The organism is Sodalis sp. RH21, from assembly GCF_047324175.1.
Lineage (GTDB): Bacteria > Pseudomonadota > Gammaproteobacteria > Enterobacterales > Enterobacteriaceae > Acerihabitans.
Map to the genome: position 1 here is coordinate 3,050,148 of NZ_CP178732.1, position 115,343 is coordinate 3,165,490.

The following is a 115,343-nucleotide window of genomic DNA, read 5'->3' on the forward strand; positions in this document are numbered from 1 at the left end:
CGGTCAAGGCGGCTCCGGGAACCTCCCCGGAGCCGGTGGGTCAGCGAATCAAATCGAAGTTATAATCGGTCTGGCCGAGTTTCATGGTATCGCGGTCCAGTTTTTCCAGCGTGGCGTTGACCAGGGTGGTCAATACCGTCATCGCCCCCTCGTAGCCCCAGGTGGTGATACGGTGCAAATGATGCCGGTCGAAGATGGGAAAACCGATGCGAATCAGCGGCACTTCGAACTGCTCGCCCAAGGCCCGGGTATCGCGCTGGATAAATTTGCCGTAGGAATTGCCGATCATGAAATCCGGTTTGCGGGTAAACATCAGCGAGCGGAAATGCCAGAGATCGCAATTGATAAACACTTCGCTCTCCTGCCCGTAGGGGGATGCCGCCAGCACTTTTTTCATCTCTTTCTGCCAGCGCTTATTGGCGTTGTGGCACAAGATCACCGTCGGCTCGCAGCCCAGCTCCAGCAGGAATTTGGTCATACCCATAACGAAATCCGGATCGCCGTACAGGCCGTAGCTTTTGCCGTGAATCCAGGTATGGGAATCCAGCATCATATCCACCAGCCGGCCGCGCTCCAGCGTCAGGGCGTCGGGGATGGGTTTGCCGGTCAGCCCGCTGATGGCCATCAATAATTGGTCGGTGGCGTCCAGGCCCATGGGCACGCTGACCGGCGTCGCCGGCTGCTGCCAGTTTTCCTGCACCATTTTTTTGGTTTTCAGCAAATGCCAGGGTTGCAGCAGCAGAGTGTCGATGGCGTTGGGCGCGTCGCGCATTTCATCCTGGGTGGTGCCGCCGGCGTACATACGGTATTCGCCGTCCGCCGGGGTATCGAGTACCTCGGAAGGATCGGACAGCAGGCTGTAGCCGACGCCCATTTGATCCATCATGCGTTTGAGCACGCGGTAATTGCCCAGATAGGTTTCAAAACCGGTGACCAGATTGATCTTGCCGTTGCGCCCCGGCTGGTAATCCCGCGCCTCGGTTTTGTCGGTATACTCCCGGGCGAACCCTTCGAACATATTATCCCAGCCGGTAATATGGCTGCCGATAAAGCTGGGGGTATGGGCGTAAGGCACCGGCACCGCCGCGTCGATAAACCCGTCTTTTTTGGCATTGGCGATAAAAGCGCTTAAATCATCGCCGATCACTTCCGCCATACAGGTGGTGGACACCGCAATCGCCTGCGGCTTATACAGCGCATGGGCATTTTGCAGGCCGGCATTCAAATTATTGTTGCCGCCGAACACCGCCGCGTCCTCGGTCATGGAATCGGACACGCAGGCCACGGGTTCTTTGAAATGGCGGTTAAAATAGGTGCGGAAGTAGGCCACGCAGCCCTGGGAGCCATGCACATAAGGCAGCGTGTTGGCAAACCCCAGCGAGCACAGCACCGCGCCCAGCGGCTGGCAGGCCTTGGCGGGGTCGATGGTCAGCGCTTCGCGTTTGAAGTTAAGCTCCTGGTACTCCGCCGTGGTGGTCCACTCGAACACTTCCTTGACGCGCGCCTCGCCGTGGGCTTCTTCCAGTTCGCGTTTGCTGGTAAACAGCGCCTGATATTCCGCTTGTTCGAACAGCGGATAGCAGGCTTTGGTTTTCTCTGCATTCTGACTCATGATTCTCTCCTCCCGCGCCACAAATCTGTGAACTGACGGGTTTAGGCTTCAGACAAACATTCTCAGGCGGTTTTCAGCCAGGGGGCGGTCAACCGGGTCCAGCTCGGATTGTTGAGGGTCATATCCATATCCCGGGCGAAAACGGCAAAACCGTCATAGCCGTGATAGGGACCTGAGTAATCCCAGGAGTGCATCTGCCGGAACGGAAAGCCCATTTTCTGGAAGATGTATTTTTCCTTGATGCCTGAACCGACCAGGTCCGGCTTCAGGGCCTTGATAATCTCTTCGAGCTCGAAGCTGCTGGCATCGTCGAACAAAAGCGTGCCTTTTTTCAGATCGGGCAAGCTGCGGTCGTAGTCATCGTTATGGGCGAATTCATAACCGCTGCCGATGATTTCCATGCCCAGATCTTCATAAGCGCCAATGACGTGGCGCGGACGCAGCCCGCCCAGATACAGCAGCACCCGCTTGCCGGTCAGGCGCGGCCGATATTTGGCGATCACCGCATCGGTTTGCGCCTGGTATTTGGCGATTACCGCTTCGGTCCGGGCCTGGATTTTTTCGTCAAACAGCGCGGCGATTTTGCGCAGGGATTCGGCGATTTTGGTCGGGCCGAAGAAGTTATATTCCAGCCAGGGAATGCCGTATTTCTCTTCCATATGGCGCGAAATATAGTTCATGGAGCGGTAGCAGTGCACCAGATTCAGTTTCACCTTGGGCGTATTTTCCATTTCCACCAGGGTGCCGTCGCCGGACCACTGGGCGACCACGCGCAGGCCTATTTCTTCCAGCAAAATGCGCGAAGCCCAGGCGTCGCCGCCGATATTGTAGTCGCCGATAATCGCCACATCGTAGGGGGTGGTCTCGAACGCCTTATCGTCACGGTTGGATAAAATCCAGTCGCGCACCACATCGTTGGCAATATGATGCCCCAGGGACTGCGACACGCCGCGGAACCCTTCGCAGCGTACCGGCACCACCGGCTTGTTCAGCAGTTTTTGCGTTTCGCGCGCCACCGCTTCGATATCGTCGCCGATAAGCCCCACCGGACATTCGGACTGAATGGTGATGCCCTTGGTGAGCGGAAACAGGGTTTCCATTTCTTCAATCAGCTTGGTCAATTTCTTATCGCCGCCGAACACGATGTCCTTTTCCTGGAAATCCGAGGTAAAGTTCATGGTGCCGAAGGCGTTGACGCCGCTGTAGCCGGTATAATAATTGCGGCGGCCGGCGCGGGAATACTGGCCGCAGCCGATCGGACCGTGGGAGATATGGGCCATATCCTTGATAGGTCCGAATACCACCCCTTTCGAACCGGCATAGGCGCAGCCGCGCACCGTCATCACGCCGGGCTGGGATTTACGGTTGGAGGTGATGCATTTGCCAACGCTTTCCATTTCCGGATCGCTCAACATGTAATGCTTGGCACGTTCTTTACGGGCTTTTTCAGGGAAAACTTCTAATACTTCCTGAATCAGCGCCAGGGTTTGTTCGCCGGTAAGATCGGTCATGGCGATATCCTTACAGTAAGGTAATGGGGCAGCATCCTAAGCCAGCGAATGCCGGCCCAGGGACCAACGACGATCGGTTTAGGCCAAGTGCGCTTCTTCCGCCGCGGTTTTACCGATGATGGTTTCGTCTTCCACATCCATGATGCCGAACTCCATCAGCAGCGCTTCAAGTTCGTCCATGGTGACCGGCGTGGGAACGATCATTTTTTTGTTGTCGACAATCTTTTTTGCCAGGGTGCGGTATTCGTTGGCCTGGTCGCAGGTCGGATCGTATTCAATCACGGTCATGCGCCGGATTTCGGCCCGCTGTACGATGTTATGGCGCGGCACGAAGTGAATCATTTGCGTGCCGAGTTTTTCCGCCAGGGCAATAATCAGTTCGTCTTCGCGGTCGGTCTGGCGTGAATTGCAAATCAGCCCGCCCAACCGCACCTTGCCGGACTTGGCATATTTCACGATGCCTTTACAGATATTGTTGGCGGCGTACATGGCCATCATTTCGCCGGAACAGACGATATAGATTTCCTGCGCTTTGTTTTCCCGGATCGGCATGGCGAACCCGCCGCAAACCACGTCGCCCAGCACGTCATAAAATACGAAGTCCAGGTCGTCTTCATACGCGCCCTCTTCTTCCAGGAAGTTAATGGCGGTGATAACGCCGCGTCCCGCGCAGCCTACGCCCGGCTCAGGGCCGCCTGATTCCGCGCAGCGAATGCCGTGATAGCCGATCTGAAGTACATCCTCCAGCTCCAGATCTTCCACCGAGCCCACTTCCGCGGCCAGTTCCATAATGGTGTTTTGTGCTTTGGCATGCAGGATCAGACGGGTTGAATCCGCTTTCGGATCGCAACCGATGATCATCACCTTTTTGCCGATTTCGGCCAGCGCGGCGACGAGATTTTGTGTGGTGGTGGATTTACCTATGCCACCTTTGCCATAAATGGCGCATTGACGGATAGCCATGTGCATTCTCCTGTTAGTCGATTGACCCTATCTATTAAGCAGGGAACGTACCAGCGGCTAAAAATAAGCAATATATTGATTAAAAAGGTTATTTTTTATAACGGGAATATGGCGAAGACCGGGTTCTGAACAAATAACCCACCTTTTGTCATAAAGCAGACACAGGTTGTACGGCACGCGCTGGCTCGATCGGCATTCCCTGGCCCATACGGGCATATGAATATTTTTAGCGCCGCAACGGGCCGCCGGCATTAAAAGCGGCGGGATCGGCGGTTGATTTTGAGGGTAATCGCGCAGTTAATCGGCAAAGTGGCGAGCAACTGGCCGTTCAGACCGATTTACGGAAAAGGGCTTTGACAAAACCGGGCCGCGCCTTTAGTATTCGCCCCGTTCTCGCGATTCCTCTGTAGTTCAGTCGGTAGAACGGCGGACTGTTAATCCGTATGTCACTGGTTCGAGTCCAGTCAGAGGAGCCAAGATTCTTGTCTTCATGCCGCTTTGCGAATCCCTATACGATTTTGATTCAACAAGTTAGCGTGAAAAATCTTCCCGATGCATTTTTAGTTTTCCCTCTGCCTCGGGAGAATTTGGTGGTCAGATTTGGGGTCATGTTGGTTCGATGACGGAGTGACCCCCAAATGTCTCTTAACGACTCAAAAATCCGCAGCTTAAAACCATCCGCAAAACCCTTCAAAGTTTCCGATTCTCAAGGTCTATATCTTTTGATCAATCCCGGCGGTTCACGTCTCTGGTATCTCAAATATCGTATCAATGGTAAAGAATCCCGGCTTGGCTTAGGGGCTTATCCCGATGTTTCCCTGGCTTACGCCCGGCAGCAATGTGATGGCATACGCAAGCTATGGCTTCATAACGATGCGGCCAAGCGGTTTCGCTGTCTCGGCGAATTCGTGGGCCGCGGCAGCGTTGGCCAGGGGGAAGATGTGGTCAATGACAACCCTGATGCGCCCTGCTGCTACAGCCTGCAACATGTCGTCCACACTTGCCCGAACCCCGGGCCTTTCAAAAAGGGGTCCCATGAATACCCCCATGAGTGTCTGGTTAGACTGCATTGGCGGCCACAAGTCGACGGTCAGGCTGCCACCGCCCGCATTACCGAGGAAGACGAGACGTCCTTCCGGAGCGAGTGCAGAAAGCGAAGCAGGCAACGTCGTCCCCACCGGATCGATGACGAGGTCAACACCGGTGCCATGGGTGTATTGTCGGACACTGTCCACGACGTTATTCTCTGCACGATCCACGACATGATCGGCACCAAGTTCAAGCAACCGGCTTCTTCGCTGCGTTCCGCTTGCCACGGCGATGACCGTCGCGCCTGCTTGTGAGGCAAGCTGAACGGCCGCGAGCCCCACGCCACCAGCTGCTGCCTGAATAAGGACAGTTTCTCCGTGCCGGAGCATGCCTCGTGTGAAAAGGCAATGATGCGCGGTTCCAAAAGAAATCGGTAACACCGCCGCTTCTGCCGTATCCACCCCACCTGGTATAAGCCAGGTTCGTTCCGCGGGCACAGCCCAACGTTCCGCATGTGATCCCTGCATGTTAAAAGCAGCGACTCTGTCCCCAACCGTACGGCTACGGACTTTCGATCCCACTGCAACAACTGTGCCCGCGGCCGCGTAGCCGACGATCCATGAAGGAAGAGGCGGCGGAGTTGAACGGCGGTTGATCAGATCTCCACCTTCAATCGAGATAGCCTCGACAGAAATCAGGATGTCGTCAGGCCCTGTGACCGGATCTGGGATATCGACATATTTCAGGACGCCGGGAGCGCCTTCCACGTCATAAACCGCTGCTTTCATAAATTTTCCTCTGTCTCATCAGTAAATCCAGACCAGTCTGGCAAACCATCCCGATCCGGCATATAGCACTTCAGAAATCTCTCTGTTGCCTCTACGGGCAGCGCGGGCTGCCCTGTTGAATTTTCGACTGGCGGAAAGACCCGTAACGCTTAGGCCAGCCTGGCAATCACCTTAATCTCAAACTTGAATCCGTAAAGCCACGTCACGCCGATCCCGGTCAACGTAGGGTAAGGCGCTTCCCCCCAATATTCTGGCAGGATACGCCAGATAGCGTCGAGGTTTGACTCGGGATCGACGACAAAGAGGGTAACGTCAACCACGTCACCGAACGTGCAGCCCGCAGCCGCGAGAATAGCATTAAGATTATCGAATGCCAGCCTGACCTGCGCTTTTAGATCGTGCTCAGGAGAACCATCCTCGCAGCTACCAACCTGCCCCGAAACGAACAAGAAACCGTTGGATTTGATGGCCGGTGAATAGCGATTGCGCTCATAGAGCGCCTGCCGACCGAAGGGAAAAACCGCTTCGCGTGCTGTCATGTTTGTACCTTTGCAATGGGGCGAAATCTGCCCGGTGAACATAAAGACACTTTAAGGTGCTAGATCGGGCGGATAAACAAGCGACTTTGTCCATCATTATTTGTAAAATCCAAACAATCGGTGAAAAGAGAGGATAAGGAAAGGATCGTTTCGATGCGATGCGCGCCTTTGCTCGCGTGGTGGAGGCAGGTAGTTTCACCAAGGCTGCCCAAACGCTTCATATGAGCAAAACCACGGTGACGCAACTCATTCAGCAGCTGGAAGCGCGCCTGCGCGTCAAGTTGCTCCATATATGATTATGATGCAAAAGGTTCGCGTAAAAAATCTTCCCGATGCATTTTCTGGTTACCCCCCGCATCGGGAAAAATTGGTGGTCTAATTTGGGATCATTTCAGTTCGATTATGGAGTACCCCCAATGTCTCTTAACAACATGAAAATCCGCAGTCTTAAACCTCTAGCAATACCTTTAAAACTGTCCGATTCACGCGGGTTGTATTCGTTGGTCAATCCCAGTGGCTCTCGTCTCTGGTATCTCAAGTATCGTATTAATGGCAAAGAATCCCGTCCCGGTTTAGGTGCTTTTCATGGACCTGCTGGAAGGTATCGAGGAAAAGGTCTGCTGGAAGTCGCGTCCCGCACGCGGCTGCACCTATGTAACGTCATGCGCTATGCCGTGCATCAGGGGTTAATCGAAAGCAATCAGGCGGCGAATCTGAACGGCGAGACAGCTCCCCCCGTTAAGCGCCACTATCTCCGCTTAGGTAAAACATTCGCCGTCATCAATCCTGTTAACAAGATCGCAGGGCGGGAGTCTACGCCGTGATACGCTGACTGACTAAGCACTTCTATTGGCAAACGATTACCATGCGTCCCGTCTTTTCTTGTCCGGTACCCCAAACGTTGCGCGGCAAAATGATCCTGCTGGCCGTATTCATGGTTTTCCTGCCCATATTATTGATGTCTTATATTGTCGAGGTAAAAGGACGGGACGCCTTGCTCGACGAGAAGAAAAACAAACTGTACGCGGTGACCCATTTGCTGGATAACGCACTGAGAGACAGTTTCAGCTTATACCCCGATTTGCCCCGCGAGGCGCGAATCAAGGCGCTGAACCGCCATTTATCGCAGCTCACCGACAATATCACCGACGCCTTTCCCAACGTCGCAGCGGGTTATTACCATCGTCAACTGGATGCCATCATTACCTATGCGCCGCAAAAGCTGTACGGCAACACCGTCGGCATCGCCATCCCGGCCGATCATCCCGGCCGCACGGTCATGGCTTCCGGCGAGCCGTTGATCAAGACCGGCTCGCAGGTGCGCGGCAATATCATGAATGCCATGACGCCGATTAAACGCCATGGCGAGGTGGTGGGATATATCTGGGCCAATGAATTATCCCATGATATCGATAAACAGGCGTTGGCCATGGACGCCAGTATTTTTAGCGTGATAAGCATCGGACTTATAGGCAGCTTGTTTTTGATCGTCACGTTTTCCCACCGCCTGTCACGCGACGTGGAGGTGATCAAACAGGGGTTAAGCCGGCTGCCCTTTGATTTAAATACCCGGATTCCGCCGCTGAAAGGCGAGATGGGCGGTATCGCCGATAATATCAATCATCTTTCCCATGCATTGAGCGAGGCGCGCACGCTCAATGAACTGATTGTGGAAAGCGCCGCCGACGGCATGATAAGCGTGGATATCCATGGCCGCATTATTATGTGCAACCCCGCGGCGCGCGCCATTACCGGTTACCAGCGCGACGAGCTGATCGGCAAGCATTACAAGACGCTGTTTGAAAAAGAGGGTTATCACAGCCCGGTGCTGGACACGTTGATGCGCGGCATTGAACATATCGGGGTTGAGGTGGATTACCCGGCTAAGGAGCAGATACTGCAAATCAAGGCCAGCAGCAGCCAACTGCGCAACGCGCAGGGCGATATTATCGGCGCGCTGGTGATCTTTACCGATTTAACCGCGCAAAAAGAGCTGCAGCGCCATATCGCCCAGGCCGAGCGGCTGGCGACGCTGGGTGAGCTTATGGCTGGGGTGGCCCATGAGATCCGCAATCCGCTTACCGCCATCAGTGGTTTTGTGCAATATTTGAAAGAAGATGAAAAAGATCCGCAGCGTGTCGAATATATCCAGATAATCTTGCAGGAAGTACGCTCGATTAATAAAGTGATAGAACAATTATTAGAGTTTGCCCGCCCCCACAGACGCAGTTTTCAGCCCATTGCCATTGACCAGATTATCCGCGAAACACTGGTGCTGGTGCACACCAATGCGCTTAACAGCCGCATCGACTTCCATATCCTGCTGGATGAAACCGTGCCGGAGATAGAGGCGGACGCAGGATTACTCAAACAGGTGATGCTGAATTTAATGATCAACGCGGTGCAAGCCATTCCGGCCAGGGGGGATGTGACGATATCCACTGGACTCCAGAAGCCGAATAAAATACGTATTCAAATTACCGATACCGGTATCGGCATGAGTCCCGAGACGCGGAAAAAAATATTTACGCCGTTCTTTACCACCAAGCCGTCCGGCACCGGCCTGGGTTTATCTATTGCCCAGCGGATTATTAACGATCATGCCGGGGATATTATGATCGACAGTGAACTCCAGCAGGGAACAACGGTGACACTGATTCTTCCCATCAAAAAAAACTACGGGATCGTTCTATGAACCAGCCTTATCGTATTCTTATCGCCGACGACGAAAAAAGCGTTCGCATTATGCTTGCCGCCGTATTTTCGCAACACGGGCATCAGATTATTTGTGCCGATGACGGCGAACAGGCTATTGCGCTATTCAGGCAACATAAGCCGGATATTGTATTAATGGATATCCGCATGCCGAATATCAATGGCATCGAGGCGCTGCAAGCGATGCGCGGTATATATCAGGATGTGCCTGTTATCCTGATGACCGCCTATGCCGCAGTTGAAACAGCGGTGGAAGCGCTGCGCCTGGGAGCGTTTGATTATGTGGTAAAACCCTTTGAACTGGATGAATTAAAGCTGCTAATGGGCCGTGCTCTACAATTACGGGAAATGAAACAGGAAATCAACCTGCTGCACCGCGAGCTGTCCGATAGTTATCATTGCGATCGTTTTTTGACTAATAATCCGAAAATGATGGAGCTGTGCCGCACCATAGCCAAAGTGGCGCAAAGCAGCGCCAGCGTGCTGGTAACCGGCGAAAGCGGCACCGGTAAGGAATTGATTGCCAAGGCCATTCATTATAATAGCCCGCGATGCAAAGGGCCTTTTATCAAAGTGAACTGCGGCGCATTGCCGGAATCACTGCTGGAAAGCGAGCTGTTCGGCCATGAAAAAGGGGCGTTTACCGGGGCGCAGATGCAGCGCCAGGGGCTGTTTGAGCGCGCCAACCAGGGCACCCTGCTGCTGGATGAAATCGGGGAAATGCCGTTTAACTTGCAGGTGAAATTGCTGCGAGTGCTGCAGGAACAGGAGTTTGAACGGCTAGGAGGCAGCCGGACGATTAAAACCAATATCCGTATCATTGCCGCCACCAACCGCGATCTCGCCGCGATGATTGAACAAGGGGAATTTCGCCGCGATCTCTATTACCGGCTGAATGTGATGCAGCTGTCGTCGCTGCCGCTGCGAGAGCGCCCGCAGGATATTCTGCTGCTGGCCCGTTATTTCCTGCAAAAATTCAATGCCGATAACAACAAGGAAATCATCGGGTTTGATGTCGGCGCCTTGGCCGCCCTGGAAGGCTACCGCTGGCCGGGAAACGTGCGCGAGCTGTCCAATGCCGTGGAACGGGCGGTGATCATGAGCACCGGCTATATGATTTTTATCGACGATCTCCCCGATCAGTTGCAACCGGACAAGGCTGCTGATCCGGTGGATGGGGGCATAAACTGCCAGGCCCGCGAGCTGAATTTAAAAGAGCATGTCAAATCATTTGAAAAAGAATTTATCAGTAAAGCATTGGGGATTAACCAGGGCAATCGGGTGCAGACCGCCAAGGCGTTGGGCATCAGCCGCCGCGCGTTGATCTATAAATTACAGGAATATTGCATTGAATAATTAAACAATATATTAATATACGCCGATAACGTTTAACATATCATCCCCGTCGCGGATATCGGCGATTATATCTAACCAGTTGTTACGGACATGCCAGCCATATCCGCATTAATGTTATGCGTTAGTGGCGCCGTTGTCTGAAACAGCTATTGCCCTTTATTTAATACCGGTCACAAATATAGTCGGGGGAGTGAGAAAAAATCTGCACACCCGCGCAATTAATTTCACAGTCTGAGGTTGATGATTAATATCATTTATCGTTGACATACTTTTATTACTGTTGTTTTTCAATTGATTGCTCCAGCGTTATTTTTTATTTCCTCCCTCCCATACTTGGTCTGTCCATTGCAATTCCTTAAACACTCCCAGCGTGGAGAAAACCAAGGAGTTACGATGAAAGATAAACGCATAACAATAACCGATGTCACCCCACATTTTCATGATGGCATGACCATTATGTTCGGCGGCTTTATGGGCGTGGGCACTCCCGCGCGCCTGGTCGAAGCCTTACTGGATTCCGGCGTACAGGATTTGACGCTGATCGGCAACGACACCGCATTTGTGGATACCGGCGTCGGACCGTTGATAGCCAGCGGCCGAGTGGTGAAAGTGATTGCCTCCCATATCGGCACCAACCCTGAAACCGGCAGGCGTATGATCGCCGGCGAGATTGAGGTTGAACTGGTCCCCCAGGGCACGCTGATCGAACGCATCCGCTGTGGCGGCGGCGGACTGGGCGGCGTGCTGACCCCTACCGGCGTCGGTACCGTGGTGGAAGAGGGCAAACAGAAAATCACCCTGAACGGGGTGGACTACCTGCTGGAACTACCGCTGCACGCCGACCTAGCGCTGATACAGGCGCACACCGCCGATTACGGCGGCAACCTGACCTACCGGCTCACCGCCCGCAACTTTAATCCGCTAATTGCCCTGGCCGCCGATCGGGTGTTCGCCGAGGCCGACAGTCTTGTCGCCATTGGCGACCTGCCGCCGGAACATATCGTTACACCGGGCGCGCTGGTCGACTACCTCGTTATTCCCCTGGAGATACAGGCATGAACGCCAAAGAACGCATTGCGCGCCGCGTGGCGCTGGAACTGAACGATGGTGATGTGGTGAACCTGGGCATCGGCCTGCCGACCCAGGTGGTGAATTATCTGCCGCGGCATATCGATATCACCCTGCAATCGGAAAACGGCTTTCTTGGCCTGGGCCCCGTGACCCGGCCGGACGCCAGCCTGGTGGACGCCGGCGGCAAACCCTGCGGCCTGGTGGCGGGCGGAGCGATGTTCGACAGCGCCTTCTCGTTTGCCCTGATACGCGGCGGCCATGTGGATGTCAGCGTTCTGGGCGGTCTGCAGGTCGATCAGCAGGGCAATCTCGCCAACTGGATGGTGCCGGGCAAAATGGTGCCGGGCATGGGCGGCGCCATGGATCTGGTGACCGGCGCGCGCAAGGTCATCATCGCCATGGAACATAACGCCAAAGACGGCTCGGCGAAAATCATGCCGTTATGTACCCTGCCGCTTACGGCGAAAAACAAGGTCAGCGTGGTGGTGACTGAACTGGCGGTGTTTGTTTTCAGCCACGGTGCGCTGGTGCTGAAAGAGTACGCGCCCGGGGTTACGCTTGAGGCCATCCTTGCGCGAACCGCCGCGCAGTATCAGGTGGCCGACGACGTCAAAGAGATGCCGATCGGCATGGCCGGGGCGGACTTATGATTGGAAAAATCGCACATGCCATGACGGTGGTGGTGAACCGTTACCTGCCCGATCCGCTGATCTTCGCCATGCTGCTGACCATGCTGATGTTTGGCATCGGACTGGCCTTCACCCCGCATACGCCGCTGGATATGGTGCAGATGTGGGGAGACGGTTTTTGGAACCTGCTCGCCTTCGGCATGCAGATGGCCTTGATTATCGTCACCGGCCATGCCCTTGCCAGCTCGTCCCCGGTCAAGCGCCTGCTGAAGGATATCGCCTCCCTGGCGAAAACCCCGACGCAGGGCGTGATGCTGGTGACGTTCTTCGGGCTGGTGGCCTGCGTCATCAACTGGGGGTTCGGTCTTATCGTCGGGGCGATGTTTGCCCGCGAGGTGGCGCGGCGGGTGCCGGGTTCCGATTATCCGCTGCTGATTGCCTGCGCCTATATCGGGTTTATGACTTGGGGCGGCGGCTTTTCGGGGTCCATGCCGCTGCTGGCGGCGACGCCAGGCAATCCGGTGGAGCATATCGCCGGCATTATCCCGGTGAGCCATACCTTGCTGGCGGGGTATAACATTTTTATCATTCTGGCGCTGATAGTGGTGCTGCCCTTCGTCACCCGCATGATGGTGCCACAAGCCGGCCGGGTGATAACCATTGACCCGGCATTGTTGCAGGAAGAACCCGATTTCCAGAAAAAATTGGCCGCCGACGCCTCGATTGCGCAAAGGATGGAGGAAAGCCGGATCATCACCCTGATCATCAGCGCCATCGGCCTGTGCTACTTGGGCATGTATTTCTGGAAAAACGGCTTTAACCTGACGATCAACACCGTCAACCTGATGTTTCTGATTGCCGGTTTACTGTTGCACAAAACCCCGATGGCCTATATGCGGGCCATTACCGCCGCCGCGCGCAGCACGGCCGGCATCCTGGTGCAGTTCCCGTTCTATGCCGGTATCCAACTGATGATGGAGCACTCCGGCCTGGGCGGCATGATCACCCAATTTTTTATCGACGTCGCCAATAAAGATACCTTCCCGATCATGACCTTCTTCAGCTCGGCGCTGATCAATTTCGCCGTGCCGTCGGGGGGCGGGCATTGGGTTATCCAGGGGCCGTTCGTGATCCCCGCCGCCAAGGCATTGGGCGCCGATCTGGGCAAAGCCACCATGGCGATAGCCTACGGCGAACAGTGGATGAACATGGCGCAACCCTTTTGGGCGCTGCCCGCCCTGGCCATCGCCGGATTGGGCGTGCGCGACATCATGGGCTACTGCGTCACCGCCCTGTTGTTTTCCTGTCCGATTTTTATTATCGGCCTTCTTCTGTTTTAAGGACAAAAATCATGGATAACGTGGTAATCGTCAGCGCCACCCGTACCGCGGTGGGCAGTTTTAACGGTTCGCTGGTCTCGACGCCGGCGGTGGATCTGGGCGCCCTGGTGATTGAGGCGGCCTTGAGCCGAGCCGGTATTGACGCGGATATGATTGATGAAGCGATCATGGGTAACGTGCTGCAGGCCGGGCTGGGACAGAACCCGGCGCGCCAGGCGGCGCTGAAAGGCAGTATCCCGTACCGGGTCGGCGCGCTGACCGTCAATAAAGTGTGCGGTTCCGGTTTAAAAAGCGTGGCGCTGGCGGCGCAGGCCATCCGCGCCGGCGACGCCGGGGTGATTGTCGCCGGCGGGATGGAAAATATGAGCCTGGCACCCTATCTGCTGGGCAGCAGAGCGCGCTTGGGGTATCGGCTGGGCAACGATGAGGTGCGGGATGTAATCCTGCAGGACGGCCTGATGTGCGCCATGGAGGGTTATCATATGGGGATCACGGCGGAAAACGTGGCGACCGCGCATGGCATCAGCCGCGAGACGCAGGACGGTATTGCCTTTGCCTCGCAGCAAAAGGCCGCCGCCGCCATTGCCGCCGGCGCGTTTGTGCGGGAGATCACCCCGGTGGTGATTAAAGGTAAAAAAGGCGATCGGGTGTTTGCCACCGACGAGCATCCCCGGGCTGAAACGTCGCTGGAAAAGCTGGCCGGCCTGCGCCCCGCCTTTAGCCAGGACGGCACGGTGACGGCGGGCAACGCTTCCGGAATAAATGACGGCGCAGCGGCATTGGTGGTGATGTCGGAACACATGGCGCGCGACTTGGGGCTAAACCCCCTGGCGCGTATCCGCGGCTACGCCAGCGCCGGCGTCGAACCCGCTCTGATGGGCATGGGGCCGGTGCCCGCTACCCTGGCGGCGCTGAAAAACAGCGGGGTCGCGTTGTCCGATATCGATTTGATCGAGGCCAACGAGGCGTTTGCCGCCCAGTTCGCCGCCGTGGGCAACGCGCTGCAATGGGATGAGGAGAAAGTCAATGTCAACGGCGGCGCCATTGCGCTGGGCCACCCGATAGGCGCCAGCGGCGCCCGTATCCTGGTAACACTGCTGTATGCTATGCAGGCACGGGATAAAACCCTGGGATTGGCTACCTTGTGCATCGGCGGCGGTCAGGGTATTGCGATGGTTGTCGAGCGTTTGTAAGGGTGCCCCGGCCCTGCAGCATAATGTAGGCATAGTGTCGGCATAGTGCCGGCATAGTGCCGGCATGGTACCTGCATCAGATGACACGCGGGGTCAAGGTGAACCGGCAAACGACGCCTCGCCAAGGCGTCATTCGCCGGTATCATCGAGATGGGGCAATCAGAAGTTATAGGGCTCCGTTTGGAGACGAAGTGCAAGTAATGCGGCGCCGACGCTGGAGGTAGATCCCGGCTTTATCCCAGGTATCAGCCCCGTCGTCTGCTGGCTCGCGGTTTTATCACCACCATCACCAATCCTAAAGTGCTACTGTGTGACAATGGGGAAAATGGCCATGCAGATTTTGGCCGCTGTAGCTGAACGAGAACATATTCTTGAGCGTACCAACGATGGCCGGCTGGTTGCTATGGCTGCCGGGGTTAAATTTGGGCGTAAACCCCGTCTGGAATCAGACGGGGCAATGACACTTATTCACCAGCAACAACCCGCTAGACTGGTTATGGAAAAGACCGGCATTTCGCGGGCAACCTACTTTCGTTTAAACAGGAAAATCAGCCCCACTGATGAACAAATGCCATTATTCTCGGGGTTCAAGGTTGTTTATCAGTCGTTGTAATGACGAAATCAGTGCCGAACACTCCCCCTCGGTCATCCCACGGGTTGCCTGCTCTACCACACCAAAAAGGTTTTCTTTTACCTGAGGAAGCGTCGCTCGCGCCTGCTCGGTGAGCGAAATGTAACTTGACCGTTTGTCCACCGGATGAGGTTTGCGAACAATCAAGCCATCCCGTTCCATCCGAACCAGCAACGCCGCCATGGTAGGTTGTTCAACACTGGCATATTCAGCAAGTTGTTTTTGTTGCATATCCCCCTTTTCCTCTAATGCGATAGCAACGGGAAGATAGGCCATACCGAAATTTAGCGGACGGAGTTGTTGCTCAAACGTGCGCATAAGCAGGCGGGATGCCTGGTTTATCCAGAAAGTTGTGAGGGACTCTGGCGCCCACTGAGAATTGTCGTTGATTTTCATAGTATACTATGTACTATAGATAGCATGCTATACACAAGCGACAAATCGGTCATATTTTATATGTTAAGTAAGGGATCAATATGGACGCACCGGATAAAAACGCTGACTTCGATGAAGCGTATCGCTCTGGAATCGGGCATCTCATGTGGACGGATGTTCGTGTTCCAACAGAACTGAAAGCTTTGTTCCAGGAAACCACCCCTGAAAATGCCTTGGAACTTGGCTGCGGTATTGGTCTGTTTTCAGACTATTTTGCAAAAGAGGGAGTCAAAATGACCTCAGTAGACTTCTCAGCCGTTGCGATTCAGAAAGCCCGCGAACGTGTACGTGAAGGGTATAGATCACCGGATTTTTATGTCGGTGATGTCACCCATCTTCAAGATATCACCGGGCCATTCGACATTTCTTTTGATATTGGCTGTTTTCATTGTCTCGATCGGTTGGGGCAAATGGAATACACATCAGAGGTCAATCGCCTGCTAAAACCCGGTGGTACACATCTCATCTGGGCCATGGATACCTCACCCCGGGATTTGAAATTATCACCTTCAGTAATTGAAAATGTATTTGGCCAGCATTTTGAATTAGTAAGTGCAGAAAAAAAACGTCGACGCCTTGCCAGTTCCCACTGGTACAGATTATTAAAAAGATAGGTGTAAGAACGCAGATACAAACTGGAGGTGTTTCAGGCCGGCAATATTATTATCCGATCTGACTGAGATTTCTTTCGAAGATTAATTATTAGCAAACAGATAAATACGCTCTTATTTCCATGAATTGGAATTTATTGCCAGAGAAGTTTATTTATATTGACTGTTGTTTCTTGCAATACGGGGGAAGACCATATACGTACGCCCAGCGGCGTATTGACAATTATTCAACAGGAAGTTGAGGTTCCACGGCAGGAGATCTTTGATCTTATTGATGAGGTGAACGTAAGGGTGATGGCATCAGTTGAGCAGCAATTGCCATTAATGCCATTATCGCGTGCCGGCTTTGCAATGGATGCTTACTTTAAGCTGATATTATTATTCTTCGCCCACTTTCTTAATCTTCCATTAGCATTGGCATAAGGCGAAGATGTGTTAAACGAGATCATTCGTCCCATAGTCCATTTTGTGTACCATGGTTTTCCATACAAAGCGTCATCAGTGCGCTCATCAATAACCTTCACGATTTCATCTTTTACTGCCTGAAGCTCAGTTATTAACGAGTTATATTTTAACTTTTTATAATCAGAGTAAAATTTTTGAGCCAGAAGCCCAAGCTGATTCCACTTATAGCCGGTTTCTGGAAAATTGACAGGCAGCCCTTTAGCGTCAGAAGTGATCCACTTTACTACCAAGGTATTCCATCCGAGCAGATATGAAACCAGATCACGTACACTCATCTCCGTGCCTTTTGCATGCCCATCCATTGATTTGTCTGACGTGAGTTCAGGCGGAATAGCGTTAAGATAACCGATTAATTTATTAAAGTTTTTATCAATAACTGAAAGCAATTCAGATTTTGTTTGCGGCACACCCATAAAGAATTCCCTCTCACTTCAGAATAGATGCCATAAAGGCGCCGTGTGGTGTTCGAACATTAATCAATTATGTACTACCAACCACAACAGGAAAAGACCTTATGAGGAACGTGAAGCGCTCAAATTATTACTTGATAAAAAACAAGCGGATAATTACCTGCTGCCGGTAAAACTGGCGGTTCGCGTCAGTTCGGGCGCATAGCTTTCCCCGGTCGCGCCGGGGTAGTTAAGAGGACGCGTCAATCCCGCCCCTGATAAGCGAGGCAAATGTGACGGCCGCCCCCCGCTCGCTGCACTGCCCCCGGATCATTATCGCCGACAGCGCTTCGCCCGCGCCGATAATACCGACGCAACGCCGTTGCAGTTCATTAGGTGACAGCGTGCCGTGCGGCGCCAGCGCCGAGGCGAACAGCTTGACATAGCCATCGATCAGTTCTTGTTACACCGCCCCCATTTCCTCGCTGCCCGCCAGAGCCGCGCCTATCGCATGCCATTCACCGCTGGTATCCGCTGAACACTTGCCGTGTCTTCCAGGTTGGTCTGGACATTGACCAAGGCCTTTTGCAGTGCCTGTTGCTGGTCAAGAGACTGGTAGAGTTCGTCAGCAGTCCGGCTCGAGTGTTGAAATGTTCGTAGGTAATGGGCTTGGAGACGCCGGCACGAACCGCCAGGTGACCCAAGGTGAGTCGATCGGCCCCCTCCTCGCGGATAATCACCAGCACAGTATCCAGCAGCTGGCGCCGCCGTTCCGCTTTCGAAAGCCGGCCGGAAGACGGCTTGGTAGCCGCTGGTTCAGGTGTTTTTTCATATTTATTCACCGCCCTTGAAAACCTACCATTAGTAACTTAAACTCGTGCCATTGGTAACTTACCAATAGTAGACTACTTAACGTAGGTTAATCTAACGTAAATCGAGAGGTATCGCAATGTCACTCGCTCCTGTTCTCCTGGTTGGCGGCTCCGGTGTTGTGGGACGCCGCACGGCTCAATATCTTCGTGCTGCCTGTCCCGATGTTCCCCTGCTGATCGGCGGCCGCGATCTGGCCAAGGCTCAGGCCGTCGCTGCCGGAATAGGCAATGCCGCAGGCATAGCGCTTAATCTCGCCGCCGCGGATCTTGGCCTCGGCGAGCGGCCGATCGGCGCGGTTGCCGTTTTTGTCAAAGACGACACGTTGGCGACCCTGCGTTTCGCCCAGTCGCGCGGCGTGCCGCAAATCAGCATTTCATCGGGCGCATCGGAAATTGCTCCGGAAGTGGCCGCCTATATGCAGCAGCCTACCGCGTCGGCGGTGGTGCTCGGCGCCGAATGGCTGGTCGGCGCGGTGACGGTGCCGACGCTTGAATTCGCCAAAGTGTTCAGCCGGCTAGACGATATTACCCTCGGCGCGCTGCTGGACGAGCAGGATACCGGCGGCCCGGCGGCAGAAATTGATATGCATCGCCTGGGCGAAATCATGCCAGCGGCGCTCACCCGCCGGGATGGCGCTTTTTTCTGGCGCATTGGCGAGCAGGCCCAAGCGCAGTTTCACGCGATCGACGGCACCAAAACGGAGGCCGTGGCTTTATCTCCGTTTGATATCATGGGATTGGGTATAGAGACCGGTGCGCCGAACGTGCAGTTCAACCTGGGCGTCAGTGTCAGCTCGACCAGACGCAGGGGCGAGCCGATGTCAACCGAGATCATTATCGAACTCGCCGGTGAAGATAAAGCCGGCCAGCCGCTGCGTACCCGCCACGCCATTTTTCATCCACAGGGGCAGATGCCGCTCACCGCGCTTGGCGTCGCTTTGGCGCTTGAGCGGCTGACCGGGCTGGACAACCAGCCGGCAACCCGCCCCGGCCTGTACTTCCCTTACCAGTTGCTTGAGCCGGCGGCCTATTTTGCCCGCCTTGAAAAGATCGGCGGCCGGGTTATGACGCTGGATGCGATCTGACCGGCAGCAAGACCATCCGGGATAGTTGGAGATGAATCGGTCCCGGTATGGGGCCATTTTTCGCCGTCGGTTTACCAGCGCCGACATCACCGATAACAGGAGAATGTGACGCTAATGCCCCAGGGCGACCAATGATAGTTTCAGCCGTACGCCGGGACAGGGCCAATTCGGCCAGAAAAGCCAGCATCAGCAAGACATAGGCCGGTTGCAATGGCGCAGCAGCGAGGCGCAATGGTGCGGCACCGTTTCTCCCCGCACCATTGCGGCAAGTTGCAAAGTCGCGAAAACGCGCGGGATGTGATCCCGGAACAACTTGCCCATACAGGTCTGCTGCGTGCTGAGGGCCAGCAACAATGCGCCGAGTTCTTCTTGGCCTAATAATCTGCAAGCGAGTTGTTCCACGGCCCAGGCAGGAGGGTGAACCTTTCTCCTGCTCGGATTACATGCGCAACTCCCGGAAAATCAACGTGCATTCCCGCAACAAGGCGCTTCGATTGAGCCGCTTCCGCCAAGATTTCCCGACGCGTGTTCTCCGTCAGCCAGGGATTGCACTCGAACACAAAGGGCAATCACGAGCGCAGCGAGCAGCATCACGGCGCCCGCGGTGACAAAGACGCCCGTGACTCCGCCAAAACCGAACACCATGCCGCCCAATGCGGCGCCGGCGGCTATTGACGATTGCACCGCCGCGACGACCATGCCGCCAGCGGTCTCCGCTTGATCGGGGACGGCACGCGCTACCCAGTTTGACCATGCCACCGGCACGCCGCCGAAAGCCAACCCCCACAAAGCCACCAGCAGCATCAGGCCTGTTTCGTGGACGGGGAGCCATATCATGCCGAACGCCGCCACGCCCACCAGCGCAGGCATCAATAACAAAGTGGCGCGCAGGCTACGTTCCATCAGCCAGCCGGCCAGCAGCGTACCGACGAAGTTGGCGACACCGAACCCCAGGAGCATCAGAGACAAACCGTCGACATCAATGTGGGCCACGCTTTCCAGAGCGGGGCGGATATAGGTGAACAATGCATATTGGCCCGTATGGGCAAGCACGCAGCCCATCATCCCGATCCCAATGCCTGGGCGGCGGAGCAATTCCAGAACCGATGCGGTGCGCACCATCTTGCGCGGAGTCATACGGGGCAGCGTGAACAATTGGAAGACCAGTGTTAACCCTCCAACAACCGCTGCCGCTACAAATGCGCTGCGCCAGCCATAGAGTCCCCCCAAGTAGCTTCCCAACGGCACAGAAACCACCGTCCCGATAGCGATGCCGCTGAAGATTATGGATAGCGCTCGCGGCACTAACTTCGCGGGCACCAGCCGCATAGCGACGGCTGCCGCCATGCTCCAAAAGCCCCCCAACGCGATGCCCAGCAGAATGCGCATCACCAGTAATACCGCCAGGCTGGAGGACAACGCCACAAGCAAGTTGGAGGCGATCATCAGCACGGTAAAAGCCAACAAGACGACGCGCCGATCAAACCTGCGTGTCAGACCCGGCACCAGCAGCCCGGCAAACAGGGCCACGACGGCTGTTACCGTCACCGCTTGACCGGCTAGAGCCTCCGACACGCCGAGATCGGTTGCCATTGGCGTCAACAGGCTGGCGGGTAGATATTCCGCCGTCAGCAACCCGAACACACCCGTTGCCAGTGAAAACACGGCCATCCAAGCTGGTGCCGCAGGGGCTACGCCGGCCGCGCTGCCTGAGTTGGCAGTTGGTCGGCCATCAAAAAAATCATTGCTCATCTCGAACATCCCTAGATATCGGTTGTAGCCGCAAGTCTAGCGTCGGAATACAGGATGATCTATGATGCTAAGTCTTGATGTTTTGCTCGAAACGCCGAAAATGACTCAACAAGAACAATTTGCCCTATCGTCAGATCTCATCAGCGAACTGCTGACCGGCATGCGCCTACATGGTGTCCAGTACCGCCGCATCCAGACCGGCCCCACTTTTGGCCTGGGCTTCGATACCAGGCCGGGACATGCTTACTTCCATTTCCTGGCCGTCGGCAATGCGGTACTGCGCACCAGTGATGGTACGTTGCATGAGTTGTCTGCGGGTAGCGCCGTGTTCATGCCTCAAGGCGAGACTCACCAACTGCTATCAGATTCCGAAGTTTCATTTCAGGACATCGACAAATTCGACGCGGCGCCCCTCGGCGAGGCCGTGAGCGGGGTGAACACATGCCCCAGTACGCACCCTACCCCCAGTGCGGTTCTCTTTTACGGCTGCATGGAGTTCGATCTCGGTGCAATGCAGGGACTCGGCAAACTGATGCCAAGCGTCATGGTGGCTGACACACAAGAGCAGCGCTACCCAGACTTGCTGGCGATTCTTGACTCAATGAAACGTGAAATCTGCGTAGGCCGCATCGGCTTCGCAGGCATTCTGGCCCGGCTCGCTGAGGTGGCGGGAGCAATGATCGTGCGTGGCTGGATCGAATGTGGTTGTGAAAACGCCTCGGGTCTTGTTGCGGCATTGCGCGATCCGCGCCTGGCTCGCGCCATATTGGCGTTGCACCGCCAGCCAGGCCGCGCATGGACGGTTGCGGCGTTGGCTGCGGAGTCTCATGTTTCTCGTTCTGTCTTCGCACAGCGTTTTCATGCAACCATCGGAGTGCCGCCCCTCCGCTATGCCACGGAGCTGCGGATGCGTCTTGCGAGTCAATGGCTGATTCACGAAAGATTGTCCATCGACGCCGTCGCCCAGCGTCTCGGCTATACATCTCAAGCCGCATTCAGTCGTGCCTTCAAGCGCGTCATCGGCCAGCCGCCGGGCGCCAGTCGGCAAATGCGTTCATAAGCATGCGCTTTGGACATGCTAAAGCGCATGCTGATGAGCTTCTGGCTAATCATCCGGACCTGCCAGTTGAGCACTTTTCATTATTGAAATCCGCCGCGATACCGCGCATTTTTCACTTGAGAATCTAAATTCACTTAGGAAAAGCAATATGGCCACAGAGCGGTTTAAGATCGATATCGCCCAATCTCAGCTAGATGATCTCCATCATAGACTTGAAAATATCAGATGGCCTTACCGGCCGGTGGGCGCCGGCTGGGAAAAGGGTGTTCAGGCAGACTTTATTGAGGCGCTGATAGAATACTGGAGGAATGATTTTGACTGGCGGACGCAGGAAACGGCATTAAACCGTTTTGCACATTTCCACAGCGAAATAGCGGGCTACGACATTCATTTCATTCATGAGCGCGGCAAAGGCCCTTCACCTATTCCACTCATTCTTACGCACGGCTGGCCTGATTCTTTCACGCGCTACCAGAAAATTATCCCATACCTGACGGACCCGGCCAGCTATGGCGGCGATCCTAGCGATTCTTTTGACGTCATCATTCCCTCCATTCCGGGTTTTGGTTTTTCAACCAGCCCTTATACGCCAGGCCCTGACAATGCGAAGGTGGCCGGATTATGGCGCACTTTAATGACCGACCGGCTGGAGTATGAAAATTTCTGCGCGGCCGGAGGCGACATTGGTTCAGGCATCACTCGCTACTTGGCGGCACAGTATCCTGAACACCTTACCGCCATTCATCTTACCGATGTTGGAATAATCAGGGATTTGATGGTGCATAAAACCCCGGAAACCCTGACGGAAGAAGAACAGGCCTATCGACAGTCGGCGACCCGGTGGCTCAATCAGGAAGGTGGTTATATGTCCGTTCAGGCAACAAAACCCGCTACGCTGGCCTATGGCCTGAATGACTCTCCCGCCGGGCTGGCGGCTTGGATAACCGAAAAATATCGCTCATGGAGCGATTGTGGCGGGGATTTGTTCAGCCGTTTCAGCAGGGAAGAAATTTTGACCAATATATCCTTGTACTGGCTAACAGGATCAATAGGTACATCAATCAATATGTACTATGAAAATGCCCATTCACTTCCACCGCTGCAAAAGACGGATGTGCCCGTAGGGATTGCCTGTTTCCCGGCGGATATTCTGCCACCTCCGCGAAACTGGGTGGAAAAAAGCTACAACATTCGTCGATGGAGGCAGTTATCCAGCGGCGGTCACTTCGCGGCAATGGAAGAACCCGAACTTTACTCACAGGAGATCAGGGCCTTTTTCCGCCCGTTCAGAAACCATAGCAAAACATCGTAAGCTTGGGCGGTTACTCAAACTTGGTGCAGCATCCCAGGTTATATCAGGCGTTATTACAGTCAGTTCAGGCCGCATCATTACAACGGCGGGTGGCGCCTAATGAGTCAGAAAGGCGATTTTGGCGACACGCAAACATCGCGGCCGATGCCACTTGGCCACTTAACTATTGAAAGAGAAGATTACTTATGCTTCGCTCCGCTTTTTTCATTCGCCTTATCAGCATCGTCACTCTTTTACATGTGTATATCGGCGTGCGGCTCGTTCCGGCCTTGCCTACCGGCACTCCATTCAAATGGCTCGCGGCGCTACTGCTGGTTGCGTCCGTTTTGCTGATCCCGCTCGGCATGGCCGCGCGCAATATCAAAAAACAGCCGCTGTCGGACCGGCTCGCGTGGGCAGGATTGCTCATGATGGGCTGCTTTTCGTCGCTGTTGGTGCTGACAGTTTTGCGCGATATTCTGTTGCTGTTGCTTTACGCCGTAAACAGCGTGCGGGGCGCAACCGCGGCGACTGGGGATTTTACCGCCGCCAGCGCGCTGTGCGTGCCGCTGTTTGCCATACTGCTCACCTTGCTGGGCGTCTATTACGCGCGCCGGAATGCGCCGGTGAAGATTATCGATGTCCCTATCGCCGGGCTGGCGGCGGCGCTGAATGGCTTTAGAATCGTGCAGATCAGCGACATTCACATCGGCCCGACCATTAAACGCGGCTATGTCGAGAAAATCGTCGCAACCGTCAATGCGCTCAATGCGGATCTGATTGCGGTGACGGGCGATGTCGTCGATGGTTCCGTGCCGCAACTTGAGGCCGATGCCCGGCCGCTTGGCGCGTTATCGGCGCGGCACGGCACATTCTTCGTTACCGGAAATCATGAATACTATGCCGGTGCGGATGCCTGGATCGCTGAGTTTCGCAGGCTTGGCTTCAAGGTGCTGATGAACGAACATGTGGTCGTTAACCACGACGGCGCGCGCGCCGTCGTGGCGGGCGTGACGGATTACGGCGGGGGCAACTTCGATCCGGCGCACGCGAGCGATCCGCAAAAAGCCATGGGCGGCGCACCGGGCGATATCTTGTTCCGGCTACTGCTGGCCCATCAGCCGCGCTCTGCGACGGCTGCATCGGCGGCGGGCTTCACGCTGCAATTATCCGGCCATACGCACGGCGGCCAGTTCCTGCCGTGGCAATTCTTTGTCAGGTTGCAGCAGCCGTTCGTGCACGGGCTGGCCAAACTCGACGATCTGTGGGTATATACCAGCCGCGGCACGGGCTATTGGGGGCCGCCGATACGGCTGGCCGCGCCGTCTGAAGTCACGCTCCTGCGCCTGGTTGCGGACCCGCCTGCGGTTTGATCGGGGGAGGCGCGATTTCGGCCAGGGCGCCTTGATTACGCCCGGCCCCTCCCGGCGGGGTAGTTGACCGCTATCATCGCCGGCGCGGCCTGTTGCTCAGATTGAGGGAATCATGCCGCCGTCGACACGGATCGCGCTTCCGGTCAGATAAGATGCCTGGCGGCTGGCAAGGAATGCCGCCACGGCGCCGTATTCCTCGGGGTTGCCGTAGCGTCCGGCCGGTATCGCCGCCGCGCTTTTGGCCGCCACATCTTCCACGCTCACCCCTTCTCTACCGGCACGGGCGGCGTCAAGCTGTCCCACCCGGCGGGTGGCGATACGGCCCGGCACCATGACGTTGACCGTGATGCCGTCGCGCGCCACTTCCGCGGCCAGGGTTTTCGACCAGCCGGCCAGCGCGATGCGCAGGGTATTGGACATGCCCAGATTGGCGATGGGCGCTATGATGCCGGAAGATGTGCTGGTGATAATCCGCCCCCAGCCCGCGGCGCGCATATCCGGCAGGACTTTGTCGGTCAGCAGGATAAGCGACCCGACCATGGCGGAAAATTGGGCGCTCCATTGTTCCGGCGCCACGCCGCTCGCCCCGCTTGGCTGCGGGCCGCCGGAATTATTGACCAGAATGCCCACCGGCCCCAAGGCGGCGCGGATAGCGGCCAATACGGCGTCAAAAGTGTCCTGGCGGGTCAGGTCCAATGTCCAGGCGCGCGCGCTGCCGCCCCGCTCTTCGATAAGCGCGACGGTTTCGTCAAGCGCGCTCTGCGTGCGGCCGCAGACCGCTACCTTGGCGCCTTCCGCCGCCAATGCCAGCGCGATGGCGCGCCCCAGGCCGCCGCCGGCACCGCTGACCAGCGCCACGCGCCCCTGAATGCCAAAATCCATGACCAACTCCTGATGTGTGGAATGTAAGTTTACCGGCGGTTGATTCCGCCTATGCGTGTGTTGACTGATGCCGCTCAAATACCCCCGTCGCAGGTTCGGCGATCGCGAATCTACCGTGCGCCGAACCTCCGGGATGGACCTACCGCATTGTTGCCATCATGCCCGCGGGCACGCCATATCGGCGGCTTAGCCGCCCTTGCTGGTTTTGCTGGTTTTGCTGGTTTTGCTGGTTTTGCTGACTTTATTGAGCACATTTTCATAGGCGGATTGCAGATGGCGGCGCATCATTTCGGCGGCCTCGGCCATGCGGCCTTCCATCACCGCATCAATAATGTCCACATGCTCGCCGCACCATTCCCGCACCCGCTGTTTATTGGTGTAACTGCCGAATTCCAGCAACCGGCGCAGCCGGTTCTGCTGAACGATGGATTGCAGCACAAAAATATTGCCGCTGAATTCCGCCAGCGTTTCATGGAAGCTGGCATCGGTATCAAAAATTTGCCGCCCGTCGATATTTAAGATATCGGGATGTGAAATCAAGAACATATGCTGTTGCCGCAAACGTATGAGCGCGCTTTTATCGGCTTGGAAGCTTTCCGATAACAGCCCGCCCGGCTCAATCATTAACCGGAACCGGTAGCCGTTGCTTAGCGCCACGTCGGTGTTCAGCGTCGGCAGAAACGACCAGCCCTGGCCTTTATTGCGCGCAATCAGTCCATCCTCCGACAGGCGCAGCAGCGTGCGCGACAGCACGTTGCGGTCGACATCGTAGCGCTGGGAGATTTCGATTTGCGTCAGGGATTCCGGCAATTTGCCGGCGATGCGGTCCCTGACCAGCTGATCATAAAGGTCCTGATCGCTGCTGGCGGGCACATCTATGCTGATACGCTGGATTTCATCATAAGGTTTCACCAGGAAAAAACCCTGGTTGCGCCGCGTTTCGATAATACCCAGCTCGCACAGTAATTTCATGGCCGCGCGCACCGGCGTGCGCGAAACGCCCGCCATATCCGCCAACTGCTGCTCGCGCAGGTGATGTCCCGGTTCGAATTTTGCCTCGCGTATCAGATCAAGGATTTGATTTGCCAGCCGCCTTCCGCTGGCCGTCGCCGTTAGAGTCATGGAGTGTCGCGTCCAAAAGTATTAGATGTATATTATTATACAATATACGCCAACACAATAATACCTGAGAAACAGCCTAAATCCCTAAAATAGTGCATCTTATGCACCAAAATAGAGCCTTGACAAGTCATTTAAATTGTATTTACTGTATCACAAAGAGCAATTGTGCTCATCATCCCCCGGAGCCTGACATGTCTAAAAAACAGTTCTTACGTCGCTATGCCGCCGTTACCCTGGCCGCGTTATGTCTGGGCGCCCCCCTGATGAGCCAGGCCGCCGCGCCTGCCCTGGTCAGCAAGGGCGAATTGACCTACGGCACCGCCGCCACGTTTATGCCCTTTGAGTACATGAAGGACGGCGCGCTGACCGGTTTTGATATTGATCTGGTAAACGCCTTGACGGCCAAGCTGGCGCTGAAACCGCAGCCGATGTCGATGGAATTCAAGGGGCTGATCCCGGCGCTGCAGGGCAAGCGATTGGATATTATCAACTCGGCGATGTATATCAATCCGACCCGTTCGGAGCAGGTGGATTTTGTCCCCTATCTGAAAATCGGCAGCCGGGTGGTGGTCGCCAAGGGTAATCCGGAGAAGATTACCGGCCGGGATCTGTCGCTATGCGGCAAGAGCATCGCCGTGACCCTGGGCGGCATCGAGGAAAGCCAGGCGCGCGTCACCAGCAAACAGTGCCAGGACGCCGGCAAGGCGGCGATTAACGTAATGACCTTCCCGGCGGCCACCGATTCGGCGGTAGCGGTGGCGCAAAGGCGCGCCGACGCTGAATTTCTCTCCACTCCCGGCGCCGTGGCGCTGCTGAGCGAAAAAGGGGATACCTTCGAAACGACGGGCGACGAATTCGAGACCGACACCCATATCGGTTTCGCGGTACGTAAAGGCGACGCGCAGATGAAAACCCTGCTGGAAAACGGCCTGAAAGAAGTAGTTGCCGACGGCACCTACCAGAAATTGATTGCTAAATGGCAGTTCCCCGCGTCGGTGGCTATTTTTTGATCACCATAAAGTTTACCGGTTGCGGTGTTTAAGGAAAGTCCATGTCCCTTGATCTTGTTTGGCAGTACCTGTTCTCACCGGCGTTCTTTCAGGGCGCGTTAATGACCCTGATGCTCACGGTGTGTTCGTTGTTTTTTGGCATCATCATGGGATTGGTGCTGGCCCTGTTGCAAGAATCCCGGTTCCGTATCTGCACGGGGCTGGCCTTCTTTTATCTTTGGCTGTTTCGCGGCACGCCGGTGCTGTTCCAGATCATCTTTGTCTATAACGTCCTGCCCGGCTTTGGAATACGTTTTTCGGCTTTTACCTGCGCCATTCTGGCGCTGTCGCTTAACGAAGGCGCGTATATGGCTGAAATCCTGCGCTCCGGCCTGCAGGCGGTACGCAGCGGACAGCGCACGGCGGGCATGGCGCTTGGGATGACCGGTGGGCAGATCATGCGCAAGATCGTATTGCCGCAGGCGGCAAGGATCGTGCTGCCGCCGATGGGCAACCAGATGATCAGCATGCTGAAATCCAGCGCGCTGGTCTCGGTGATCGCGGTGCAGGAACTGCTGCTTATCGCCAACCAGACCGCCAGCGCCAGCTTCCGCTATTTCGAGGCCCTGTGCGCCGCCGGCATCTATTACCTGGTGCTAACCAGCATTTTTATGGTCGGACAGGCCTGGCTGGAACGGTATCTCGATCCGAAAAAGCGCAGAAAACCGGCCCTGACTTTAACCGAACGCCTGTTGCGCAGCAGCACCAGCACGACACACTGAGGAAGCGTCCATGAAAAGTACAAAACCGGTACTTGAGATCATCGGCATCGATAAACATTTCGGCCCGCAGCATGTGCTGAAAAACTGCTCGCTCAACGTTGCCGAGGGCGACACCGTGGTGCTGATTGGCCCTTCCGGCTCGGGAAAATCCACCCTGTTGCGCTGCGTCAACTTGCTGGAGCCGATTGAAGGCGGCGCCATTTTTTTTCGCAACCAGGATATTACCCACGCCGATATCAAGCCGCACCAACTGCGCCAGGACATCGGCATGGTGTTTCAAAGCTACGAACTGTTTTCCCATCTGACCGCCGCCGAGAACATCATGCTGGCGCCGATGACCGTGCGCGGCGTCGGCCGCGCCGAAGCCCAGGCCCAGGCGCTGGAATTGCTGGGCAAGGTGCGCATTCCGGATAAAGCCGACGCGTTTCCTGACGAACTGTCCGGCGGCCAGCAGCAGCGGGTGGCTATTGCGCGCGCGCTGGCGATGAAACCCAAACTGATGCTGTTCGACGAGCCGACCTCCGCCCTGGACCCGGAAATGATCCGCGAGGTGCTCGACGTGATGGCCGACCTGAGCGCCGAGGGCATGACCAGCATCGTGGTGACCCACGAGATGGGCTTTGCCCGGCGCGCCGCCAACCATATCGTGTTTATGGAAAACGGCGAAATCATTGAAAACGCCCCGAGCGATAAATTTTTCGGCGGCGAAGTGAGCGAGCGCGCGCAGCGCTTCCTCGACCAGATATTGCACTGATATCCACCCCACGCCTCGTCAGGGGCCTTTATTCACTTCAGGAGATGTCGATGAGTCTTTCATCGCCCGATATCGGCAGGATGAAACGCGATCTAGCCGCGCTGGTTGCAATCAACACCGAAAACCCGCCGGGGCGCGAGCGCGAGGCGGCCGAGCATATCAGCGGACTTCTTGCCGCGGCCGGTTTTGACCTGGCCCTTAGCGAATACCTGCCGGGCAGGACCAACGTGATTGCGCGCCTGGAAAACGGCGCCGGCCCCTGCTTTGCCTTTAATACCCATATCGACGTGGTGCCGGCGGGTACCGGCTGGAGCCAGGACCCGTTCACGCTGACCGAACGCGACGGCAAATTATACGGCCGCGGCTCCTGCGACGCCAAAGGGCCGCTGGTGGCGATGCTTGAAGCAATGCGGATGCTGGCGGCCAATCCCGACGCGTGGCGCGGCACGCTGATGGGTATTTTTGTCGCCGACGAAGAAGCGGCCAGCGAGGGGGCCAAATTTTATGTACGCGAGGCGCCGGCGAAAATCGACTATGCGGTGATTGGCGAACCCACCTCCAACACCACCTACTCCGCCCATAAAGGCAGCCTGCGTCCGCTGGTGCGGGTGCACGGCGTAACCGCGCACTCCGGCACGCCGGAACTGGGCGAGAATGCGATATTCCGCGCCGCCCAGTTGCTGGGACTGGTGGAGCACGCCCACGAACACAACGTGCGCTGCCACTGCCATCCGCTGGTGGGAACCGCCAGCCTGACGGTGACGCGCATCAGCGGCGGCCATGCCGATAACGTGCTGCCCGATAGCTGCGAACTGCTGCTGGACCGCCGCATGGTGCCGGGCGAGGACGAAGAACAGGTCAAGCGGGAGATCCGTGATTTACTGGCGCTGGCGCAGGAAAAATTCGGCGTGCGCAGTGAAATCGTCACCTTTAAACCGACCACCGGCGGCGCGACGGAAACCCGATCCGACGACCCCATCGTGCTGGCGGGCCTTGACGCCTGCCGCGCCCAAGGCAACCAGGAACCGGGACCGTTTGGTTTCCAGGGCGGATGCGATCTGGTGCATTTTCGCAGCCTGGGCGCCAAAGGCATTGTCATCGGCCCCGGTTCGCTGGCCGACGCGCATAAGCCCGATGAGTTCGTGCCGATTAATGAATTTATTGCCGCCAGCGAAATTTATCGCGACGTGGCGCTGGCGATGATGCATCGCTAAGGAGCCTGGGTGAAAGCCACATTATACCGCGCCGCGCTGCGCTATCCGCATCTGCGGCTGTATACCGCCTCTTCGGGCAGCGTGGCGGCGCTTGACGAACTGTATCTGCTGCTGGAAGACCGGGGAATACGCGGCCTGGGCGAGGTGCGCATCAATATCGCCTACCTTAACGGCTACGCCCCGCAACAGGTGTTGGACGACGTCCAGGGCTACCTGCGCCTGCTCGATCTTGGCCTGGATGCCGGACAATTGCTGGCCGGACTGGACATCTGGGCCGCGGGATGCCTTGCGCCCACGCGCATGCTGCTGGATATCGCGCTGCACGATTTGCTGGCCCGGCAGCAAAATATCAGCGTCGCCCGGCTGCTGGCCGGCGATACCCGGCGGGAGCGGCTTCATACGGGTATTGCGCCGCCGATAAATAGTCCAACGCAAGGGCGGCAAGGCTCAGCCGTTGCCCCGCAGCAGGAGGATGAGGCGACCGCGCGGCTAACTTACCCGACCAACCAGACGCTGTTCTGGTCGTCGCGCGAGCAGATGCTGCAACAGGCCGATGCGTATGTCGAACGGGGTTTTACCGATCTGAAGCTGCGGGTCGGCGTGGCCGGGTTTGACCAGGACCTGGACCGCGTCGGCGCCCTGCGCCGCCGCTTCGGCGACGCCATCCGCCTGGCGGCGGACGCCAACGGCCAGTGGCCGGCGCGCGAGGCCCTGGCGCGCCTGCGCGCATTGGCGCCCTTTGATTTACGTTATGTGGAGCAGCCGATCGCCGACGGCGAGGCCGATCATGGGGACCACGGCTACCGCGCGCTGGCCGACGCCAGTCCGATCCCGCTCATGCTCGACGAGAGCATGAGCAGCGACGCCGATCTGGCCCGCATCATCGGCCTGGGGGGCAAGGTATGGGCGCACCTGAAGCTGGTGAAGATGGGCGGCCTCGGCCCAATCCTGCGCGCCGCCCGGCGGCTTAACGCCGCGGGCATACCCTTTATGATCGGCCAGATGAACGAGGGCGCGGCCGCCACCGCCGCCGCCCTGCATGCCGCCTGCGCCACCCGCCCGGCGCATGCCGAACTTTACGGCGCCGACGGGCTGGGCAACGATCCGGTCGCCGGCCTTATCTATTCTCGTGGGCTGGTCAGCAGCCCAAGCGCGTGCGGGCTGGGCGTCAATTTTGACCCTGCCCGCGCGGAATTTATCCAGGAGTTCTGTAAATGACCAACCCAACAGCAGTAGACCAAACCCCGTTGCCCGATCTGGGCCGCGTGGTGCCGGGCGGCGAATCCGCCTTCGGCGAGGGCGAGTACCGCGGCCGCATCGAGCGCGCCCGCGCGCTTCTGATCCAGGCCGGACTGGACGTCATGGTGATAACCGGCCCGGAGAATATCTTTTACCTGACCGGCCAGCAAACGCCGGGCTACTACACCTTCCAGACCCTGGTGCTGCCGGTAGAGGGAGACCCGGTATTTGTCATCCGCCAGTTGGAGTATTTTAACTTTATTTCCAATACCTTTATCCGCGACGCCGCCATTTATACCGATGGGGACAATCCGGTAAACTTCCTGCTCGGCGTGCTCAAGGAGCGCGGCTGGACCCAAAAACGCATCGGCATCGATAAACGCGGCTGGTTCCTGCCGATTGCGGTGTACGAGGCGCTACAAGCTGAACTGGGCGCCATCCACGACGCGGCGGGCGTGATTGAACAGCTGCGCGCGGTGAAATCCGCCGCCGAGCTGGAAAAAATGGCCCATGCCGCCCGCTATGTGGACGCGGGCATGCTGGCCGGACGCGCCGCCATCCGCGCCGGCGCCACCGAGAACGACCTGGTCGCCGCCATGATGGGCGCGGCAATCGCCGCCGGTTCGGAATATATGGGCATGGAGCCGCTGGTGTCCACCGGCCCGCGCACCGGCGTGCCCCATGGCACCTGGCGCCGGCGTAAAATTCTTGATGGCGATCCGATCTTCCTGGAAATGGCCGCCGCCCATGACCGTTATCATGCGGCGCTAATGCGCTCGGCATGGCTGGGCAAACCGCCGGCGGTGGCGCTGGAAATGGAAAAAACCTGCCAGGAAGCCCTGCAGGCGGCATTGGACGCCATCCGCCCCGGCGCCACCTGCGAAGCGCCGCATCTTGCCTGCCAGAAGGTGATCGACCGCGCCGGGTATACCGAAAACTTTAAAAAACGCACCGGTTATTCCATCGGCGTATCGTTCGCGCCGGACTGGGGCGAAGGGGCGATCCTCAGCCTCTACAGCGGCATCACCACCGAACTGCGGCCCGGAATGACCTTCCATATCCCGCCGGCGCTCAGGATCTATGGCGAATTTACCGTAGGCGTCAGCGAGACCATCGTGGTGACGGAAACCGGCTACCGGGCGCTAGGCTCGGTGGACCGTCCGCTCTACCGGCTGTAAGGCACCCCACGGCGGCCGATCGCCTATCCCGCGGGATAAGCATCGTCCGCTGGGATACCGGCGCCGGCGGTATCGCCCTTAAGTATGCCGTATACCCGGCCCCATGGCCGGGCGGCGGTCGCGTTTCTAATGCAACAGGAAAGACAGGAAAGCGTATTTATGAAAGACATCAGTGAAAGCCAGGCACGCCTGCGCGGTATTTTTAATATCACCGTAACCCCGTTTACGGTCGGGGGAGAGTTTGATTTCGCGGGGCTCGCCCGCAATATCGAGCGGGTTATCGAGTTGGGTTATGACGGCGTGCTGATTGGCGGCACCTATGGCGAGTTCCCGGCGATGAGCGCCGATGAGCGCGCCGAGCTGTTTCACCGGGTGATGGATGTAGTCGGCGATCGGGTGCCGGTGATGCTGTGCAGCGCCGGCTCAGACGCGCGCACGGTGCGCGACCTGACCACCCTGGCCGGCGACCTGGGCGGCCTGCCGATGGTCACCCCGCCGTTTGTCTCGGAGGTCACCGACGCGCAGATTGTCAGCTTTTTTAAACAAATGGCGCCGCTCTCGCGCACCGGCATCCTGGTCTATAACGCCCCGGGGATTGGCATCACCCTTCCGCCGGCGGTATTGGAGCAGTTAGCGGATATCGACGGCGTGGTGGGCATCAAGCAAGGCGATCTGAATCCGACCGCCATAGACCAGATAGCCAACCGCCTGGCCGGCCGCCTGCGGCTGTTCTGCGCCTCCGACCTGGCATTTCTCGGCCCTATGATGTGCGGTTTCGACGGCATCAGCAGCACCAACAGCTGCGCGCTGCCGGAGATCATCCTGGCCGCCTATCGGGCGATAGAGCGCGGCGACGCGGCCACCGCCCGCGATCTGCACCGCCTGTGGTATCCCTACCGCGCCCTGGCCCGCCGCCACGGCCAGCCGCAGTTGGTCAAGGCGGCCATGAATCTGCGCGGTTTCGACGGCCACCATGTGCGCGCGCCGCTTATCGATCTTGAGGCGGACGCCATCGCCCAAATAGCGGCCGAGCTGACCCGGCTGGCCGCCGACCCGCGCACCGGCGTATCCCTGAAGTAATTACGCTTCCCGCCGCCGCGCCGCCGCCGTGAGAAAAGCCAGCAGCAGCGGATGCGGCCGGCCGGGGGCGGACGAGAGTTCGGGATGGCCCTGTACGCCAAGATAAAAAACGTGGTCGGTAAATTCAACGCCGTCGGCAATAGTCCCGCTGTCATCGGTGGCGCTGATGCGCAGGCCATAATGTTCCAGCCCCTGCTTTAACGCCGGATTAAGCTGGAAACGGTGGTTATAGCGCATGGCCGACCGGTCGCCGAGCAGCGCGTTCATGCGGCTGCCTGGCACGCTCAGCATCATCTGCTCCCCCAGGCGGTGCCGCGGATGCCCGCGCTTCGGCGCCAGCGGCACAAAGGATTTAACCGGCGCCAGGGGTTCGGCCTCGGCCAGGTTGACCTCGCTCGATCCCAGCATGCGCTGGGCCACCGCCGTGGTCATGGTTTGCATACCCAGGCATAGCCCCAGGGTGGGAATAGCGTTATCAAGGCTATAGCGCGCCGCGGCAATCTGCCCCGCCACGTTGGCCATCGAAGCGCCGCCGGGCAACAAGACGCCGTCCGCCCGGTCGAGGATACCCGCCAGCGATTCCCGCGGCGAGGCAAACAGAATATCAAGGCTCAGCGACAAGGCGTCGGCGGCATCGCCGAGCGCCGCCGCGATGGCGGGATAAACCTCCAGCTGATCGCGCCGTGAACCCAGCAGAGCGATGCAAAGCGCCGCCTTGCCGAGTGGAACACCGTTCGCGCGGGCTAAGCCGGCTTCGACGCCGCGCGCGGGTTCGGCGGCCAAATCATCCCGGCGGGCGCCGTCGGCCGAGGGGCCGGGCACGGGATCTGCAATGTCCTGCCCGTACCAGCGGCCGTAAGCGTCGCGTCGCCACTGGCCCCAGGCGGTTTGCGTGACGCCGCCGCAGGTAAAGGCCAGGCCCGACGGCGCCATTTCCACCTGCGCCAGCCGATAGTCCAGGCCAAGTTCGTCCAATGCCCGGAGCCGGTCGGGCAATTCAGCCAGATGCGCCGGGCCGAGCGGTATCACCCAATCCTGCCCGGCCGGCAATTCGGCCAGTTCGGACCAATTTTTCGCCGCGCCGACGCCCCGTCCGCCCAAACGCTCATGCCAGATAAGCCCGCTGGCGACCAGCGGGCCGGCCGCCGCCGCATGCTGGCAGGCATCGGGATACGCCGCCAGATCCCAAGCTTGCGCCAGATGGGTCAGCGGCAGGCGCAGCCGATCGGCCAGGATAGCGGCCATGGCCCCATAGAGCGCCGGTTCCGGCGTGTCGTGCGCAACAAATATCAATGTCATGGCTTGAGGTCCCGTAAAAGTGTGCCAGGCCGTCCTTGCGCAAGGCCGGTTGGTGTCCGCGCCGCCCCAATAGCCGTCGCCAGCGTTAGAGCATCGCATAAAGACGGTAAAAAATAATGGGCATTCGCGGCGTAGACGTGATAGCTTAAATTGATTTTATTGTATCATATAATACAATTTTATTATCGTGAAATAGGGGAAATAATGGCTGTTGAACAACTTGCGCCTCGCTTACGCCGGGTAAAACCTTCGCCGACCGCGGCGATTTCCGACCAGGTTCGCGCGCTATCCGCCGCCGGCGTGGATGTTATCAATCTTGGCGAGGGCGAGCTGGATTTCGATACGCCTGCGCATATCAAACAAGCTGGCATCGACGCCATTGTACAAGGTGATACAAAATACACAGCCGTATCGGGCACGGCGGCGCTAAAAAAGGCCATTATCGCTAAATTCAGCCGCGAAAACGGCGTCGATTATACCCCCGGCGAAATCATTGCCGGCAGCGGCGCCAAGCAGCTTATTTTCAATGCCCTGCTGGCGACGGTATCCCAGGGCGATCGGGTCATTATTCCCGCCCCTTACTGGGTATCCTACCCGGATATGGTGGCGCTGGCCGAGGGCGAAGCCCACATCGTGCCCTGCGCCGAAATCCTCGGCTGGAAGCTGCGGCCCGCCGATCTGGCCGCCGCTATTACGCCAAAAACCCGTTGGCTGATCCTCAACTCGCCGAACAACCCCACCGGCGCGGTGTATTCGCGCGCCGAACTGGCGGCGCTGGCCGAGGTACTACTCGCTCATCCGCACGTGCTGATCATGGCCGATGATATCTATGAGCATATCTGCCATACGGCGGGAGAGTTCGCCACGCTGGCGCAGGTGGAACCCAGGCTCAAAGATCGCATCCTGACGGTGAATGGCGTATCGAAAGGGTATTCCATGACCGGCTGGCGGCTAGGCTACGCAGGCGGACCGGCCTGGCTTATCTCGGCCATGCAGATATTGCAATCGCAAAGCACCTCCAACCCCAGCTCCATATCCCAGGCGGCCACCGTGGCCGCGCTGGAACAGGGCCTGGGGTTTATGGACGACTGGATGGCCGCCCTGGCCCGGCGCCGGGCTAAAATCATGGCCTGCGTCAGCGCTATCGACGGCCTGGACGCGGCCGAGCCGCCCGGCGCATTCTATGTATTTGCCAACTGCGCGGGCCTGATCGGCAAAAGCACGCCGGCGGGCGCCATCCTCGCCAGCGACAGCGATGTCGCCGCCTATTTGCTCGATGCCGCCCACGTCGCCACCCTGCAGGGTTCGGCCTTTGGCGCGTCGCCCTATCTGCGGCTCGCCTACGCCATCGACGATCGCCGTCTGGATGAAGCCTGCGAACGCATCGCCCGCGCCTGCCGGGCATTACGTTAACCGCGATGTTCCCCACCCGACGCCCCGGATTACGGGGCGTTGATTACCCCGCCGCCCGGAAGGTTCCCGGTCATGATGGTCGTTGACCGGCAGACCCATTTAATGCGGCAACGCCGCCACAAAACGTTCGGTAATTTGCTGCGGACGCGTGATCGCCCCGCCCACGACCACCGCATGGGCGCCGAGTTGCAAACAGCGCGCCATCATCTCCGGCGTGGTGATATTACCTTCCGCAATCACCGGTTTATCCACCGCGGCCAGGACCGCCTTTAGAAATGCGAAATCATCCATCGGCAACGTGCGTCCCCGGGTTTGCGCGGTATAGCCATGCAAGGTGGTGCCGACACAGTCAAAACCCAGTTCCGCCGCCGTGCGCGCCTCATCCACGGTGGCGATATCCGCCATTAACGGCAACTGCGGATAGCGCCGGCGAATAGTGCGCACCAAATCACCGAGCGCGACCCCGTCCGGGCGCGGATGCGCCGTGGCATCCAGGGCAATCATAGCCGGAGCGGCGGCCATCAACTCCTCGACCTCGGCTATCGTCGCGGTAATATAGACATCAAAACCGGGGTAATCCCGTTTGAGGATGGCGATCACCGGTAAATCCACGCCGGCCATAATCGCGCGCACATCCGCCAGGCTGTTGGCGCGGATCGCCGCGGCGCCGCCCCGCTTCGCCGCCAGGGCCATGCGGCCCATGATAAAGTCACCGTGCAAGGGCTCATCTTCCAGCGCCTGGCACGATACCACCAGTTTTCCTTTAATTGCATCCAGCATGGAACGACTCATAACGCCAATATCTCCTCAATTTCATTTTTAATCACCGTCACGTGCGGACCGTAGATTACCTGTATACCTTTACCATGTTGCACCACCGCCCGCGCGCCGGTCTGCTTCAACGCCGCTTCGTTGACCCGCAGGCCATCTTTTACCGTTACCCGCAGGCGCGTGGCGCAGCAATCCAGTTCGCCGATATTGTGCCTGCCGCCCAACGCGCTGATGACCAGCGCCGCCCGCGAGCCTTGCCCGGAAGATTCGCCGTCAACCGGCGCCGCGTCATCTTCGCGTCCCGGGGTTTTCAACCGAAAGCGGGTAATCAAATAGCGGAACGAGAAATAGTAAAGGAAAAACCACGGCACCCCCACCAGCGGCACCAGCAGCCAGTGGGTTTTCGCCTCGCCCTGCAAAATACCGAACAAGATGAAATCGATAAACCCGCCCGAGAACGTCTGGCCGATGGTGATGTGCAACATGTGCGCCAGCATAAAAGCCAGCCCGTCGAACACCGCGTGCAGCACATACAGGAACGGGGCGATAAACAAGAACGAGAATTCGATAGGCTCGGTGATGCCGGTCAGGAACGAGGTCAATGCCGCGGAAAGCAGCAGGCCGCCGACCCGCTTTTTGTTTTCCGGTTTCGCCGTGTGGTACATCGCCAGGCAAGCGCCCAGCAGTCCAAACATCATGGTAATAAAGCGTCCGGACATAAAGCGCGAGGTACCGACGTAGAATTGCGCGGTATGCGGATCGGCCAGCTGCGCGAAAAAAATGCGCTGCGTACCTTCCACCAATTGCCCGTTAATGATTTCACTGCCGCCCAGCGCCGTGGTCCAGAACGGCAGGTAGAAGATATGATGCAACCCGAACGGCCCCAGCATGCGCAGGATAAAGCCATACAGGAAAGTCCCCAGATAGCCGGTCTGATCGACCAGTCCGCCCAGGCCGAAAATCACCTTTTGGCAATGCGGCCACACCACCACCATCACGCCGCCGAGCACGATCCCCGCCAGGGAACAGATAATGGGCACAAACCGCGAACCGCCAAAAAACCCCAGGAACTGCGGCAGGTCGATTTTATGGTAGCGTTGATGCAGCCAGGCGCTGACCAGTCCCACCACCACGCCGCCGAACACGCCGGTTTCCAGGGTCTGGATACCCAGCGACACTCCCTGCCCCACGGCGCCGGGATTGCCGGCGGCCAGCGTGCCGGAGAGCGTCAGCAGCGCGTTGATGGTGGCGTTCATGATAAGAAAAGCCAGCAGCGCGGCGAGGCCGGCGGTGCCTTTATCGCTACGCGCCAGGCCAACGGCCACCCCCACGGCAAACAGCACCGCCAGATTGGCGAAGACGATGGTGCCGGCGCTGCTCATCACGGTAAAAACGCCTTGTAGCCAGGCGATATCGAGAAACGGATACGCGGCGATGGTATTGGGATTGGACAGCGCGCCGCCAATGCCCAGTAATAATCCCGCCGCCGGCAGTATCGCTATCGGCAACATAAAGGATTTGCCGAAGCGCTGCGCTTGCTCAAACCAGGCGCTCTCTCCGCCGCTGCGAAATAGGGACATGAAAATTTCCTTCAGGGATTGAGGTGTTGATGGTAATTTTTACCACGATAAAATAAAAAAGAAATAATTATCGTCATAGTTTTTAATTATTGCTCCCGGACGAAAATCGGCTGGTGAAAGTCCGGCCGTCAGGCCACACTACGCTTCCAGGCCAGGAGCCGCAGAGGATCGGATGAACGAAAAAGAGAATCTATTGCTGAATCTCAGACTGGATATGCCAAGCCTGAGCCCGGCGCTGCAAAAACTGGGGGGCTTTGTGATGCGGCATGCGGAGCGCGTGCTGTATATGACCATCACTGAATTGGCGCGGGAAAGCGACACCAGTGAAGCGACCATTACCCGTTTTTGCCGCCACCTGGGGTGCAAAGGTTTTACCGAATTCAAAATGGCGCTGGCCATTAACTTGCAGCAGGCGGCGCCGGCGCTGCCCGAGGAAAGCCGCGACGATATCGCCACGCTTATCGACGAGTGCGCGCTGGCGCTGCACGATACCGGCAGGTTAATCAAGCGCGACGATCTCGACGCGGCGGCGGTTCTGCTGCATCATGCGCGCCATATACAGATCTTCGGGGTCGCCGCCAGCGCCACCATGGGGGATTACCTGCACTATAAACTGCTGCGGCTCGGTATTCCGGCCCAGGTATTCACCGATGCCCACCTGGCCGCAATGAACAGCGCCAGCCTGGCCGCTCAAGACGTTACCGTCGCTATCTCCAGCTCGGGCTCGACCCGCGATGTGCTGTATGTCGTGGAACAGGCGCGTAAACGCGGCAGCCGCGTCATCGTACTGAGCAATACCTCGCGCAGTCCGCTGGCCGCCATGGCGGATGTACTGCTGGTGGCCGCCAAACCGGAAGGCCCCTTCACCGCCGGCGCCCTGCACTCCAAGGTTGGCGTGATGCTGCTGGTGGAACTGGTGATTATGTCGCTGCTCAAATGTGACCCGCGTTACGCCCTGTGTAGCCGGGAAACGGCCAGCGTCACCCTGCCCATGCTGCTGTAGGCCGGGATTTGTATCCGTTGTCGATGCCTGGTTTTTGATGATAAAAAAGCCCTGTTCCCGCAAGAGAACAGGGCCAAATAACCTATGGAAGACTAAACCAATGCTGATTTACCTACTTTCACCCATGCGCAGGATTATCGCCCGCTGGCGGCGTGTTCAATAACCTTGCGCTGCTCCGGCTGTTCGTCGCGCCGGATGGTGATTTTTTTCAGTTTTTCCTCTTCGGGAATTTCATGTTCGAGCTCAACGTCCAGCAGACCGTTGGCCAGTTTGGCCCCGGTGACTTTGGTGCCGCGCGGAATACTGAACTGTAGCGTGAAATCGCTGCGGCTGATGCCCCGATGCAGCCAGTTGTCATCATCATCTTTGCCGGCCTGGCCATCATCATGATGGCCTTCGATCACCAACTGTCCATTGCGGGTGCTCACCGACAGCTCGGATTCCTGATAGCCGGGCACGCTAAGGGTAAGCGCATATTTCCCTTCGCCGCGCTGGATAATATCGTAGGAAGGGGACTGCCCCACCGGATCATTGCCGGTCAGCCGGCTGAACAGCTTGTCAATTTGGTTGAACCGATCGGTCAGCAGCGAATCATTTAAAGAAGGAAGAAGCGAAAAAGGATGAGTAATCATAATAAAACCTCCTCGTTAGTCACAACCACTCTGCCTTTATCTTCATATTACGCGTTGGTCAGCGGAGACATTATCATCGCTGATGCCCATGACAGCGTCTCCTTGCCCATGCAGTAATAAAATAAGATCGGCCGCGCATTTTTCAAGCCTTTCGCGCGTCGAAATCAAAAAAAATTTCGTCCACACGCGGCCAGCATGCCGATAGCTGTTTACACCACTGCCCGCGAGAAGTGTGATCCCCCGGGAAACGCGGCGGTTAACGTTTACGCTATAATACCGATGGATAATCAATACCGTGGAGTCGAGGTATGGTGAATCATTCCCAAATCGAGCTGGTCTGGTTCGAAGACTGCGCGGCGCTGGCGGATACCCTGAGTTTTTCCCGGGCCGCCGAATTGCGGCATGTCACGCAACCGGCTTTCAGCCGGCGTATCCAGGCGCTGGAAGCCTGGGTCGGCACGGCTTTGTTTGAAAGAAACCGCCGCGGGGTCAGGCTGACGGTTGCCGGCGAGATGTTTAACGATCGGGCCCTGGAATTCCTGCGCTCGATTCATTCCCTGCGGGCAAAAACGCTGGAAGCGGCGGGTAAAGGGATACCGGCGCTGACCTTTTCCGCCACCCATTCGTTATCTTCGCTGTTTTTCCCCGCCTGGCTGCGCAAAACCGGTATTTCACATCTTTATGACCCGTTAAAGCTGGTGTCGGATACCCTGGACGCCTGCGAACGGATGTTCGTCCACGGCGATGCGCAGTTTTTACTGTGCCATTATCATCCTGATACCGCCCAACGCCTTGCCGGCGCGCAATTTATCAGTATCCAGGTCGGTGAAGACACCCTGATACCGCTGTCCGCGCCCGATGAGACCGGCAAGCGGCCCAAATGGGCCATGGACGATAAACATACGGCCATTCCGCTGCTTTGCTACAGTGCGGATTCAGGCCTGGGCCGGATAATCAAGCACAGCCGCAATACGCGCCTGCTACGGGAAAAAATGAACGCCGTGTTCACCTCCGATCTGGCCGCCACCCTTCTGGCCATGACCCGGGCGGGAGATGGCGTGGCCTGGCTGCCCAGAACCCTGGCGGAGCCGGATCTGCGCAACGGCGCATTAGTTAGCGCCGCCGGCGCAAACCCGCGTTTCGACGTGCCGGTGCAAATCCGGGTTTTCCGTCCCGCCGCACGAATGACCGAGGCGGCGGAACGGCTATGGGCGCGGCTCGCCGGCGACGCCGCCCCCTAGCCGTAATTACTCGGCCAGCTCGCGCATTACGCTTATCAGATCGGCCTTGCCTTCAAATCCGATACCCGGCAGTTCGGGCATGGTGATATAGCCATTCTCAACGGTCACCGAATCCGGGAACCCGCCATAGGGCTGGAACAGATCCGGGTAGCTTTCATTGCCGCCGAGCCCAAGCCCCGCCGCGATATTCAGCGACATCTGGTGTCCGCCGTGGGGAACGCAGCGCGATGGGGACCAGCCGAACTGCTTAAGCACCTCCAGGGTGCGCAAATATTCAACCAGGCCGTAAGACAGCGCGCAGTCGAATTGGAGATAGTCGCGGTCCGGGCGCATGGCGCCGTAGCGCAGCAGATTGCGGGCATCCTGATGGGAAAACAGGTTCTCCCCGGTGGCCATGGGGCCCGGATAAAAGCCCGCCAAGGCGGCTTGCAGGGAATAATCCAGCGGATCGCCGGCCTCCTCGAACCAGAACAGCGGATAATCGCGCAGCATTTTGGCGTAGGCGATGCCGGTTTCGAGATCGAAGCGGCCGTTCGCATCCACCGCCAACCGGGCGTCGCTGCCGATTTCATCCAGTACGGCGTCGATACGGCGGCGATCTTCAGCGATATCCGCCCCGCCGATTTTCATTTTAACCACGTTATAACCACGGTTCAGGTAGCCGCGCATCTCCTGGCGCAGCGCGGCGAGATCCTTGCCGGGATAATAATAACCGCCGGCGGCGTAAACAAACACGCGCGGATTGGCTTGCACGCCGTTCATTTGCGCCAGCATCCGGAACAGGGGCGCTCCGGCGATTTTAGCGACGGCATCCCAAATGGCCATATCGAGCGTCCCTACGGCGACGGAGCGCTCGCCGTGGCCGCCCGGTTTTTCATTGGCCATCATTGCCGCCCAAAGACGATGGGGATCAAGGTTGTCGCCGGCGTCGTTCAGCACGCTGTGCGGGTCCGCCAGCAAAATACGATCGCGGAAACGTTCACGGATAAGTCCGCCCTGGCCGTAACGGCCGTTGGAGTTAAAGCCGTAACCCACCACGCGGCGGCCGTCTTTAATTACGTCGGTCACCACGGCGACCAGACTGGTCGTCATCTTGCTGAAATCGATATAAGCATTACGGATAGGGGAAGCGATCGGTTTAGTTATTTCAACGACGTCGGTAATACGCATGATTTAGCCCTTGAACGATAATGAATCGAATAATCCTATCGATACTAGGCCTGGCGCGGCATTCAAGGCTAATGCCGGTTCGGGCGGCAGTTATGTCCGTTATGCATACCACGGCTTTTTGCCCCCCCACCACCCGAACCGATACCACAGTCAAGGATATCGCGGCATCGCCGGCAAAGATAACTACCCGGGACTACCAGAGCGTATATCCGCCATCCACCGTGAATACCGAACCGGTAATAAAGGATGACGCTTCGCTGGCCAGCAATAATGCCATGGGCGCGATTTCCTCCGGCGTCGCATAGCGCTGCATCGGCACTTCGTCCCGCCAGTAATGCCGATAGGTTTCATACTCATCGGAGGCGATTTCCGTTTTCACGTACCCGGGGGCGATGGCATTGACGCGTACCCCCGACGATGCCCATTCCGCGGCCAGGGATCGGGTGAGATGATGGACGGCGGCCTTGGAAATGCCGTAAGGCGAATGCCATTGCGGACGGTTGATAATGCTGCCGGATATCGACCCGATGTTAATAATGGACCCGCTCCCGCGTTTCACCATCTGATTGCCGAAAATCTGGCTGGCCTTCCAGACCGCATCAAGATTAATGGCGAACAGCTTTTGCCATTCCTCGTCCTTAAGCGTCAGCGCATCGGCATGAAAACCGATACCCGCATTATTCACCAGTACGTCCACCGGGCCGAGTTCGCGGGTCACCCGCTCCAGCAATGCTTCCACATCGCTGCGGCTGGCGACGTCGGTGCGCACCGCGATAACCGGCACCCCGAGCCGGCTCAGTTCTTGTAACGTGGCTTCGCTCTTGGCGTCGTCGCGGGCGGCGATGGCGATGGCCGATCCCGCCTCCGCCAGGCCCGTGGCGATGGCGCGCCCGATACCGCGGTTGCCGCCGGTGATAACCGAAACCTTTCCGCGCATTGAAAATTTGTCCAGGATCGACATAATACCTTGCCTCCAAAATGAGCTTATCTATGATGTCCGCAGGGTCCGCAGGGTCCGCAGGCGCCGGGCTTGCGGACCCTTTATCTACCGATACCTGCCGACTGGTTAATCAGCGCCGACGCGACGGCCGACGGTTCCAGGGCGCCGGTCATCACGGCGACCACGTCACTGCGCGACGTGGTCTTGGGACTGACGACCGCCGCCCGCCGGCCCAGCCGGTGGATATGGATACGGTCGGCGATTTGAAACACGTTGGGCATGCTGTGGCTGATTAGCACCACCGACAATCCCTGATCGCGCACCCGGATAATCAGATCCAGTACCTGGTTGGTTTCGCGTACGCCCAGCGCGGCGGTGGGTTCATCGAGGATCACCACGCGCCGCCCCCACGCCGCCGCCCGCGCCACGGCCACGGCCTGGCGCTGGCCGCCGGACAGGGTTTCGACTTTTTGATTAATCGACTGCACGCGGATGCCGAGATTGCGCATATGATCCGCCGCCTGCCGCTGCATGCGCGCCTTATCCAACTGGCGGAACAGCGTGCCGAAAATACCCGGCTTGCGCAGTTCGCGGCCAAGAAACAGATTTTGGGTAATATTCAGCTGCGTGGCTACCGCCAGTTCCTGGTAAACCGTCTCGATGCCCGACAGCCGGGCGCTGAGGGGATTTTTAAAATGAACTTCGTTGCCGTCCAGATGGATATGGCCCCGATCGGGGATCTCCGCGCCGGTCAACGCCTTGATCAGGCTCGATTTACCCGCGCCATTGTCGCCGACGACGGCCAGGATTTCCCCCCGGGCCAATTCAAAATCGGCGCCGTCAAGGGCGACGACATGGCCATAACGCTTAACCAGTCCGGCGGCCGTCATCACGATGGCGGGGCCGGAAGCGGCAGAGGGTAAAGTATCAGCGGCATCCGTCATGTGCGTTGTCCCCTGCGCAAGTATTGATCCACGCCAACCGCCAGGATAACCAGAATACCGGTGGCAATCTGTTGATAGAGCGAATCGATGCCGGCCTGGGTCAGGCCGTTTTTGAGTACGGTGACGATCAGCGCCCCGACAAAGGTGCCCAATACGCTGCCCCGGCCGCCGAACAGACTGGTTCCGCCGATGACCACGGCGGTAATGCTGTCGAGGTTGGCCAGCGGGTAGCCGCTGGGATCGGCAATGGGCGTGCGCCCCAGCGCCTGCCAGCCCGCGAAAGCATAAAAAACTCCCGCCAGCGCATATACGCTAAACAGCATTTTGCCCACGCTGATCCCGTTCAAGCGGGCCGCCGCCGGCGAGTTGCCCACGGCGTAGACATGCACGCCCCAGGCGGTTTTGGTCAGGATATAGGCCAAAACCAGCGTCAGGGCCACCCACAGCATGCTGCCGTAGGTAATGGTGACCGCTCCCCAGGACGGTCCCGTGCCGAGAACTTCAATCAAATCGGACATGATCGGATAGCTGCGCGAATGCGTATAAAGCCGCGCGCTCGCGGTGAGAATGGTGAACATGCCCAGGGTCGCGATAAACGGCGGCAGCCGGAAACAGGTGATGATCAGCCCGTTGGCGGCGGCGCCCAGGACGCACACCAGCATACCGAGCAGCAGCGCCGCCAGGGGATCGATCGTGGTGGCGAGACTGCCGGTGACAATGGTCCCGAGCACCATGATGGCCGCATTGGCCAGATCGATACCCGATACCAGGACCACCAGGGTCTGGCCGAGCGCCAGGGTGCCCACCACCACGGATTGCTGGACGATCAGGGAAAAATTGCCCAGATTAAAAAATGTCGACGTGGTGGTTGAAAACACGACGACGATAATGATCAGGGCCAGCAGCGGTCCGGCGATGGGATAGGACAACACCCCCGCAATGCCCTGGCGCAGCCGGCTCCTGCCGTCCGGGACGCCATAGTCTTCGGCAATCCTGCCCGGCGGCGGCGGAAGATCCAGGTTATTTCGATCGGGCATCTTCATCGCTACTCTCCCCAGCAGTTCTTCAGGCCCCACGCCGTATCCCGGGAAGCGATGCCGGCCACGGGATGGTCGGTGATAAGGACGGTCCCCGAGTTATTCACCCCCTGCGGTTTGGCGCCGCCGTTGACCGCGGTGATAATCGCATCGACCGCCAGCTTGCCCATATTGGCGGGAAATTGCATAACGGTGGCGCCGATCGCGCCGTCGGCGACGCTTTTTACTCCCGAGCAGCTACCGTCGATGGACGTTAGCACCACCTCTTTTTTCATCTTCCTGATAGGCAAGAACGCGCCCTGCGCCGTCGGCTCGTTAATGGTGTAAACCACATTGATATCCGGGTGCGCCGCCAGCAGGTTTTCCATGGCCGATTGCCCGGTTTCGACATTGGCCTGGGTCAGCGCGGTGCCGGCAATCGCCGGGGCGCCCTCGGCCAGGCCAAAACCTTTGAGGAAGCCGTCATGGCGCGCCTTGGAGGTTTTATCGGACAAATCGTAATCCAGCAGCGCCACCCGGGCGTCGGCCGCGCCGAGCCGAGCCTTGGCCCATTTGCCGATCAGTTCGCCGGCTGCGAGGTTATCGGTTTCATAGGACGCATCGGCGGCCGTTTCCGGCGAAAGCGACGTATTGGTGGTAATCACGATAATGCCCGCGTCACGGGCTTTTTTGACCACATTGCGCAAGGCGAAAGGGCTGGCCGGGTCAAGTACGATGCCTTTGACGCCGCGATTAATCATATTTTCTATCGCCGCTATCTGGGTATCGGAATCCCCCGCCGCATTCGACGCCGCGGTCATCGTGGCCAGGCCTTTTTTTCTGGCTTCGTCCACGGCGGACTGCTGCAGCCTGGCAAAGAAGGGGTTGGATAACTGCTGTTCGACCACACCGATAAGGAATTTAGCGTCCTGGGCCTCGGCTGGCGCCGTCATCGCCGCCAGCGCCATCATGATCGGCAGCGCTGCGGAGCATAATCTCCAGTTAATGTTTTTCGACATAATCTTCTCCGACTGGTTACGATTGATTTTTGCCGATGCCGGTTAGCGCAACGGCTGCTGTTTAGCCGCGCCGGGCCTGTCCGGCGGGGTCAACCCCATCCGGCGCCGGGCCCGCGGCGGCCAACCGGTGCATGGTTCGATGGATTTGATCATCGCCCGTCAACTGACGGTATTCCCGGTACAGGGTTTCGTACGCCTGCGTCCTGGCTTGTTCCGGGTGGTGAATATGATATTGGCGCGCCCCGAAGCGCGCGGCCCCCTCGGCAAAATCGGCAACGATGCCGGCCGCGGCCGCGCCGTGGATAGCCGCGCCAACCGCGGTGGGATTGCGGATCAGTGGAATCTCGATCGGCCGGCCCAGCACGTCCGCCATCATTTGCATCAGCAGCGGATTACGCTGCGATAAACCGCTGGTCAGCAAAATGCGATCCACCGGCAGTCCGCCCCCCTGGAAAAGATCGAGGATTGAGCGGGTGCCGAAACACAGGGATTCGAGCAGCGCCCGGTAAATATCCGTCGACGTGGTGGTTAAATTGAGCCCCACCAGCAGGCCGCTCAGATGAGAGTCGGCGTAGGGCACGCGATTGCCGCTCCACCAGTCGAGCGCCACCAGGCGGTTGCGCGCCGGCGCGGCGGCGTCGTGGTTATAGCGTTGAAAGCTTTCCGCCAGATCCACGCCCCGGGGAAAGGCGCGGACAAACCAGGCCAGGATATCGCCGAACCCGGCCTGGCCGGCCTCATAACACCATAGGCCGGGCAGCGCGCCGTTTTCAGCCATGCCTTCGATACCGGCAGGCAAGGGTCCGCCGCTATCGTTTAGCAGCAGATACGCGGCCGAGGTGCCCAGGGCGCCCACCAGCGTGTGCGGCCCGATGGCCCCCACCGCGGGCAATACCACATGGGAATCAATGACGGCCACGGCCACGATGGGATGGCCGCCGATGCCGGTGCGGCGGCGCCATTCGGCGGATAATGCGCCCGCGGCGCTGCCGACCGGGACCGGCGCGCCCAGACGCCGCGCCAGCCCCGGATTCGCCTCGACGGGGTAGCCCAGGGTCGGCGTGTACTGGGCTTTATAGGCGGCGAAATCGAGGCTGCGCATTTCCCGCTGCGTCAATTGCCACACCAGCCAGTCGCCGGCCTCGATAAACCGATCCGCCCGCGCCCAGATATGCGGCGCTTCGCGCTCGACCTGGGCCGCTTTGGCGAGCAGCCATTCGCCCGACACTTTGCCGCCGAAGTTAGCCAGGAACGCGCCCCCCTGCCGATTGATCTCATCGGCGTAGGGCTGGGCGGCGCTGTGCTTCCAGAGTTTGACATACGCATGGGGCTCGTCGGGGTACAGCTGCGAAAGCGGGCGGCCGTCCGCGGTGGCGGGCAGCGGGGAACTGGCCGTGAAACCGATGCCGATGGCGGCGATGTTGCGGTTTCGCCCCAGGCTGCCTAGGATATCGTCGGCGGCGTCGAGATAATCCGCCGCATTCTGCAAGGCCCAGGCATCGGGCAGCCGGCGTCCCCCCGGCAGGCTGTGGGTCATGATGCCATGCCGATAGGGATGAACCCGGCTGGCTATCTGTTCCCCCGTCGCGGCGTCAATCAGCACGCCGCGCGCCGATTCCGAGCCATAATCAAGGCCGATAAGAAACAGGCTGGTCATCATCTGGAGGCGCCCCCGGGGCCGGGCTTCGGCCAAGGAGCGTACGCAACTGTGTTATTCATCAGACGGGTCCGCGTTGGTTCAGATAGCCATAGATAAGTTCAGATGTTGATTTAAGTCAACAAACATATGTATACTTTTATTCATAAGTGCGATCATTATCAAATTATCGATCCGTTGATCGGCACCCGGTTGAAATCAGGAGAAGGCAATTGGAAAAACGGCGGTCTACGAACGTTGATGGCGGCACGCTGCTTAATTCAGGCGAAATTTATAGCCTGATCGCCAACAAAGCGGCGACCTCGCGGGCGGCAATCCTGGACGCCTGCGGTTTATCTCGGGTGACGGTGACCCAGCGCCTGAATGAATTATTATCCGCGGGGCTGATCAGGGAAACCGCGGACACCATGCCAAGCGGCGGCCGCCCTACCCGCGTGCTGGGCCTCAATCACACGGCCGGTTATATTCTGGCGGCGAGCATCGGCGAGTCCCGTATCCATCTGGCGGCGCTGGATCTGCAGCCGGCCATCGTGGCCCAGGAGACGGTTGCGTTCAGCGAGAAGCAGAACCCCCAGGCAACATTAACGCTGATCGCGGATCGCTTCGCGGCCCTCGCCCGGGGCCTGGGGGATGAAACGCGCGTGCTGGCCGGGATCGGCCTGAGCCTGCCGACGCCGGTGGACAGCGAACGCGGCTGCGTGGTCGGCCCTTCAATTTTGCCCGGCTGGGATGAATTCGATATTGCGGCTTTTTTGCAAACCCGGTTTACCGCGCCGGTGTATGTGGAAAACGATGTCAATTTAATGACCATCTATGAACACCGCCATAACTTTCCCCAGGTGAACGAGATGTTTTTCATTAAAGTCGGCACCGGGATCGGCAGCGGCATTATTACCGGCGGCAGGATTTTCCGCGGCGCCCGGGGGGCTGCGGGCGATATCGGCCATATCCAGTTTGCCGGCGATTGTGCCCCGCTGTGCCGGTGCGGTAAATTCGGCTGCGTCGAGGCGCGCGCCGCCGGCTGGGCCATCGGCCGGGATTTGACGCAGATGGGCCATCAGGCCGGCAATGCCCGGGATGTGGTGGCGCTGGTGGAAAATAACGTGCCGGAAGCCATTATGTATATCAGAAAAGCGGGCCAGACCATCGGCGAGGTCACTTCCAATGTCGTCAGCATCCTCAACCCCAGCCTGATCGTGGTCGGCGGAACGCTGGCGCGGTGCGGCGAGTTTTTGTTGTCCGGCGTTCGCGAATTGGTGTACCAGCGCTGCCTGCCGCTGGCGACCCGCGATCTGCAAATCGTGCTGCGCGTCGCCCGGACGGACAGCGCATTGTACGGCGCGGCGTATTTGGTGCTGGATGAACAGTTGAGCAGCCGGCACGCGGATAACTTTTTAACGCGCTATGTCGATAACCTGGCCCGCAGTTGCCGTTAACCCGGCCGCCGCCATTACGGCAGGTAGTTGGCAACCAGCCCCACCAGCAGCGCGATGCCGATGCCGGCTAGCGGCGGGGCCCGCAAAAGCAATAGCGTGGTGCCCATGGCCACCATCGCCATCCCCAGGATATCCGTGGCGGCGTGCGTGGCCAGGGCCACGCTTGAGGGGATTAACAAGGCGACCACCGCCAGGCTCAGCGAGTGCATCACCGCGCGAAAGCGGCGCAGCGGCAACAGCCGTTTGCGGATGCGCTCAAGCAGGATCACCAAAAACGGCGGCAGCAGGATAGCCAGTGCGGCCACGCACGCCCCCTTGACGCCGGCGACGAAATATCCCACCACCACCAGATACAAGCCGTTGGGACCGGGCGCGATGTTCCCGATCGCCAGGGAATTCAACAGCAGGCTGTCGGCCGGCAGCCCCGCGTTTTGCAATTGTCCGCGCAGGATGGGCAAGGAGCTCATGCCGCCGAAACCGATAAGGCTGGCGATCAGTATCGACACAAAAAGATGTTCCAGGCTCATGGTTCACCATCGTCACGGGGTGGCTGGCCGGGCGGCGGCGGCGCGGCGGCGTCGCTGAATATCGCGGGAAACAGCAGGGCCAGCGTTATGGCGATGCCCATGATAATCAGCGGATTGGCAATCAGAAACGCCAGGCAGGCGTAGACAATCAGGATAGCCGCGGTGGGCGCGAAACGGTGACCGCGGAAAATATCGCGCATAAGTTGCAGCGTCAAGGCAATGGCATAGCCCGCGGCCGTCGCAACGATGGTATGCAGGGGCAGCGCGGTGGCTGGCAAACCGCCGATGGTTTCGTAGAGTTTCGCCAAAGCCAGCGTAATGGCGAGGGCGGGCGTAAGCAGTCCGATCAGGGCGGCGAAAATGCCGGGCACGCCGGCGGCGACGCGGCCGACAAGCACGGCCTGTGCGAGAATGCTGATACCGGGGGTCAGGCGCGATAGTACGACGGTTTCAATAAAGGCATCCGCGTTCATCCAGCCGTGGCGCAAACAGGCTTGCCGTATGGCGGCAATGGTGGCGCTTCCGCCGCCAAACGCGGTGGTTCCTATTTTGGCAAAGGCGACCAGTACTGCCACCCAGCGGGGTAAAGAGTGGCAATGCCGAGTTCGTCGCCTTTGCATTGCCACTTCTCCTCTCTTTTTTCTACCGCGATTACCGGGTCAAAACTCAGAACTTCCAGCTACGTTCGATGGTAGCCACGTCGATCTCGGCGCCGTCCGGGTCCAGGAACTTGAAGAAACGCGGCGGCACTTGCTGCTTGTCCTCGCCATAGATTTCAATCCCAAACTCTTTCAGGGCTTCAATCACGCCGGTGATGTTATCGGTTTCGACGCCGATATGATTGGGACCCAGGGTCCCCTGCGCCCACGGAGCCATCGCCACGCGCTCGTCGGGGCATAACAGCGAGTAGTTAACTTCGCCGTCGCTCATGTCAATGGCTTTGCCCGGGTAATGCCCTGGGGTCCGCACGGGCCCGAGGCGTTTGAAACCGAGCACCTTTTCATAAAAAGTTGCTGCTTTTTCAAGATCTTTCGTAACCACACCCATATGGCGAATTCGCATCCCAGTTCTCCTCTACATGAACAATGTCTTATATGAAGAAATTTTGTCTTGTCTAAAGACAAAATGGATAGTGCTACGGACGTAAAGTGAAGTCAAGACAGACAAGGGGCCGTATGCTCTACCCATGGCGCAGATCACATTTTTAACAAAGCGGCCCGCAAAATAACCTTAAGCATTAAACTTCCAGGGAGAAAGCCGGACTAAGGCGCCGGATCGTGGTTGGGCGGGATTGCATTGCTCCCATGGACAAAAGCCGGTAAAGTTGCCAATATTGTCTGTCATACAGAAAATAACCATATAGAGGTCATCATTGCGCGAGGTTCACAATCCCGGCGAAGGCAGGTTGCCCAGCTACCCGATTGCTTCAGTAGATAATGCGCTTCGCCTGCTGCTGCTGTTCCGGGAGCAACAAAGTCTGCGGCTTACGGATGCCTGTAATTATCTAGGGGTGGCCCATTCCACCGCCCACCGGTTGCTGGCGATGCTTATCCACCGCGGGTTTGTCTGTCAGGATGAAAACCGGGTATACCGGCCGGGCCCGATGCTGGTGGATATCGGCCTGGCGGCGGTGCAAAAAATGGACGTGCGCATGCAGGCGCGGCCGTTTCTGGAAAAACTGGCGAACGAATTCGGCGAAACGGTGCATCTGGTCTCCCTCGAACGGGATCAGGTACGTTACATCGATGCGATTGAAAGCGGCCATGCCCTGCGCGTCATCGCCCGCACCGGCCAGGTATTGCCCGCGCACTGCACGTCCGCGGGCAAGGCGCTGCTGGGCGAGCTTACCCCGGCGCAGGTGCGCATGCTGTATGCCGGTAAGGAACTGGTCAAGATAACCGCCAATTCGATTAGCTCCCTGGACGTGCTGGAACAGGTTCTGGCCGAAGTCCGTATCCAGGGTTACGCGGTCAATCATGGCGAAAACGACGAAAGCGTCGGTTCGGTGGCCGTCGCCCTGGTGAACGCCCTCGATCGCCCGGTGGCCTCGATTGCCGTCGCCATGCCGGAAAACCGCATGCACCCTGGCATCCAGACCCATATCGTCCAGGTGTTAAAAGACATGCGCCAGCAGTTTCGCAACATAACCTACTAACGCCAATTTTCCCGCTTTACACGGCATGACCGGGTTGATACCGGCCATGCCGTTTTCATTTTGCACGCCCTGGCTGACGGGAAACCTGATTTTCGATGGTGAGCCCGCCGGAAAAGACACTTCCATCACATTGTCGTCATCCCAGTTGCAACTGTTCTTGACACTCACAACCATATCTCTTATATCTCGCCATATTGTCTGTAATAAAGAAATCATGTCTGTTATGCGGAGGTAGGGAATGCGTCGTGCGGATGTTGCTTTTGGAACCGTAGTAATTATCGTGGCGGCCGCAGTGCTGGTTATTTCATTGCAAATGCCTTTTTACCTGAACAATGTTCCCGGTCCCGGCTTCCTGCCGCGGATTATTGCCTCGGTCCTGGTGATATTGGGAATACTGCTCGTCTGGCAAAGCCTGCACCCCGGCGCACCCGAGGTACGCGCGGTTGGCGCTGTCACTCCCATCGAAACGAAAACCCACGGCAAACCGGATCCGAAAGAGGCCACGGAGCATTTTTTCCCGCGGCGCACCGTGGCGGTATTTATCGGTTATGTGGTTGCGGTTCCGTTATTTGCCCTCATCGGTTTTGTGCTTACCGGCATGCTGCTCATGGCCTATCTGCTGATCTTCGTGGAAAAACGACGCAATTGGGCCTCCTACGTCGCGTTGATAGCCGTCCCCATCGCGATTTATCTCCTCTTCGTCGAGGTACTCAGTATTGAACTGCCGACCGGAATGTTAGGTCTGGGCATATTGGGAATCTGACGATATAAAAAAGAGAGAACGCTAATGTCCCTACTTTATAATATGTTAGACGGCTTTGTGACGGCATTATCCTTTACCAATTTGCTGTGGATCGTGGTGGGCGCGCTCCTCGGTACGTTGATCGGCATTCTGCCGGGCCTGGGTAATCCCGCGGCAACGCTGGCCATTCTGCTTCCGCTTACGTTACGCCTGCCGCCGACCACCGGCCTGATCATGATGGCCGGTATCTACCACGGCGCCAAATTCGCCGGCGCCACCACCGCTATTTTGCTTAATATCCCCACCGAAACGTCTTCAGTGGTGCTGTGCTACGACGGTCACGAACTGGCCAAGCAAGGCCGCGCCGGAGTGGCCATGGGGATGTCGGCGATTTCCGGGTTTATCGCCAGCACCATCGGCGTGATAGGCCTGACGTTCGCCGCCCCCCTGGCCGCGCGGATGGCGGTGCAGTTCGGCCCGCCGGAATTTGCGATGCTGATGATTTTCGGCCTGCTGCTGGTGATCTCCATGGCCGGCAAGTCGCCGGTAAAAGGGCTGATTTCCATGTTTTGCGGGCTGCTGGTGTCCACCGTGGGGGCTGATATTTTTTCCGGCGCCCAGCGGTTCACCTTCGGCAGCGTGAATTTGTACGACGGCATCGAGTTTTTAGTGGTTACGCTGGGCCTGTTCGCGGTGGGCGAAGTGCTGATCAATACCGGCAAGAAAATGGAAAAGGCCAAGCCCCTGGCGGCGCCAAAGCATTTCCGGGAATATTTGCCCACCTGGGCGGATATCAAGGAGTCGCGCCTGGCCATCGCCATCGGCACGCTGGTCGGTTTTTTTATCGGCGCGCTGCCGGGCGGCGGGTCGACCATCGCCTCCTTCGTGTCCTACGCCATGGTCAAGAATACGTCGAAGCACCCGGAGAAATTCGGTACCGGCGCCATCGAAGGGGTGGCGGGGCCCGAAGCGGCGAATAATTCCGAATGCGGCGGCACCATGATCCCGCTGCTCAGCCTGGGTTTACCGGGCAGCGCCAGCACTACCGTCATGCTGGCCGCCCTGCTGCTGTACGGCATCCAGCCCGGACCGCTGTTATTCACCAACCATCCGGAAATTGTCTGGCCGGTGATCGCCAGTCTGTATCTGGGCACCGTCGCCCTGCTGATCCTGAACTTGCCGATGATTCCCCTGTGGGTGCAGATTTTGCGCATTCCCTACTGGCTGCTGTATCCGATTATTTTGCTGCTGGCGGTCGTGGGCGCTTATAGCGTGCGGGGGTCGATTTTTGATGTGTGGCTGCTGATGGGTTTTAGCGCCTTCGGTTATTTGTTCCGGCGCTTATCGGTGCCGGCCGCGCCCATGCTGATGGCGTTCGTCCTGGGGCCGGAAGCCGAATTGGCCTTCCGGCAATCGCTCATGCTTTCCAATAATAAACTGTCGATTTTCATCGAACGGCCGATCTCCGCCGGTATTCTTTGCGCCATCGTCCTGGTAGTGGCGTTTTCGGTCTATAGCCGGATGAAGCAGCGGCGCAAGGTCATGTCCACGCTCTAACGCGCATGTCCGCCGCGGCGGACATGCGCAGGGCACCAGAATAATCAGGAGGCAATATGAGAACCAAGGTATTACACCGGTTGATATGGCTTGCCGTCGTGGGCGTATTCACGGCGATGCTGATGGCGTGTAACGACCAGCAAGAGGCGGGCAAACCCAGCAATGTGCAATTCGTGGTCGACACCGGACCGGGCGGCGGCAGCGATCTGTTCGCCCGCCAGATTGTAAAAATCGCCCGCCAGAACCATATCCTGACCGACAACTGGCCGGTATTGTCCCGCCCCCAGGGCGGCGGTTTGGGGGCGATGAATTTCATGGGCGAGAAAAAAGGACAGCCCAATTTCATTTCGGCGTTTACCTCGAAATGGGTATCGAGCAGCTTTACGGAGCCTAACGCCACCATCACGGTCAAGGATTTAACCATCGTCGCCATGCTGGCGGACGAACAGCAAATCGTGGCGGTGCCGGCCAATTCCCCTTATCACAGCTTTGCGGATTTCATCGCGGCGGCGAAAAGCAATCCGGGGCAACTGGTGCAGGTAGGGGGCGCCTATCAATCCGTCGATAATCTTGCCGCGTTGAAAATCCAGGAGAATACGGGCACCAGCTGGAAATACCTGTCCTTCTCGGACGGGGGCCCGCGTATTACCTCCCTGCTGCGCGGCGACGCCCAGATAATGATCGGCGCGCAGACCGATTTTTCCGAACAGGTGGCGGCCGGGCAAATGCGCCTGATCGGCGTGCTGGGCGATGCGCGCAGCAAACAATATCCCGACGTCCCTACCTTGGCCGAACAGGGTATCCCCATGCAGGGCATTCCCGATCAATTGCAATTTCGCGGTATCGCCGCGCCTCCCGGCACCAAACCGGAAACCGTGGCTTATTACCGGGATATTTTCGCCAAACTGGTCAAGACCCCGGACTGGGAAAAATATATGCAGGAGGAAGGCGATCGGACGGAGTTTGTTACCGGCAGCGAGCTGGAACAACGAATGAGCCAGTACAGTCAAGATATTCAACAATTAATCACGTTGCTTAAAGGGAAACATTGATATGTCTGCTGATATGACCGAAATACCCCGGCCGGCCACCAAGACGCGGCAGCTCGGCGCCTTTGCGGCCTCGCTCACCTACGCGGCGCTGCCGCCGGATGTGGTGCATTACTGCAAGCGCGCCCTGGTAGATTGGAGCGCGGCGGCGATTGCGGGGTCAGCTCAGCCCGGCGCGCGCAAAGTGCGTCAGGTCATTGCCGCCCTGGACCAGTCGGGGCCGGCTACCATCGTCGGCACCCCCATGACCGCCAATGCCGCTTTCGCCGCGCTCGGCAATGCCTACGCATCGCATTTGCTGGACTTCGACGATGTGTTTAATCCCATCGAAACGACGATTCATTTAAGCTCATGCCTGTGGCCTGCGGTATTGGCCATCGGGCAACTGCGCGGATTGAGCGGACAGGAGGCGATCGCCGCCTACGTCGCCGGTTTTGAAACCGGCGCGCGGGTGGCCCGGGCGGCGGGCACCACCCACTATCAAAGCGCCTGGCAGGTTACCGGCACCATGGGGCATGTGGCCGCCGCCGCGGCCGCGGCCAATGCGCTGAAGCTGTCGCCGGAGGCGGCGACCCACGCGCTGGGGTGCAGCGTCACGCAGGCGGCCGGCGTGCGCGAAGTCTACGGCAGCGACAGTAAAGCGCTGCCGCCGGGGAAAGCGGCCATGGACGGGGTGCTGTCGGCGCTGTTGGCCGAAACCGGCTTTACCGCCACGGATACGGCGATTGAAGGCCAGCGCGGATTGCTGCGCGCCGTCAGTCAAAAACCGGCCGATGAATTGCTGACCGAGGGATTGCATACCCTGTGGCACCTGCTCAGCAACGGCAACAAGCTCTACCCCACGGCCTCGCTCACGCATCCGGCCATCGAAGCGGCGAGCTCCGCGGCGGACGATTTTGCGGCCCGGCGGGAAGTGACCGAGATTGTGTTGCAGATGCATCCTTTTTCCGCCGCGGTGACGGCGGTGGTGCATCCGCTTACCGCTTCGCAAGCCAGGTTCAGCACGGCGCATTGCGTGGCGGTGGCCCTCTCCCGCCGCGGTCTGGGATTAAGCGATTTCGATGACCGCACGTTACGCGATCCCGCTATCGCCCATTTGCGCGATCTGGTCCAGATCGTCCCGGACCCGTCCATCGACAAACGCGGCTGCCGCCTCACCCTCACCTGGTCCAACGGCCAATTATCATCGTATGAAGTGCTGCGCAACCGGGGCACGCCGGCCGCGCCGCTAAGCGATCGGGATCTGTCGGACAAACTGACCAATGCGGCCGGCGGCATCATGGACGCCACCCGCGCGGCGGCGCTGGTGGAACAGTGCTGGTCCCTGGAGCGGCTCACCGATATCAACCCGTTTATGCACAGCCTGCGCGGCACGCAGGCGCCCTGACCGGCGTGAAGCTACGAAGCTACTTGCGCATGTCGGCCAATAGCCGCATGGCGATTTTTTCGGTGTTGGCCATATACCCTGCGCGGCGGCGTGCAGGGTATATCACGCCGCCTCGCCGCTTCCTGCGGCGAGGCGATAGTAATGTTTACCTTTATTTTGTGACCGTTATCTCGCCTTTCTTTATCGTACTGCCATCCTGCCTTTATTGTGGCAATCATGGGAAGGAATACCCCGGCGCCGGAATTTATAATGATTCTCTATCCTGATGGGCTTAACCGCATTCGTTATATAAAATTAATAAAGGCTTATTATGACAAATCGAATCATACTCAATGAAACGTCTTATTTCGGTAAGGGCGCCATTGCCCATATCGTCGATGAGGCCCGCAGCCGGGGTTACAAAAAAGCGCTTATCGTCACCGATAAAGACCTGATCCGCTTTGGGGTCGCGACCCGCGTCACCGCGCTGCTTGACGCCGCCGGCCTGGCCTATGCCATTTTTGACGAAGTGATGCCCAACCCCACCATCGCCGTGGTGACGCGCGGCGTGGCGGCATTTAACGCCGCCGGCGCGGATTACCTGATCGCCATCGGCGGCGGTTCGCCCCAGGATACCAGCAAAGCCATCGGCATCATTACCCGCAATCCCGACTTTGCCGACGTGCGCAGCCTGGAGGGCGTAGCCCCCACCAGCCAGGCCAGCGTACCGATTATCGCCATCCCCACTACGGCGGGAACCGCCGCCGAGGTCACCATCAACTATGTGATTACCGATGAGGAAAACCGCCGCAAGTTCGTTTGCGTCGACCCCCACGACATTCCGCTGGTGGCGATTATCGACCCGGATATGATGGCCAGTATGCCGGCGTCCCTGAAGGCCGCCACCGGCATCGATGCGCTGACCCACGCCATCGAGGGTTATACCACCCTGGGCGCCTGGGAACTGACCGATATGTTCCATATCAAGGCGATTGAAATTATCGCCCGCTCCCTGCGCTCCTCGGTGAAGGGCGAAGCCCGGGGGGTGGAAGATATGGCGCTGGGCCAGTATGTGGCCGGCATGGGGTTTTCCAACGTCGGGTTGGGGCTGGTGCACGGCATGGCGCACCCGCTGGGGGCGTTTTACAACACTCCGCACGGGGTGGCCAACGCCATTTTGCTGCCTTATATCATGGAATATAACGCCGCGCAGACCGGCGAAAAGTTCCGTCATATCGCCGTGGCGATGGGCGTCGACGCAGCCTTGTCCCTGCCCATCGAACAGGCGCGCAAGGCGGCCATCGATGCCGTCAAGCAATTGTGCAAGGACGTCAATATTCCCGCCCGGCTACGCGACGTAGGCTTGCTGGAAGCCGATATCCCTGCGTTGGCCGAGGCGGCATTCGCGGATGTCTGTACCGGCGGCAACCCGCGGGAAACCAACGTCGACGATATCCAAAAACTGTACCGGAACGTCTTTTAATCCCGAAAAGCACGCGCCGCGCAGCCATCTCAGCAGACAGGCCGCTTACGCGGCCTGTCTTATTGGTCAATAGCCGGTTAGTCGCCGGCGCCGCGTCACACGCCGGCCTGCGAAACCAAAGACAGCGTTTGCGTCAGCGTCTCCTGCGGGGCAAGCGCCGTCATGCCGCCCAGATCGGGCAGATTATGGCCGTTGGCCGCATGGCTCATGGGTTCAAAACAGAAAAACTCAAAGTCATAACCCGGATCAAAGGCCGGGTCGGAGACAAAAACAAAATAGACCGGACACGCCGGCTCGGTGCAAAGCGTAAGCCCGTGCCGCCGCTCCGGCCATTCGATGCGGGCCTGGCCGTCCCAGCCGGAAAATCCGTTATTCACCCAGCGGCGCGGCAAGACGCGCGGCGCGTTGAAATCGCTATCCGCCGGCAGCCCGTCCCGGTGTTCCCCGGCCAGCCATTGTTCCCCTTCCCTCCAGTAGCCCGCGGCGCTGGCCCGTAAGCGGGTGTGCTCCGTCAGCGGAAAATAGGGATGCCAGCCCAGGCCAAACGGCAGGGTGTCTTCCCCCAGGTTGGTGACGCTCAGGGCAACGGCCAGCGTGGCGCCGGTCAGGGTGAAGCGCTGGCGGGCGCGGTAGCGGTAGCGGTACACCCCCTGCGTATGCACATATTCCAACAGCAGCGCGTCCGGCGCCTGCTCCAGGCATAACCACTGGTTTAGCCAGCCGTCCCCGTGCAGGTAGTGTTGATCCCAATCGGTATTGGCCGCCAGGGCGTACTGCCGCCCCTGGAAGCTGAACCGGTTGCCATTGACCCGGTTGCCAAACGGCACCAGCGGGAAGCACCCGGAGCGCAACGCGTCCGTCTCGTCGCTTAACTCGGCCGGACGGAGCAGCGGCACGTCGCCGGCGGCCGTCAGCGCCAGCAATTGCAGTATCGTCCCGCCCCGTGACGATACCGTCAGGGCCAGTTGCTGATTTTGAAGGGAAAAGAGCGCCATACCGCCTCCAGGATTAATCGGCGAAATTTATCACCACTTTGCCGCATTTGCCGCTGGCCATCAGCGCGTAAGCGTCTCCCGCCTGCTCCAGGGAGAAACGATGAGTAATGGCGGTATGCGGGTAGAGGCGCCAATCCTGCAAATCGCCGCAGCACTTTTCCATATGATACAAACTGGTGACCCAGGAGCCGATAATGCGCCGCTGGTGGTGCATCAAATCGGCGCTGACCTCAAATTCCACCTTGCCGGTTTCGCCGATATACACTACCCGCCCCCAGTCGGCGGACGCCTGCAGGGCCAGCAAACGGCCATGGGCATTGCCCGAGCAATCCAGGGCCACGTCCACTCCCCCGCGCGTCAGCGCCTGGATTTCCGGGATCGGGTCCTCGCCGCCGGCCAGGAACCCGCGATCCATCAGTCCCAGGGTTTTCGCCGTCGCCAGCCGTTCCGGCTGGACATCAACGCCGATCACCCGTTTGGCGCCGCGCCCTTTCGCCAGCATCATGGCCATCATGCCCACCGGTCCGAGGCCGACCACCAGCACGTTGTCGCTGCCGGAAACCTCGCCGCGCAAAATACCTTCGTAGGCGGTGCCGACCCCGCAGGAGATAAACGCGCCGTCTTCGTAACTCAGCGCATCCGGCAAATGGATAAGATCCTTTTCTTCGGCCAGTAAATATTCGGCATGGCCGCCGTCGCGCTGCCAGCCGTAGGCCGCCTTGCCCTTGCCGGTACAGGAAATCGCAAACCCTTTGCGGCAGTTCGGGCAAAATCCGCAGCCGGAAATATGGTATACCAGCACCCGATCGCCGGCGGTAAAATGCCGGCAGCCGGCCCCGGTCTCCACAATTTGGCCGCTGGGTTCGTGGCCGTTGATAAACCCCTGGTATAAAGGCCGATCCGGCGCCGCCGCCGTGGCCCGGTGCTGATGATAGATATAATGGATATCGCTGCCGCAAATCCCGGAGGATTTCATTTTAATCAACACCTGGCCAATGCCCGGTTGCGGAATAGCCACCTCGCGCAACTCCACGCTGGAATTGCCGGGGAGATAGGCCGCCAACATCGTTTTCATAATTTCCCTCGTTATTTTTTAACGTTCACCCGCGCATTGCGCTGGGTGAGCAGAATATTCGCCAGTACCGCCACGACAATAATCACGCCGCGCACCACTTGCTGGAAAAAGGAATTGATGCCCAGCAATACCAGGCCATTGCCAATCAGGGTAATCACCAGCACGCCGAGCAGCGTGCCCAGCAGCGAGCCGCGTCCGCCCGACAGCGCGGTGCCGCCCACCACCACCGCCGCAATCACGTCGAATTCCAGGCCGTTGGCCGCGCCGGCATTGCCCGACCCGAGCCTTGCCGCCAGCAAAATGCCGGTGATGGCCGCCAGTACGCCGGATAATGTAAAAATCAGCACCCGCACGCGCTTGACGTTTATGCCGCACAGCTGCGCCGCCGACGCGTTGCCGCCCACCGCGTATACCGAGCGGCCAAACGCCGTTTTACGGCTGACAAACAAGAACACCGCAAACAGGATCAGCATCAGCAATGCGGATACCGGAATACCCGCCGCCTGGCCGCCAAGCCAGTCCAGCACCGCGTTTTCATCGATGGGCACCGGCAGCGCGTCGGTCATGAACAGGCCCAGGCCGCGCAGCGCGCTCCATAGCCCCAGGGTGGCCACAAAGCTCGGCACATTAAACCAGCCGCGCAAAAATCCCGCCAGCGTGCCCAGCGCGGCGCCCAGAATAATCACCGCCAGCAGCGACCATGCCAGCGGCACCTGGGCGCGCATCAAATACGCCAGGCATACGGAGACGAACGCCACCATCGGCCCGACGCTGACGTCGATTTCACCGGCGATAATCACCAGCGTCATCGCCCAGGCCGCGATACCGATGGTGGCCGCGTCCCGCAGGACGTTCATCTGGTTGTTTAATGAAATAAACCCCGGCGCATATGAGGTGAAGGCCAAATATAACAAGGCTATGACCACCAGCAGGCCGATAGCGTTGATATGCTGAGAAATAAAGGCCCGCCGCCGGCTCTTCTTTTCAGACGAATAAGGTAAGGTGGTCGTCGTCATTTTCATGGCTCCTGCTCCAGTTCAGTCCGTTGATCGCTACGGTGGTTGGAATGGGTGGTTAAGGATCTAGTGCGAGGCCAATATTTCGGCCATCAATTCATCCATCTTGATGGGCGAAATAAGCGTTTTGGTCAGCGTGCCCTGCTGCAACAATAAAACCCGGTCGCACACCAGCGGTAATTCCTCGACTTCGCTTGAGACAAAAATGATGCTTTTTCCCTCGGCCGCCAATTGGCGGACAATCTGGTAAATCTGGTTCTTGGCCTCCACGTCCACGCCGCGGGTGGGTTCATCCAATAACAAAATACGGCTTTCGGCATAGACCCAGCGGCCGATCACCACTTTTTGCTGGTTGCCTCCCGACAGGGTGCCGATAAGCGTGGTGGTGTCGGCGGCTTTGATCCGCATGCGGTCCATGATTTCCCGCGTAAAATGCCGGACTTTTGGCCATTGCAAAATGCCCCAGCGGCTGATGCGGTGCCGGTTGGTCATCACCGTGTTTTCATCCACCCCCAGCAGCGGCATGATGCCCGCTTCCTTGCGGTTTTCCGGGGTGTAGCCCACGCCGGCTTGCAGCATGCGGGTATAATCCGGCCGGTTAATCACCGTACCGTCGATTTCTATCGTCCCCTGATCCGGCGGCTCCAGCCCTGCCAGCGCTTTAAGCAATTCGGTGCGTCCCGATCCCAGCAGCCCGGCGATTCCCAGCACCTCGCCGCGATGCAGGGTAAAATTGATATCACGCAGTTTAGGCGCCACGCCAAGCCGGCTGACGCGCAGCACCGGCCCGCCGCCGCGGGGTTCGGTGACAAAGCGGTCCTGGTGATCGCCGTGCCCCAGCATCAGGGCGACGATTTGCCCGGTGGTGGTATCGGCCAGATCGACATTGCCCGCCACGCGGCCATCGCGCATGATGGTCGCGCTGGACGCCAGGCGGCGGATTTCATTCATGCGGTGGCTGACATAAATCACCGCGATACCCACCTCCGCCATGGACTTCACGGCGGCAATCACCAGTTCCACTTCGCTGGAAGCCAGGGAGCTGGTGGGCTCATCCAGGATCACCAGTTGCGGATGCCCCTTCATTACCCGCGCGATTTCCACCAACTGCTGCTGGGCCGGGCTGAGCAGGGACACGGGGATTAACGGATCGATATCCACTCCCAGATGCCCCAGGCAATGTTCGGCCTGGCGAATCATCGCCTTGGCGTCCAGCATGCCGCCGCGGCGCGGCCATTCCCCCAGGTACAGGTTTTCCGCCACGCTCAGGCCGTCCACCAGGCTCAGTTCCTGATAGACCGCCCGCACGCCCAGCTCCGCGGCGCGGCGGGTGAGCTGGGCGTCGCCCCCCGACAGCGCGGCGCCGCCCAGGGTAACCTTGCCGCGATCGAGACGTTCGCTGCCGGTCAGCATGCGGATCAGGGTCGATTTACCCGCGCCGTTTTTGCCGAGCAGAGCGCGGATCTCTCCCCGGCGCAGGGTGAAATCCACATCCTCCAGCGCGACCACCCCAGGGTATTGCTTATAGCCGCCCCGGATGGATGCGACGATGTCCCCAGCGGTAGCGCTATCGTTAAAAGCTGCATGTATTGACATAGTGGCGCCTCTGCCCCGGGGTTAAGGTAAACCGTCCTGATGGGTGTCGAGCCAGCCCTTGGCCTGTTCCGCCGTCACGTATAAATCGATGGGCACTTGGGTGACTTTTTGCGCCGGCAGGGTTTTATTGATGGCATTGAGGGTTTGCGCGAACACCAGGCCGCCCATTTTCTTGCCCGAGATATCCACCACCGACTTGAGCACTTCGTTTTTATTCAGTTCCTGGGCGATTTCCGTCGTCATATCGGACCCGAACACCACGGTTTTACCCACGCGATTCTGATTGCGCACGGCTTTGACCGCGCCCAGGGTGGCGCCGCCGGATTCGCCGAAAATAGCGTCCAGCGCGGGCTGGGAAATCAGCAGTTTTTCGCCGACGGAAATGGCTTTATCCAGCACGGTCCCTTCCTGGTTGGCCACCATAGTCATGCCGGGCACCCGCTGTTTCAGCGCCTCCTCAAAACCTTTGCGCCGCTGGACGCACACTTCAAACGCCTCGCAGTTGATCACCGCGATTTTAGGGGCGGTTATTTTTTGCGCCACGAAGTAGTCGGCGGCGGCGCTGCCCAACTTACGGCCAAACTCCAGCGGATCGCCGACTAAATAGGCCGAAACGTATTTTTCCACCCCGCCGGGGCTGATGCACGTGTTGTAGCAAATCACCGGAATATTGGCGTCGCTGGCGCGCTGCACCGCGCGGCGGCTGCCCTGCTCGGATACCGCGGACAGGATGATGGCATCCACGTTGCGCGCCACCAGGGTATCGATAAACGAGCTTTCCTTGGAAATATCGCCCTGGGCGTTGGTTTCTATCAGGTTAACGTTGCTGCCGGAGGTTTTCGCCGCATCCTGCACCCCCCATTTGACGCCGGCGTAATACCCCTGGGTATCGAGATAAATGGCCCCGATGGTCAGATCCTTTTTGGTTTGCGCCTGGGTAACCGAAGCCGCGAACAGGCCGGCGAGCATAACGCCGGCCAGAGCGACTCCTTTGATTATCTTTAACATAGAATTCTCCGTGTAACAGGGACTTGGGTAAGATATCGTTAGCGTTTGTATTTTTTATGTATGCAATTTGTTGCGCTGGAACCAGGGTAGTCCATCACCCCTGCGCAGATACTTATAACGATCACGGATTAAACTAAACACAGATTAGTAAACGCCGACCGCATCGCCGTATTGTAAAAAGAACCGGGCCTGGCTATTGGCGGGGTTGAGAACAAGTACCTCGCGCAGCGTCTGGCTATAAGCGTCATCGCCGGCGCCAAGCCGGGCCAGGGCCTTGACCAGCAGCCGATGTTCCCGCTGCTGGTTTTGCCGATCGGCGTCCAGCACCAGCAAATCGGGCAGGGACACCGCGAAAAAATCGGTTTCCAGCGGCTGCCGGCCGCCATCCAGAGACCAGGCCAGCATGTCGGCAAATAGGGCGTCGGCCTGCTCATGCTGGTTAAGCCGGCGCAGCGCCATGCCCTGGTAGAACAGGTAATCAACCGGCCGATCGTTGTAATAGCGCCGTTCGCCCAGGTCCCGCTCGCCGGCCGCCGCCCGGGCGAAATAACCGCGCGCCTGGTCGTCTTGCCGCAGTTGCCGGGCGCACACGCCCAGCCAATAATAGAGATCGTTATCGGTCTGTCCTACCAGGCGCCCTTCACCGAGATTGGGCGGGTAATCCAGCGCCGCCAGCAACCGGGCCTGCGCCTCCCGCGCATTACCGTGCGCCAGCAGCGACAGCGCCTGGAGCTGCGCATTGAGCACATATTGGCCGGTAACTCGCCCCTCGCCCCCTTCCCACGGGTGGAACCGGCGCCCGGTGAGCAGCGCCGACGCCGCATCCAGTTTGCCGCACAGGTTATAGAGGCAAAGCAGCTCGGCCGCCAGGTCGTCGCGCTGCAGCGTCACCGGCAAATGGGCCTCCAGCAATTCCAGGCGCGTCTGCGGCGGCGTTTGGGTGAGTTTGTGCAGTAAATCCAGTTCAAAAAGAAGGCGGGCATCCTGCGGATCAAGCCTGAACGCGGCGTCGAGGCAGCGGCGCGCTTCGGCGGCGTCATGCTGTTTATTCCAGGCATAGATGCCCAGCCCGCGCCAGGCGTCGGCAAAATCCGGCTCTTGTCGCAGGCAGCGTTGCCAATGGGCTACCGCCTGGGAAATATTGCCTTTGCTGTAATGGAAACTGGCCAGCAAATGCTGGGCAAACGCGTCGTGGGTAAAGCCGGACAGCATATTGACTTCCGCCGGCGAATTCGGGAAGCGCACGTTGGCGGGGAACGCCAGCCGCGCCTTGCTGATTAAGGCTTCGGCCGCCGCCGGGTCCAGGGACGCCTGTAAATAAAGGGGCAGCGTTTCCCGGCAGTCCAGCACCCGCAGCGCGTCCAGCGCCAAATCCCGGCGGCCGAACGAGAGCAGTTGGGTGGCGATATTGAGGGCGTTTTCCCCCCGCCCGCCGGTAATGCTGAGCAATACCTGGCGGGCGTCGTCGTCCGGCTCCAGCCGGTAGCGCAGATAATGCAGGAGGTAATGCAGCGGATAGTGGGCCAACTGCCGGTCGATATAGGCCCGCGCCGGCTGGCCGGTTAGCGATAACAGCAGGGCTCTCAGGGCGACCAGCCCGTAGTGGCGGGCCTGGCTCGCCAGTCCCTGCTCGCAGAAATCCAGCGCCGCGGCGTAATCTTCCCGCCGGGTGGCCAGGCGGGCCAAACCGAAATAACCGGCGGATTTGGCGTTTCCGCTCCAGACGGCGCGGAAAAAATCTTCATAAGCCGCGGCGAAATCGTCCAGTTGTTCACGGGCGCAGGCGCGGATCAGGCTGGCCAGGCCGCATTGGGGATTTTTATTCAGCCGGTGCGCCCGGCGCAGCGCGGTATTCGCGCAGGCGATGGCCCCGGCAAAGTCCGCCCGGTTGTAGGCCAGCGTCGCCAGCGCCAGATTGCAGCGATAATCCCCGGGGTCCAGCTCTACGCCGCGCCGGTAATAATCCAGCGCCGAACGGCTGGCGTGATGATACTGCTCAAGATGCTGGCCGATAAACCAGGCTTCATCGGTGGAGGCGATTTCGCCGGCCGGCAGCGGCGCCTGCGCGGGCTGGGGCAGCGGGGTTTCTTGTTGCAGATGTTCCGTATAGGCCAGCAGCTCGCGCCCGCGGCTATCCAGCAGGCGCAGCGTCAGGCGTGGCGCGAATTCCCCTGCCAGCGTTGCTTTCAGCACGTCGCCGGGCCGGAGCGTGATTTCCCGATCCACCAGCAGTTGATCCTCCAGTCCTTCGCCGCCGTCCGGCGATGAAATCATCACCCGCGCCCGCGGCAAGGGGCCTACCGCATACACGCCCCACTCCAGTTGGCTGCCGTTGCGTTCGAGCTTGATCACCGCGTCGGTATTGGCGTTTTGCACCGTGCCCAACCCGCTATAGGGCATGAAATTCTGCACGAAACGCTTTTCTTCATAGGCATCGAGCCAGGTGAAATCCGGCTGGTTGTCGGTGAATACGCCGGTCATTAACTCGATATAAGGCCCGTTGCGGTCGGTCAGGTTGCGATCCCAGGCCTTGCCAAAGGCGCAGTTGCCCCAGGTCCACTGTTTTTTCCCCGGGGAAATATGATGATCGGCCACATGCAATAAGCCGCCCTGTTCGTCGTGGCTATAAGCGCCCACGAAATCATAAGCGGATTTATCCGCCATATAAGAGGTCGGCACGGGGATGTTTTTATAGCGGGAGATATCCACGCCGCGCGAATAATCCACTTTGTAATAGGTGCCGGTGGCAATGGGGAACGAGGAAACATCCCGCTTGCCGTGATCGAATACCGCCGTCACGTCCGGCGGAAATACGCTTTGATGGTCATCGCCCCCCTTCACCGCCGGGTTGGCCCACCACAGGAAGTGGCGCGGCGTCGGGTTGGCGTTGTAAATCCTGGCGCTGATTTCCAGCAGGGCTTTGTCGGGGTAAAGCGTAAAGCCGGTCATGACCTGCAAACCGTGCATCGGCTCCACTTCGCCGAGCCAGACGGTTTGCGCGCCGTTTTCGCCGGGTTGAAGGGTAAAATCCACCGGCATATAGGTGGTGGGACGGTGATGCTGCGGCCAGTTGAATTCGATGCCGCCGGAGATCCACGGCCCGAGCAGGCCCACCAGCGCCGGTTTCACCACTTCGTTATAATAAACGAAATCGCGCTGCTTCACTTTATCCCAGGCGCGGTGTACGCGCCCGCCCAGCTCCGGCAGCAGCATGATTCTCAGGTAATCATTTTCCAGATACAGTGCCTGGTAGGGCCGCAGCGTTTTCTCGCCGGTCAGGGTATCGGTCACGCCGTAGGGATAAACCGCCCCGGACGATCCCTGATAGACGCGATGCGCCAGAAACATCGGGTGAGTGTCTTGTTTACCCGTGAGATAGGTCGGTAATTCAATCTGTTCCTGCCAAATCTTTACGGTTGCGCTCATCGCATCCTCTCACTTGATTGCCGCTGAAAAGGTTGTTTTGTGAGTCTACCTAGTGCAAGCGGCGCAAGGATCAGCTACCGTCACGCAATTCAGTAAGCGGGGTTTAGTAAATGCAGAGCAAAGGATTAAACAACCAGCGGGTCCGTCAATATAATAAAAAAGTGATGATGACGCTGCTCTATCGCGAGAAAACCGCCAGCAAATCAACGCTGTCGCGGCTGTCCCAATTGTCGATTCCCGCGGTGGGGAAAATCCTGGCCGACCTGCAATCCGAAGGACGCATCAGCCACAGCGCGGTAAACTTGCATGCGCGCGGCCTGGGGGGCGGGAGTTATCAGGCGGCGGTGGATGGGACGTGCATCCTATGCATGAACGTTTCGCCGTATCGGATTGAAAGCATATTGACCGATAGCCTGATTACGCCGCAAAGCCCTTTCCAGCTCACCGACATCGCGGTTAAAACGCCGGAGGCCCTGCTGGCGCAAATTGAAAAATTATTCCATGGGTACCGGAAAACCTATCGCGATGTGCCGATCAAGCTGGCGCTGTCGGTGCACGGCCAGGTGAACCCCACCACCGGCGTGTCGCAAAACATGCCCCAGGCGCCGTGGAACAGCGCCATTGAAATGAAATACTTGCTCGAAGAGCGGCTTAATACAGAACTGCTGCTGGATAACGACTGCGTCATGCTGGCGCTGGCCGAAAAGTGGCAACATCAGCACGAGCAGCACGATTTCTGCGTGATCAATGTCGATTACGGCATCGGCTCGTCGTTTGTGATTAACCAGCAGATTTACCGCGGCACGCTGTTCGGCAGCGGACAAATCGGCCACGCGATTATCGATCCGGACGGCAGCCTGTGCTCCTGCGGCCGCCACGGCTGCCTGGAAACCGTCGCGTCGCTGTCGGCCATGAAAAACCAGGCCCGCGGCTGGCTGATGGCGCAACGGCCGGCCAATGACGAAACCGTGCCGCGCACGCCCTCGACCCAGGAGCTGATCGACCGCTATCATCAAGGCGACCCGGCGGTGAGGGCCATGGTGATGCGGGCCGCCCGCGCGCTGGGCCTGAGCCTGTATAATTTTCTTAATATTCTGAATATCAATCATATTTATTTATATGGCCGCAGCTGTGGTTTCGGCGATGCGTGGCTCAATACCGTACGCGAACAAACGGGGCTAAATCCCTTCGATCGGACCGACAGCGTTAAAATCATGGCCACCCACGTCGGGCTGGGCACGCTGAGCCGCGCCCAGCAAATCATGGGCATCGGATATTTATATGTGGAGCACGCGCTGGAACAAATGGCGTAATCGGACGGGAAACGCATTATTTATGGGAGCCGGCGGGCTTACGCGCACCGCCGGCGGAAATATAGGGGACGCCCTGGCCTGGCCCTCATCTGAGAGCCTCTTTTACGCCAGGGAAATCATCATCAAACTGCGGCGTTATTTCTGGTCCGGCAGCGCATAGGCAATCAGGTAATCCCCCAGCTTGGTACCGAACGAACCGTGGCCGCCGGCGGCAATCACCACATATTGCTTGCCGTTGACTTCATAGGTCATGGGCGTGGCCTGTCCGCCCGCCGGTAAACGCGCCTGCCACAGCGCCTGGCCGTTGGAGACGTTAAACGCGCGTAAATAATTATCCGCGGTAGCCGCGATAAACGCCACGTTGCCGCCGGTGGAAATCGGCCCGCCCAGCATCGGCATCCCCATCTTGAACGGCAGCGGGATCGCCGAGCTGTCGCGTACGGTGCCGATGCGTTTTTTCCATACGATATCGTTGGTTTTCAGGTCAACCGCGGAGATATATCCCCAGGCCGGCTGTTTGCAGGGGAAACCCAGCGGCGAGAGGAACGGATTGAGCGTCACGCCGTAAGGCACGCCGTACTGCGGCTGGATGCCCACTTCCGACCCGCTGCCCCCTTTGCCGCCCTCGTCGGGTTCCATCGGATTACCCGGGCCGCGGGGGATGAGCTTGGAGACGAACGGCAGCGCCATGGGGTTGGCCACGGCCACCTGCCGCTGGGTATCCACCGAGATACCGCCCCATTCGAACATGCCCAGATTGCCCGGGAACACCAGGGTGCCCTGCTCGGAAGGCGGCGTAAACGGGCCTTCATACCGCAGTTGGTGGAACATCACGCGGCAGATCAGTTGATCGTACATCGTGGCGCCCCACATATCCTTGCCGCTGAGCTTTTGCTGCGGACGAAAGGTCAACTCGGAGTAAGGTTGCGTGGGCGACAGCCGATCCCCGGTGGCCGGACCCTGGGGTACCGGGGTTTCCGGCGCCGGCACCACCGTTTTCCCGGTGCGGCGGTCCAGTACGAAAATATTGCCGGTCTTCGCCGGAACATAGATCACCGGCACGCGGTTGCCGCCGCTGTCGGTAATATCCGCCAGGGTGGGCTGCGCCGGCACGTCCATATCCCATAAATCGTGATGCACGGTCTGATAGAACCAGGCCAGTTGGCCGGTGGTGGCGTTAAGCGCCAGCAGGCCGCTGGCAAAACGTTCCATTTCCGGGGTGCGGTTGCCGCCCCAGATATCGGGCGTGGCCACGCCAATGGGCAGATACACCAAATCCAGTTGGGCGTCATAGGCCGCGGGCGCCCAGGAGTTCGGCGAATTCGGCGTGTATTGCTGCGTTCCTTCCGGTATCAGGTTGGGGTTTTTACTGCCGGTGTCGAAAGCCCACAGCAGTTTACCGGTATTGACATCAAACCCGCGGATCACGCCGGACGGTTCGCGGGTGGAGTAGTTATCGGTCACCGCGCCGGCCATGACGATCGTTTTACCGGTGACGATGGGCGGCGACGTCGGCTCGTAGGCCCCCGCCTTGGCGAACGGCATATTATCCTGCAAGTTCAGCTTGCCGTTATCGGCAAAATCCCGGCACGGCTCGCCGGTTTGCGCGTCCAGCGCGTACAGATGCCCGTCATTAACCGGCAAAAGAATGCGGCGGGCGCAGGCCGCCGGCGTTGTTCCCGAACCCTGCGTAGCGGAACCCGCGGCGGCGGCTGGCGCGGCATAATAAGACACGCCGCGGCAGGTCACGTGCTGGAATGACGGATCGGTTTTCAGCTGCGGATCAAAATGCCACCTTTCCTTACCGGTGGCGGCATCCAGGGCGAACAGTTTCTGGTGCGGGGTGCACAGGTACAGCATATCGCCAATCTTGATCGGCGTGACTTCGTCGGTGATTTCCGCCGGATCGGCAGCGGTTTTCATATCCCCGGTGCGAAAAGTCCAGGCTTCCTGCAGCTGGCTCACGTTTTTATCGGTGATTTGGCTCAGCGGCGAGTAGCGGGTTCCTTCCTGGGTACGCCCGTAGGCGGGCCAGTCGCCGTCGGGGATGCCGGCGGCGGGCGCGGGCGCCTGACTTGCGCTCAGGGTACCGTCGATCTCTTGCGGATCGTTAAACACGGCATAGACCAGCACGATGACGGTAATCAGCAGCGAGGCCGACAGGGCGGCGCGGGGAAATTGGCCGTTCGCCGCCAGGCGGCGCCAGATAAACGGCAGCACCAGCCACAGGCCAAAAAAGAACACGACGTCCAGGCGCGGAGTCAGGGCCCAGAAATCGGGGCCGGCTTCCCACAGCGCCCAAACCGTGGTGCCGAGCAGGAAAACCGCATATAGCAGCAGCGCGCCGGCGCGGCGGCGATACAGCAGCCAGGCGGTGAACAGCAGCACCAGGCCGGCGATAATGTAATACGGCGAGCCGTGCAGCGTGGCCAGCCAAATCCCCCCAATCAGCAAATATAAGCCGCTCAGCGCGGCGAATAATGCCGTTATTATAAGCAGGACTCGTGAGAGCAATGCGTTGCTTTGCATAATATGAACCTTACCAAAAGTGAAAGACATCGACTTAAAGCGTAAGCCAAATCGTTAAAATTGCGCTGTTTATTGCTGATTATTCAAAACGGTAGGCCAGGTTGGCGCCGCCGCCCCAATTGCGGCCCTGGGCCGGTTCGAAATAGCGCCCGTTGCCTTCATTGACGATAACCGAGCCCACGTAGCGGCGATCGAACAGGTTATCGACCCGGCCGAACAGATCCAGCGACCAGCGGTTCCAGTTAAGCCGGTAGCCGGTGGTCAGGCCGGCGACGGTATAGGAAGGCGCCTGGGCGGTATTGTCGTCGTTGGCCTGGATATCGCTCATATAGCGGATATCGGCCCCGGCGTGCCAGCCCGCTTCCGGCGCCCACTCCAGCGCGGCGTACCCCATATTGCGGGCAATGCCCGGCAGGCGATTGCCGGCGGGGATGCGGTCATCGGCGGCGCACGCGGCCGATGCGCAGCTGTCGTTGCGGTAGGTGGCGTCCAGCAGGGTCCACGCCGCCTTCAGGCGCCAGTCCAGGGCGAACTGCTGGTCCAGGGACAACTCAACGCCGCGGCGGCGGGTTTTACCGGCATTGACATAGCTGGTGCGCCCGCCGCTGCTCTCGGCCACCATCAATTCATGGTCGGTATTGGTCTGGAATACGGCGGCGGTGAGCAGCCCGTTGCCGATACGCGTTTTGCTGCCCAGCTCAAACGTATCGCTGGTGGCGGGTTTGAGGTCGGTATTCAGCCCGGCCTGCCCGTCGGAACGGTAGGAGAGTTCGTTGATGGTGGGGGTTTCAAAGCCGCGGCCGGCGGAGAAGTACAGGTTCCAGGCCGGCGTCAGCGCGTAATTAAGCGATCCCATCGGCAGCCAGCGGTGATAGCGGGCGCTGCCGCTGTCGTCGCCATTGCCGCTGGCGACGTAATAATCCCGTGAATCGAAGTTGACCGTGCTGTAGCGCAGCCCGGCGTCCAGGGTCCAGCGCGAGGTCAGGTTCCAGGTGGTTTGCAGATAGGGATCGAGGTTCCACATGCGGTTTTTTTCATTGCGCCGCAAAGCCCCCTTGCCGCCGTACTCCACATCGCCGTCCTGCAAGGTGAAATTTTCAAAACCCTGGCGCCGCTCGGTCATGGTTTCATAATCCAGCCCGCCGGTGAACGTGACCGGCACCGCCCCCAGATTATCCTGGTGGCGCCAGCGCGTATCGATCCCCTGGTATTTTCGTTCCAGCACGATCACGCCCCCGGCATGGGCCGGATTTAACTGCGGCGCCATGGGAATGGATTGATATTGGGTGGTATGCCGTTCGCCATGATAGGCCATCATGGTCAGCCGATCGTTGGCGCCCATTTCGCGCTCATAACGCAGGCCGGCCTGGGTCTGGTCGATGGTTTTGCGGGTATTGTATTGATCCGCCCGGGGCGCCTGGCGCGGATTATCCCGCCATTCATCCCCCGTCAGGCCGCCCGGATCGCCGGCGTCGATGGAAACGCTGTTAAACATCAGCGTCAGCGTGCTGGCGTCATCGAGCCGCACGCCGACCTTGGCGTTACCCAGGTTTTTCTGCGTGGCGCTGCGATCGCGAAAGCCGTGGGTGGTGAAGCGCGAGGCGGAAACCGCATAATTAACATCCCCGGCCCGGGTGCCGTCGCCGGTGGCGCCGGTGGCCTTGAGGCTGTTGCGCCAGGTGCCGTTGCTGGCATAGTAGCTGCCGGCCTCCAGGGCGGCCGGCTGGCTCCCGGTCTGGGTTTCCACGTTCACCACCCCGCCCGATGAGTTGCCGTACAGCGCCGAGTAAGGTCCGCGCAGCACCTCCACTTTATCAGCGGAGTTAATATCGATATTCGACGTTTGCCCCTGCCCGTCCGGCATGGTGGCCGGAATGCCGTCGACATAAATGCGCACGCCGCGCACGCCGTACATCGACCGGCTGCCGAATCCGCGTACCGATAGCTGGAGATCTTGCGCGTAGTTTTGCCGGTTTTGGATTTGCAATCCCGGCACGCCGCCTAAACTTTCCGACAGATTCACCTGGGGCGTGCCGTTGCGCAGGTCATCCCCGTTAACCACGCTTACCGCGGCGGGCGTGTAGAGTTCGGACAGGCCGCTGCGCTGTTCGATCACCATCAGCGTGGAAGAGGACTGCGCGGCGGCGGGTCCGCGCGCGGGCGCGGCGCCGGCCGGGGCGGCTTGCGCCAGGCAACTGGCCGCGGGATGCAGCAAAAACAACGGTGTCAGCAACAAAGCGGAGGTTTTGTTATTCAAGGGAATCGTTCGCCGGGTTGAGTCGATAGGTTAAATGCGCTTTTCTTGCCATACCGCATGCGCCATACCGCATGCCATACGGCGAGAAAAGCCCCTGCTTGCCATGGACGTCACGCCGTGAAGCCAAACCAATGCAGTTCAAAGTATATCGCCACATTTTCACTTTGCCCGGTTTCAGGCGCGGGGATATTATCCGCGCGCGCCGAGTTTTGCCTTCGGTGAAGTGAGTAAAATCATCTAGCGGGCGCGGGCCGGCCGGCATGGGTTTTACCCGCCGCGGCGTTTTTTAATGATTGCTAAAAACTTGATTTGCATGCTAAAAGCAGTATCCTGAGATGTGCGTTCAACCTGGATAAGCGTAATGCAATTGTCGGCAACAAACCGTATGGTTCCTTTTCTGCTGGTATTGGGTTCCATACTTTCAACGGGCGTGGGAACATCGCTAGCCAAATCATTTTTATTTCCCTTAATCGGCGCCACGGGCACCACCGCCCTGCGGACCGGTTTTTCCGCCCTGGTGCTCCTGGCGCTGTGGCGCCCATGGCGGATGCCGATTGCCCGGCGCGATTTGATGTTTATCGCCCTCTACGGCGTCACGCTCGGCACGATGAATTTGTTTTTCTACCTGTCCCTGCAAACCATTCCGTTCGGCCTGGCGGTGGCCATTGAGTTTATCGGGCCGCTTACGGTAACGGTGCTTTATTCCCGCCGGCTCACCGATTTTATCTGGATCATGCTCGCCGTTATCGGCATTTTATTGATTTTGCCGTTACAGGGTAACCAAAGCGGCCTCGATTTGACCGGCGTGGCGTTCGCCCTCACCGCCGCCTGCTGCTGGGCGCTGTATATTATTTTCGGCAAAGCCCTCAGCCACCTGCATTCAGGGCACACCGTGGCCATCGGCCTGGTGTTCGCCTCCATGGTCACCCTGCCGGTGGGCATTATCGATGCCGGCGCCATTTTCACCCATCCCTATTTGCTGATCGTGGGCCTGATCGTCGCCCTGGTGTCCAGTTCGCTACCCATGTCGCTGGAAATGGCCGCCTTAAAACGCTTGCCGCATAAAACCTTCGGCATCCTGGTGAGCATGGAGCCGGCGGTGGTGGCCATCGTGGCCTTTTTTATGCTATCGGAAAACCTGACCCTGATGCAGGTGATGGCCATCGCGTGTTCCATTACCGCCGGCATCGGCAGCGCCATCACCGCCCGTCCGCCCACCGTGCCGCTGGTTACCTGAGCGGCGGCGGTTGCCAAATCCGGCGGCCTAAAGCCGGCGGCGAAGCCCGGTTTGGGCCGCCGGCGGCAATCTGCCGATAAAGCCCCCTGCGTTTCGCGCCGGATACCTTTATACTGCCGGCTAATCCATAGCGATAAGCGGCGAGAACCCCCGTAATGATGAACAATGATGTACTGCGCAGCGTACGATATATGCTGAATTTACATAACGACCATTTGGTCGCCATCCTGGCGTTAATGGACGCCGCCGTGACTCCCCAGGAGATGGCGGCATTTGTTAAAAAAGAGGACGAAGCCGGTTTTCAGCCCTGTCCGGATGTAGTCATGGGGTATTTTCTCCATGGCCTGATAATCCACCTGCGCGGCAAGGATGACAGCCAGCCCGCCCCGAAAATCGAGCGCAGGATCACCAACAATATTATCCTGAAAAAACTGCGTATCGCATTTGCGCTTAAAACCACCGACATCCAGGACATCCTGCAATCCCAGGATTTCAGGGTATCCCAGCCGGAGCTCACCGCCATGCTGCGCGCCCAGGGCCATAAAAATTACCGTCCCTGCGGCGATCAGGTCTTGCGCTACTTTCTCAAAGGGCTGGCCGCGCGCCAGCGCAAAAACTGATGCCGGACTGGCGCAGCAGGCCGATGACGGCGATAATCCGGCTTATAGGTTTTTCAGCGGGCCGGCGATGCGCGGCCCGCTGAAGCACAAGGATAATGGAGATATGATGAACGACAATCAATCCGGTTCGACCCTCGCCACCGCCCAGGCCCTGGATAAATTGGAGGCATTGTATAACGATGCGGTGGCGGCGCTGCGCGCGGGCATTGGCGAGTATATCCGCGATGGCCGGCTGCCCGACGAGCAGGCGCGCGCCGCGGGGCTGTTTTCTTATCCGCAACTGCGGGTGAGCTGGGACGGCGTGCTGCCGGGACATCCCCGCAGCCGGGCGTTTGGCCGCTTTACCCATCCGGGCTGCTATTCCACCACCATTACCCGTCCGCAGCTGTTCCGCCACTATCTGACGGAGCAACTGGCCCTGCTGGAGGGGGAATATGCCGCCGTTATCGACGTGGTGCCCTCCAATCTGGAAATCCCCTTTCCTTACGTTATCGACGGTTCCGATCTGGTGCTTGAACGCTCCATGAGCGCCGGGATTGCGCAGCATTTCCCCACTACCGAACTGGCGCAAATCGGCGATGAAACCGCCGACGGGTTATTCCACGCCACTAATAATACGTTTCCGCTATCGCATTTCGACGCGCTGCGCACCGACTTTTCCCTGGCGCGCCTCAGGCATTATACCGGCACGCCGGTGGAGCATTTTCAGCCGTTCGTCCTGTTCACCAACTATACGCGCTACGTGGATGAGTTCGTGCGCTGGGCCTGTAGCCAAATTGCCGATCCGGCCACGCCGTACGAAGCGCTGTCCTGCGCCGGCGGCGCCTATATCACGGCGGACACCCTCAATCCCGAACAAGCGGTGTCGGATCTCGCCTGGAAAAACAATCAGATGCCGGCTTATCACCTGCTGTCGCGCGACGGCCTGGGCATTACGCTGGTCAATATCGGCGTCGGCCCGTCCAACGCCAAAACCATTTGCGACCATCTCGCGGTGCTGCGGCCCCATGCCTGGCTGATGATTGGCCACTGCGGCGGGCTGCGTGAAAGCCAGACCATCGGCGACTACGTCCTGGCCCATGCCTACCTGCGCGACGACCATGTGCTGGATGCGGTTTTGCCGCCGGATATTCCCATTCCCAGCATCGCCGAAGTGCAGCGCGCGCTCTACGACGCCACCAAGCTGGTGAGCGGCATGCCCGGGGAAGAGGTCAAACAGCGCCTGCGCACCGGTACCGTGGTCACCACCGACGACCGTAATTGGGAACTGAGATATTCCGCCTCCGCGCTGCGGTTTAATCTCAGCCGGGCGGTGGCGGTGGATATGGAAAGCGCGACCATTGCCGCGCAAGGGTACCGTTTCCGGGTGCCCTACGGCACGTTGTTATGCGTCTCCGACAAACCCCTGCATGGGGAGATCAAGCTGCCGGGACAGGCCAACCGTTTTTATGAAGGGGCCATTTCGGAACATTTGCAGATTGGCATCTGCGCCATCGACCTGCTGCGCGCGGAAGGCGATCGCCTGCATTCCCGCAAACTGCGCACCTTTAACGAACCGCCGTTTCGCTAAACCGGCGGTCGGGCCACGGCGCCGCTAGAAAACCCCCGGCGCCGCGACGGATATCGCGGGCGGCCCGGGGCGTGGTCATCGCGGGTTCAGGACGGCGTGCCGACGGGGAAATCCGGCGATTGCCCGGCGGCGGCGATATCCGTGGACAGGCTCACCTCCCGCCATACACGCGCCTCTTCGGCGCGCTGTCCGTCAATCTGTTCGAAAAAATGCAACGCATCGCTGCCCAATAGCAAGTGGGCCGGCGGCGCCGGATGTTGCGCCAGGCGCAGCAGCACCTGCGCCACGCGCTCGGGAGAGCTGGCTTCATTGCCGGTATGGCCCGCCAGCATAGTCACTATCTGACCTACGCTGGGCTCATAGTCCGCCAGCAGCGCCGGCATCCGGCCGCCGGCAATTTGCGCCCAGTCCGTGCGCATGCCGCCCGGTTCGACGGAGGTGACATGGACGCCCACGGGCGCCAGTTCCCCGGCCAATACCTCGCTAAATCCGCTGACGGCCCATTTGGCGGCCTGATAGGCGCTCATGCCCGGCATGCCGATACGTCCGCCCACCGACGAGATATTAAAGATATACCCCTCGCCCTGCTGGCGCAGATATGGCACCGCGGCGCGGCACAAATTCACCACGCCGGCAAAGTTGGTGTCGATCTGGCCCTGGAAATCCTCGGCCGACATCTGTTCAAACGGGGCCAAATGGCCATAGCCGGCATTGTTTACCAGCACATCCAGCCGGCCGAAGGCGGCGACGGTCCGATCCACCGCCCGCTGCGCGCCGACGGCGTCGGTGACGTCCAGGGGGATAATCAGCAACTGTTCGCCATACCGCGCCTGAAGATCGGCCAGTTTATCCGTGGCCCGCGCGGTGGCGGCCAGACGCTGTCCCGAAGCCAGTACGGCTTCGGCCACGCTCCGCCCCAGACCGCGGGCGCTACCGGTTATCAACCAGACTTTAGACATAATGACTCCTGTTTTTACGTGGTGGAAAATTGCACGGTGAAATGTTGTGCAATATAATTTGCGTGATTACTCACTCATTTAATTGCTAAAAAAATTATCCCAGGCCCACTGCCCGCCAAAAGGCGTTAAACCCTGCTTCGGCATAGTGCTCCGCCTTGGCGGGTTCCCTGGCGATAAATTCCATGGTCGTTTCCGCCAGGGCGCCGAAAACGGCGCCGGCAAACGACGCGCCGCCGCAGGAGAGCGTGGCCGGGCCGGTATGCTGCTCAAGCAACTGAACAATTTCGCTGAACATGGCCATGCCCTCGGCGCGGCTGGCGGCGGTCAGCTTTTCAGATACGCCAAGTTGCAACATCGCCTGGTGCGGGGCGCTATGTTCCAGGCCCCAATTAACATAACGATGCCAGACATGGGCGGCGCGCGTCCTTACCGCAGCCCCGTGGGGATAACCGTCGAACAGCGCGGCGGCAAGCTGCGACTTGATGTGCAGATAGACCGCATTAAGCAAGATGTCTTTGCTGGCGAAATAGGTGAACAGCGAACCTTCCGCCACGTTGGCTTCGTGGGCGATGCGCGACGTCGAGGCGCCGAGCCCCTGCTCGCCGATAACCCGTGCGGCGGCGGCTAAAATCGCCAGATGTTTCTCTGCGCTTAACGGCCGTGCCATGCTGTTCCAAGACTAATGAATGATTGAGCACTCAATTATAATCATTCGGCGGGGAAAATCAAGGGGGGACTTTTATTACCGGTATTGCATTGCCGATATGGTTGGGCAATACCGGCAATAACTGTCAGATTTTACGGATAAAATAGTCAAGCAGCGCGGTATCGCCGGTCAATTCGGGATGAAAGGAACACACCAGAATATTCCCCTGCTCCGCCAGCACGATGCGGTTATCATACCGCGCCAGCACGGCGACGTTGTCACCCACCGTCTCGATATAGGGGGCGCGGATAAATACCGCCGGGATGGTTGTACCCAGCGCGGCAACCGGCAGCGTGGTTTCAAAACTGTCTATCTGCCGGCCAAAACCGTTACGCCGCACCCTGATATCGATCAGCCCCAGCGGAGCGACTTTATTAGCGCCGTCCGCCACCTCGCGGCTGCACATAATCAGTCCGGCGCAGGTGCCCAGCACCGGATGGATGCGGGCAAATGCCTGGAGCGGCTCGAATAGATGCGCCGTCTGCACCAGGCGGCTGATCGCGGTTGATTCGCCGCCCGGGATGATCAGCGCCTCGACGCCCGCCAAATCCGCCGGGTTTTTCACCGCCACGCCATCGATCCCCAACGCGCGCAGTTGGCCGATATGCTCCGAGACATCCCCCTGCAGCGCCAGCACCCCCGCCGTAGTCATATCACCACCCCCGTTCCTGCATGCGCTCGCCGGTGGCCAGGGTGCCGATATCAATGCCTTTCATCGGCGCGCCCAGGCCTTTGGAAATTTCCGCCAGCAGCGGATAATCTTGATAATGCGTGGTGGCCTGCACTATGGCTTTGGCAAATTTCGCCGGGTCGTCCGATTTAAAAATCCCCGAGCCGACAAACACCCCATCCGCCCCCAGCAGCATCATCAAGGCGGCGTCCGCGGGAGTGGCCACCCCGCCCGCGGCGAAATTCACCACCGGCAATTTCCCCAGCGCCTTGAGCTGGCGCAGCAATTCATACGGCGCGCCCAGCTCCTTGGCGAAACTCATTAACTCTTCATCATTTTTACTGACGACAATGCGGATTTGCTCATTTACCTTACGCATATGGCGCACGGCTTCCACAATATTACCGGTGCCGGGCTCCCCTTTGGTGCGCAGCATGGAGGCCCCTTCCCCGATGCGCCTGAGCGCTTCGCCCAGATCGCGGCAGCCGCAGACAAACGGCACGGCGAAATCGCGCTTGAGAATATGGAACTCCTCATCGGCCGGGGTCAGGACTTCGCTTTCGTCGATATAATCCACCCCCATGGCTTCCAGGATTTTGGCCTCGGTGATATGCCCGATGCGGGCTTTGGCCATCACCGGGATGCTGACCGCGTTCATCACCTCCTCAATAATCCGCGGGTCCGCCATGCGCGCCACGCCGCCGGCGGCGCGGATATCGGACGGCACCCTTTCCAGCGCCATTACCGCCACGGCGCCGGCATCTTCGGCGATTTTTGCCTGCGACGCGTTCACTACATCCATAATCACGCCGCCTTTTTGCATTTGCGCCATGCCGCGTTTTACGCCGTCCGAACCTGTTGTTTTGGTCATAACCACTCCGGTAAGTTAATAAAGTCGTCGCCTAATGTGGGCCATGGCGCCGGACAAAAACACCTCCAATTGGGTGTTATTTTACCATCCAATTTGCTACTATCCGCCGTGCCGGCAGGGGGTTGGCATCGTTGTCGGTCCTCCATCGGCCGGCGCCGCCAGGCGCTAATCACCGCTATTTTTCGCACGGGACATGACAACCATGTGGGTTCTGCCAGCAACATCCGCGGAGAAAAAACCGCTTTACCGGCAAATTATGGAGCTGATTGAAGACAGCATCGCCAACGGCATGCTTAATGCGGGGGACCGGCTGCCTTCCGAGCGCCAGCTCGGCGAATTACTGGATGTAAACCGCTCCACGGTGATCAATGCGCTGGATAAACTGGCGGATCGGGGGGTTTTGATTCGTAAAACCGGCAGCGGCACCTTTGTTAACCCGGAAAACTGGGGCTTGCAATCCTACCCGGTGCTGAACTGGTCTCCCCCCGCCCACGGCCGTACCGGGCCGGACGACTACGCTATGCGCGTGGAGGCGTTGCGGAAAAAAAGCATTCTGGAGCATAAACCGCTGCTGGATTTGGCCAGCGGCAGCATTACCCCGGATTTGCTGCCGGTCCAGACTTTCCCGGAACTCTCCTGGTATAATCTGTGCGCCCAGGAACAAGACGCCGAAAATGCCATGCTCGGCTTATATTCCTTCCGGCTCGCCGTGCAGCGCCATCTGCAACGGAAGTTAAATCTGCAGGTGGATTTAGAGCAGATCCTGATCACTTCCGGCGCCCAGCAGGCATTGTTTCTTATCTCCCAGGCGTTGCTCAAACCCGGCGATATTATCGGCGTCGAAGCGCCATCCTACTTTTATCTGCTGCCGATTTTCCAGGCGTCGGGGCTGCGTCTTTGCGCCCTGCCCGTGGATGAAGAGGGCGTCATTCCCGGCAAACTCAGCCAATTGGCGGAAAAAAATCAATTAAAAATGATTTTTATCAACCCGGTTTTTCAAAACCCGACGGGATATGTTATGGGCGAGGAACGAAAAAAAAACCTGCTGCAATTTTGCCGGCGCAAGCATATTCCCATCGTGGAGGATGATGCCTATAGCTTATTATCTTTTAATCCCCAGACGGATATCACGCCGTTAAAAAAATACGATCGCCAGCAGCAGGTCATCTATATCGGCTCCCTATCAAAATATATTGGCAATAATATCCGCGCCGGCTGGTTAATCGCGCCGAAAGCCATTATCAACAAGCTGGCCAGTATCCGCCAAAAAATAGATTTTGGGCTGAGCGCCCTGCCACAGCTGCTGGCCGAGCATTATCTGCTAAATCATATCGACCGGCATACCCTGCAATTGCAAACCCGGCTGGCCCAGCGGGCGGAGCGGCTGACGTCGTGGCTGGCGCAGCGTTATCCCGGCGAGTTCAGCGTGCGCCAACCGCTGGGGGGCTTATACTTATATGCCCGTTTTACCGCGCCCGACCCGGCGAAAAAATTTGCCCGGCTGCTCAATGATTTGCTGGATGAGGATATTATCGTCGCCCGCGGGAGCGACTTTGGCGATAAAGCCGCCGCCATACGCTTAAATTACGCTCATTTTGTCCTGCCCGATGCCGCCCCGCCAATATAACCCGTTCACGGCGAACTAATCCGCTTCCCGGTACGGGGCGGCTAATACGACAATAATACTGTGGTTTTATGTGACCGCAGCGATAGATCCTTCATTTACCTCCATTAAAATCTAGAAATAAATTGATACTTTCGTCATTATGTAAATCACAATAGTTTATGTGTTTAAGTCACCATCGGCTTCGGTTGACCGGGACACGGAATTACATTCAGGAGAGAGTATGCGAACGTTCAAATATAGTGTCTTAGCCGCATTGCCATTGTGTTTCGCCATTTCTTCGGATGTATTAGCCAGCACCCAGGATTATACCCTGGAGCAGGTACTGGTATTTAGCCGCCACGGTCTGCGGGCGCCGCTATCGAGTCCGACCAGTTCCTTGGGCAAAGTCACCCCGGATAAATGGCCGCAGTGGGATACGCCAAGTAGTTACTTGACCACCCGGGGCGGTGCGCTGGAGTCCTATTTCGGCCATTATTTCAGCGAATGGCTGGTGGACAATAAACTGCTGGCAGCGGATACCTGCCCCACCGATAAAGACGTTTATTTCTATGCCAACAGCCTGCAGCGCACCATCGCCACCGCGCAATTTTTCTCGGTGGGCGCGTTTCCCGGCTGTATCGTACCGGTACATCATAAAGAAAAACTCGGTACGATGGACGCCACGTTTAATCCCATTATCACCGATAAAAGCGAGGACTTTAAACAACGGGCCATCGCGTCAATTAACGAACGCGCCGGCGCCGGCGGCATCGATGGCTTGAATACCCGTTTGAAAGCCAACTATCAGGATATGATGCAGGTCATCAACTACCAAAATTCCGCCAACTGCCAACAGGATAAACAGTGCGACCTGACGACGCTGCCGGCCGGGATTAAAATCGCGGCAGGAGAAGAACCGGGCGTATCCGGACCGCTTAAAGTCGGCACCGCCATTTCCGACGCGTTCATTTTGCAATATTACGAAGGCGCGCCGCTATCGACGGTCGGCTGGGGCAAGATCAAAACCGATGAACAGTTTGAACAACTGGTGTCCATCAAGGAATACTACAATACGGTGGTGTTCAGCGCCCCGGTAGTGGCAAAAGAAGTGTCGGCCAATCTGGTGAAATATATCAATGACGTGTTCACCCGCTCCGGCGATGGCGCCAAATTCACCTTCCTGGTCGGACATGATTCCAACGTGGCCTCGCTGTTTTCGGCGTTAAGCGTAAAGCCCTATAAGCTGGCGAATCAGTTTGAAACTACCCCCATTGGCGGCAAGGTGCTATTTGAACGGTGGAAAGATCCCGCCGGCAAAGAGCTGATGAAAATGGAATATGTCTATCAATCCACCGACCAAATCAAGGGATTGCAGGAACTGAACCGGGAAAATCCCCCGCAGCGCGCCGTGCTGGAACTCAAGGGGTGTCCGATTGACGCCCAGGGTTTCTGCTCCTTCGATCAATTTAAAAGCGTGCTGCAATCGGTAATGAAATAAAAAATAGACCATCGGCGCCGCCGATGGTCTTTTCTTACGGTATCACGCATAGCTTTACGACGTCTGGCTCAATCCCACTGCGGGGCCAAACCGTCCGGACTCACTTCCCGCCCGTTGCGCTCCAGGGCGGCTATCTGCGCCATATCCCCTGCGGTTAACCGCAATTGCCGGGCCAGCAGGTTGCTGGCAAGATTTTCACGCCGCGTGGATGAGGGGATAACCGAGTACCCCGATTGCAAAGCCCATGCCAGCGCAACCTGCGCCGGCGTCGCGTCATGGCGCTTGGCAATGTCGCCTATCACCGGATCTTTAAGCACTTTGCCATAGGCGAGCGTCATATAAGAGGTGACATGGATATCCTGCTCGCGGAGAAAAGCCACCAGTTGATGGTTTTGCAGGTAGGGGCTGAGCTCAATCTGGTTGGTGGCGATCGCGTCCTTACCTACCGCGGCGATGGCTTGCCGGGTGGTGGCAATATTAAAATTGGATATACCGATGCGGCGCGTCAGTCCCTGCGCCTTGGCATCGGCCAGGGCGGACATAAACTCTTCCACCGCCACGCCATTGCCCGGCGCCGGCCAGTGGATCAGGGTCAAGTCCACATAGTCGGTGCGCAGTTTGGCCAGACTGGCCTGCAGGCTCGGGGCCAGTTTGTCGGCGGCATAATTATCGACCCAGATCTTGGTGGTGATAAACAGCTCGTCGCGCGCCACGCCGGACTCGGCGATGGCCTGGCCGACGTCGGCTTCGTTGCCGTAAATTTGCGCCGTATCAACGGCGCGGTAGCCCAGGTCAAGGGCGTTGCGCACCGAATCGATAACCACCTGGCCTTGCAGGCGGAAGGTGCCGACGCCGAACGGGGGAATGCTTTGCACATTGATGCTCATAAATAATTCCTTGCGGTAAGAGAAAGCGAGGAGAACAGTGTGCCCGGATAATTCTTTCTTAAAAAGCCTGCTAAAAACCAAATACTTTTGCTATAAAGTCAAATATGAAAATGACACTCGACGAAATGCAGGTTTTTATCGCGGTAATGGACAGCGGCTCGATCACCGCGGCGGCCGAGCGGCTGGGACAGACCATTTCCGCCACCAGCCGCGCGTTGACCCGGCTGGAAGATAAGTTGTCCACTACCCTGATACGCCGCACCACGCGCCGGCTGGAGCTGACCGAAGAGGGCAAGGCTTTTCTGGAACGCGCGCGCGCCATCGTCGCGGCGGTGGAGGAAACCGAAGAGCTGATGACCCTGCGGCGCAACCAGCCCGCCGGCCTGCTGCGCGTGGACGCCGCCTCGCCGTTTATGCTGCACGTTATCGTGCCCATTATCCCCGGCTATCGGGAACGCTACCCGCAGGTGGAGCTTGAGCTGAACAGCAATGAGGGGATCATCGACCTGCTCGAACGGCGTACCGACGTGGCGATTCGCATAGGCCGGCTTAAGGACTCCACCCTGCATGCCACGCCGATTGGCAGCAGCCGGGTGCGTATCCTGGCCAGTCCGGGCTACCTGGCCGAACGGGGCGAACCCGCCGCCGTCGCGGATTTGGCCAATCACCGGCTGCTTGGTTTTAACCAGCCGGAGTCCCTTAACGAATGGCCGCTGCTGGATAACGACGGGCAGCCGCTGCATATCCGGCCCGATATCCGATCGTCGAGCGGGGAGACGCTGCGGCAACTGGCCCTTAGCGGCGCGGGCCTGGTTTGCCTGTCCGATTTTATGACCCGGCAGGATCGGCAGGCCGGCGCCTTGCGCGAGTTATTCCAGGCCCAGACGCTGGACATCAGGCAACCGATCAATGCCGTGTATTATCGCAATACCGCGCTCTCATCGCGCATCAAATCCTTTCTCGACTATCTGAAGGAACGGCTCGGCAAGCGCGGATTTACGGAGTAAGGGCGGCGATCGCGGCGCGGCTGCGGTTTACCCGGAACTGTCTTATTTGACAATAAAACTCAGCGCGCTCACCTCGCCGCTTTCATCAAGCAAGGTAAGCTGATAACCGCCGGCCCGGCTCAGGGTAGCGATCATGGGCTGCGCATCTACGGTCTGGCCGATAGGTTCGCCGTTGATAAACCACCAGCGCCGCCCGCTGCCGCCCTGGGCTTCCAGCCGCAAATCCAGGCTGGTTTTGCCCGGCAGCCGGGTCAATAGCGCCCCATCGCCAATCCCCAGGATCAGCAGCGGCGCAAAAGTCTGCTGTTGCCGGGGCGGACAATCCGCCGCCGCCGGGGGCAGCCGCTGGGCGCGGCGCTCGCCGGCAGGCAGCCAGGGTTCAAGGGGCGTCGGCCATAACAGCAGGGCATGCGCCGCGGCATCGGGGCACCCCGCCGCCACCCGTTCGCCGCGGCGATTGAGCCATAAATGCAGCACGGTGCCGCTCGCGCTTTCCTGCCCGGGCGCCGCCAGCGTGGGCGGCGCCGTGCCGTCCAATAACCACGCCTTGCGCCGCTGGCGGCAATTATCATCGCCGGCAGGCAGGGGTTGCCCGCCGGGCCAGCAGATCTCGCCGCGGGTCACCGCCGGCGGGCGCGGGTCCGCAGGCAGCAGTCCGCTGCCCCGGCGCAGGGACATCATCAACAGGTTATTGACCTGGTTAAGTATCGGCACCGCCGCGGCATAACCAAACTGCCCGGCCACCGGCGTGCCGTCGGGCCGCCCCACCCATACCCCGATCAGATAACGCGGGTTGATGCCCAAGGCCCAGGCATCGCGGTAACCGTAGCTGGTACCGGTTTTCCAGGCCAGCGGAACCACCGCCGGCAAAACATCGTCGCCCTGCGGCACCCCTTCCCCGGCCAAAATACGCCGTATAATCCAGGCCGCCCCCGGCGACATCAGGCGCCGTTCGGACAGCGGCGCCTGCGGCTGGAAACGCAGGCGCGCCACGTTACCCCGGCGGGCAAACGCGCTGTAGGATTGCACCAATTGTTCCAGGCTTGAGCCGGTACCGCCGAGGATTAGCGCCAGGCTGGGATCGCTTTGCGCCGGAAAGCGCAGAATGATGCCGCTATTGCGCAGATTGGCGGTAAACCGTTTGGGTCCATAGGCTTCCAACAGTTGGACGGCGGGCAGGTTCAACGACCGGACCAGCGCCTCGCTGGCGCTGACCGCGCCATGAAAACCCGTATCAAAATTGCCCGGCCGGTAATCGCCGAACCGGCGCGGCACGTCCTGCAGCAACGACTCGGCGTGGATCAATCCATCATCCAGGGCCAGGCCGTACAGCAAGGGTTTGAGGATAGAACCGGGGGAGCGCCGGGCGCTGACCATGTCCACATGGCCATAACGGCCGTCATCGGTAAAATCCGCCGATCCGATATAAGCCCGTACCGACATATCGGTATGATCCACCACCAGCAGGCCCAGGGAGGTTTTTTCCGGCAGCTGGCCGCGCCAGCCCACCGCCAGCTCCTCCAGCCGGCGCTGTAGATTCGCGTCGATGGTCGTGACAATCACCGCGCCGCGCTGCGCCGCGGACAGCCGCCGCGTCAGCAGGGGCGCCAACTGCGGCACCTGGCGCGGCGCCAGCCAGAGCGGCTCCTGGCGGATTTCCGCCACCTGCCGGCGGGGCCAGACATGCAATCCGGCCAAACGCTCCAGCACTTTATCCCGCGCCTCCCGCGCCCGCTGGGGATAGCGGTCCGGCCGCAGCCGGCTGGGGGCCTGGGGCAGCACCGCCAGCAGCGCGGCTTCGCCGCGGGTCAGGTTCAGCGGCGATTTGCCCAGATATGTCCAACTCGCCGCCGCCACCCCTTGCAGCGTGCCGCCGAACGGCGCGCGGTTAAGGTACAGCTCCAGGATCTGGGTTTTGGATAAATGCCATTCCAACTGCGCCGTGCGCCAGACCTGGCGTATTTTGCCCGCCAGGGTGCGGGGATGCGGATCGATCAGCCGCGCCACCTGCATCGACAGCGTGCTGCCCCCCGATACGATGCCGCCGTAGCGTACGTTCTGCCAGGCCGCACGCGCCAGCGCGAGCGGATTGATGCCCGGATGATGCCAAAACCAGCGATCCTCGTAGGTCAGCAGCGCCTCGATATAATAGGGCGAAACCTGGGCCACTGTGACAGGGTAACGCCATACGCCCTGCCGATCGGCATAGCGCCACAAAGGCGTGCCGTCCCGCGCGGTGACCACCCGGGCGTTTGCCACCTCGGCCAGCGGCAAGGGGCACAGTTTATCGGCGCACCATAACAGCATGAACGGCACGGCGCCCAGGGCCAGGATCGGGACCAGCCGCCGCCATGACGGGCGCCGCAGCCAGCCTTTCATCGTGGCGAAGCCGGGGCAGATGCCGCGCGCGGCCTAACGCACATTGAGCGTGTCTTCGGTGGCGCCGACGGCCCGCCAGGCCGGCACATACATGGACTCGACCTGGGAAGGCGGCACCCTATAGCTGCCGGGGGTAACCGCCCGCGCCAGGTATAGCAGCGTCACCGGGTTGCCGGCATCCACATCAACGGCGGCGACGTAGCGATCGTCACGAAACTCCTGGTGCTTGATATTCGCTTGCCGCATCGCGTTGAGCAACGGCTGCATTTGTTCGGCACTGTCATCCAGCCCGGCGCTGCTCTCCCCCAGGTTCTGGTTTTCCAGCTCCAGGCCGGCCGGCAGCAGTTCCACCACCAGCGCGTCGGGCACATGCTGGCGCGCGGTGATGGTCAGCTGCACCACGACCAATTGGCCGCTGGTCAGATCCGACAGCGACAGCGGATTGCCCTGCGGGTCCCGATAGACGCGGCTTATGCCGAGATTCTCACCTCCCGCCGGGGGCGCTGATTGCGGATAACCCACCAGATCGAAACGGGTATACAGCGGGACGCCGCCGGTGTTGGCGATCTGCAAGCCGCCCGCCAGCTGCCCGGCGTCATACCGCCGGTTCAGGGAATCGTCCCGGGATACCGGGTCCTGCTTGGCGTTAAAGGTCGCCTGCCACGACGGCTGCTTATCGCCGGCGCCCAGTTGATCGCGCCCGGCCATAAATAACGCATTGCTCTCCTGGGTGGAGAACCAGCGCTGCCCGTTAAGCGCATCGGACAATGCCAGCATGAGCTGGTCGCGCTGTTCCGGCCGCAGGTGATACTCGTTCAACAGCGCCAGGATCAGGGCGCTGTCGCGGATGGGGCTGCCATAGTCTTCCAGCCCGTAATCCCGGTCGTTGCGGCGGGTTTGCAACCCCAGGTCGATGGCCGCCTGCGCGCGCGGCATATCACCCATCAGTTGCAGCGCAATGCCCAGTTGCACCAGCGGCAAACCGGACAGCGACTGCTCGCGGCGCTCGTAGACCTGGCGCAGCGCGCCCAGCGGAGCCAGCTGCTGGCGGGCCAGCACCAGCGCGGCATAGGCTTGCACCGCAAAGCGGGTATGGGCCGGCTGTGAGCCATAATGGACGTCGATCTGCGTGGCGTCTTGCAGGTAGCGCTGCAGGCGGGCATTGGCTTTATTCAAGGCGGCCACCGGCACGCTGTAACCCTGTTCGCGAGCCCGCACCAGGAAGTCGGCGGCATAAGCGCTCAGCCAGAACTCCTCCTCGCCGTCGTTGCTCCACAGGCCAAACCCGCCGTTGTCGCGCTGCATGCCCGCCAGCCGATCGATGCCCACGTCCACGGCGCGTCGGCGCTGGTCGTCGCTGTCGCCCTTGATCCCCAGGGCCAGCAACTGCGACTGGCTGGCGTAAAGCGAGGGGAACAGGCCGCTGGCGGTCTGCTCCAGGCAGCCGTAGGGATAGGCCATCAGTTCGCGGATATAACGCGCCAGATTCAACGGCGGGCGGCTGGTCAGCAGCAGTTGACCTTCGGCAGCGGCCGGGGTCAGATGACTTAACGCATCCGGCGGCAGCGACCAGCTGTCGCCCGGGTGCAGCACGCTGGCAAAATGCCGCGTCTGGGCCGGGTAAGGCGGGCGCACGCCAATCGTCCAGCGATGGTGATAGTCGGACAAAACCTCGTCGGGCAGGCGCATGCCGCTCACGCCCAGCGCCACGGCGCCCTGCCCGAAACCGTCCAGCGCCTTGACCGGGATGTTGATCGTGGTGCGCTGGCCGTTTTGCAGCGTCACTGGGGATGACGCGCCGGCGCCGGCGCCCAGGGCCACCAGACCGTCGGCGCCGAGCGTTACCGCCAGCGTCTGCGGCTGGCCGGACAGATTGGTCAAATCCAGCGCCAGGACGGACGTATCCCCCGCCGCCAGAAAGCGCGGCGTCGCCAGCTCGGCGACGATCGGCGCGGCCACTACGACATTACGCTCGGCGCTGCCGAAATCCTCATCGCTCCAGGCCTGGGCCATCAGTTTAAGCTCGCCGTTGAAGTCCGGTATCGCCAGGCGCACCTCGCCTTCGCCATTGGCGTCCAGCGTTACGGGCTGCGCCTGCTGGGCCACGATATTCACCTCGGCGATCGGTTTTTTGCCGCCGCGCGCCAGCGGATCGTCGCCGTCGCCGTCGCCGCCGTAGCGCAGGCCGGCCAGCCGGCCCTGGGCCTCGATTAGCTGGCCGTAGACATCGTACTGGTCGGCGCTGTAGCGCTTGCGTCCCAGAAAGGCGTCGTAAGGGTCCGGGGTTTTGAAATCGGTAATATTCAAAATGCCGCTGTCCACCGCCGACAACAGCAGGTTGATCGTGCGGGGCTGCTCCCCGCCGCCGGTGGCTTTAACCTTGACCGCCAGCGTCTGGTTGGGCCGCATGCGCGCCGGGGCATCAAGCCGCAGCGCCAGTTGGCGGTTTTCCTCCACCAGCGGCAAATGCAGCAATCCCACCGCGCGTTTGGGCGTCATCTGCCGCTGTTTGTCGCCGGGGCGGATCACCAATGCGCTGAGATACAGATCGTGGCGGCGCCAGTCATTATTGATGGGCACGTCGAAATCCGCACCTTCGGCCGGGACGCTGATTTCCTGCCACCATAACGGGCCGTCGCTCGACTCCACCAGTAAATAACCGGTACCCGCCGCCGGGGCCTGCACGTGGATGCGGGCTTTTTCGCCCTGCCGATAGGCCGGTTTATCCAGCTGGAGCTTGACTTGATCGGGGCGTACCGCGCCGCCGCCGTCGGTATTGTCCTGCCAGCTATAGCCCGCCCAGAACCGCAGGCTGCTCACCAGGCCGGTGGCGGGGTCCGCCACTTCCACCCGGTAGGCGCCCCACTGCACGTCAAACGCCACCTTGGCGGTGCCGTCGGCGGGGATATCGACGGTTTGCGCGGCCATGGCCAAATCTTTTTGATCAAACAGGGATTGCCAGCCGTCGCCCTGCGACCACTGCCAATAATAATCGCGCCGTTCGCGCACCAGGCGCACCGTTAAGCCGCTGGCGGCCAGCTTGTGCCCGGCGGCGTCGGCGTAGACGATTTCGAACCCGGCCTGGCTGTCGTTATCCACCATGGCCTGCGCGCTGTAGCTATTCTTGCGATAATCGTACACATCACGCTTGCTGAACAGGGGACGGATGCCGGCCAACTGCCCGGCCGGCCAGATGGCCTGTTCGGCGCGCCGGGTTACCGGGCGGCCTCCCGATTCCAGCAGGCTGGCCTGTAGCACCGCCTTAAGCGGGGAACGCACGTCGCTCCAGCTGTTTTCCAGATTGACCACCGTCTGGCCCTGCCCATCCAGGGCGGTGTCGAACTCATCGAGCCTGCGGGAAAGATTTTCTTCGTTGATGGCGCCGAATTCAAAACCCGGCAGGGCCGGCACCGCCTCGCGCAGGGGGCGCAAAAACACCTGTCCCTGCAACTGATTATCGGCGGCCGGCGCCCCATATAAATAGCGGCCGGTTACGCTGAAGCTGAGCGGGCTGTCCATGGACAGGGGCTGTTCCCCGGCGCGGATCTCCAGCGCCATGCGTTCCGGCAGAAAGTCTTCCACCTTGAAGTGATAATAACGTTGCTGCTTATCGCCGGGGTTAAAGCGCAGCGACCAATCGCCGGTGGGGGCGGACTCCGGGATGGGGAATTGATATTGATACAAGCCGTTTTGCGGCTGCCATAAAAATGTACGGGCCACCTGGCCGTCCGGCTTGACCACGTCGACATTGACCGGCTGCGGGGCCAGCGCCTTGCCGTCCTCATCGCGCAGCAGCGCGTTGACCAGCAGCGTTTCCCCTGGCCGGTAGAGATCCCGCGGTCCGAAGGCAAACAGGGTTTTCGCGTAACCTTCGGGGCCGCCGATATCAAATTCCGCCAGGTCCAGGGCCGGTTCGGCCAGGTCCAGCATGCTGGTCTGATCGTCCCGGGTGGCCAGCAGCAGCCTGGCCCCGGCCGGTTTATCCAACTGCGCGTGGCCGGTCCCGTCGGTGACCGCCGTTTGTAATTGCCGGCCCTTGTCGTCCAGCACCCGGATATCGATGCCCTTGAGCGCCTTGCCCTGTTCCAGGCCCTGGGCGAAAACATCCATCCGGTCGCGATAGCTATGCAGCGACACGCCGATATCGCTCAGGGTAAACAAGGTGGCCGGGTTGGCCGAGTCATAACGGCCGGCCCGCTGCATCACGGCAAGATAAACCCCGGGCCGCTTGAGCGGTTCGATGGCGTCCAGCGGCAACAGGATGCGCTCGCGGGTATTGGGGCGGGGATTGAGGTCGAAACGGCCGCCGTACACCAGGTCGGCGCGGTCCAGGAAATCGTCGGCATCCCAGACCGAAAGCGTGCCGCTGCCCTGCCAATCGGACAAAAACGACGGCAGCGAGCCGGGCTTGATACGGTAAAAGTTCACATCCGCCTTATCCACGTTCAGGGCCAGCACCGGCAATCCTTCCGCCAGGCGGGTGGGCAGCAGCGACCCCTTGCTGGCAAACCCCACGCTCGGCTGGATATCGCGGGTGGTGAGGGTTTCCTGATGCCCCTGGGCAAGCGTGGCGCCGTTGGCGGCCCGGATGCCCGGGTCTACGGCGATCGCCAGCTTGCAATTGGGCAGCAGATGGCGCAGGCGCAGCTCGCTCCGATCGTCCGACAGTTCCCAGGCGCCGTCCGGCTTGCCGCTAACGCTATCCGACACGTGCACCGCGGCGGCGAAATCCTGATCCGGGTCCAGCGGTACGGAAAAAGTGAGCACCAGCGCGCTGGCGCCGTCAAGCTGTAGCTCGGAAATATCCAGCAGCGTGAGCGGCCGGCCGGCGGTGTTGGCGGCCATTGCCGACGCATTCGCCGCGGCGGATGCGCCGGCCGGTTGGACGGCTGGAGCCGCCAGCCCCTGGCCGACGACGCCCAGCAGCGCCAGACCGACGATGGTTCCCTGACACAATATGCGTAATAAGGATGAAATTCTGGCTGTCATGATGATTCCCTGGCAATGACGGGGGTCCACGCGTCGCGGCGGGCGGTTTGATTATCGGATCTCTGTCCGGCGCAAAAGCCAAAACATTAGGTTACATTTTAGAGGAAAGAATAACTTCCGGCGGGTTTTTCTGCTTAAACCCCAGGTATTTAACCGGACGCCCCTGCGCTAAGGAATAGGGTATCCCGGCTAAAAACCACCGCGGCGCCGCGGGCGGGACTCGCTATCCCCGTGCCCGTGCCGGTGATGCGCATCGGGGAAATGGGGATGGGTATGGGTCAGCGGCCCGTGCTCATGGCGGTGCCGATGCCGGGTGCCGGGCGCCACCGGCTCGGCATGGGCGTGCAGATGATGCCCGTCATCATGGCTATGCTCATGGTCATGCAGCAACGGTTCGTGGACATGGCGATGCTCATGCCCCTCGGCCAGATGCAGGCCGATGCCCAGGGCCATCAGCGCCCCCGCAGCCAGCAGCGACGGCGTGACCGCATCGCCGAGCATGACGGCGAATACCGCCCCGACAAAGGGCGCGATGGAAAAATACGCCCCCGTACGGGCGGTGCCGAGATGGCGCAGTCCGACCACAAACAGCGCCAGGCTGACCCCATAAGCGAAAAAGCCCACCGCCAGCGCGGCGCCGAGGTCGGGCAACGCGGGCAGCGCCACGCCGGCGGCGAAGGCCAGCAGCAGATTCACCACGCCCGCCGCGGCCCCCTTCACCGCCGCCAGCCAGGTAGCATCGGTAAGGGATATTTTACGGGTCAGGTTATTATCGATCCCCCAGGCCAGGCAGGCCCCCAGCACGGCCAGCGTCGGCCACATGCCGGACAAATGCGGCCGCGCCGGCAGGCTTAATATCACCGCTCCCGCCGCGATAGCCGCCATCCCCAGCGCGATGCGCACATCGACATTTTCCTTAAACACCACCCAGGCCAGCAGCGTGGTGAATACCATTTCGGCGTTGAGCAATAGCGAAGCGTCGGTGGCCGGCATCGCCAGCAGCCCGGCCATCAGCAGGACGGGAGCAATAACGCCGCCGCAGCCGATGGCCCCCACCAGCCACGGAATTTCGCGCCTGGCCAACGTGGCGGCGGGCATGCGGCGCAGCAGGCGATACAACCCCAGTCCCAGGCCGGACCCCAGGTACAGCAGGCCGGCCAGCAGCCAGGGGTTCACCGTATTGACCAGTTGTTTGGCCAGCGGCGTGCCGGCGCCAAACAGCACGGCCGCCCCCAGCGCCGCCAGGATGCCGGGCCGGCGCAAACCGCGATAACCCCGCAGGGGTTGGTTCATCGCTTCTCCGTTAGCGGCCCGTTGCCGCGCCTTGATAAAATACTCGGTTTTACTACGATACGCGGCGAACGCCGCGCCGACAACCCGGCGCGCAAGAATGTCCGTCGCTGGTCCCGGAATATTTGCCGCTCCCGCCCCGCGCCCAAGGCCGGCCGGTTCAATGCTCATTAATGGTGCGGCCAACCCATTTTAGCGCATCAAATACCGAGCGCTTTTCCCGCCATCCCTGCCGGCACCGCGATCCGGGCGGTACTAAAACCTGGCCCGTTCTTTGCTTAATCCTATATAACGGAACATGGTTCCATTTTATGAGACCGGCATGAGCATACTTAACAGCACCGCCGCGATTTTGCGCCTGATGAGCACCCTTAAACGCGGCGTCACGGTCAGCGATGTCGTGGAACATCTGCAATTTCCCAAAAGCACCGCCTCGCGTCTGCTTAAGCAACTGGCGCAGGCGGGGTTCCTGGCGCGCGATGCCGCCTCCCTGGCCTATCAGCCAGGGCTGATGCTGCTGGAAGTCGCGCATCTGGTGCGCCGCAACTCATCCCTGACCGATCATATCGAACAGGCGCTGCGCGATTTATGCCGGGTAACCGGCCATACCGGTTATCTGTCGGTGCTCGACGGCCACGATGTCCTGGTATTGCGCGTCATCCCCGGCGTGCATGCGCTGCGGGTGATCCGCAACCCCGGCTCACGCTCGCCGGCGTGGCGCACCTCCACCGGACGCGCTTTATTGGCCCGCCTGTCGCCGCACCAGCTCGACAGTCAGTTCCGCGCGGCCATTCCCGCTACCGTGGAGCACGCGATGCCATTTGCGCAATTAAGCGACAATCTCGCGGCCGTGCGCCAGTGCCGCTGGGCCTCGGCGGTGAACGAAGCGGTGGCCGGCGCGGCGTCGGTAAGCTGCGCGGTGAGCGATCCCAATAGCGGCGAAACCATCGCTTTTTGCCTGACGTTTCCGGCCTCGATGGCCAATGAATCAGAAATAGACCATCTGGCCCGCCGGCTATGCGCGGCGGCGACGGATATCGGTACCAAGGTCGGCGATTCCTATTGGTTTCGGTGATCTCTTTTTTAGCGCAGCAGGAGCTCTTTATGTTTAGTCGTCCCCCCTCCCATCCGACGCCGGAGAACCCGGCCCCGCTTTCCGCGCCTGGCGGCGCCGGCGGTCACGGCACGCATCCCGGCAGCTTCGATCCCGGCACGCTGCTGTTTTTATCACTGCTGAGCATCTTTGGCGCCGTGATCGGTATTCAATTGCTGACCACGCTGGGCGTAACGCCCAATACGTCGATTATCGGCGCGCTGGTGGCCATGATTATCGCCCGTGTGCCGCTGCAATTGTTTAAACGGTTCCGGTCGATTCATATCCAGAACCTGGCGCAAAGCGCCATCTCATCGGCGACCTTCGGCGCGGCCAATAGCCTGCTGCTGCCCATCGGTATCCCGTACATCTTCGGGCGTCCCGACCTGGTGCTGCCGATGTTTATCGGCGTCGCCATGGCCATGCTTTTGGACGGCTATCTGCTGTATCGCATGTTCAACACCACGGTATTCCCGGCCGCCGGCGCCTGGCCGCCGGGAGTCGCGGCGGCGGAATCCATCAAAGCGGGGGATCAGGGCGGGCAGCAGGCGGGCATTTTGGGCGCGGGCCTGCTGCTCGGCGCCGTGGGTTCATGGTTTAAATTACCCATGGCCGCGCTCGGCACGGCGTTTATCGGTAATGTCTGGGCCCTGTCGATGTTTGGCCTGGGACTGCTGATCAGGGGATATAGCGCGCCGATCGCCGGCTTTGATATCGGCAAGCACTACATCCCCCACGGTATGATGATTGGCGCGGGGCTGGTGGCGCTGTGCCAGGTGATCGCCACCATTCGCGGCGGCAAGCTGGATCGGGCCAATGCCTCATCCGCGGACATCGATGCCGCCCAGGCCGATCGCCGGCACATCATCAGTTCGCTGGGGCTGGGGGCGGTGGGTTATATCATTATCGCCGCGCTGATTGCCCTGGGCGGCGGGCTGTATAGCGCCATGTCCGTCGGCATGCTGCTGGCGTTTATCCTGTATGCCGCCTTCGCCGCCTTTATCCATGAATTGATCGTCGGCCTGGCGGCCATGCATTCCGGCTGGTTCCCGGCCTTCGCCGTGGCGCTGATTACTCTGATTATCGGCATCATGATTGGCTTTCCGCCGGTGGCGCTGGTGATACTGTGCGGCTTCTCCGTGGCCACCGGCCCGGCGTTCGCGGATATGGGCTACGATCTGAAAGCCGGGTTTATCCTGCGCGGCAATAATGCCGACCTGGCCTTTGAGTTGGAGGGACGCCGCCAGCAGCTGTTTGCGGCGATGATCGCGTTTGTTATCGCCATCCCGGTGGTATACCTCAGCTACCAGGGTTATTTCGCCAATGGCCTGGTGCCGCCGGTGGCCAAGGTTTATGCCGCCACCATTCAGGCCGGGGTCTCCCCCGACATTGCCACCTCCCTGCTGATTTGGGCCGTCCCCGGCGCGTTGATCCAATGGATTGGCGGATCGCGGCGCCAATTGGGCGTGCTGCTGGCCACCGGTCTGCTGATCGCCAATCCGCTGGCGGGTTGGGCGGTATTGATCGGCATCGCCATCCGCCTGGCCGTACTGAAACTGGGCGGCGAAAAGATGCGCAACCGCATGGAAGTTTTCGCGGCGGGCATTATCGCCGGCGATGCCCTGTTCAGTTTTTTCAATTCGGTATTTTCCAGCAAAAGCGGCAAATAATTGCGCCGCCCGCCGTCTGAACGCCGGCCGCGGGCGCGTTTACCGTCCGCATCAATATAGTGAGAGATAGCCATGAGTTTGTTACAGACCCTACATGTATTCGAAGCATTCGACAGCGCCTTTGCCAACGGCCAGACCGTCGTGCGCCTGCTCGCCGATTATCCGGCGGCGCAGGTCAGCGTAACCGAAATCACCGGCGCCAAAGGCAAGACGGATTTCGTCAAAGTCGTGATTCCTGGATATGAAGGTAAACGCGGCGGCGGCACGGCGCCGACGCTGGGTATCGTAGGCCGTTTAGGCGGTATCGGCGCGCGGCCGACGCGCATCGGCCTGGTCTCGGACGCCGACGGCGCCATCGCCGCCATCGCCGCCGCCGTCAAGCTGGCGCATATGCAAATCCAGGGCGATGCCCTGCCCGGCGATATCATCGTGACCACCCATATCTGCCCCGATGCGCCCACCCGTCCCCATGAACCGGTGGATTTTATGGACTCGCCGGTGGAAACCGAGGATATGAACGCGCAGGAAGTCCTGCCGGAAATGGACGCGGTGCTTTCCATTGACACCACCAAGGGCAACCGGATCATCAACCATAAAGGGTTCGCCCTGTCCCCCACGGTTAAACAGGGCTATATCCTGCGGGTAGCGGAAGATTTGCTGCGTATCATGGAGATGACCAGCGGGTTGCTGCCGGCAACGTTTCCCATTACCACCCAGGATATTACTCCTTACGGCAACGGCGTATTTCATCTGAACAGCATCTTGCAGCCCTCTATCGCCACCGACGCGCCGGTGGTGGGCGTGGCGATTTGCGCGCAAAGCGCGGTGCCCGGCTGCGGCACCGGCGCCAGCCATGAAACGGATATTGCCGCCGTGGCCAAATTCGCGGTGGAAGTGGCGAAAGAATTTACCCGCGGCACCTGTTGCTTTTACGATACGGCGGAATATAGCCGCCTGCTTGAGCTTTACGGCTCCCTGGCCCATTTGCAACAACGGCAGTGAAGGAGATAATCATGTCCGCAACCTTGTTGGGAACCTTGACCATCGGCCAGGCGCCGCGCGCCGATATCACGCCGATCCTGCTGGAGCATTTGCCCGCGGGGGTTGAATGCGTGCATATGGGCGTGCTTGACGGGCTGGATCGCGACACTATCGCCCGCTATTTCCCCGTGGCGCCCGGCGAAGCCGTACTGACCACCCGGCTACTGGACGGCGGCGCGGTGATTTTGGGCAAAAACGCGGTGCGCGCGGCGGTGATTGACAAACTTGGCCGGCTGGAAGCGCGGGGCTGCTCCATAATCGCCCTGCTGTGCACCGGCGAGTTCCACGGCCTGAGCTGCGACCGGGCATGGCTGGTGGAACCGGATCTGCTGGTCCCGCCGGTGCTTACGGCGCTGTCCGGGCCGCGCCGGGCCGGTATCCTGGTGCCGCTGGCGGAACAAATGACCAGCGAAGGGGCCAAATGGCGCTCCCTGCAACAACCGCCCTGTTATGCCGCGGCGTCGCCCTATAACAGTACGGAGCAACAGCTTGGCGCCGCCGCCCTGGAGCTTAAGGCGCAGCGGGCCGAGGTGATCGTAATGGATTGCATGGGCTATACCGAGCAGCATCGGCGGATAGTGCATGAAGCCACCGGCCTGCCGGTGATATTATCGAATGCCTTGCTGGCCCGCTTGTTGGCGGCGCTGGTTTAAGCGTTACGGAGGGAATATGGAACTGTTATTACTGAGTAATTCGGTGCTGCCCGGCCACGGGTATCTGGCGCATGCCATCGCCCCCATGCGGGCGCTGCTAAAGCAGCGGCGCCAGGCGGTGTTTGTGCCTTTCGCCGGCGTAACGACCAGCTGGGACGACTATACCGACAAGGTGCGCCAGGCGCTCGCACCGCTGGATATTGAACTGCAAAGCCTGCATGCCGTAGACGACGCCCTGGCGGCCATCCGCCAGGCGGATGTGATTATCGTCGGCGGCGGCAATACGTTCCACTTGCTCAAATGCTGCCGCGAGCGGGGATTATTAACGGCCATCGCCGAACGGGTACGCGCGGGAGCCGCCTATATCGGCTGGAGCGCCGGCGCCAACCTGGCCTGCCCCACCTTATGCACCACCAATGATATGCCCATCGTCGATCCCTGCGGTTTTGCGGCGCTGGACCTGATTGATTTCCAGATTAACCCGCACTATACCAATCTGCTGCCGGCCGGCCATCAGGGGGAAACCCGCAACCAGCGGCTGGCCGAACTGCTGCGCGCCCGCCCCGAGATGACCATTGTCGGCCTGCCCGAAGGCGATTGGCTGGCCGTGAATAACGGCCAGGTACATCTGGCCGGGCCCTACGACGCGATATTATTGCGCGCCGGCCAGGAATCCGTCACCCTGAGTCCGGGCGGCCCGGCGCTGCCCGTGGGCGAACGCTAAACCGCAACTCCCCCTACCCCGCGCGCCGGGGGGCTACCTCCCGGCGCGCGGGTCATGGCTGCATCATACCTGGGCCATGCCGCCGTCAATGCACAGTTCGGCCCCGGCGATATAACTGCTTTCATCCGACGCCAGGAACAGGGCGGCGGCCGCGACTTCCTGCGGCAGGCCCAGGCGTCCCAGCGGAACTAGACCGGTCAGGGCCTCCCGGGCCTGGTCGGTCACCTGGGCGAACATCGGCGTGTCGATCGGCCCGGGGCTGAGCGTATTGACCCGGATGCCGCGCGCGGCCAATTCGCTGGTCCAGGTGCGCGCATAGGAGCGCAGCGCCGCCTTGGTGGCCCCATATGTGGTATATTCAGGGGTGCCGATCGAACCGGCAATCGACCCCACCAGCACGATGGCCGCCCCCTTCGACATCAGCGGCAGCGCTTTTTGCGCCGTAAACAGCGTCGCGCGGGCGTTAAGATTAAAAGTCTTGTCATAATGCGCCGGCGTGATGTCTTCCAGCCGGCTCGGTTCGCTGACGCCGGAATTGGCCACCAGGATATCCAGCCGGCCTTTTACGGCGCCCACCCGCGCGAACAGCCGTTCCAGATCGGATTCCTGGGTAAGATCGCCCCGTATCGCCTCCACGTTTTCGCCAATCACCGCGACCGCCTTATCCAGTTCCTCCTGCCGGCGGCCGGTGATAAAAACAAACGCGCCTTCCACGACGAAACGCTGCGCGATGGCCAGGCCGATGCCGCTATTGCCGCCCGTGATAACCGCGATCTTACCGCTTAAAATTGCCATATCGATGTTCCATTTTGCCGTGAGATTAATTGGAGCACCATAGTATATAATGTATACTTACTGTCAATTAGGCACTTTATATCGCTTAGGTATCCATATGGTAACCGTCATGTCAGAACCCAATGAGCAGGTATTCTGCGCGGCCTGCGCCACCCGCCCGATTCTCGATCAAATCGCCAATAAATGGACCATAATGATCCTGACCGTGCTCTGCGCCCGGCCGCAGCGCTTTAACGCCATAAAGCGCCAGTTGGAAGGCGTGTCGCAAAAGGCGCTGACCCAGGCGCTGCGCCGGCTGGAGAGAAACGGGCTGGTCGCCCGGCGGGTGGTTCCGGTTTCACCGGTGGCGGTGGAATACTCCCTTACGCCCCTCGGCCGTTCATTGCAGCAGCCCTTCGAGGCGCTGTACAACTGGACGCGGGAACATCTGCCGGCTCTGGAACAGGCGCAGCGGGAATTCGATCGGCGCTCGGCCAACCCCCATGAGGAGATAATATGACCCGATTCGCCAGAAAAAACGATCTTCCGGTCAGCCTGGCGCGGCGCTATCTCGAACCCGGCCCCATCGTCCTGGTGTCATCCCGCTGGCAGGATCAAACCAATATCATGACCCTGGGCTGGCAAACGATATTGGAATTCACCCCTTCGCTGGTGGCCTGCATGATTTCGGCCGGCAACCACAGTTTTGAGATGATCCGCCAAAGCGGCGAGTGCGCGATCAACCTGCCGACCACCGCCCTTACCGATGCCGTGGTGGGCATCGGCAATACCTCCGGCGCCGACATCGACAAATTCAGCCATTTTGGCCTGACGGCGGCCCCGGCGCAGCGGGTGCGGGCCCCGCTGATTCGCGAATGCCATGCCCATTTTGAATGCCGCCTGCATGACGACGCCATGATCGACCGCTACAACCTGTTTATCTTTGAGATTGTGAAAGCGCAGGCCGCCTCGACCCCGAAATACCCCGAAACGCTGCACTATACCGGCGACGGCGTATTCATGGTGTCCGGCAAGGTTATCAGCCGGCGGCGGCAGTTCCGGCCGGAAATGCTGTGATAGCTGCTCCGGGCGCCGCCGCCCGGCCCCATCAGGCCAGCACGATATCGCTCTGCGGATAACAGCTGCACGCCAGCACGTATCCGTCGGCGATGTCCTGTTCGCTCAGGGTCATGGTGCTGGTGGTGCGATAGCGGCCCGCGGTTATGCGGGTTTTGCAGCAGCCGCAAACCCCGGCGCGGCAGGCGGCGTTCACCGGCACTTTTTCCGCTTCCAGGGCGGCCAGCAGCGACAGGCCTACGGGCGCGCTGAACGCCGCCAGCGGCCGGGAGCGCGTAATGGTCAGCAGCCCGGCCGCCGCGGCCGGCGCCGGCGTATGAAAGCGCTCCAGCACGACGTTTTCGGCGCCCAGCGCCCGGGCATCCGCTTCCTGCTGTTCCATCCACGGGGCGGGACCGCAGGCCATAACCGTCCTGGCGGCGATATCCGGCGCCAGGGCGCGCAGCGCCTCCCGATGTAATCTTCCCGGCTGGTAAACCTCGCCGGCATCCAGTTCGGTGAACACGGTCAGGCGCAGCCAGTTGCCCAACGCCAGCCACGTGGCGGCGAAAATAATATCCTCCGGCGAACGCACGCAGTAAATCACCTGTACGTCCGCCGCAGGACGATTGGCCGCCAGCCAGCGGCACATGGACATAATCGGGGTGATGCCGCAGCCCGCCGCCAGGAACAGATAGCGATCGCTTGCCGGGTCACGGCAGGTAAACTCGCCCTGCGCCGCGGACAGCCACAGATAATCGCCGGGTTTCACCCGCTGCGTCAGCCAGCGCGACCCCAGGCCGTCCGCCAGGCGGCGTACGGTCAGGGTTATAAAACGGCTCTGGCCGGGGGACGACGAGAGCGTATAGGCCCGCACGGCAGCGCCGTTATCGATACTCACCAGGGCGAACTGCCCCGGCAGATAAGGATAAAAATCGTGGTTGATCAGCGCCAGCGTCCAGACATCCGGCGTCTCCTGGATAATATGGTGCACCTGCATGCGGTACGGGCATAGCGGCGAAGGCATAGTCATCGCAAAACTCCTCAGGCCGGAACGGCAAGTATCGTATCCATATCCTGCGTTACCGTGGTGATGGAACGCATACCGAATTGCTGGTTTAGTATCGCCATCAGGTTTTCCGTCAGGAAGCCGGGGGCGGTCGGGCCGGTATAAATATTCTTGACGCCCAGGGACAGCAGGGTCAGCAAAATCACGATGGCCTTTTGTTCAAACCACGACAGCACCATGCTCAGCGGCAAATCGTTCACGCCGCAGCCCAGTTTGTCGGCCAGTTTGACCGCCAGGGTGATGGCGGCATAGGCATCGTTGCACTGGCCTACATCCAGCAAGCGCGGCAAGCCTTCCAGCGTGCCGAAATCCAGTTTGTTAAAGCGGTATTTGCCGCAGGCCAGCGTCATGATCAGGCAATCATCCGGCACCGCGCGGGCAAAGTCGGTGTAATAGCTGCGCTCATCGCGGCTGCCGTCGCAGCCCCCGACCAGAAACACGTGGCGCAATTTTTTGCGCACGACCAAATCGATCACGGTGTCGGCCGCATCCAGCAGGGTCTGCCGGCCGAAACCGACGGTAATCAGATGCTCGATTTCACTGTACGGGAAGCCGGCCAATTGCCGGGCCTGGGCGATGACCGGGGAAAAATCCTCGCCTTCCAGGTGCTTGACGCCCGGCCAGCCGACGATGCTGCGCGTCCAGATACGATCGTTATACTGCCCCACCGCCGGATCGATAATACAGTTGGAGGTCATCACCACCGGCCCCGGGAAACGGGCGAATTCGCTTTGCTGGTTTTGCCAGCCGCTGCCGTAGTTGCCGATCAGGTGCGGGAATTTTTTCAGTTCGGGGTAGCCATGGGCGGGCAGCATTTCGCCATGGGTATAAATATTGATGCCCTTTCCCGCGGTTTGTTCCAGCAGCATGCGCAGGTCTTTTAAATCATGTCCGGAGATCAAAATCGCTTTACCGGCTACCGGCCGCACGTTCACCCTGGTGGGCACCGGATTGCCGTAGGTTTGCGTCTCGCCGCGATCGAGGATCGCCATCACGGCAAAATTCATTTTGCCGATATTCATCGCCTGGGCGAGCAGCTCGGCCATATCGGATGGACGAGTGCCCAGCCAGGCCATAATGTCGTGGTATTGGCGGTAGATATCATCATCGAACTGCCCCAATACATGGGCATGCTCCATATAGGCCGCAGCCCCTTTAAGCCCGTACAGGCACAGCAGGCGCAGGCCGTGGATATCTTCGCCCACCTGTTCCCGATCGAGATCCAGGGCGAAGCGCGGGGCTTCCAGTTGCAAACCGGCCACGGAGAGCGCGGTAAAACGGAGATGGGCCAGAGGATGGTCAAGCTCCAGTTCCGGGTCCGCCTGCAGGCAGCGTTCAGCCAGGCCATCGCGCAGCGTCAGCGTTTGCCCGATATATTCCACGATGCGCCGGGAATCGAAGTTGACGTTGGTGAGTGTGGAAAAAAAAGCGCGCGGGGCAAAACTGTCCACGAGATGATCGATAATCCCCAGGTCGCGCGCCTTGGCGGCCCAAGCAGACAGGCCGTGCAGCACGGCCACCAGTAAGTCCTGCAAATCCGATGTTTCCGCCGTTTTTCCGCACATGCCCTGGGTGTAGGCGCAGCCATTACCTGACGGCGTACGGATGGTTTGTTCACATTGCACACAAAACATGATGGCCTCTTTTGTTATAAGATTCATTTTAAATGCATGTTTAAGGTTATGTGCAGCCGCTATGGATGAACAGCGATTTAAACGCTATCCGCGCTTTGTTTGATTTAGCGCAAGTTTGCGTGCGGGCATGGCGGGAAGCGATATGGCGGGAAGCGGATTGGCCGGCGCGGCGCTACGGCATCGCTCAGGGAATGACCGCGGCGTCCTTGATATCCATCAAGGTATAGAGTTCTTGAATTTGGCTACGATTATGCACTAAATCCGCCAGGGTATACTCGTCGAGCACCTGGAAAAACGCATTGGTGGCCTTGGCCAGTACGCCCGGCAAACCGCAGGCCGGCGCAATAACGCAGTTGGCGCAGTCGACCAATACGCAGCCTTTCTCGGTATGGCGAATCAGGGTGCCGATATTAATATCCTGCGGGGGGCGCCCCAGGCGTATGCCGCCGTTGCGCCCGCGCAGCGTCTCGATGTAACCGAGCCGCGCCAGATCCTGCACTACTTTCATCAGGTTATTTTGCGAGATATCGTACCGTCGCGAGATGTCGGCGATGGAGCACAGGCCGCCGTCCCGGGAGCCAAGGAATATCATTACCCTGACGGCATAGTCGGTATAACGCGTGAGTTTCATGGCAGCACCTCGGATATATTAACCCTAGGGTAGCATAATCGCGCGGCATGCATAAGTCCGGGGGCGCGGCGCCCCCGCTAACGGAATTACTCCAATGCGGCGAAACCGGCGCGGATCGCCGGTTCCGGCAAATCAACGCCGATAAATACCATCACGCTGGTTTTGACTTCGTCCGCCCGCCATTCCCGGTCCCAATCGGCGCTATAGAGGCGCTGTACGCCCTGGAACAACAACCGGCGCGGTTCGTCTTTAATTGCCAGTATCCCTTTATAGCGCAATAAATTATCGGCATAAGTCACCAGCAGGCTTTCCATCAGGTCCGAAACGGCCGCCAGCTCCAGCGGCGTATCCAGCGAGATTACGATGGATCGGATGCTGTTTTGCGCCGCGATAAGCGGTCTGAAACGCGGTTTGGCCAGATTCAGCCGATCGTTGAGGATAAACCCATCGACGTTAAACAACCGCGCCATGGTTATCTCGCCGTTAACCACCGGATACACCGGCGCGCGGGCGTTGATATGCTGCAACCGCTCTATCAGGGCGGCGCTGTCGCCGGCGACATCGGTTTTGGTCAGCAAAATGCGATCGGCAAAGCCGACCTGGGCCTGGGCCACGGTAAATTGGGTGAGCTGCTGGTCGGCATGAACCGCATCCACCAGGGTAATGACGCCATCGAGTAAAAAACGTTCGCTTAATACCGGATGGGAGAAAAAAGTTTGTATCACCGGCCCGGGGTCGGCCATGCCGGTGCATTCAATCACCAGGCGGGAGAAATCCAGGCTGCCGTCATCGATGCCCGCCAGCAAATCGAGCAGCGCGCGTTCCAGTTCGTTGGCGCTGCTGCAACAAATACACCCATTGCTCAGGGTGGTGATCCGGGTAGAGCCCTCGCCCAGCAGGCTATTATCGATGGGTACTTCGCCGAATTCATTTTCAATCACGGCGATTTTTTCACCGTGCCGGGTATGCAGGATATGGCGCAATAGCGTGGTTTTTCCCGCACCAAAAAAGCCGGACAAAATCGTGGCCGGCAGTGGCTTATTCATGCATCCTTCCTCTTGCGCTCACCGCGTTCATCAGCGCCGGCCAGCCCTTTAACAACAGCGGAAACCACCTTTGCCGTTACCGCCGTAGCGCGCTTCCTGACGCTCGCGAAAGAACTCTTCATACGTCATTGCGGGCTGGTCGGGATGATTGACGGTCATATGTTGAACATAATTGTCATAATCGGGAATGCCCACCAACATCCGGGCAGCCTGTCCCAAGTACTTACCTGCTTGACCCAAATTTCCAAACATGCGGCATCTCCAGAAGAAAAGCCCGCATAGGCCGTTCGGACTATGCGGGGCATGGCTGATGTAAGCGCTTAGTGGCTGGACGAGGTGATCACCCCTTCCGCCGGTATCGCGACATATGACGTTTCTTTATCGGTGCGCCCGGGCTTGCTGCGCGCTTTAAGGGCAGTCTTAACACCATAGAATAATATGCTGTATACGACAATCAGGAACAGGATGCTTAAGCCGGCATTGGTATAGTTGTTTACCACTATGTGATGCAGGTTGCTAATTTGCTGGGCGGTCAGGGTCGCGCCCTGCTCGTTAATCTTCTGATTGGACGCGCGGGCCAGATATAAGAACCCTTCCAGCTGCGGATTCTGGCTAAACAGTTTCAGGCCGAGCGCCCAGGTGGTGCAGATAAGCAGCCAGACCGCCGGCACTACGGTGACCCAAATATATTTGGTGCGTTTCATTTTGATTAGCACCACCGTACCAAGGATCAGCGCGACCGCGGCCAGCATCTGGTTGGAGATACCAAACAGCGGCCACAGGCTTTTCACCCCGCCCAGCGGATCGACCACGCCCTGATAGAGCAAATAGCCCCACAACCCCACGCAGCCCGCGGTACCGGCCATACCGGCCAGCAGCGAGTCGGTCTTTTTGAGGAACGGCACGAAGTTGCCCAGCAGATCTTGCAGCATAAAGCGGCCGGAGCGGGTGCCCGCATCCAGGGCGGTTAAGATGAACAGCGCTTCAAACAGGATGCCAAAGTGATACCAGAAGCCCATATCGGCGCCGGGAATGATTTTATGGAAGACGTGGGCAATCCCCACCGCCAGGGTCGGCGCCCCGCCGGCGCGGTTCAGTACCGAAGGTTCGCCGATATCTTTGGCGGTTTGCAAAATCTGGTCGGGGGAAATGACAAAACCCCAGGAGCTTACCGTGGCCGCCGCATGGGCGGTGACATCTTTGAGCGAAGCCATGATCATCGGCGCGTCCGACGTGCCGAGATTATGCAGATCGGGCATGGTAATGCCCAGCGCCGCCGGTGGGGTGTTCATGGCGAAATAAAGGCCGGGTTCGATAATGGATGCGGCCACCAATGCCATGATAGCGACAAAGGATTCCATCAGCATGGCGCCGTAACCGATAAAACGGGCGTCGCTTTCGCTGGCCAGCAGTTTGGGCGTGGTGCCCGAGGCGATGAGCGCATGGAAACCGGACACGGCGCCGCAGGCGATCGTGATAAACAGGAACGGGAATAATGCCCCTTTCCACACCGGACCGGTGCCATCGATAAACTGCGTCATCGCCGGCATTTTCAAGTCGGGATTGATGATCACGATACCTACCGCCAGGCCGACGATAACCCCGATTTTCAAGAAAGTGGCCAGATAGTCGCGCGGCGCCAGGATCAGCCATACCGGCAGCAAGGCCGAAACAAAGGCATAACCGATCAACGTATAGGTGATGGTGGTATCTTTAAAGGTTAACGCCGGTCCCCAATAGGGATCGTGGGCAATCACGCCGCCAAACCAGATAGCCAGCAGCAGTAATACTACCCCGATCACCGACACTTCGCCCACCCGTCCCGGGCGCAGGAAGCGCATATAAATCCCCATGAACAGGGCAATGGGCACGGTGGAGCAGACGGTAAACACGCCCCATGGGCTTTCGGCCAGGGCTTTAACCACGATCAGGGCCAGCACCGCCAGGATAATAATCATAATCAGGAAGCAGCCGAATAGCGCGATGGTGCCGGGCACCGGCCCCATCTCTTCTTTGATCATTTCACCCAGGGAAACGCCGTTGCGGCGCGATGACATAAACAGCACGATAAAATCTTGTACCGCGCCGGCCAGGACCACGCCCGCCAGCAGCCACATGGTGCCCGGCAGGTAGCCCATTTGCGCGGCCAGTACCGGGCCGACCAGGGGTCCGGCCCCGGCGATGGCGGCAAAGTGATGGCCGAACAAGACGTTTTTATTGGTGGGGACGTAGTTGAGGCCATCATTGTTAACCACGGCCGGCGTTGCCCGGCTGGGGTCCAACTGCATGACGTTCTTGGCGATATAGAGGCTGTAGTAACGATAAGCCACCAGATACACCGCGATTGAGGAAACCACGATCCACAGGGCGCTGACATGCTCGCCGCGGCGCAGTGCCACCACGCCGAGGCAGCATGCCCCTATCAGCCCGATGATTAACCAGGGGATATGTTTGAGAATATTGTTTTTCATTATGATTCGTTCTTCAGTAGGGATACATGGAGACGTACTCTATGCCACCCGTACGCGGGAAATTGCGTATTTTCCACCAGCGGTCAAATATGCGGATAAACGGTCAAATACCGCCGCGAACGGTTTAGGCATTCCCCCCTTGCCGCCTTGCCCGGTATTGGCCCGCGAAAATGGCCGCCATGCCGGCCATAACGATCAGCATCACCCCCACGAGCTGTATGGCGGGGGTATGCTGCCTGAGCATAAGCCTGCTGATAATTATCGCGGCGCAGGGCTCCAGACTGACGACGATACTGAACGTCCAGGTGTTTATCAGCCTTAAGGCCGACATCTCCAGGAAGTAAGGCAGCAGCGGCAAAAATACGGCGGCCGCCAGCGCCGCCAGCAACTGCCGGCCGGAAGGCATGCTGAATGCGGTTATGATAAACGGCGACATCAGCAGCGACGCCATCACCATCGCCAGCGCCAGACACCGGAAACCGGGCAGCCCGAGGGCCGTTTTTCGGGCGCTGACGATATACAACACCCAAAAAGCACCGGATAACCCGGCCCAGCAGATGCCCGGCCAGGCGCCTTGCGCGCCGTTGACCTGCAGGCCAATCAGCGCCATGCCAGTAATGGCCAGCAGCGAAATGCCATAATCGATTTTGTTTTTGGCCGCCGCGACGGCCAGGAAAAAGGGGCCAAGAAATTGCAGGGCCGTGGCGGTGGGTATGGGAATATAGTGCAGCGCGTTGGTAAAACATAAAGCCATTCCGGCGACCGCCGTTGCCAGGCAACAGACATGGCGGTTAAACAGATAGGGCAGATAGCGCCGTCTGAGAAATAAGCAGGCCATCATGGCGCCGAGAGTTAATCGCAGCCAGGCGCTCATGGCGGGCCCCAGGTCGGCGATCAGCCCGTAGGCCAGCGCCGTGCCGACCTGGGAGACGATAAGGCTGGTCAACAGCAGTGCTGCCCCCAATAAAAAGCGCATATCCGATACTCATTATCCTGATGCGGGCCACTGGCGCCCGCCCTATTTAACCGGGCACCCGCGTTGCCAGCCGTTTTCCCAAGGTCCCTGAAGGATGGTTGCGCGAAAAATCCTGCGGCGAAAAACCGCTTAATTCCATCAGTACGATGGCCAGGGCATCGCCGAGGGCCAGGGTGGCGCTGGCGCTTACGGTCGGCACCATATCGAACGCGCAGGCCTCCCCCTTGATGCTGAACGACAGGCTGATATCCACGTTTTCGGCCAGGGGCGAACGGCTATTGCCGGTTATGGCGATCAAGGGAATGCGCCGCAGCTTTAAGTGCGGTAATAATTCCATGAGTTCTTCGGTTTTACCGCTAAAGGAGATCATGATGACAATATCATTGGCCGTTATCATGCCCAGATCGCCATGCTTGGCTTCCGTAGGATGGATAAAAAAGCTGGGAGTGCCGATCGATGAAAGGCTGGAGGATATTTTTCTGCCGATATGGCCGCTTTTTCCGACGCCGATGATAATGACATGGCCGGTTGACGCGTCGATTAAATTTACCGCCTCGCAAAATCCGCTGCTGTATAGCGTCTTGGACAGTTCGTATAGTGCTTCAGCTTCTTTGGCCAGAACCCGGCTACCGATTTGTGCGATCGTTTTTTTGTCCATGATGATGATCCCGATGGGATGGCAATCCTCTTAAAGAAGAATTTTTCTCGCCAGATTAAGGTCGTCCAGCGTATCGACGCCGAGCGGATTAACGTCGACGATGGAGATATCGATGCGCATGCCGTGCTCCAGGGCCCTGAGCTGCTCCAGCTGTTCACGCTGCTCCAGCGCGCCCGGCGGAAGGCGGGAAAACTTCATCAACGCGCTGCGCTTGTAGGCATAAAGCCCGATATGGTGGTAATGCGGCCCGTCTCCCCATGGAATCAGGTTGCGGCTGAAAAACAGCGCCCGTCCGGTTTTATCCCCGGGGCTGAGCGAGACCGCCGCTTTAACGACGCTGGGCGCCGCAAGCTCGGCGGCGGTGGTCGCCACCGAGGCCAGGGTGGCTATTTCGGCGCCGGGCAGATGCAAGGGGGCGATCAGGGTAGCCAGCATCGCCGGATCGGCGGTCGGCATATCCCCCTGCAGGTTGACCACCAGGTCATATTCTCCTGCCGGGTCTACCATTTGCAGGGCGGCGCAGGCGCGGTCCGAGCCGCTCGCCAGCGCGGGTTCCGTCATCACCGCCTTGCCCCCCGCCCGCTGCACCGCATCGGCGATTTGCCAATCGTCGCAGGCCACCACCACCGGGCCAAGGTTGGCTTCCATGCCCCTGCGCCAGACATGGACAACCATCGGGATGCCGTTAATTTCGGCCAGCGCCTTGCCTGGCAGCCGGGTAGACGCCAGGCGGCTGGGAATAATCGTTAAAATATTCATAATGACCTCGCAAAATATATTTTCTATTGCTGAATAATGATTTTTTTATTTGATTTAATGGCTCCATAGTTTTTAAACACCTGGTCGATCTCATCCAGGGCATGAAAACTCAGCAGATGATCGTGTTGCAGGGTCCATTTTTCCTTGAGCAGCGCCGCCGCTTCAGTCATATGGATGGCATCGCCGTTGAGGTGGCAGAATCTGATTTCCGGCTGTTTCCAGGGCAAGCGCTCGGGAATCAACGGCTCGTCGGAGTGATAGCGGCTTAGCACCACCAGCCGGGCGCATTTGCCGAGCAGCCCGCAGGCCAGGGCAAATCCGGTGGAACTGCCGGTGGCTTCAAAAACCAGGTTGAAATCGTTGCGGCCGCCGAGACGCCGAATCCGGTCGGGATACAGGCTGCGCAAGTGGTCGACCTTATAGTCGTTATGATCGTGGATATACAGGTCGATCGCCGTGGTTTCGAGTATGGCGAAAATCAGTAAAGATCCCAATCCCCCGCAGCCCAGCACCAGCGTCTCTCCGTAGCGATCCTGCAAAGCGCCTACCGCCAAGGCGTGCAGGGCGACGGATAAAGGCTCGACCAGGGCCCCCATATGGGTGCGGCCATAATGGGGTAACGGATGTACATAGGAATAATGGATATCGATATAACCGGCATAACCGCGGTTGGAATAGCGCTGCTCGGTGCCGTTGATGCATAAATGCCCCAGCTTTCGCAGGCAAAAATAGCAGGCGCCGCAGCGGAAATTGGGGTCTATAACCACCGGCCGGCCGGGGGCGAAACCCGTTACCCCTTCGCCGAGCGCGTCAATCACGCCGCAGTGTTCATGGCCTAAAGAGACCGGGTACCCTTCGTCCCGGTGCCCCAGGTAGAAGGACCGGTCCGTACCGCACACGCCGCAGTGGCTAAGCTTCACCCGCACGTAACCCGCGGGAATTTCTGCCAGCGGGGAATGGATCAGCGCAAAGGTACCCGGTCCGTTAAGTACGGCGACTTTGTTCAATGCTCCCCTGCTCATGATGGCCTCCAGGCCAGTTCCAACTGGGTGATGGCCACCGCGGCCTTTTGCAGCGTACGCCGTATATCCTCGTCGGTATGCGCTATGGAGACATACCACAGCCCCTCGGGCGTGATCCTGATTCCCTGGTCCTGCAAAGCGGCGTGCCACCGGCCGGTCAGCTCTTCGCTCAGCCCGTGGCGCGCGCTCCGGTAGTCGTCGACGGCATGCGCGCTGGTCCTGAACGTGGTCGTCAGGGCGCCCGGGCTGGATCGGATTTGCATGGGCAACGGGGTAGTGTCGGCGATGTCCTGCAGGCCGTCGCGCAGGGCGCCGCTCATCCGGTGGATATGGTGCAACTGCTCGCCGTTATTGGCCGTCAGGATGTCAAGATTGGCCAACGCCCCGGCCAGGAACGGCGGAAACGAGTTGTAGGTGCCGGTATGGATGGTTTTGGTGCTGGCCAGCAGGCCCATGAAACGCTGCTTGCCTGAAATGGCCGCCAGGCAAACCGGCCCGCCCAGCGCTTTGGCAAACGTGGAGATATCGGGAGTGACGCCGTAATACGCCTGCGCGCCCCCGGTTGCCGTTCTGAACCCGGTCTGGATTTCGTCGAAAATCAGCACTATGTTATAGCGGTCGCACAGCGCCCGTAAGGTGGCTAAATAATTGGCCGCGGGCGTTATATTGCTCCAAAAACTGTTAAACATGATGGGTTCGGTGACAATCGCGGCGATATTATGGGCCTGCCTGGCGAGCGTCTGCTCAAGGGCGTCGGGGTCGTTCCAGCATAAGGAAATAATATTATCGGCATCGCTGTCCGGCTGGCCCAATGACATGGCCGTCACGCCGCCCGCGCCATCCGTCAGGATGTCGGGAGCGGTGAATCCCCAGGCGATATTGTCGAACCAGCCGTGATAATGCCCTTCGAACCGGATGATTTTTTCCCGCCCGGTAGCCGATCGGGCCAGACGCAGCGCAACGTGCACCGCTTCCGACCCCGAGTTGCAAAACCGGGTCATTTCCGCGCCGGGAACCAGCCCCTTGATTTTTTCCGCCAGCAAGATCTCCAGCTCCGTTTGCCCGGCAAAAAATTGCCCCTGCTGATATTGCTGCGTGATGGCGTCGATAATCTGTTTATTGGAATGACCGGTTATCAACGGGCCCCGGCCAAGCACAAAATCGATATACTGGTATTTGTCGACGTCCCAGACGTAAGCCCCGTCTCCCCGGGCATAAAACATGGGGTGCGGTTTCCAGTTGGCCCGGTTATTACTTGATACCCCGCCGGGAACGATTTTGGATAATTTTTTATACAGATAAAGAGAAGTGTCATAATTATTAGCCATTAAATACCCCCATTGAATCGGTGTTAAACAATCAGCTTGCGAAATTGCTTTACCTTATGAAAGGTAATTAAATTGGTATATTGGCCGTTGAGCGCTTGGTCATCTCCGGAACGGGCCACCAGCAAAATGTCTTCGCCGGAGAAAATAAAAGAAGGATAGTTTCTGGCATGGCATTCGGTTTCGCCTTTGGTTATGATGGTCGCCAATAGCCAATCCACGGCATTTGCCGAATAAAACAGGCCTAACATATTGCGCTGATTTGACGGCAGATTGTATCTGCCCGCGGGAATTGAGCTTAACGTGCACATGGAATCCATGATGATTGAGCTTGCCATCCAATAAAGCCTGGTTATGGCATCATACACAATATAAAATTTCAAACCGCCGCCGGGAAACGGAATTAACGAGAGCTCTTTTCCCGAAGGGGCCTTGACCCCGTCTAAAATAATACGCCCGTTCGCCAGTTCCCTGGCTTGCAGAATTGCCGCATATCCCCCGCCGTTGCTATTTACCCTTAAAATAATATGCAGCGTGGCGTTCGCGGGATCGTGCCAGATATGCCGGGGGTCCGCTACGCGGACAATATTCCCCTCAAGCCATCCCGGCGGCGAGGCGCTGATGCCCGGAGCCAGGTGGCGCGGGCCGTTGCGATCGGATGGGTAAAAAGGAATGCCGAAATGCTCGCCAAACGCCGACAGGGCGCCGCCAAACCGTTCGTTAAACGAGAACCCCTCGGAAAAGGTCCAGGCCCCCCGTTCCAGCAGATTGCCCCGCAGGTTGCCGCGCAGCAGTACCGGCGTCAGGCCCGCCACGTTCCATCCCTTGATGCTCAGGTCGGAGCGCAGGTCCATGCAAAGATAGAGATAATCGTCGTCCTGGATGATATTGGTGGCCGAACCGTGCCACAGCTCCCCGCGGGTCAGGGCCACTGGCGCGGTCCAGGTGCTGCCGTCATCATCCGATTTGATGATGTACAGATCCCCCGCGTTACCGATAATATACAGCGCCCCGCGGCTTTCAAACGGCCGTGCGTGCCAGAAAGGGAAAGCGCAGCGTTCCTCCCAGGTTGCGCCCGCATCGTCGGAAAACACGATTTTACCAAGACCCTTCCTGGTGGTTAGCCGGTCTTGGCCCGGGGAATCCAGGCCGGGACCGCCTATATCCAGCGTGACGATCAATCGCCCCGTGGAGCTTTGCAAGATCGCCGGCGTGTAGCACCACAGCCCACATGGATTGCTGGATCGGTAAATAATATGGCCATTACCCGTTTCGTTTTCCATTGTTTTCATGCGACGCTCCTTATCCGTTGCCACGTTTTATCGCCAGCGCTGCTGCCCGCGATAAAACCCGCCGTTTGGAACATGCCCGCCTCAAAAAGGACCTTATAAATCCTGTTGAAAAAATTATGTCACTTAATATTATTATCTGTAATTTATAAATAATTCCCTATGCCAAACATATTATTTTAAAGCAGTGACAAATGCGGATGTTTATTTTCCTGATAAGTTATTTTATTTTTAACTATTTTATTTTAATCTTTATCTTAAATTATATATTAAATATTATATCAATACCCAGGCAGCTTTGTTCGGGAATAGTGCATTAATGATACTAACTCCCTATACTGTGATGCATTATTCAGTTATCAGTCAAGAGCAAAGCATATTTAATAGTAAATATTAGCTCAACGGATATTGATAACTTAGCGGGGGCTGGACTATTTCCTGAATAATATGCGCGCCGACCCGCCCGGCTAAAAATCGCTCGCGATAAAGATAATAAGCGGCATCGCAGACTTTTGCGGTGAAATAGGCATTGTAGCCGGCGCCGACGGCCGCGCCTGCCAAAGGTAAGACCTGGGCCGGCTTGACTTTGGTGATACGCACCCCCGGCGCGTTGCCGATGTGCTGGAGACATTTCATAAAGGCCTGCTTTTCCAGTTGCTCCCGGGCCTGTTTTTCGCCGCTCCACCCGGCGCGTGGGGTTTTCCAACGTTGAATCTCATCGATCGCGAGCTGTTCATAACGGCTTGGTAGCATACTGCCGGCCTCTTATATCTCAGGAGTTAAAAGATTGTCTGCGGTGGGCGACACGCCAGCGGGACGCCGCCGCCCGGGATCAGGATTTCCCGCGGGGAGGTGCAGAATGCGTGCCGGGCGGCGCCCAGGCAAGCAGCGGCTGCCGTTTTTAAAACGGTGATTCCAAAATGCGAAAAAGGCTGGCGGCCATCCGGCGATAGGGGTCATTTGACCGCGTGGAATGTGTTAATCTTCTGCAGGCACGA

Annotated in this window: 99 protein-coding genes, 1 tRNA gene and 3 pseudogenes; 48 read left to right on the plus strand and 55 right to left on the minus strand. The window is 59.3% G+C overall.

The genetic code is table 11. The annotated features are described in order from the left end of the window. Positions 1-40: 40 nt before the first annotated feature. From nifK to nifH, 3 genes are all read right to left on the minus strand, one after another. A complete protein-coding gene (nifK, locus tag ACL2XP_RS14010) occupies positions 41-1,612 on the minus strand; it encodes a nitrogenase molybdenum-iron protein subunit beta (protein WP_413733397.1) in 1,572 nt (523 codons plus the stop codon). Positions 1,613-1,674: 62 nt separating this feature from the next. Beyond that, positions 1,675-3,123 (minus strand): nitrogenase molybdenum-iron protein alpha chain, encoded by a 1,449-nt coding sequence (nifD, locus tag ACL2XP_RS14015; RefSeq protein ID WP_413733398.1) that lies wholly within the window; start codon positions 3,121-3,123, stop codon positions 1,675-1,677. Positions 3,124-3,201: 78 nt separating this feature from the next. Beyond that, positions 3,202-4,086 carry a nitrogenase iron protein gene (nifH, locus tag ACL2XP_RS14020; protein WP_413733399.1) on the minus strand — a complete coding sequence of 295 codons (885 nt, stop codon included), beginning with the start codon at positions 4,084-4,086 and terminating at the stop codon, positions 3,202-3,204. Between the two features lie 400 nt (positions 4,087-4,486). Between nifH and ACL2XP_RS14025 the strand changes: the two genes are divergently transcribed. After that, positions 4,487-4,562, plus strand: a tRNA-Asn gene (locus ACL2XP_RS14025). A 162-nt stretch (positions 4,563-4,724) separates the two neighbouring features. Continuing rightward, a pseudogene (locus tag ACL2XP_RS14030) lies at positions 4,725-4,958 on the plus strand (Arm DNA-binding domain-containing protein); the annotation flags it as partial. On the opposite strand, the gene ACL2XP_RS14035 reads toward ACL2XP_RS14030, so the two are convergent. Together ACL2XP_RS14035 and ACL2XP_RS14040 are read right to left on the minus strand one after the other, a co-directional pair. Beyond that, positions 4,944-5,903 (minus strand): quinone oxidoreductase family protein, encoded by a 960-nt coding sequence (locus ACL2XP_RS14035; protein WP_413733400.1) that lies wholly within the window; start codon positions 5,901-5,903, stop codon positions 4,944-4,946. The pseudogene ACL2XP_RS14030 and the gene ACL2XP_RS14035 sit on opposite strands and share 15 nt — an antisense overlap. Positions 5,904-6,052: 149 nt before the next feature. Then, a complete protein-coding gene (locus ACL2XP_RS14040; RefSeq protein ID WP_413733401.1) occupies positions 6,053-6,442 on the minus strand; it encodes a RidA family protein in 390 nt (129 codons plus the stop codon). A 158-nt stretch (positions 6,443-6,600) separates the two neighbouring features. Between ACL2XP_RS14040 and ACL2XP_RS14045 the strand changes: the two are divergent. The 9 genes and pseudogenes from ACL2XP_RS14045 to ACL2XP_RS14085 all read left to right on the plus strand — a co-directional run. Then, positions 6,601-6,732, plus strand: a pseudogene (locus ACL2XP_RS14045) (LysR family transcriptional regulator); the annotation flags it as partial. A 126-nt stretch (positions 6,733-6,858) separates the two neighbouring features. Next, positions 6,859-7,194 (plus strand): annotated as a pseudogene (locus ACL2XP_RS14050) (integrase arm-type DNA-binding domain-containing protein); the annotation flags it as partial. Positions 7,195-7,307: 113 nt separating this feature from the next. After that, a complete protein-coding gene (gene atoS, locus ACL2XP_RS14055; protein WP_413733402.1) occupies positions 7,308-9,137 on the plus strand; it encodes a two-component system sensor histidine kinase AtoS in 1,830 nt (609 codons plus the stop codon). Further along, positions 9,134-10,513 carry an acetoacetate metabolism transcriptional regulator AtoC gene (gene atoC, locus ACL2XP_RS14060; RefSeq protein ID WP_413733403.1) on the plus strand — a complete coding sequence of 460 codons (1,380 nt, stop codon included), beginning with the start codon at positions 9,134-9,136 and terminating at the stop codon, positions 10,511-10,513. Before atoS ends, atoC begins: the two co-directional genes overlap by 4 nt. 393 nt (positions 10,514-10,906) lie before the next feature. Then, on the plus strand, positions 10,907-11,572 hold the full coding sequence (atoD, locus tag ACL2XP_RS14065) for an acetate CoA-transferase subunit alpha (RefSeq protein WP_413733404.1): 666 nt from the start codon (positions 10,907-10,909) through the stop codon (positions 11,570-11,572). Then, positions 11,569-12,234: a 3-oxoacid CoA-transferase subunit B gene (locus ACL2XP_RS14070; protein WP_413733405.1), complete on the plus strand. Its 666-nt coding sequence runs from the start codon at positions 11,569-11,571 to the stop codon at positions 12,232-12,234. Before atoD ends, ACL2XP_RS14070 begins: the two co-directional genes overlap by 4 nt. Then, positions 12,231-13,553, plus strand: a complete 1,323-nt coding sequence (locus tag ACL2XP_RS14075) for a TIGR00366 family protein (RefSeq protein ID WP_413733406.1) — start codon at positions 12,231-12,233, stop codon at positions 13,551-13,553. Before ACL2XP_RS14070 ends, ACL2XP_RS14075 begins: the two co-directional genes overlap by 4 nt. Before the next feature lie 11 nt (positions 13,554-13,564). Then, positions 13,565-14,746 carry an acetyl-CoA C-acetyltransferase gene (locus tag ACL2XP_RS14080; protein WP_413733407.1) on the plus strand — a complete coding sequence of 394 codons (1,182 nt, stop codon included), beginning with the start codon at positions 13,565-13,567 and terminating at the stop codon, positions 14,744-14,746. Positions 14,747-15,077: 331 nt separating this feature from the next. Next, a complete protein-coding gene (locus tag ACL2XP_RS14085) occupies positions 15,078-15,359 on the plus strand; it encodes a resolvase (RefSeq protein WP_413733408.1) in 282 nt (93 codons plus the stop codon). Here ACL2XP_RS14085 and ACL2XP_RS14090 read toward each other — a convergent pair. Continuing rightward, complete coding sequence (locus tag ACL2XP_RS14090) at positions 15,321-15,773, minus strand: MarR family winged helix-turn-helix transcriptional regulator (protein WP_413733409.1); 453 nt, start codon at positions 15,771-15,773, stop codon at positions 15,321-15,323. The two genes, ACL2XP_RS14085 and ACL2XP_RS14090, sit on opposite strands and share 39 nt — an antisense overlap. 80 nt (positions 15,774-15,853) lie before the next feature. Between ACL2XP_RS14090 and ACL2XP_RS14095 the strand changes: the two genes are divergently transcribed. Then, positions 15,854-16,426: a class I SAM-dependent methyltransferase gene (locus ACL2XP_RS14095; RefSeq protein WP_413733410.1), complete on the plus strand. Its 573-nt coding sequence runs from the start codon at positions 15,854-15,856 to the stop codon at positions 16,424-16,426. Between the two features lie 356 nt (positions 16,427-16,782). Here ACL2XP_RS14095 and ACL2XP_RS14100 read toward each other — a convergent pair whose 3' ends face one another. After that, positions 16,783-17,301, minus strand: coding sequence for a ClbS/DfsB family four-helix bundle protein (locus tag ACL2XP_RS14100; RefSeq protein ID WP_413733411.1), 519 nt, complete (start codon positions 17,299-17,301; stop codon positions 16,783-16,785). Between the two features lie 494 nt (positions 17,302-17,795). Further along, entirely contained in the window at positions 17,796-18,119 is a 324-nt protein-coding gene (locus ACL2XP_RS14105) for a TetR/AcrR family transcriptional regulator (protein ID WP_413733412.1), read from the minus strand. A gap of 107 nt (positions 18,120-18,226) precedes the next feature. Here ACL2XP_RS14105 and ACL2XP_RS14110 point away from each other — a divergent pair, with 107 nt between their 5' ends. Next, on the plus strand, positions 18,227-19,234 hold the full coding sequence (locus ACL2XP_RS14110) for an NAD(P)-dependent oxidoreductase (protein ID WP_413733413.1): 1,008 nt from the start codon (positions 18,227-18,229) through the stop codon (positions 19,232-19,234). Positions 19,235-19,444: 210 nt separating this feature from the next. Further along, complete coding sequence (locus ACL2XP_RS14115; RefSeq protein ID WP_413733414.1) at positions 19,445-19,612, plus strand: hypothetical protein; 168 nt, start codon at positions 19,445-19,447, stop codon at positions 19,610-19,612. An 84-nt stretch (positions 19,613-19,696) separates the two neighbouring features. Here the strand turns inward: ACL2XP_RS14115 and ACL2XP_RS14120 are convergent, their stop codons facing one another. After that, complete coding sequence (locus tag ACL2XP_RS14120; RefSeq protein WP_413739156.1) at positions 19,697-20,905, minus strand: MFS transporter; 1,209 nt, start codon at positions 20,903-20,905, stop codon at positions 19,697-19,699. A 142-nt stretch (positions 20,906-21,047) separates the two neighbouring features. Between ACL2XP_RS14120 and ACL2XP_RS14125 the strand changes: the two genes are divergently transcribed. From ACL2XP_RS14125 to ACL2XP_RS14135, 3 genes are all read left to right on the plus strand, one after another. After that, positions 21,048-22,046, plus strand: a complete 999-nt coding sequence (locus ACL2XP_RS14125; RefSeq protein WP_413733415.1) for an AraC family transcriptional regulator — start codon at positions 21,048-21,050, stop codon at positions 22,044-22,046. Positions 22,047-22,194: 148 nt separating this feature from the next. After that, positions 22,195-23,358, plus strand: coding sequence for an epoxide hydrolase family protein (locus tag ACL2XP_RS14130; RefSeq protein WP_413733416.1), 1,164 nt, complete (start codon positions 22,195-22,197; stop codon positions 23,356-23,358). 185 nt (positions 23,359-23,543) lie between these two features. Beyond that, complete coding sequence (locus ACL2XP_RS14135) at positions 23,544-24,710, plus strand: metallophosphoesterase (RefSeq protein WP_413733417.1); 1,167 nt, start codon at positions 23,544-23,546, stop codon at positions 24,708-24,710. A 96-nt stretch (positions 24,711-24,806) separates the two neighbouring features. On the opposite strand, the gene ACL2XP_RS14140 is transcribed toward ACL2XP_RS14135, so the two are convergent. Then, entirely contained in the window at positions 24,807-25,592 is a 786-nt protein-coding gene (locus ACL2XP_RS14140) for an SDR family oxidoreductase (protein WP_413733418.1), read from the minus strand. Between the two features lie 186 nt (positions 25,593-25,778). Next, complete coding sequence (locus ACL2XP_RS14145) at positions 25,779-26,714, minus strand: GntR family transcriptional regulator (RefSeq protein ID WP_413733419.1); 936 nt, start codon at positions 26,712-26,714, stop codon at positions 25,779-25,781. 191 nt (positions 26,715-26,905) lie between these two features. Between ACL2XP_RS14145 and ACL2XP_RS14150 the strand changes: the two genes are divergently transcribed. The 7 genes from ACL2XP_RS14150 to ACL2XP_RS14180 all read left to right on the plus strand — a co-directional run bounded on the left by ACL2XP_RS14150 (position 26,906) and on the right by ACL2XP_RS14180 (position 33,950). After that, the gene (locus ACL2XP_RS14150; RefSeq protein ID WP_413733420.1) at positions 26,906-27,724 is read left to right on the plus strand and encodes an ABC transporter substrate-binding protein; all 819 of its coding nucleotides are present in this window, start codon (positions 26,906-26,908) and stop codon (positions 27,722-27,724) included. 41 nt (positions 27,725-27,765) lie between these two features. Continuing rightward, on the plus strand, positions 27,766-28,485 hold the full coding sequence (locus ACL2XP_RS14155; RefSeq protein WP_413733421.1) for an amino acid ABC transporter permease: 720 nt from the start codon (positions 27,766-27,768) through the stop codon (positions 28,483-28,485). Positions 28,486-28,495: 10 nt separating this feature from the next. Next, a complete protein-coding gene (locus ACL2XP_RS14160) occupies positions 28,496-29,239 on the plus strand; it encodes an amino acid ABC transporter ATP-binding protein (protein WP_413733422.1) in 744 nt (247 codons plus the stop codon). A gap of 50 nt (positions 29,240-29,289) precedes the next feature. Next, positions 29,290-30,453, plus strand: a complete 1,164-nt coding sequence (locus tag ACL2XP_RS14165; protein WP_413733423.1) for a M20 family metallopeptidase — start codon at positions 29,290-29,292, stop codon at positions 30,451-30,453. Between the two features lie 9 nt (positions 30,454-30,462). Continuing rightward, positions 30,463-31,671 (plus strand): mandelate racemase/muconate lactonizing enzyme family protein, encoded by a 1,209-nt coding sequence (locus ACL2XP_RS14170; protein ID WP_413733424.1) that lies wholly within the window; start codon positions 30,463-30,465, stop codon positions 31,669-31,671. Beyond that, positions 31,668-32,870 (plus strand): M24 family metallopeptidase, encoded by a 1,203-nt coding sequence (locus ACL2XP_RS14175; protein WP_413733425.1) that lies wholly within the window; start codon positions 31,668-31,670, stop codon positions 32,868-32,870. The genes ACL2XP_RS14170 and ACL2XP_RS14175 overlap by 4 nt, the downstream gene beginning before the upstream one ends. A 159-nt stretch (positions 32,871-33,029) precedes the next feature. Then, a complete protein-coding gene (locus ACL2XP_RS14180) occupies positions 33,030-33,950 on the plus strand; it encodes a dihydrodipicolinate synthase family protein (protein ID WP_413733426.1) in 921 nt (306 codons plus the stop codon). Here ACL2XP_RS14180 and ACL2XP_RS14185 read toward each other — a convergent pair whose 3' ends face one another. Next, a complete protein-coding gene (locus tag ACL2XP_RS14185) occupies positions 33,951-35,249 on the minus strand; it encodes a glutamine amidotransferase-related protein (protein ID WP_413733427.1) in 1,299 nt (432 codons plus the stop codon). Between the two features lie 204 nt (positions 35,250-35,453). On the opposite strand from ACL2XP_RS14185, the gene ACL2XP_RS14190 reads away from it, so the two are divergent. Beyond that, positions 35,454-36,662, plus strand: a complete 1,209-nt coding sequence (locus ACL2XP_RS14190; RefSeq protein ID WP_413733428.1) for an aminotransferase class I/II-fold pyridoxal phosphate-dependent enzyme — start codon at positions 35,454-35,456, stop codon at positions 36,660-36,662. A 99-nt stretch (positions 36,663-36,761) separates the two neighbouring features. On the opposite strand, the gene ACL2XP_RS14195 is transcribed toward ACL2XP_RS14190, so the two are convergent. Both ACL2XP_RS14195 and ACL2XP_RS14200 read right to left on the minus strand, forming a co-directional pair. Then, on the minus strand, positions 36,762-37,454 hold the full coding sequence (locus tag ACL2XP_RS14195) for an N-acetylmannosamine-6-phosphate 2-epimerase (RefSeq protein ID WP_413733429.1): 693 nt from the start codon (positions 37,452-37,454) through the stop codon (positions 36,762-36,764). Beyond that, a complete protein-coding gene (locus ACL2XP_RS14200) occupies positions 37,451-39,013 on the minus strand; it encodes a PTS transporter subunit EIIC (protein WP_413733430.1) in 1,563 nt (520 codons plus the stop codon). The genes ACL2XP_RS14195 and ACL2XP_RS14200 overlap by 4 nt, the downstream gene beginning before the upstream one ends. Positions 39,014-39,185: 172 nt before the next feature. Between ACL2XP_RS14200 and ACL2XP_RS14205 the strand changes: the two genes are divergently transcribed. Beyond that, the gene (locus ACL2XP_RS14205; RefSeq protein ID WP_413733431.1) at positions 39,186-40,016 is read left to right on the plus strand and encodes a MurR/RpiR family transcriptional regulator; all 831 of its coding nucleotides are present in this window, start codon (positions 39,186-39,188) and stop codon (positions 40,014-40,016) included. Between the two features lie 134 nt (positions 40,017-40,150). On the opposite strand, the gene ACL2XP_RS14210 is transcribed toward ACL2XP_RS14205, so the two are convergent. Beyond that, positions 40,151-40,648 carry an Hsp20 family protein gene (locus ACL2XP_RS14210; protein ID WP_413733432.1) on the minus strand — a complete coding sequence of 166 codons (498 nt, stop codon included), beginning with the start codon at positions 40,646-40,648 and terminating at the stop codon, positions 40,151-40,153. Positions 40,649-40,956: 308 nt separating this feature from the next. Between ACL2XP_RS14210 and ACL2XP_RS14215 the strand changes: the two genes are divergently transcribed. Next, positions 40,957-41,889 (plus strand): LysR family transcriptional regulator, encoded by a 933-nt coding sequence (locus ACL2XP_RS14215; protein ID WP_413733433.1) that lies wholly within the window; start codon positions 40,957-40,959, stop codon positions 41,887-41,889. Positions 41,890-41,895: 6 nt separating this feature from the next. On the opposite strand, the gene ACL2XP_RS14220 is transcribed toward ACL2XP_RS14215, so the two are convergent. From ACL2XP_RS14220 to ACL2XP_RS14245, 6 genes are all read right to left on the minus strand, one after another. Beyond that, on the minus strand, positions 41,896-43,059 hold the full coding sequence (locus ACL2XP_RS14220) for a mandelate racemase/muconate lactonizing enzyme family protein (RefSeq protein ID WP_413733434.1): 1,164 nt from the start codon (positions 43,057-43,059) through the stop codon (positions 41,896-41,898). A gap of 193 nt (positions 43,060-43,252) precedes the next feature. Beyond that, a complete protein-coding gene (locus tag ACL2XP_RS14225; protein WP_413733435.1) occupies positions 43,253-44,020 on the minus strand; it encodes an SDR family NAD(P)-dependent oxidoreductase in 768 nt (255 codons plus the stop codon). An 80-nt stretch (positions 44,021-44,100) separates the two neighbouring features. After that, positions 44,101-44,943 (minus strand): ATP-binding cassette domain-containing protein, encoded by an 843-nt coding sequence (locus ACL2XP_RS14230; protein ID WP_413733436.1) that lies wholly within the window; start codon positions 44,941-44,943, stop codon positions 44,101-44,103. Beyond that, complete coding sequence (locus ACL2XP_RS14235) at positions 44,940-45,986, minus strand: ABC transporter permease (protein ID WP_413733437.1); 1,047 nt, start codon at positions 45,984-45,986, stop codon at positions 44,940-44,942. Before ACL2XP_RS14235 ends, ACL2XP_RS14230 begins: the two co-directional genes overlap by 4 nt. Before the next feature lie 2 nt (positions 45,987-45,988). After that, on the minus strand, positions 45,989-46,978 hold the full coding sequence (locus ACL2XP_RS14240) for a substrate-binding domain-containing protein (protein ID WP_413733438.1): 990 nt from the start codon (positions 46,976-46,978) through the stop codon (positions 45,989-45,991). Positions 46,979-47,039: 61 nt separating this feature from the next. After that, positions 47,040-48,638, minus strand: coding sequence for a ribulokinase (locus ACL2XP_RS14245; protein WP_413733439.1), 1,599 nt, complete (start codon positions 48,636-48,638; stop codon positions 47,040-47,042). Between the two features lie 209 nt (positions 48,639-48,847). On the opposite strand from ACL2XP_RS14245, the gene ACL2XP_RS14250 reads away from it, so the two are divergent. After that, positions 48,848-50,071 (plus strand): ROK family protein, encoded by a 1,224-nt coding sequence (locus ACL2XP_RS14250; RefSeq protein ID WP_413733440.1) that lies wholly within the window; start codon positions 48,848-48,850, stop codon positions 50,069-50,071. Positions 50,072-50,085: 14 nt separating this feature from the next. Here the strand turns inward: ACL2XP_RS14250 and ACL2XP_RS14255 are convergent, their stop codons facing one another. The 3 genes from ACL2XP_RS14255 to ACL2XP_RS14265 are packed head-to-tail and all read right to left on the minus strand — an operon-like array spanning position 50,086 to position 51,660. Further along, complete coding sequence (locus ACL2XP_RS14255; protein ID WP_413733441.1) at positions 50,086-50,598, minus strand: chromate transporter; 513 nt, start codon at positions 50,596-50,598, stop codon at positions 50,086-50,088. Beyond that, the gene (locus ACL2XP_RS14260; protein WP_413733442.1) at positions 50,595-51,218 is read right to left on the minus strand and encodes a chromate transporter; all 624 of its coding nucleotides are present in this window, start codon (positions 51,216-51,218) and stop codon (positions 50,595-50,597) included. Before ACL2XP_RS14260 ends, ACL2XP_RS14255 begins: the two co-directional genes overlap by 4 nt. A 46-nt stretch (positions 51,219-51,264) precedes the next feature. Beyond that, positions 51,265-51,660 carry a VOC family protein gene (locus tag ACL2XP_RS14265; protein WP_413733443.1) on the minus strand — a complete coding sequence of 132 codons (396 nt, stop codon included), beginning with the start codon at positions 51,658-51,660 and terminating at the stop codon, positions 51,265-51,267. 310 nt (positions 51,661-51,970) lie between these two features. On the opposite strand from ACL2XP_RS14265, the gene ACL2XP_RS14270 reads away from it, so the two are divergent. Beyond that, on the plus strand, positions 51,971-52,753 hold the full coding sequence (locus tag ACL2XP_RS14270; RefSeq protein ID WP_413733444.1) for an IclR family transcriptional regulator: 783 nt from the start codon (positions 51,971-51,973) through the stop codon (positions 52,751-52,753). Here ACL2XP_RS14270 and ACL2XP_RS14275 read toward each other — a convergent pair. Then, positions 52,712-52,921 (minus strand): hypothetical protein, encoded by a 210-nt coding sequence (locus ACL2XP_RS14275; RefSeq protein ID WP_413733445.1) that lies wholly within the window; start codon positions 52,919-52,921, stop codon positions 52,712-52,714. The genes ACL2XP_RS14270 and ACL2XP_RS14275 overlap by 42 nt on opposite strands. 70 nt (positions 52,922-52,991) lie before the next feature. Here ACL2XP_RS14275 and ACL2XP_RS14280 point away from each other — a divergent pair, with 70 nt between their 5' ends. From ACL2XP_RS14280 to fucO, 5 genes are all read left to right on the plus strand, one after another. After that, a complete protein-coding gene (locus ACL2XP_RS14280; protein ID WP_413733446.1) occupies positions 52,992-53,516 on the plus strand; it encodes a tripartite tricarboxylate transporter TctB family protein in 525 nt (174 codons plus the stop codon). A gap of 24 nt (positions 53,517-53,540) precedes the next feature. Next, a complete protein-coding gene (locus ACL2XP_RS14285) occupies positions 53,541-55,052 on the plus strand; it encodes a tripartite tricarboxylate transporter permease (RefSeq protein WP_413733447.1) in 1,512 nt (503 codons plus the stop codon). Positions 55,053-55,108: 56 nt separating this feature from the next. Further along, on the plus strand, positions 55,109-56,104 hold the full coding sequence (locus ACL2XP_RS14290) for a Bug family tripartite tricarboxylate transporter substrate binding protein (RefSeq protein ID WP_413733448.1): 996 nt from the start codon (positions 55,109-55,111) through the stop codon (positions 56,102-56,104). Position 56,105: 1 nt separating this feature from the next. Further along, complete coding sequence (locus ACL2XP_RS14295) at positions 56,106-57,488, plus strand: MmgE/PrpD family protein (protein ID WP_413733449.1); 1,383 nt, start codon at positions 56,106-56,108, stop codon at positions 57,486-57,488. A gap of 310 nt (positions 57,489-57,798) precedes the next feature. After that, a complete protein-coding gene (gene fucO / locus ACL2XP_RS14300; protein ID WP_413733450.1) occupies positions 57,799-58,950 on the plus strand; it encodes a lactaldehyde reductase in 1,152 nt (383 codons plus the stop codon). 95 nt (positions 58,951-59,045) lie between these two features. On the opposite strand, the gene ACL2XP_RS14305 is transcribed toward fucO, so the two are convergent. The 6 genes from ACL2XP_RS14305 to ACL2XP_RS14330 all read right to left on the minus strand — a co-directional run bounded on the left by ACL2XP_RS14305 (position 59,046) and on the right by ACL2XP_RS14330 (position 68,066). Further along, the gene (locus ACL2XP_RS14305; RefSeq protein ID WP_413733451.1) at positions 59,046-59,945 is read right to left on the minus strand and encodes an aldose 1-epimerase; all 900 of its coding nucleotides are present in this window, start codon (positions 59,943-59,945) and stop codon (positions 59,046-59,048) included. Positions 59,946-59,958: 13 nt separating this feature from the next. Then, complete coding sequence (locus ACL2XP_RS14310; RefSeq protein ID WP_413733452.1) at positions 59,959-61,020, minus strand: zinc-dependent alcohol dehydrogenase family protein; 1,062 nt, start codon at positions 61,018-61,020, stop codon at positions 59,959-59,961. A gap of 11 nt (positions 61,021-61,031) precedes the next feature. Next, positions 61,032-62,036 (minus strand): ABC transporter permease, encoded by a 1,005-nt coding sequence (locus tag ACL2XP_RS14315; protein ID WP_413733453.1) that lies wholly within the window; start codon positions 62,034-62,036, stop codon positions 61,032-61,034. A 66-nt stretch (positions 62,037-62,102) separates the two neighbouring features. Next, positions 62,103-63,632, minus strand: a complete 1,530-nt coding sequence (locus ACL2XP_RS14320) for a sugar ABC transporter ATP-binding protein (protein ID WP_413733454.1) — start codon at positions 63,630-63,632, stop codon at positions 62,103-62,105. 21 nt (positions 63,633-63,653) lie between these two features. Next, a complete protein-coding gene (locus ACL2XP_RS14325) occupies positions 63,654-64,601 on the minus strand; it encodes a substrate-binding domain-containing protein (protein ID WP_413739157.1) in 948 nt (315 codons plus the stop codon). Positions 64,602-64,784: 183 nt separating this feature from the next. Continuing rightward, positions 64,785-68,066, minus strand: coding sequence for a DUF5107 domain-containing protein (locus tag ACL2XP_RS14330; protein WP_413733455.1), 3,282 nt, complete (start codon positions 68,064-68,066; stop codon positions 64,785-64,787). Between the two features lie 110 nt (positions 68,067-68,176). Between ACL2XP_RS14330 and ACL2XP_RS14335 the strand changes: the two genes are divergently transcribed. Further along, positions 68,177-69,379, plus strand: a complete 1,203-nt coding sequence (locus ACL2XP_RS14335; RefSeq protein ID WP_413733456.1) for an ROK family protein — start codon at positions 68,177-68,179, stop codon at positions 69,377-69,379. A 135-nt stretch (positions 69,380-69,514) separates the two neighbouring features. Here the strand turns inward: ACL2XP_RS14335 and ACL2XP_RS14340 are convergent, their stop codons facing one another. Further along, a complete protein-coding gene (locus tag ACL2XP_RS14340) occupies positions 69,515-71,908 on the minus strand; it encodes a glucose/quinate/shikimate family membrane-bound PQQ-dependent dehydrogenase (protein ID WP_413733457.1) in 2,394 nt (797 codons plus the stop codon). A 79-nt stretch (positions 71,909-71,987) separates the two neighbouring features. Beyond that, positions 71,988-74,192 carry a TonB-dependent receptor PqqU gene (gene pqqU / locus ACL2XP_RS14345; RefSeq protein ID WP_413739158.1) on the minus strand — a complete coding sequence of 735 codons (2,205 nt, stop codon included), beginning with the start codon at positions 74,190-74,192 and terminating at the stop codon, positions 71,988-71,990. A gap of 358 nt (positions 74,193-74,550) precedes the next feature. Between pqqU and ACL2XP_RS14350 the strand changes: the two genes are divergently transcribed. The 3 genes from ACL2XP_RS14350 (at position 74,551) to ACL2XP_RS14360 (ending at position 77,592) form a co-directional block, all read left to right on the plus strand. After that, positions 74,551-75,402, plus strand: coding sequence for an EamA family transporter (locus ACL2XP_RS14350; RefSeq protein ID WP_413733458.1), 852 nt, complete (start codon positions 74,551-74,553; stop codon positions 75,400-75,402). A 155-nt stretch (positions 75,403-75,557) separates the two neighbouring features. Beyond that, positions 75,558-76,022, plus strand: coding sequence for a DUF1456 family protein (locus ACL2XP_RS14355; protein ID WP_413733459.1), 465 nt, complete (start codon positions 75,558-75,560; stop codon positions 76,020-76,022). Positions 76,023-76,128: 106 nt separating this feature from the next. Then, positions 76,129-77,592 (plus strand): AMP nucleosidase, encoded by a 1,464-nt coding sequence (locus ACL2XP_RS14360; RefSeq protein ID WP_413739160.1) that lies wholly within the window; start codon positions 76,129-76,131, stop codon positions 77,590-77,592. An 86-nt stretch (positions 77,593-77,678) separates the two neighbouring features. Here ACL2XP_RS14360 and ACL2XP_RS14365 read toward each other — a convergent pair whose 3' ends face one another. The 4 genes from ACL2XP_RS14365 to pdxS all read right to left on the minus strand — a co-directional run bounded on the left by ACL2XP_RS14365 (position 77,679) and on the right by pdxS (position 80,798). Further along, positions 77,679-78,551, minus strand: a complete 873-nt coding sequence (locus ACL2XP_RS14365) for an SDR family NAD(P)-dependent oxidoreductase (protein ID WP_413733460.1) — start codon at positions 78,549-78,551, stop codon at positions 77,679-77,681. A gap of 94 nt (positions 78,552-78,645) precedes the next feature. Then, entirely contained in the window at positions 78,646-79,218 is a 573-nt protein-coding gene (locus ACL2XP_RS14370; protein ID WP_413733461.1) for a TetR/AcrR family transcriptional regulator, read from the minus strand. Between the two features lie 124 nt (positions 79,219-79,342). Then, the gene (gene pdxT, locus ACL2XP_RS14375) at positions 79,343-79,909 is read right to left on the minus strand and encodes a pyridoxal 5'-phosphate synthase glutaminase subunit PdxT (RefSeq protein WP_413733462.1); all 567 of its coding nucleotides are present in this window, start codon (positions 79,907-79,909) and stop codon (positions 79,343-79,345) included. Between the two features lies 1 nt (position 79,910). Continuing rightward, positions 79,911-80,798 carry a pyridoxal 5'-phosphate synthase lyase subunit PdxS gene (pdxS, locus tag ACL2XP_RS14380; RefSeq protein ID WP_413733463.1) on the minus strand — a complete coding sequence of 296 codons (888 nt, stop codon included), beginning with the start codon at positions 80,796-80,798 and terminating at the stop codon, positions 79,911-79,913. A gap of 202 nt (positions 80,799-81,000) precedes the next feature. Here pdxS and ACL2XP_RS14385 point away from each other — a divergent pair, with 202 nt between their 5' ends. Both ACL2XP_RS14385 and agp read left to right on the plus strand, forming a co-directional pair. Then, complete coding sequence (locus ACL2XP_RS14385; protein ID WP_413733464.1) at positions 81,001-82,425, plus strand: PLP-dependent aminotransferase family protein; 1,425 nt, start codon at positions 81,001-81,003, stop codon at positions 82,423-82,425. A gap of 220 nt (positions 82,426-82,645) precedes the next feature. Then, a complete protein-coding gene (gene agp / locus ACL2XP_RS14390; RefSeq protein ID WP_413733465.1) occupies positions 82,646-83,902 on the plus strand; it encodes a bifunctional glucose-1-phosphatase/inositol phosphatase in 1,257 nt (418 codons plus the stop codon). Between the two features lie 68 nt (positions 83,903-83,970). Here agp and dkgB read toward each other — a convergent pair whose 3' ends face one another. After that, complete coding sequence (gene dkgB, locus ACL2XP_RS14395; RefSeq protein WP_413733466.1) at positions 83,971-84,789, minus strand: 2,5-didehydrogluconate reductase DkgB; 819 nt, start codon at positions 84,787-84,789, stop codon at positions 83,971-83,973. Between the two features lie 104 nt (positions 84,790-84,893). Between dkgB and ACL2XP_RS14400 the strand changes: the two genes are divergently transcribed. Next, positions 84,894-85,796 carry a LysR substrate-binding domain-containing protein gene (locus ACL2XP_RS14400; protein ID WP_413733467.1) on the plus strand — a complete coding sequence of 301 codons (903 nt, stop codon included), beginning with the start codon at positions 84,894-84,896 and terminating at the stop codon, positions 85,794-85,796. A 42-nt stretch (positions 85,797-85,838) separates the two neighbouring features. Here the strand turns inward: ACL2XP_RS14400 and pbpC are convergent, their stop codons facing one another. The 3 genes from pbpC to ACL2XP_RS14415 all read right to left on the minus strand — a co-directional run bounded on the left by pbpC (position 85,839) and on the right by ACL2XP_RS14415 (position 94,445). Next, the gene (pbpC, locus tag ACL2XP_RS14405; RefSeq protein WP_413733468.1) at positions 85,839-88,175 is read right to left on the minus strand and encodes a peptidoglycan glycosyltransferase PbpC; all 2,337 of its coding nucleotides are present in this window, start codon (positions 88,173-88,175) and stop codon (positions 85,839-85,841) included. 33 nt (positions 88,176-88,208) lie between these two features. Further along, entirely contained in the window at positions 88,209-93,167 is a 4,959-nt protein-coding gene (locus tag ACL2XP_RS14410; RefSeq protein WP_413739161.1) for an alpha-2-macroglobulin family protein, read from the minus strand. Positions 93,168-93,353: 186 nt separating this feature from the next. Beyond that, complete coding sequence (locus tag ACL2XP_RS14415; RefSeq protein WP_413739162.1) at positions 93,354-94,445, minus strand: EamA family transporter; 1,092 nt, start codon at positions 94,443-94,445, stop codon at positions 93,354-93,356. Positions 94,446-94,776: 331 nt separating this feature from the next. On the opposite strand from ACL2XP_RS14415, the gene ACL2XP_RS14420 reads away from it, so the two are divergent. From ACL2XP_RS14420 to pepE, 5 genes are all read left to right on the plus strand, one after another. Further along, on the plus strand, positions 94,777-95,529 hold the full coding sequence (locus tag ACL2XP_RS14420) for an IclR family transcriptional regulator (RefSeq protein WP_413733469.1): 753 nt from the start codon (positions 94,777-94,779) through the stop codon (positions 95,527-95,529). Positions 95,530-95,558: 29 nt separating this feature from the next. Beyond that, positions 95,559-97,217, plus strand: a complete 1,659-nt coding sequence (locus ACL2XP_RS14425) for an OPT/YSL family transporter (protein ID WP_413733470.1) — start codon at positions 95,559-95,561, stop codon at positions 97,215-97,217. Between the two features lie 72 nt (positions 97,218-97,289). Then, a complete protein-coding gene (locus tag ACL2XP_RS14430; RefSeq protein ID WP_413733471.1) occupies positions 97,290-98,219 on the plus strand; it encodes a DUF1177 domain-containing protein in 930 nt (309 codons plus the stop codon). Positions 98,220-98,230: 11 nt separating this feature from the next. Then, positions 98,231-98,911 (plus strand): AroM family protein, encoded by a 681-nt coding sequence (locus ACL2XP_RS14435; RefSeq protein WP_413733472.1) that lies wholly within the window; start codon positions 98,231-98,233, stop codon positions 98,909-98,911. 16 nt (positions 98,912-98,927) lie between these two features. Further along, a complete protein-coding gene (gene pepE / locus ACL2XP_RS14440) occupies positions 98,928-99,635 on the plus strand; it encodes a dipeptidase PepE (RefSeq protein WP_413733473.1) in 708 nt (235 codons plus the stop codon). 63 nt (positions 99,636-99,698) lie between these two features. Here the strand turns inward: pepE and ACL2XP_RS14445 are convergent, their stop codons facing one another. Then, entirely contained in the window at positions 99,699-100,430 is a 732-nt protein-coding gene (locus ACL2XP_RS14445) for an SDR family NAD(P)-dependent oxidoreductase (protein WP_413733474.1), read from the minus strand. Between the two features lie 109 nt (positions 100,431-100,539). Here ACL2XP_RS14445 and ACL2XP_RS14450 point away from each other — a divergent pair, with 109 nt between their 5' ends. Together ACL2XP_RS14450 and ACL2XP_RS14455 are read left to right on the plus strand one after the other, a co-directional pair. Then, the gene (locus ACL2XP_RS14450) at positions 100,540-100,929 is read left to right on the plus strand and encodes a winged helix-turn-helix transcriptional regulator (RefSeq protein WP_413733475.1); all 390 of its coding nucleotides are present in this window, start codon (positions 100,540-100,542) and stop codon (positions 100,927-100,929) included. Beyond that, a complete protein-coding gene (locus ACL2XP_RS14455) occupies positions 100,926-101,486 on the plus strand; it encodes a flavin reductase family protein (RefSeq protein ID WP_413733476.1) in 561 nt (186 codons plus the stop codon). Before ACL2XP_RS14450 ends, ACL2XP_RS14455 begins: the two co-directional genes overlap by 4 nt. A 31-nt stretch (positions 101,487-101,517) precedes the next feature. Here ACL2XP_RS14455 and hcr read toward each other — a convergent pair whose 3' ends face one another. From hcr to ACL2XP_RS14520, 13 genes are all read right to left on the minus strand, one after another. Beyond that, positions 101,518-102,498 (minus strand): NADH oxidoreductase, encoded by a 981-nt coding sequence (hcr, locus tag ACL2XP_RS14460; RefSeq protein ID WP_413733477.1) that lies wholly within the window; start codon positions 102,496-102,498, stop codon positions 101,518-101,520. Positions 102,499-102,509: 11 nt separating this feature from the next. Then, entirely contained in the window at positions 102,510-104,168 is a 1,659-nt protein-coding gene (gene hcp, locus ACL2XP_RS14465; RefSeq protein ID WP_413733478.1) for a hydroxylamine reductase, read from the minus strand. 184 nt (positions 104,169-104,352) lie between these two features. Continuing rightward, positions 104,353-104,799, minus strand: a complete 447-nt coding sequence (locus tag ACL2XP_RS14470) for an Rrf2 family transcriptional regulator (protein WP_413733479.1) — start codon at positions 104,797-104,799, stop codon at positions 104,353-104,355. An 86-nt stretch (positions 104,800-104,885) separates the two neighbouring features. Continuing rightward, a complete protein-coding gene (yjiA, locus tag ACL2XP_RS14475; protein ID WP_413733480.1) occupies positions 104,886-105,845 on the minus strand; it encodes a GTPase in 960 nt (319 codons plus the stop codon). A 48-nt stretch (positions 105,846-105,893) separates the two neighbouring features. Then, the gene (locus tag ACL2XP_RS14480) at positions 105,894-106,097 is read right to left on the minus strand and encodes a YbdD/YjiX family protein (protein WP_413733481.1); all 204 of its coding nucleotides are present in this window, start codon (positions 106,095-106,097) and stop codon (positions 105,894-105,896) included. 68 nt (positions 106,098-106,165) lie between these two features. After that, positions 106,166-108,316, minus strand: coding sequence for a carbon starvation CstA family protein (locus ACL2XP_RS14485; protein ID WP_413733482.1), 2,151 nt, complete (start codon positions 108,314-108,316; stop codon positions 106,166-106,168). Positions 108,317-108,440: 124 nt separating this feature from the next. Further along, entirely contained in the window at positions 108,441-109,292 is an 852-nt protein-coding gene (locus ACL2XP_RS14490; RefSeq protein ID WP_413733483.1) for an EamA family transporter, read from the minus strand. 46 nt (positions 109,293-109,338) lie between these two features. Continuing rightward, positions 109,339-109,950 carry a KpsF/GutQ family sugar-phosphate isomerase gene (locus ACL2XP_RS14495; RefSeq protein WP_413733484.1) on the minus strand — a complete coding sequence of 204 codons (612 nt, stop codon included), beginning with the start codon at positions 109,948-109,950 and terminating at the stop codon, positions 109,339-109,341. 30 nt (positions 109,951-109,980) lie between these two features. Continuing rightward, complete coding sequence (locus ACL2XP_RS14500) at positions 109,981-110,709, minus strand: 3-deoxy-manno-octulosonate cytidylyltransferase (protein ID WP_413733485.1); 729 nt, start codon at positions 110,707-110,709, stop codon at positions 109,981-109,983. Positions 110,710-110,732: 23 nt separating this feature from the next. Continuing rightward, complete coding sequence (locus ACL2XP_RS14505; RefSeq protein ID WP_413733486.1) at positions 110,733-111,731, minus strand: alcohol dehydrogenase catalytic domain-containing protein; 999 nt, start codon at positions 111,729-111,731, stop codon at positions 110,733-110,735. Next, positions 111,728-113,059: an aspartate aminotransferase family protein gene (locus ACL2XP_RS14510; protein WP_413733487.1), complete on the minus strand. Its 1,332-nt coding sequence runs from the start codon at positions 113,057-113,059 to the stop codon at positions 111,728-111,730. Before ACL2XP_RS14510 ends, ACL2XP_RS14505 begins: the two co-directional genes overlap by 4 nt. A 23-nt stretch (positions 113,060-113,082) precedes the next feature. Next, positions 113,083-114,348: a sialidase family protein gene (locus ACL2XP_RS14515; RefSeq protein ID WP_413733488.1), complete on the minus strand. Its 1,266-nt coding sequence runs from the start codon at positions 114,346-114,348 to the stop codon at positions 113,083-113,085. A 390-nt stretch (positions 114,349-114,738) separates the two neighbouring features. Continuing rightward, on the minus strand, positions 114,739-115,098 hold the full coding sequence (locus ACL2XP_RS14520; protein WP_413733489.1) for an EcsC family protein: 360 nt from the start codon (positions 115,096-115,098) through the stop codon (positions 114,739-114,741). Positions 115,099-115,343 lie beyond the last annotated feature (245 nt).

Excerpts from the sequence above, each read along its gene's own strand:
- ACL2XP_RS14225 (WP_413733435.1), bottom strand. The coding sequence starts at position 44,020 with ATGTCGATCCTGGACAAATTTTCAATGCGCGGAAAGGTTTCGGTTATC.
- ACL2XP_RS14285 (WP_413733447.1), top strand. The coding sequence starts at position 53,541 with ATGTCCCTACTTTATAATATGTTAGACGGCTTTGTGACGGCATTATCC.
- ACL2XP_RS14165 (WP_413733423.1), top strand. The coding sequence starts at position 29,290 with ATGAGTCTTTCATCGCCCGATATCGGCAGGATGAAACGCGATCTAGCC.
- ACL2XP_RS14085 (WP_413733408.1), top strand. The coding sequence starts at position 15,078 with ATGCAGATTTTGGCCGCTGTAGCTGAACGAGAACATATTCTTGAGCGT.
- ACL2XP_RS14340 (WP_413733457.1), bottom strand. The coding sequence starts at position 71,908 with ATGCAAAGCAACGCATTGCTCTCACGAGTCCTGCTTATAATAACGGCA.
- ACL2XP_RS14215 (WP_413733433.1), top strand. The coding sequence starts at position 40,957 with ATGGTGAATCATTCCCAAATCGAGCTGGTCTGGTTCGAAGACTGCGCG.
- pbpC (WP_413733468.1), bottom strand. The coding sequence starts at position 88,175 with ATGAAAGGCTGGCTGCGGCGCCCGTCATGGCGGCGGCTGGTCCCGATC.
- ACL2XP_RS14355 (WP_413733459.1), top strand. The coding sequence starts at position 75,558 with ATGATGAACAATGATGTACTGCGCAGCGTACGATATATGCTGAATTTA.
- atoC (WP_413733403.1), top strand. The coding sequence starts at position 9,134 with ATGAACCAGCCTTATCGTATTCTTATCGCCGACGACGAAAAAAGCGTT.
- ACL2XP_RS14150 (WP_413733420.1), top strand. The coding sequence starts at position 26,906 with ATGTCTAAAAAACAGTTCTTACGTCGCTATGCCGCCGTTACCCTGGCC.
- ACL2XP_RS14185 (WP_413733427.1), bottom strand. The coding sequence starts at position 35,249 with ATGACATTGATATTTGTTGCGCACGACACGCCGGAACCGGCGCTCTAT.
- ACL2XP_RS14100 (WP_413733411.1), bottom strand. The coding sequence starts at position 17,301 with ATGGGTGTGCCGCAAACAAAATCTGAATTGCTTTCAGTTATTGATAAA.
- ACL2XP_RS14280 (WP_413733446.1), top strand. The coding sequence starts at position 52,992 with ATGCGTCGTGCGGATGTTGCTTTTGGAACCGTAGTAATTATCGTGGCG.
- ACL2XP_RS14175 (WP_413733425.1), top strand. The coding sequence starts at position 31,668 with ATGACCAACCCAACAGCAGTAGACCAAACCCCGTTGCCCGATCTGGGC.
- ACL2XP_RS14510 (WP_413733487.1), bottom strand. The coding sequence starts at position 113,059 with ATGGCTAATAATTATGACACTTCTCTTTATCTGTATAAAAAATTATCC.
- nifK (WP_413733397.1), bottom strand. The coding sequence starts at position 1,612 with ATGAGTCAGAATGCAGAGAAAACCAAAGCCTGCTATCCGCTGTTCGAA.
- ACL2XP_RS14245 (WP_413733439.1), bottom strand. The coding sequence starts at position 48,638 with ATGATGACCAGCCTGTTTCTTATCGGCCTTGATTATGGCTCGGAATCG.
- ACL2XP_RS14295 (WP_413733449.1), top strand. The coding sequence starts at position 56,106 with ATGTCTGCTGATATGACCGAAATACCCCGGCCGGCCACCAAGACGCGG.
- hcp (WP_413733478.1), bottom strand. The coding sequence starts at position 104,168 with ATGTTTTGTGTGCAATGTGAACAAACCATCCGTACGCCGTCAGGTAAT.
- ACL2XP_RS14240 (WP_413733438.1), bottom strand. The coding sequence starts at position 46,978 with ATGTCGAAAAACATTAACTGGAGATTATGCTCCGCAGCGCTGCCGATC.
- ACL2XP_RS14400 (WP_413733467.1), top strand. The coding sequence starts at position 84,894 with ATGAAAATGACACTCGACGAAATGCAGGTTTTTATCGCGGTAATGGAC.
- ACL2XP_RS14320 (WP_413733454.1), bottom strand. The coding sequence starts at position 63,632 with ATGTCAATACATGCAGCTTTTAACGATAGCGCTACCGCTGGGGACATC.
- ACL2XP_RS14305 (WP_413733451.1), bottom strand. The coding sequence starts at position 59,945 with ATGGCGCTCTTTTCCCTTCAAAATCAGCAACTGGCCCTGACGGTATCG.
- yjiA (WP_413733480.1), bottom strand. The coding sequence starts at position 105,845 with ATGAATAAGCCACTGCCGGCCACGATTTTGTCCGGCTTTTTTGGTGCG.
- ACL2XP_RS14350 (WP_413733458.1), top strand. The coding sequence starts at position 74,551 with ATGGTTCCTTTTCTGCTGGTATTGGGTTCCATACTTTCAACGGGCGTG.
- ACL2XP_RS14385 (WP_413733464.1), top strand. The coding sequence starts at position 81,001 with ATGTGGGTTCTGCCAGCAACATCCGCGGAGAAAAAACCGCTTTACCGG.
- hcr (WP_413733477.1), bottom strand. The coding sequence starts at position 102,498 with ATGACTATGCCTTCGCCGCTATGCCCGTACCGCATGCAGGTGCACCAT.
- ACL2XP_RS14205 (WP_413733431.1), top strand. The coding sequence starts at position 39,186 with ATGAACGAAAAAGAGAATCTATTGCTGAATCTCAGACTGGATATGCCA.
- ACL2XP_RS14235 (WP_413733437.1), bottom strand. The coding sequence starts at position 45,986 with ATGAAGATGCCCGATCGAAATAACCTGGATCTTCCGCCGCCGCCGGGC.
- ACL2XP_RS14265 (WP_413733443.1), bottom strand. The coding sequence starts at position 51,660 with ATGCGAATTCGCCATATGGGTGTGGTTACGAAAGATCTTGAAAAAGCA.
- ACL2XP_RS14470 (WP_413733479.1), bottom strand. The coding sequence starts at position 104,799 with ATGAAACTCACGCGTTATACCGACTATGCCGTCAGGGTAATGATATTC.
- ACL2XP_RS14135 (WP_413733417.1), top strand. The coding sequence starts at position 23,544 with ATGCTTCGCTCCGCTTTTTTCATTCGCCTTATCAGCATCGTCACTCTT.
- ACL2XP_RS14435 (WP_413733472.1), top strand. The coding sequence starts at position 98,231 with ATGTCCGCAACCTTGTTGGGAACCTTGACCATCGGCCAGGCGCCGCGC.
- ACL2XP_RS14110 (WP_413733413.1), top strand. The coding sequence starts at position 18,227 with ATGTCACTCGCTCCTGTTCTCCTGGTTGGCGGCTCCGGTGTTGTGGGA.
- ACL2XP_RS14180 (WP_413733426.1), top strand. The coding sequence starts at position 33,030 with ATGAAAGACATCAGTGAAAGCCAGGCACGCCTGCGCGGTATTTTTAAT.
- pdxS (WP_413733463.1), bottom strand. The coding sequence starts at position 80,798 with ATGACCAAAACAACAGGTTCGGACGGCGTAAAACGCGGCATGGCGCAA.
- ACL2XP_RS14200 (WP_413733430.1), bottom strand. The coding sequence starts at position 39,013 with ATGTCCCTATTTCGCAGCGGCGGAGAGAGCGCCTGGTTTGAGCAAGCG.
- ACL2XP_RS14505 (WP_413733486.1), bottom strand. The coding sequence starts at position 111,731 with ATGAGCAGGGGAGCATTGAACAAAGTCGCCGTACTTAACGGACCGGGT.
- ACL2XP_RS14255 (WP_413733441.1), bottom strand. The coding sequence starts at position 50,598 with ATGAGCCTGGAACATCTTTTTGTGTCGATACTGATCGCCAGCCTTATC.
- ACL2XP_RS14330 (WP_413733455.1), bottom strand. The coding sequence starts at position 68,066 with ATGAGCGCAACCGTAAAGATTTGGCAGGAACAGATTGAATTACCGACC.
- ACL2XP_RS14220 (WP_413733434.1), bottom strand. The coding sequence starts at position 43,059 with ATGCGTATTACCGACGTCGTTGAAATAACTAAACCGATCGCTTCCCCT.
- ACL2XP_RS14070 (WP_413733405.1), top strand. The coding sequence starts at position 11,569 with ATGAACGCCAAAGAACGCATTGCGCGCCGCGTGGCGCTGGAACTGAAC.
- ACL2XP_RS14490 (WP_413733483.1), bottom strand. The coding sequence starts at position 109,292 with ATGCGCTTTTTATTGGGGGCAGCACTGCTGTTGACCAGCCTTATCGTC.
- ACL2XP_RS14325 (WP_413739157.1), bottom strand. The coding sequence starts at position 64,601 with ATGCTCGCCGGCCTGTTCGCGGCTTCGGTTACCCAGGCGCAAACCAAA.
- ACL2XP_RS14430 (WP_413733471.1), top strand. The coding sequence starts at position 97,290 with ATGAGTTTGTTACAGACCCTACATGTATTCGAAGCATTCGACAGCGCC.
- dkgB (WP_413733466.1), bottom strand. The coding sequence starts at position 84,789 with ATGAGCATCAATGTGCAAAGCATTCCCCCGTTCGGCGTCGGCACCTTC.
- ACL2XP_RS14520 (WP_413733489.1), bottom strand. The coding sequence starts at position 115,098 with ATGCTACCAAGCCGTTATGAACAGCTCGCGATCGATGAGATTCAACGT.
- ACL2XP_RS14480 (WP_413733481.1), bottom strand. The coding sequence starts at position 106,097 with ATGTTTGGAAATTTGGGTCAAGCAGGTAAGTACTTGGGACAGGCTGCC.
- ACL2XP_RS14495 (WP_413733484.1), bottom strand. The coding sequence starts at position 109,950 with ATGGACAAAAAAACGATCGCACAAATCGGTAGCCGGGTTCTGGCCAAA.
- ACL2XP_RS14485 (WP_413733482.1), bottom strand. The coding sequence starts at position 108,316 with ATGAAAAACAATATTCTCAAACATATCCCCTGGTTAATCATCGGGCTG.
- ACL2XP_RS14075 (WP_413733406.1), top strand. The coding sequence starts at position 12,231 with ATGATTGGAAAAATCGCACATGCCATGACGGTGGTGGTGAACCGTTAC.
- ACL2XP_RS14040 (WP_413733401.1), bottom strand. The coding sequence starts at position 6,442 with ATGACAGCACGCGAAGCGGTTTTTCCCTTCGGTCGGCAGGCGCTCTAT.
- ACL2XP_RS14365 (WP_413733460.1), bottom strand. The coding sequence starts at position 78,551 with ATGTCTAAAGTCTGGTTGATAACCGGTAGCGCCCGCGGTCTGGGGCGG.
- ACL2XP_RS14310 (WP_413733452.1), bottom strand. The coding sequence starts at position 61,020 with ATGAAAACGATGTTGGCGGCCTATCTCCCCGGCAATTCCAGCGTGGAG.
- ACL2XP_RS14315 (WP_413733453.1), bottom strand. The coding sequence starts at position 62,036 with ATGACGACGACCACCTTACCTTATTCGTCTGAAAAGAAGAGCCGGCGG.
- ACL2XP_RS14335 (WP_413733456.1), top strand. The coding sequence starts at position 68,177 with ATGCAGAGCAAAGGATTAAACAACCAGCGGGTCCGTCAATATAATAAA.
- ACL2XP_RS14290 (WP_413733448.1), top strand. The coding sequence starts at position 55,109 with ATGAGAACCAAGGTATTACACCGGTTGATATGGCTTGCCGTCGTGGGC.
- ACL2XP_RS14455 (WP_413733476.1), top strand. The coding sequence starts at position 100,926 with ATGACCCGATTCGCCAGAAAAAACGATCTTCCGGTCAGCCTGGCGCGG.
- ACL2XP_RS14160 (WP_413733422.1), top strand. The coding sequence starts at position 28,496 with ATGAAAAGTACAAAACCGGTACTTGAGATCATCGGCATCGATAAACAT.
- atoD (WP_413733404.1), top strand. The coding sequence starts at position 10,907 with ATGAAAGATAAACGCATAACAATAACCGATGTCACCCCACATTTTCAT.
- ACL2XP_RS14500 (WP_413733485.1), bottom strand. The coding sequence starts at position 110,709 with ATGAATATTTTAACGATTATTCCCAGCCGCCTGGCGTCTACCCGGCTG.
- ACL2XP_RS14190 (WP_413733428.1), top strand. The coding sequence starts at position 35,454 with ATGGCTGTTGAACAACTTGCGCCTCGCTTACGCCGGGTAAAACCTTCG.
- ACL2XP_RS14125 (WP_413733415.1), top strand. The coding sequence starts at position 21,048 with ATGATGCTAAGTCTTGATGTTTTGCTCGAAACGCCGAAAATGACTCAA.
- ACL2XP_RS14260 (WP_413733442.1), bottom strand. The coding sequence starts at position 51,218 with ATGCAAAGGCGACGAACTCGGCATTGCCACTCTTTACCCCGCTGGGTG.
- ACL2XP_RS14420 (WP_413733469.1), top strand. The coding sequence starts at position 94,777 with ATGAGCATACTTAACAGCACCGCCGCGATTTTGCGCCTGATGAGCACC.
- ACL2XP_RS14035 (WP_413733400.1), bottom strand. The coding sequence starts at position 5,903 with ATGAAAGCAGCGGTTTATGACGTGGAAGGCGCTCCCGGCGTCCTGAAA.
- atoS (WP_413733402.1), top strand. The coding sequence starts at position 7,308 with ATGCGTCCCGTCTTTTCTTGTCCGGTACCCCAAACGTTGCGCGGCAAA.
- ACL2XP_RS14120 (WP_413739156.1), bottom strand. The coding sequence starts at position 20,905 with ATGGCCGTGTTTTCACTGGCAACGGGTGTGTTCGGGTTGCTGACGGCG.
- fucO (WP_413733450.1), top strand. The coding sequence starts at position 57,799 with ATGACAAATCGAATCATACTCAATGAAACGTCTTATTTCGGTAAGGGC.
- ACL2XP_RS14140 (WP_413733418.1), bottom strand. The coding sequence starts at position 25,592 with ATGGATTTTGGCATTCAGGGGCGCGTGGCGCTGGTCAGCGGTGCCGGC.
- agp (WP_413733465.1), top strand. The coding sequence starts at position 82,646 with ATGCGAACGTTCAAATATAGTGTCTTAGCCGCATTGCCATTGTGTTTC.
- pepE (WP_413733473.1), top strand. The coding sequence starts at position 98,928 with ATGGAACTGTTATTACTGAGTAATTCGGTGCTGCCCGGCCACGGGTAT.
- ACL2XP_RS14515 (WP_413733488.1), bottom strand. The coding sequence starts at position 114,348 with ATGAAAACAATGGAAAACGAAACGGGTAATGGCCATATTATTTACCGA.
- nifD (WP_413733398.1), bottom strand. The coding sequence starts at position 3,123 with ATGACCGATCTTACCGGCGAACAAACCCTGGCGCTGATTCAGGAAGTA.
- ACL2XP_RS14425 (WP_413733470.1), top strand. The coding sequence starts at position 95,559 with ATGTTTAGTCGTCCCCCCTCCCATCCGACGCCGGAGAACCCGGCCCCG.
- ACL2XP_RS14115 (WP_413733414.1), top strand. The coding sequence starts at position 19,445 with ATGGCGCAGCAGCGAGGCGCAATGGTGCGGCACCGTTTCTCCCCGCAC.
- ACL2XP_RS14080 (WP_413733407.1), top strand. The coding sequence starts at position 13,565 with ATGGATAACGTGGTAATCGTCAGCGCCACCCGTACCGCGGTGGGCAGT.
- ACL2XP_RS14445 (WP_413733474.1), bottom strand. The coding sequence starts at position 100,430 with ATGGCAATTTTAAGCGGTAAGATCGCGGTTATCACGGGCGGCAATAGC.
- ACL2XP_RS14095 (WP_413733410.1), top strand. The coding sequence starts at position 15,854 with ATGGACGCACCGGATAAAAACGCTGACTTCGATGAAGCGTATCGCTCT.
- ACL2XP_RS14370 (WP_413733461.1), bottom strand. The coding sequence starts at position 79,218 with ATGGCACGGCCGTTAAGCGCAGAGAAACATCTGGCGATTTTAGCCGCC.
- ACL2XP_RS14210 (WP_413733432.1), bottom strand. The coding sequence starts at position 40,648 with ATGATTACTCATCCTTTTTCGCTTCTTCCTTCTTTAAATGATTCGCTG.
- ACL2XP_RS14195 (WP_413733429.1), bottom strand. The coding sequence starts at position 37,454 with ATGAGTCGTTCCATGCTGGATGCAATTAAAGGAAAACTGGTGGTATCG.
- ACL2XP_RS14360 (WP_413739160.1), top strand. The coding sequence starts at position 76,129 with ATGAACGACAATCAATCCGGTTCGACCCTCGCCACCGCCCAGGCCCTG.
- ACL2XP_RS14155 (WP_413733421.1), top strand. The coding sequence starts at position 27,766 with ATGTCCCTTGATCTTGTTTGGCAGTACCTGTTCTCACCGGCGTTCTTT.
- nifH (WP_413733399.1), bottom strand. The coding sequence starts at position 4,086 with ATGGCTATCCGTCAATGCGCCATTTATGGCAAAGGTGGCATAGGTAAA.
- ACL2XP_RS14450 (WP_413733475.1), top strand. The coding sequence starts at position 100,540 with ATGTCAGAACCCAATGAGCAGGTATTCTGCGCGGCCTGCGCCACCCGC.
- ACL2XP_RS14145 (WP_413733419.1), bottom strand. The coding sequence starts at position 26,714 with ATGACTCTAACGGCGACGGCCAGCGGAAGGCGGCTGGCAAATCAAATC.
- ACL2XP_RS14130 (WP_413733416.1), top strand. The coding sequence starts at position 22,195 with ATGGCCACAGAGCGGTTTAAGATCGATATCGCCCAATCTCAGCTAGAT.
- ACL2XP_RS14230 (WP_413733436.1), bottom strand. The coding sequence starts at position 44,943 with ATGACGGATGCCGCTGATACTTTACCCTCTGCCGCTTCCGGCCCCGCC.
- ACL2XP_RS14090 (WP_413733409.1), bottom strand. The coding sequence starts at position 15,773 with ATGAAAATCAACGACAATTCTCAGTGGGCGCCAGAGTCCCTCACAACT.
- pdxT (WP_413733462.1), bottom strand. The coding sequence starts at position 79,909 with ATGACTACGGCGGGGGTGCTGGCGCTGCAGGGGGATGTCTCGGAGCAT.